This window comes from Pseudomonadota bacterium (assembly GCA_039033415.1).
GTDB lineage: Bacteria > Pseudomonadota > Gammaproteobacteria > Xanthomonadales > SZUA-38 > JANQOZ01.
In genome coordinates, this window is the sequence record JBCCCR010000001.1 from 1 (window position 1) to 115,343 (window position 115,343).

The following is a 115,343-nucleotide window of genomic DNA, read 5'->3' on the forward strand; positions in this document are numbered from 1 at the left end:
ATTCGAGTGAGCAGTCAACGGAGAAGAGCAGTTCCTTGCAGTAGGCGAACCTGGCGCTGGGGGAGAACTTATTGCAAATGAGCTCACTCTATCTATTGGAGAACTTGCGGGCAAGTGGCTGGCGTCTCCCTGTAAGCGGCTGATACAGGGAAGAGCATGTGTCCGGAGGCGCCATATTGCTTGATGGAAGTTTGACGGACTTGTTACGGATACCCTAAGGCCCTTGGTTTCGGGGCATTTTGGCGTTTCCGTGACCGACGTTCAGCTTAGGAGCTGCCGTCACCATCTTCAATCGGTGGGAGCTAGCGCCTGCCTGAGGCCTTGAAGCTGCTGCTCGTCAGAAGCCAACCATCCTTCGCCCAGCAGCCTTTGCCTCCGCATGGCCAGATCGAGCGCCAGCGTAGGATTATCGTGGTAGTCGTGGTAGCGAACCAGGAAAGCCAGGGCGTCCGCGCTTGACTGCGCCTCCTCCGATAACTCCTCTGCCAGCGCCTTCAGGCGCGCGTCGCTGGGGTCGAAGCTCAGCAGCCACTGCCCGAATAGTCCGCCGATATCGAAGGCTGTGATCGGAGATTCCTGGCCGCTGGCCTCCTGATAGGCGGCCGCGATCTGTGCCACCGCAGTAGCCGTATCGCCACGCTCTAGCGCGAGGCGCGCCTGCACCGCCTGTAAATCGACAGCCAGCTGCGAGATTTCGGAATCGGCGATGACCGACTCAGCCTCCGCGATCACCGTGGCCGCCTCATCGGCTCTTTGATCGTCCAGCAGAGTCTGCGCCAGTGCGATCTGGCTTGTTGCCTGGCTCAGGGGTTCCTGGATGCTGCCAGCCAGTTCCGCCGCGGCGGCAAACAGTTCGATCGCCCGACCAAAATTATGCATGGCTCGTTCCACCCGGCCGCCCTGTAGCAGCGCATCCGCCTCGCTGCTGGGATTGCCCAGCTCCGCGGCGATCGATCGGGCCTGCGCCGCCATTTCCCGGGCTTGGCTAAGGCGCCCGAGTCGGCGCATGGCCGCCGCCAGGTCGGAACTGGCCTGCGCCTCCAGCACCGGATTGTCGTACTCCTGCGCCGCTGCAAGCACGCGTTCCTGAAACGTCAGCGCCTCCGCCCAGTAGCCTCGGACCATTTTGATGTCCGCCAGTACGCTCATGGTCAGGGCGACCTGCAGGGGTAGCTCCAGCTGCCGCCGCAGCTCAAGCGACTCTTCCAGCACCGCTTCTGCCTCACCGTAGCGGGACTGATCGGTGTAAAGATTGCCGAGATTCTTGAGCGCCGTCGCTTCGTTAAAGCGATCGCCGGACTGCTGGTAATACTCCAGCGCTTCGAGGAAGCGAACTTCCGCGTCCTGGTACTGGCCCGAGGTGGCGGCCAGGATGCCCAGATTGGCCGTCACGCTGGCGATGTAGTCCGCGTTGTTTTCGGCTCGATAGTTTTCCAGAGACTGGTTGTACCAAACCCGCGCTGTGTCTTTGTCGCCACGGCGCCATGCCAGAATGCCCGAGACCGATTGCACGGCCGCCAGCATGCTCACGTTCCCGCTGGCCTCCGCGGCCGCCAGCAGCTCCTTGTTGAGCTGGTCCGTATAGTCATAGTCACCGAGGAATCGGACCACCAGGCTCAGGTGGTATTTGGCCTCGAGCAGATCCGGCGCCGCCGCCAGCACCGTGTCAAAGTATCGGGCGGCGTCTTCGTGACGGCCCCGCAAGCGCGCGTCCAGGCCACGCGCGAAGGCTTCGTTAACAAAGACATCGTCCGTCACCAGGCTGCTTTGCGCTCGCTGGGCACCCTGCCAGCGAGACAGCCGTTCACTCAGGCTCTGTGCTGCCGCAACGGCCAGAAGCGCAACATCTTCTCCGTAGAGTGACACCGGGGGCAGGTCGCCGCGGGCTTCCACGGGCTGAATGTCCAGGCGCAGTCCGTCACCATCTTTGGAGAGCCTGGGAACCAAAACACTGTCCGCACCGGTACTCAGCCGCAGAAGCCGCGCCTGTTCTTCCGGGTCGGTAGCGTCTGGATAGCGTCGGAGTGTGGCCAGCACAGTTCCCGGACGAACCCTGGTGACACCGGCGTCCGCCAGCGATTCGTCCATCAGCGACGGTATGCCCAGCCGAGCCCACTCAAGGTCGACGTCACCCGTGTCGTTGCGCACCGGCAAGACGGCAATTCGTATGGGCTCCGCGCTGCGGCTCGACGGTCGATTGATCCAAACCGCCAGGGACGCCACGACCAGCGCGGTCAGGGCGATGGCCCACAGCCAGCCGCTTCGCCCAGCCGGTTTTTCGGGCGTGATGGTCGATTGATCCGCGCCGTTTTCCAAACGCTCTACCGGCTGAACAAACCGGTAGCCGACCCCGTAAGCCGTAGCGATAAACGATTCGGGCCCCTCTCCGCCAAGGGCTCGGCGGGCGCGGCTGACGGCCTGGGCCACGGTCGATTCCGAGACCGGTCGTCCGGCCCAGACCTTATCCAGCAGCTCCGCTTTTTCGACGACCCGGCCTTCGCTCGCCATGAGATAGGCCAGCAGATCAAAGGCGCGCCTCTCGATGGAGATCGAATTGCCGTCGATCGTCATTTCGCGGCGGGCGGTGTCGACAATGACGGTGCCGCACTTAAACAGGGGCAAGGGAGGCGGCTGCCCGTGATCCGAAATGTCCGAATCCGTTACTTCCATGGTTTAGGGAGTGTAACGCAGCAACCAGCCTTAACAGGCCCTTGTTTCCGATCCCGTCATGACATCGTCAGGATCCGATCAGTACTTCCCGCCAAGGATTTTGCATGGTGCGATGCTATGAAAGGGATGCTGATTGTAGTGGCGACAATTACGCTGATGCAGGGCGACCTGGCGAATCGGCCCGCGGCAGACGTCCCTGCGGTGAGCGCACGATTGCTCGGCCAGTTCTCTGGAATGGAGCGGGACGGCCGGCGTCAAGTGGACCTGCGGATACGGTTTTTTTCGACCGCCAGCGGCGGTCTGCCGGTCGCTGAGAGAGCGTTTTCCGATGTGCCGCTCGCGGGCGGCCAATTTTCTGTTGCTCTGGATCCACGCGGGTTGGCGGGTTCAGCGAGGTACGTGGAAGTGGGGCTGCGCCCGGCCGGGCGACGCTATGCCGAGTATCAGCCCGCGGGTCAGCGCCGAGTGCTTGAGCTTGAACAGGGCGGTGTGGATGCGGTCTGGCGTCTCAGGCTGGCCGGCGACGACCCGGACAGCTAGCGTGCCGTGCGGAATCGCGTTTCACCCAGGCGAAACCGCAAGATTGGCATACGTGCGGTACGACCGATGCTGCCGGATAGGTCGAATGTCACTTGCGGTTGACAAGGCCGCTCCATATTTTAGCGGCCTGCTAAACGAGAGCCTGCCCCATGAATCGATCCATTCTGGCCCTGAGCGCCCTGTCTTTCATCCTCCTTGGCTGCAACAGCGCTGATGATGCTGCGCCGGAGAGTTCGCCGAATCCCTCGGCTGAGGCTTCGGCCGCCACCGACGCTGTAGCCGTCACGCCGGCAGCCGTCGCCGAACTCATCGACCGGGAGAAGATCTTCGGCAATCCCGAGCAGGCGCAGGGTCGGATCAGTCCCGACGGCAAATACGTCAGCTGGCTCGCCCCGGTAAACAATGTGCTGAACGTGTGGGTCGCGCCCGCGGACGATTTGGCGGCGGCTCGAGCGATTACCCAGGACACCTCTCGTGGCATCAACAATCACTTTTGGTCCCCGGACGCTAGGTTTGTCTACTACCAGCAGGACAAAGGCGGCAACGAAAACTTCCACGTATACGCCGCTAACGTTGAGACCGGTGAGGTTCGTGACCTGTCGCCCTTTGAGGAATCCGTGCGTGCGGGCATTCAGGCCGTGTCAAAGGAGCGTCCTGGTGAAGTGCTGATCGCCGCCAACGCTCGTAACCCGCAGCTGTTCGACCTCTATCTGGTAGATGTTGCCACCGGTGAGCGGGAGCTCGTGGCGGAAAATCCCGGCTACGGCGGCTGGCTTGTGGACAACACGCTGACCCCGCGCTTCGGGATGAAGCAAACCGCAACCGGCGGCGCTGATTACGTGGATATGGAAGGAAACACGCTGTTTTCTGTGCCGGTGGAGGACGTGCTCACGACCAACGCCTTTGGTTTTGATGCCACGAATAACTACATTTTCGCCGTCGACAGCCGGGGCCGGGACAAGGCCGCGCTGGTGAAGATGGCTGTTGCTGACGGCAGCACCGAGGTGCTGGCTCAGAGTGACACCGCGGACATCAGCGACGTTCTGCTGGATCCCAATACCTTTGAGCCGCTGGCTTACGCGGTGGACTATCTGCGCAACGAGTGGACGCCCCTGACGGAAGAAACAGGCAAAGATCTCGCTTTTCTGGACGACCAGCTCGTCGGAGACTTTGACATTACGTCCGCCACTGACGACCTCAGCCGCGTTGTTGTCTACGCGGAGTCGGCCCAGGCGCCGGGCGTCTACCTGATGTACGACCGCAAGGCGCAAACCCTGACCGAACTTTTTTCGACCCGGCCGGATCTGACCGGAGCGCCGCTCCAGCCCATGCATCCGGTTGAGATTCCGTCTCGCGATGGCCTGACCCTGGTGTCTTACCTCACGCTGCCGCCGGGATCTGACGAGGACGGCGACGGTCGGCCCGACTCGCCACAAGCTATGGTGCTAGACGTTCACGGTGGCCCCTGGGCACGCGATAACTACGGTTACAACGCCTGGCATCAGTGGCTTTCCAACCGGGGTTACGCCGTGCTGTCGGTCAACTATCGAGGTTCAACCGGCTTCGGCAAAGACTTTGTGAACGCGGCCGTGGGTGAGTTTGCCGGCAAGATGCATGATGACTTGATCGACGGCGTGAACTGGGCCGTCAGCGAGGGCATCGCAAAAGAAGATCAGGTGGCGATCGCCGGCGGTTCCTACGGTGGTTACGCGACGCTGATCGGCGTTTCATTTACGCCCGACACTTTCGCGTGTGGGGTGGATCTCGTGGGTCCGTCGAGCCTGGTGACGCTGATCGAAAGTTTCCCGGACTATTGGAAGCCGTTTTTGGAAGGCAGCTGGTTCAAGTATGTCGGAGACCCGTCGGACGCCGACGAGCGTGCTGACATGTACAACCGATCTGCCATCAGCCGCGTCGACGACATTTCGGTGCCGCTGCTGATCGGACAGGGTCAAAACGACCCCCGGGTTACCAAGAATGAGAGCGATCAGCTGGTGGCGGCGATGGATGAAAGAGAGCTGCCGGTCACCTACGTCAATTTCCCGGATGAGGGCCACGGCTTTGTCCGGCCGGAAAATCGCCTGGCCTTTTATTCGGTGATGGAGGGTTTTCTGTCGCGCTGTCTGGGTGGGCGAGCTGAACCGATTGGTGATGCTTTCGCTGGCTCCAGCGTCGAGATCCTGCATGGCGAGCAGTACGTTGAGGGCCTCGCTGCCGCCGTCGAAAAAATGAAGCCTGCTGCCGAGGCGGCGGCCGAGGGCTAACATCCCGAAAACCTGGGCTGTCGGGTGGACTCGACAGCCCAGGACTCGACTAACCGCATTCAACGGCTGACACCGATCGACTCGACGGACGTCAGCCATTACCCGGTGGCCTGCCCGGCGACCGGCAAAAGCCGGTACCATGGGCGGCCCGCATCAGCGTGGAACGACCATGTCAGCAACCCTACGATCTGCCTTCTTGATTCTCAGTGCCGCGGCCTTAAGCGCCTGCGGCGGTTCTTCTGAACCCGACACGGCGGCGCCTCAAGCGCAGGCTGAGCCGGCTCCGGCAGCCGACGCCATTCCTCGCTACAGCGCCGAGGCGTTTTTCAACACCATTAGCTACGGGATGGCCTCGTCGACCGGCTATCCTTTCTCGCCGGACGGCAGCAAGCTGCTGGTGACCGCGGATAACACCGGGATCTTTAACGTCTACGCGATGCCCATCGATGGGTCGGAGCCAACCGCCTTCACCGAATCTGACGACTCAGCTCGCTATGCGATCAGCTGGTTCCCCGCCGACGAGCGGGTCCTGTTCACCTTCGACGGCAATGGTGATGAGCTCAATCACGTTGCGGTGCGAGAAACCGACGGCACCGTGAAGGATTTGACGCCGGGAGCGGATCTCAAAGCCGTGTTTATCCGCTTTGAAGACGGCGGCGAGCACTTTTTTCTGGCCACCACCGAACGCAATCAGCGCAGCTTCGACATCTATCGCTACCAGGCGGATGGCTACGAGCGCGAGCTCATTTTCGAAAACCCAGGCTTCTCGATCGGCGACATCAGCTCCGACGGGCGCTGGGTGGCGCTGAACAAGCCCCGCACCAGCGCTGACTCCGATATCTATATTGTCGATCTGGCCGCGGACAATCCCGAGCCGCTGCTGATCAGCGAACACACCGGTAACGTGGCTTTCTCAACCTATGAGTTTTCTCCGGACAGTCAGCGTCTGGTGTACGCCACCGATCAGCACGGCGAGTTTGCACAGGCCTGGCAGTACGAGATGGCGAGCGGCGAGCATTCGGTGCTGATCGAGGCGCCCTGGGATGTTTCCTACGTCACCTTTTCACCCTCCGGCCGCTTCGAGGTATCAGGCATCAACGCGGATGCTCGCACCGAGGTCACGGTCCGTGACGTGACGGCCAACAGCGAGCTGGCCCTGCCGGAGCTGCCGCCGGGAGATCTGCGCAACGTCCGCTTTTCTGCTGACGACAAGATGATGGCGCTGATCATCAACGCTGACGACTCGCCGTCCGACATTCATGTTATTGACCTGGGTGCTAAAACCAGCCGCCAGCTCACCAGCGCGCTCAATCCCGCGATCAAGCCGGAACACCTGGTGCGCAGCGAGGTCATCCGCTACCCGAGCTTCGACGGCCTGGAGATTCCGGCGATCCAGTATCGACCTCACAACGCCAGCGCCGACAATCCAGTGCCCGCTTTGGTGTTTGTCCACGGCGGCCCGGGCGGGCAGACCCGAACCGGCTATCGCGCGCTCTTTCAGCATCTGGTGAATCACGGCTACGCGGTGCTGGGTGCCAACAACCGAGGCTCGTCCGGCTATGGCAAAACGTTTTTCCATCTCGACGACAAGCGGCATGGCGAAGAGGACCTCCAGGACATTGTCTACGGACGAAAATATCTTGAGAGCCTCGACTGGGTGGACAGCGACCGGATCGGCATCATCGGTGGGTCCTACGGTGGTTATATGGTGGCCGCCGCGCTCGCGTTTGAGCCGGAGGTTTTTGACGTTGGGATCGACATCTTTGGTGTCACCAACTGGGTAAGAACGCTGGAGAGCATTCCCCCCTGGTGGGAAGACTTTAAGGAGGCGCTGTACGACGAGATGGGAGATCCGGCCACCGACGCCGAGCGTCACCGTCGCATCTCACCGCTGTTTCACGCGGAGAACATCGTCAAGCCGCTGCTGGTGGTGCAGGGCGCCAACGACCCTCGGGTGCTTCAGGTTGAGAGCGATGAGATTGTCGCTGCCGTCCAGAAAAACGAGGTGCCGGTTGAGTACGTCGTGTTTCCTGACGAGGGCCACGGCTTCTCGAAGCGCAGCAACAAGATTGCCGCTTCCGAAGCCTATGTCACTTTCCTCGATGCCTACCTGAAGCCCTGAGGCCGCCCCTATAGTGAAGTTGCTCAAGCTCGCCATCCTCGCGCAGCTGCTGCTGACGGCAACCCTTGCCCAGGCGCAGAAAAACAGCGCGCCCGTTGAGCGACTGGCCCCGGTCTATCGTCATACTATTTTGGTCACTGACCTGGAGCGTTCGCTGACGCTGTACCGGGACGTACTCGGCATGGAGGTCAGCAAGATCAATCAGTCTGGCGAAGACTCCTACTCGGCCGTCTTTTTCAACATGCCTCGGGGATCGCAGAAACGCTTCGCCTACCTGAGCGGCGAAGATGGCCGGGAAAACATTCTCGGGCTGGCTGAGGTGCCGGGCCTGGAGCTGCCCCGGAACAACGGGATCCGCACCGCCGCCTGGGTTCAGACCGTGGCGGATGTGGAAGGCGTGATGGAGCAGGTGCAGGCGATGGGGTTAGAGCTGGTTGAACCCATTGAGTTCGTCAGTCGCGAATCCGGCACGCCGGGTCTGGAAGCTGGGGTCATCGACTTTGATGGTCATCTGATAATGTTCTACGGGCTCAAGCGTCCCGAAAAGCATTAGCCTAGAAGAGTTCGCGGAGCTGCCGCCCGTCAACTTCCTGCGGCAGCTGCCCGCTGCGCAGGCAGTGTTCGGTCAGACGATACCCTAGAGTCATAGGCTCCAGCGTCGGAATCTCGCTGCCGCTGGAAAGCTCGCTCGCTGTCGGCGCCATACAGGTGCAGCCCAGCACCACCGCTGCGGCCTTCTGCTCAGTGATGGCGGTGTCCCGAGCGGTTCGAATTTTCTCGAGCGAGCTCAGATCGTAGGCCCGCATGTCGGTCACAAAATTCTGCTCGTCGGCCAGCGTGGCAAGATCCCCGTTGGCGGATAAATGGGTGATGCCCAGCAGATTTTTCGCGGTGCCGGTGTCGTCGAGCACACGCTCGTAAAGAAAGGCGAGCGCCTGAGGCCATATTGTCACGATGACAAACGGACCGAAGGCTGAAGCGACGCGCAGGGAGGCCTCGCCGGAGCCTACCACGGGGATAGCGAGCGTCTCGCGCAGCGGACTGAGGCCGTAGTCGCCAACGGTATTGATGTAGATCGCATCAAAGCCCGCGTCTCTGGCCTGCAGCCCTGTTTCGTAGTATTGCCGATCGCAGACTGCCCTGGCCGCCGGATCTCCCGGAAACACGCCGTCCGGAATTTCAATCAGCTCGACGCTGAATCCGTTGGTGATCAGCGCGGCAATTTCGGGTGGCGGCCGGCTGTGACCCTGCGGCCGAAAGCCGGTACCGATCACCGCGATGCGTTGCGACATGGATATTAGTTAGCTGGCGTCAACTTCAGCAGTCGTCCCTGACTTCCGCGGCGCTCATCTTCGAGGACCCAGATCGCCCCGTTTGGTCCCTCCTCAAGGCTGCGAATCCTTGCGCCCATCGCGTAGCGCTCGACCTCCTCAGCGCCGTCGGCGTCCAGGCGGATACGAACGATGGCGTTGGAGGAGAGTCCGGCGACAAACGCGTTGCCGCGCCAGGCTTCGAACAGCTTGCCGCCATAGATCATCAGGTCGCCGGGAGAGACGACCGGGGTCCACCAGATGGCCGGTGCAGCAAACTCCGGTCGCGTATCGTGATCCGGAATCGGCCGACCGTCATAGTGATTACCGTTGGAGACCACGGGGTAACCATAGTTTGCGCTGCGCTTCACAAGATTCAGTTCGTCGCCGCCGGCGGGCCCCATCTCCACTTCCCACAGCCGTCCATCGCCATCAAACGCAATGCCGAGGGGGTTGCGATGACCCAGAGACCAAATCTGGTCGTAGACTGCATCATCATCAACCTGGGGGTCTTCACTCAGATAGTCGACAAACGGATTGTCGTCGGGGGCCGACCCATCATCGTTCAGCCGGAGAATCTTCCCAATCGAGGACTGCATATCCTGCGCCGGCGTAAACTTCTGCCGATCGCCCGAGCTGATAAAAAGATAACCCTCTGAGTCGAAAGCCAGGCGATGACCGTAGTGGCCGCGGCCGAGCACCTTTGGATACTGCCGCCAAATGACCTCGAGGTTGGTCAGCTCCGGTCGCCGATCGCTGCCGCCGAGCACAGCTCTGGCTACCGCGGCACCTCGTGTCTTGCCTTTGCCGCCTTCCGCGTAGCTGAGGTAAATGGTTCGGTTCTCGGCAAAATCGGGGTGGAGCACCACGTCGCCCAGCCCGCCCTGACCGCCGTAGTCGACGTCCGGAACTCCGCCCACGGGTCCTGACTTCTGTCCGTTTCGAGAAACGATGAATAGTCGGCCTTTCTTTTCGGTGACGAGCATGCGGCCGTCGGGCAGGAACGCGAGTGACCAGGGTTCGTCGAACGCTGTGATGGGTTCAACCGTGAAAGGCAGGTCCCGCTGCGCCAGAGTGCTGGACATGATCAAGACGCCGAGAGCCGTGATCGAAGCCAGACCGATTCGCCAAAACGGTTTCATAAGGTGACCTCGCGTTTGGTTGTAAAGATTTCGCGGCCATCTCCGCTGGCTGCGAGGGACGCTCACTGTAGCGAAACGTCGGACCGGCGAACAGATGACCTGTCACCATACCAAGGTGAGTGGACGCCAGCTTGCGCTCAATCGAGCGGTGGAATTTACGCTTTCGCATGAGGTCCAACGCCAACGAAGTGCCAATCCAACAGGCTAACCAATGAACTACACCGCGACGGATTCTCCGACGGGGATTCCCTCACCGCTCCCGTTTGCCTATCGCCTGGGCCTGCCGGCCTGGGCATTCCCTGGCTGGACCGGTTGCTTTTGGGACGGCCGACCCAGCCCCCTCGCCGGCTACAGCCAGGTGTTCAACGCGGTGGAGGGCAACACCACTTTCTACCGGACGCCTGATGCCCAAACCGTCGAGGGCTGGCGAAAGACGTTGGCGGGACGCGATTTTCAGTTCAGCTTCAAGCTGCCGCGAACCTTTACCCACGAGGCCACCTGCGACCTGGCGCTGCTGCGGGAGTTCCTGCGCACGCTGGCGCCGCTGGATGAGCATCTCGGCCCCTGGCTGGTGCAATTTCCGGCCTGGACCGGTCCGGCAGATCTGGCTCGGATCGAGCGCATCCTGGCGGAGTTGACGAACTTCGGGTCGTCGGTGCTCGAGGTGCGCCATCCACGGTTTTTCACCGAGCCTGAGCGGCTGGATTCCCTGATCAAAGAGTTCCCCGTGTCCAGACTTTCGCTGGACACCCGGGCACTCTATGCCGGGGATATGGATCATCCGGAGGTCCGGTCAGCGCGACACCACAAACCCGATCTGCCGGTCACGCCGCATGCGGATCACGGTTTGGTGTATGTGCGCATGGTGCTGCATCCCGATCCGCAAACTAGTGCGGTCAGTCTGGACTACTGGGCTAGCTACTGCGCCGAGGCGCTCGACGCCGGTCACGCCGTATGGGTGATGATCCACTGTCCGAACAATCAGCATTGCCCGCCCTACGCCCGAGACTTTCACCAGCGGTTAAGTGTTCACTGTGCAAAAGCCGGCATCATGCCGTCCTGGCCGATGCCGGAACAGGCGACGCTGCTTTAGCGAGCGTTTCGGTCCAGCATTGGTTCTCCCATCTTCGATGCCATCGCGCGTCCACGGGTGAGGACCCCTCAGGGGTTTTGTCTGGCGGGTCTACCTGCAACAATCGGTGGGCACTACAGCAAAAACCACGACGCCCAGGGGCAGTAAGCATGCAAAACCATATCAGCACCGTCCTGGTGACGGGAGCCAACCGCGGCCTGGGTCTGGAGTTCAGCCGCCAGTATCTGGACCAGGGCTGGCGAGTGCTGGCGACATGCCGATCGCCGGAGCAAGCCATCGATCTCAGTAGCCTGGGAAACGATGAAGGCGGGCTGGAGGTTTTTGCGCTCGACGTCGCGGACTTTAGCGCGGTGGATGCGCTGTCCGAAACACTGTCCGGGCGTCACGTGGATATCCTTATCAACAACGCCGGCGTATTTGGGCCAAAACCCAAAGCGGAGCAGGATCTCAGGCAAAGTTTTGGCCACCTGTCTTACGACCTTTGGGCAGAGATCTTCCGCATCAACTCCCAGGCGCCGGTGAAGCTGACCGAGGCGCTGCTTCCCAATCTACTCGCCGGATCGCAGCGTAAGGTGGTGAACATCTCGTCGACGGAAGGCTCAATCGCTGGCGCCAACGCGGGGCTCTACGCCTACCGCACCAGCAAAGCCGCCTTGAACATGGCGACCGCACTCCTGGCCAAAGATCTTGTCAACCAGCATATTGTCGCCGCGGCACTCAACCCGGGCTGGGTCAAAACACGCATGGGCGGGCCGCAGGGGGTGCTGGAGCCGGAGCAGAGCGTAGCCAGCATGCGGCAGGTGATCGAGGGGCTAACGATGGACGACAGTGGGGCCTTCCTGGACTACAACGGAGATTCCATTCCCTGGTAGGGGTCAGGTCAGGACACTAGCCTTTTTGCGGTCAATCTTCGCGCACGCCAGACAGGCCAAAATAGCGAGCATCGGCGGGCAGCCTCATTTCCTTAATGCCGAGCCGCGTGATCTGCTACCCTGATTCTGCCTCGTGTTGCGCATCGAGGTCGGCCTTCGTTGGCCAGTCAGTACCGCCGCTCGCAGTGGAGGATTTGCATGAAGCTCAAGGCCTTGTTCATCACGTTTGTATTGCTGTTCTCGGGAGGCGCCCACGCTGACCTCAAGAGTAAGTTGAAAGGGTTGCTCGGCGAGGAGGAAGAGACTGACACTACCCAGGCAGAGTCAGCGGATTTTCTGGGGTTGTCTTCAGAACAGCAGATCGAAGGGCTTAAACAGGCTTTGGCGCAGGGGTTCACTCGCGCGGTTGGCACGCTCGGCAAGGAGGATGGATTTTGGGGCAACGAGCTGGTTCAGATACCTCTACCTGAAACTGTCGAGCGGGTTGCAAAAGGAGCCCGCCGCTTGGGTGGCGACCGCTACGTCGACGAGTTCCACGAAACGCTCAATCGTGCCGCGGAGAGCGCTGTACCCGTGGCTACCGAACTGTTTGCGGCAGCGTTGAGAGATATGACGGTCGACGACGCGATTGAGATCGTCCGGGGAGAACCCGACGCGGCTACGCAGTATTTTCGCAGCAGGACCGAAGCTTCCTTGGTCGAGCAGTTTCTGCCGCTCGTAGCTGAGGCAACTGACGACGCTGGTGTGACCCAGGCCTACAAGGAGCTCAACAAGAAAGCCGGCGGGTTTCTGTCGGCGCTGGGCGGCGATGAAGACAGTCTTGATCTCGATCGTTACGTCACCGACAAGGCTTTGGACGCACTGTTCGTTTACATAGCGGCGGAAGAAAAGCAGATTCGCGAAGACCCGGTCGCCCGAACGACGGATCTGCTGAAGGCACTGTTTGATTAAGTCAGCATATTTCCGCTGTTGTGATTGCGCAGCAACGGTTGCTGGCTTGCCAGCTTTATTTCTTGGGCGCAGAACGACCTAACTTACGCCCGATTCAGCCTCCGGAAACGCTGCATCGTGCTAAGGGGTTTGACCGATCTCAAGGCCCCTGCGGACGGAAGCGCTGCTAAACTCAGGACGAGGGTAGTCCAAGTAGGGGTTTGGTCATGCCGCGTTTGCGTTTCGTGTCTCTTTTCGTTTGTTTACTGGGCCCATCGTTGTTGTTCGCCGGCGAAAGCATTCAGTTTCGCTTTGAACAAGCGCTGCCCACGCTGCAGCAGCCCTGGTTCTTTGGTCTGCGCGGGGGAATTGCCGTCGATGAGGAAAACTTTGTCTATGTCACGGAGCGCGATACCGAGGTTATTCGCAAGTTCAACCGCTCTGGCTTGCTCGTCACAAGCTGGGGTCGGCGAGGCCCGGGTGACGGCGAGTTTGCTGGCCCTCATGACGTTGCGCTGAGTGACGACGATCGGGTTTATATCACCGATGAGTTCAATCATCGCGTTCAGATTTTCACTCGGGATGGCGTTTACCTCGCGCAGTTTGGTGCCTTTGGAAGCGGTGACGGCCAGCTGAACCGGCCGACCGGAGTTGCTCAGCACGAGGGGTTTGTCTACGTTGCCGACAGCGAAAACTTCCGGATCCAAAAGTTTACCAGCGACGGTGACTATGTCGGCCAGTGGGGCAGCGAAGGCAGCGGCAACGGCCAGTTTCAACGCCCCGAAGACATCGCCATCTCGCGTACGGGATTTGTTTACGTCATCGACCAGGCCCGACCATTTATCAACTATGAGAACACTCGTGTTCAGTATTTTGATACGGAGGGAAACTTTATTGGCACGTGGGGCTCTACCGGCACCGGGCTGGGGCAGTTCCAGGAGCTCGTCGCCATCGAGGTGGATCAGTTTGGCGTTGTCTTTACGTTAGACGAGGATGGCCGTATTCAGCGCTTCACCCCCGACGGCCTGGGGGTTTCTCAGTTCACGATGGATCCTGACGAATTGCCAATCAATCGACCGAGCGGGATTGCCAAAGCCCCGGACGGGCGCATATACGTTCGAGATGTCTCGCGCGTCTCCCAGTTCCTGCCGACCGGGCAGTTTGCTGATCGCTGGGGCAGCCTGGGGGATGAGCTTGGCCAGTTCAATTTTCCGCTAGGTATTGCGGCCCAGGCCAACGGTAACCTGCTCGTGTCGGATATCTTCAACAATCGGGTGCAGGTCTTCACGCCGGAGGGTATGCCGTTGTCCTCATTTGGCGGTCCCGGGAGTCCTGGGGAGCTCATCGGACCGGGGCAAATTGCCGTGAGCGCACAGGGCGATATTTATCTGAGCGAACTTACGGCCAGCCGCGTTAGCGTATTCGACGAGAATTTTAATTTCATCCGGCGAATCGGTAGTTTTGGTTCGGGGAATGGTGAGTTTGACCTCCCGCGCGGCGTAGGGATCGACAGCCAAGGTTTTGTTTACGTGGCCGACGGCAACAACCATCGCGTTCAGAAGTTTACCCCTGACGGGACATACGTCGATCAGTGGGGCGTCAGGGGGAGTGAAAACGGGAACTTCGAAAGACCCAACTCATTAGTGGTTGGGCCTGGCGATCTCATTTACGTAGCCGATCGCGATCTCGACCGGATTCAGATCTTTGAATCTGACGGAACATTTGTGAGTGTTTTTGGCGAGAGCGGTACGGGTCCGGGGCAGTTCAATATTCCGGAAAGTATGGCGTTTGATTCGTTTGGCTTCCTTTACGTTGCTGATGTGTTCAACGATCGATATCAGGCCTTCACGGCTAACGGGGAGTATGTCGGCAAGTACGATATGCCGGGCGTGGCGCCTGGCTCGCTCACCCGGCCCGGTGGCATCTACTTCGATAACAGCCAACGGGTTTTCATGGTCGATGGCCGAAATAACCGCCTGCAGCGGTTCAGCCGAGTCGAGTTGCTGCCGGATTCTAAGGTCATGGTAGTTGCTGGCGGCGGCCCTTATCCGGGAAATCCCTTGTGGGACGCCACCCAGGTCAACGCCAACTTTGCGTACCGAACGCTAGCCGTTCAGGGTTTCACCGACGACCTCATCTACTATCTAACACCGAACCTGGACCTGGATCTGGACCAAAACGGGAACTCTGATGAAGTGGACGGCGTGCCTACCGCACAGGCTTTGCGGGAGGGGGTTCTGGGATCCTTTGGCTCAGACGCCGACAATCTTATTCTCTATCTCGTAGATCATGGCGGTGACAAAACGTTCCGACTGACCGAGAACGAAATCCTCAGCGCGAGTGAGCTCGATAGCTGGCTGGACGAGTGGCAGGCGACCCGGCCCAACGGCAACGTCACCTTGATTTACGACGCGTGCCAGTCGGGCTCTTTCTTGGATGAACTTCGTGATCCCAATCGGATTCTGATTGCCTCGGCAGGCGCCGAAGAAGCTGCCTATTTTGTTTCCCAGGGCTCCCTGTCATTTTCGAATCGCTTCTGGAGCCAGATCTTTAACGGTGCAACGCTAGGTGAAGCCTATGATCTGGCCAGCCAGGCCACTTCAACGGCGTTCCCGCTGCAAAACCCCCTGCTCGACGCTGACGGCGACGGTAGCTTCAATACGGCCGCCGACCTGGCGGCAATCGAAAATTTGGTGATTGGAGCGGGCACCCAAGTGGACGGCAACGCGCCGGTGATCACCAGCGTCAGCCCCGTTCAGAACCCGACCGCGAGCACCGCAACGATCGAAGCCAACGGCGTAACCGATGCCGACGGCATTGCCCGGGTGTGGGCCGTGCTTCGGCCGCCGGGTTTTGCGCCGGACTCAGCCGATAATCCGGTGCAGGATCTCCCGACCGTTGAGCTTACCCAGCAGCCCGGCACAGCTGACTATCAGGCGGAGTTCAGCGATTTCACCATCGCCGGAACCTACGACATATCGATTGAGGCCCAAGATCGTATTGGCAATACCGCGATCCCTAGGCTGACCCAGGTGGTAGTGGGCACACCCGTCAGGCGCCGCGCGGTCATCATCGGTGGCGGTGATCCGTCCGCGCCGGAATTTGCAAATCTGAAGACCAACAGCGATCTGGCGCTGGCGGCGCTTAACCTCCAGGGCTACGGGCCCGACGGGATCACCTGCAATGATCCGAGCTGCGACGACGTTTATTACATGACGGGCGGCTCCTCCACCGGCTCCGACGCGGGCACCAACCTGACCAACGTTGAATTTGCGATCACCAGTTTTGGCGTCGACAACGCCGAAGACTTGACGGTTTATCTGGTTGCGCCCAAGTCCGGCGCGGGCTACCGCCTGAACGAGACCGAAATCCTCGACGCGGCAACGCTGGACGGGTGGCTCGATACCGCTCAGGCGACTTTGCCCGGCGTACTGACGGTGATTGTTGATGCTGATGACGCGCAGACCTTTATGCAGGGTATTGCCCCAGAAGGTGGACAGACCCGCTTTCTGGTGGCGAGCACGGACGTCGACGAAAATGCGAGCTTTGAGCTGGGCGGCGAGGTGTCCTTCTCTCGCTTCTTTTGGAATCAGACGCTGAATGGTGCGCGCCTGCGCCAGGCGTTTCAGGTCGCGCGTCGGGCGATCAACCTGACACAAAACGCCCAGCTCGACGTGGATGGCAACGGCGTGCCGAATCAGATTACCGATGCGCTGGTCGTCGACGATTACTTCATCGGCTCCGGCGTGGCCCTGGCTGGTGATGATCCCTTTGTTTCTGAGGTGATGGTCAACGCTGAGCTGGTCAGCGATTTTGAAACGATTACCGCTACCGGCGTCACCTCTACCGGCTCGATCGATCGGGTGATCGCGATTGTGTCCCAGCCGGATGGTGTACTGGTGACCCAGCCGTTAGCGACGGTCGGCGACGCTTTCTCCGACCGCAGCTTTGGGCTGTGCGGTCCCGCTGGAAGTTATGGTGTTGCTGTGCATGCCATCGACGCCGAGGGCAACGTATCGCTTCCAGCTGAGGCGACGGTGAACCGCGCCACGGACTGCGCAGACTTTCAGTTTGCCTCAGGATTCGAGTAAGGCGGGTATGGCGCTAGCTTGTCGGTGATAAGGACTGGTGCCGCCGGTTTTCCTCCGTGATGGAACCGCCTAACATACCGTCGGTCCAGCAACCGGAAGCCCTTGATCGTGAGTTTCACCACACCCAATCTGATGCGGCTAGATCTTCAGGAGTCGCTGAAGAACAGCACCATTGAACTTCGGGACCTGAGCCCGTTTCAACGCGTTTTGCTGACGACCGACGGCATGGTGACGGAGATTCTGGAGGCCTACACGTGGGAACGCGTCACGGTCAGCAAGCTGCTTCAGGACCAGGTGGCTGCCGATGAGCCGATCACCGAACTGGACCTGGAGCCGGGGGAAACCCTGCTGCGCCGAACCATTCTGCTGCACGGCACCAAAAGCCAAAGAAACCACATCTACGCTCATTCGCTGCTGTGCGTTGACCGGCTCGACGACAAAATCCGCGACGGGCTGTTGAACAGCGCTAAACCGATTGGTCTGCTGATCCAGGAAAACCAGCTAGAGACCTTCCGCGAGGTTCTGGTTTGCGAAAAGCACGCCGCCTCAGAGCTGGCCACGCACTTTGACGTTGGGCCGGAATCCAGCCTGATCTCCCGTACCTATCGCGTTTTTGCCTACGGGTTACCCATTATGCTCATCACCGAGAAGTTTCCTGAGGGGTCCTTCCGGACTTAGCCCGTTGCGGGCGGCGACCACTCGTGTTCATGAACAGCACCGTGACCCGTCTTGGCGAGCAATTGCGCTTCGATAAGATAGCGGGACAGCAAATGGGTGCGTTTGTGTATCGTCGAGGATTCCTGAGTTGAATCCTGGGGCCAACGCCATCAATCCGCTCTTGCACTCAGGAGAATCTGGTATGCGCACAATAACAACCTTACTTACGCTACTCAGCATGTTCGCCGGCAGCGCCTCGGCGCAGCTTGAGTTCGGGGCCAACGATTTTCGGATCACCACGTTTGGGCCGGACGGCACCAACGCCTTTGGCGCAATTCGCCCGGAGATCGCCTACAACAGCAACGCCGATGAGTATCTGGTGATCTTCATCGCCAATACGGACGAGGGGCCAACGGCACCGTCGGAGGTGGAGCTTTGGGGGCAGCGGGTGGGGCCTGACGGAAGCCTCTTGGGCGGGCCAACGCTGCTGACCGATGTCGGCGGCATCGGCGCGGTCGGCGCAACACCGAACTTCTACCGCGTCATCTACGTGCCCTCAAGAAACGGCTATTTTGTGAGCTACAGCGCCGCCGACCCGGATTTCGGGGATACCACTTTCAGGGTTTATGGGCTGTTTCTAACCGCTGCCGGCGCGCCGGACGGCGCGGCGTTCCAGCCGACGTCGGGTGGCACCACCGTCACCAACCAGCGCGGTGAGTTTTCTCCGGACATCGTTTACAACCCGGTCGACGACAACATTCTGCTCGCCTGGGAGCGCAGCACGGACGCGGCAGAGGCGGCGATCTTTGCTCGTCTGCTGTCGGCCAGCGACGGCAGCCCCGAAAGCGCAGAGATCCAGGTGGATTCTGTGAACGTCTTTTCGGTGGACGTTGCGGTTGCCCATAACGCCGCGGACAACGAATTCCTCGTGCACTGGCGCCGGGGGTTCGGTCAGTCGACGATGTTTCAGATCCTCGACGATGCGGCGCAGCCTCAGCTGATGGCGGACCGGGAGCTGGCCAGCCCCGGATACTTCTCGGGGAAAAGCAGCGTTGCGTTTGATACCGACGCGCAGCAGTACCTGGTCGTATGGGTTAACTCTGATCCGGCTCTGGGAATGGTGGAAGGGGCTTACGAGATCTTTGGCCGTCGCGTCACTGCCGGCGGCGATCTGCTGGGCACGGACAAGTTTCGGATCAGTCAGTCAGACGGCCTCGATACGTTGGCTTTTGGCGCTAACGTGGATTGCAACAATAACAACCCGTGTCTGGGAACAGCTCGCCCTGGGCTCGACTACTCAACGTTCGAGGATGCGTTCCTGGTTTCCTGGAGCAGCACGTTGCTGCAAACGGACAGCAATCAGGCGCAGACGAATCAGCTGGACAACCTGGTCCGGCGCATCGCTTCTGGACAGGACCCGGATCCAGCCAGCCCGCAGGTGCAGATCAGCAACGCGGGAGGGCAGGATCTTGGCTTTTTTGCTATTCATGCCGTGGTGGCTGCTGGCGCCGGCGGTCGGTATCTGGCGACCTGGTGGGGTGACGATAACCGCAACGGGGTGAGCCAGTCCGAAACCGAAGTGTGGGGGCAGGTGCTGCTTGCCGACGCGCTCCGGGATATCTTCGCCGACGGCTTCGAGAACCCTCCGCCCGGACGCTAAAGTTGAAAAGACGGGCTATCGCGAGCTATTCGGCAATCAAAAAGTGTTTGCGCAGGCCGGGCATTGCCAGCGATACCTTCATGCCGTCGTGCGCACCGCCCAGCACGCGACCCTCTGGCCATTCGTCGATGCCGCGGGTGAGGGTGTTGTCACCTCGCACGAGAGCCACACTGATTCGGGTTCCTGGAGCCAGCGCGATGACCTGTGACGGCCGCGCTTTGCCGGCACCGGGCCGGTAGCTGCTGACGAGCTCAGTCCGCTTACCCCACGTGACGGCAAACAGGGTCGTGCGGGACTGATAAAGGTTCCCGACTTGAAAACCGTTTTCCTGGCCGCTGTCACGGGTCGTGGCGCAGGCTGCCAGCGTCAGGCACATCAGTATCATCAGTCGGCGCATGTCATTCAAAGCCTCTTCTAAGCAGATGCATCGCAATGTTAGTGCCCTGGCTGTGAGCGAGGATGACCAGGTCGTTACTCGCGTCGCTGAGCCATGATGCCAGCGTCGAAATGGGTGCCGGCGCAATCTCTCCGGTCTGCCGCCAGAGGTATCGCTTGATGTTGCTACCGGGTCGGGGCACCAGGACGCGGGTAACAAGCTTCGGCTGCGGCACGGCAAATCCGCTGAAGTCGTGGCCTTGACCAAAGCCACTGCCAACATCGTTTTCCACCGGCCAAACCTGGCCGCCGCCACGCTCGAAACGCCGCCAGTACGTCAAGGAATCCGGACGAATCAGGCTCTGGTTCGGCACTTGATCCCGGGGGCTCCAGTAAACTTCAACACACAGGCCGGCACCCTGAGGGGGTTCGGTGGTGGTCTTTGGCGCAACCAGCATCACGCGAACGGTTTTTCCCCGAAGACTGCCACGAGCAACCACCGGCCAGCCGCCGCCATGCTCGGCGATGTCTTTGGCTTCGCCATCCAATAGATCTTCGGAGTCCAGCGTGACCACGTTTCTCGCCTTCGGATAGGCGCTGGTGGTTCCCAGCCGGCTGGCGTAGCGACGGGTGGGTGAAAAACTCTGAAGGTGGGGCTGAACAAAGTCCCAGACATAGTCGACATATTCGCCGGTCTGCGGGTTCAGCGGGCTGTTGATACCAGCTAGCGTCCAGAATTCCATGGTTTTTGGTCCTTTGGGCACCGGGTGGCGGCCATATTCACATCCTGAAGATGGATCCGGTCGGCCTGACTCGCCGCCGCAATCGCTAACTCAGGCGCAACCGCCGACATGATCAGCGTAACACCGGTTTGCCGGGTGGCACCCAAAGCCCGGTGGCCAGCAGCCCAATCGCGACTGCGTCGACAAAAACTCATCGCGGCGCAACGCGTGTACCACTCGCGGCTTTTGCCCTAGTGCGTGTCGTTTTTCTCGACCAATTGCGTAGTCAACAGGAGCAATGCAAGGAGCGAGCATGGTGAGTATTCGATTGGTCATAGTTCTGATAGTGCTCTCAGGACTGGGCACACCGCGGGCATCGATGGCCGGGAGCAAAGGGTTTGTCCTGCCGCCGGCCACCATTCGTGTCGGCTCTGACTCCGAATGTGATTTCTCCTCGCTGGGTGACGCGCTGGACGCGGCCGCCGATCGTGATTTGATCCTGGTCAATAGCGGGACCAATTTCCTGACCAACGGCCTTGAAATCATCGAGAAGAGCCTGACCCTGATCGGGGGCTATCCGAGCTGTACGGCGGATGAGCCCGATCCCGATGCCCGGAGCACGATGTCGGGAGTGGCCCTCAACTCCGTGCTGGAGATTCAAAACGCCACGGCCACGCAAAGAACCGTTGTCGTTCGAAATTTTGTGATTCGCGGCGGCCGCGCAGATCAGACAGGGGGCGGCGGTATCGATATCCGCGAAAACGTTCGGGTGCGCCTCGATAACGTCTGGGTGCAAGAAAACGAGTCGACCACCGGCGGCGGGATCAGCATCCGTGGCTTAGGGTTTCCTGCCTCACTGCGCCTGGAAGGTGGGACGCGCGTGGGCCTGGCTTCGGAGATGTTCGGCAATACGGCCTCCGAGGAGGGCGGGGGCATTTTCTGCCGCCGTGCCGCGATCGAGTGGGTGGACGCCACCATCGAATGGAATGCGGCTGAGGAAGGCGGGGGACTCTATGCGTTTGAGTGTCAGGTGACGACGCCACCGATTACCGATGATGGGCCCGCGCAAATCGTGGGGGCGCTCAACAACACGGCGGCCTCTATCGGCGGCGGGATCTCGCTACGCAGCATCGGAGTCGGGGAGTCGTCCATCCAGCTGAGTAGTTCTCCCCAGCGGCAGATACTCATCTCCGGCAATAGCGCTGGCGGGGATGGCGGCGGCGTGGCGCTCTCCGAATCGAGTTTCATTGGAGACGGCATCGCGATCGTCGACAATCAATCGGGAAATTCCGGTGGGGGTGTCCGGGTCTTTAGCTCGATTTTTGATCTGGATCGAGGTGACGGTGGGACCTGTGCCAACCTACAAAGATGTTCGCAGATCAGCGGCAACACCGCCGAGACGAGCGCTGGTGCCGTGTATGTGCTTTCGGGTACAGCCGATCTTCGCCAGACGTTCATCGACAACAACGAATCGGATCGCGCTCCGGTGATCCTGGCGACGGGTAATGACACGATGGTGGTTATGCGGAGCGTACAAATCTCTGGCAACGTGGAAACCGGGCTGGTTAACTCAACGCTGATGTTCGGTTCCAGGGCGGTGTTCGACATGAACTTTGTGACGGTGACTGGCAACACGTCGGACAGGGTGATCGAGCTGATCAACAACTCATCGCTGGCGGTGAGCAACAGCATCTGGTGGGAGCCGGCCATGGAACTGGTCGCCGGTGACGAATCCAGCGGGACGGCCAGCGCCTGCATGAACGCCAGCGACGACAGCAGCTTATCAGCAGATACCCGCGACCCGGATTTCGAAATTATTGTTCAGAACGGTCAGCCCCCAATTTACGCGCTCGCCGACACCTCACCCAATGTGGACGCCTGCGCAGGGGTCGCTATGAAAGGTATGGGCCTGTCGCTGGACGCCCTCGGCGAACCGCGCTTTGTCGATCAGCCGGACATCGCCAACGGTCCCGGATTTCAGGATCGCGGCGCCTTCGAACTTCAGCTGCCGCTGCTGTCTGACGGCTTCGAGGACCCCTGACGCCCGAGCTGCGTTGCGCCGTCTGCTAGCCGGAAGATTGGCAGCGCCAATGTCACAGCGCGTTGAGTTTCCCCGCCAGTTTTGATTGCATACCCGCAGTAGCAGGCAATCCAAGGTGGCGCGGTCCGGTGTCAATAGACAAACCAACGCCCTCAGAATCCGAGAAGCCGGGAATCACGACCACAACGCTTCTCGATCAAGCCAACAGCGGTGACGACGCGGCGCGCGACGCGCTGTTCCAGCGCGTGCTCCCCATGTTGCGCCGCTTCGCGCGCGGCCGTTTGCCTGCCTGGGGCAGAGACTCCGCCGAAACCGAGGATCTTGTGCAGATCACGCTGCTTCGCGCGTTTAAACGTCTGGGCGACTTTAAAGCTGAGCGGCCGGGTGCGTTTCTGTCGTATCTGCGCACCATCATGATGAACGCAGTACGCGACGAAATCCGCAAAAAGGGCCGTCGACCGCATAGCACCTCTTCGGTCGAAGAAGCGGTGGTCGACCCGGAGAGCGTCGTGGCGAACGTAGTCGGCATGGAGACAATCGATGCGTATGAAGGGGCGATGGCCGAGCTCAACGAAGGCCGGCGTGAGGCGGTGATGATGCACGTAGAGTTTGGGATGACTTACGCAGAGGTGGCCCTGGAGCTTGGGCTGCCGTCAGCCAACGCCGCCCGCATGAGAATCAAGCGGGGGCTGGAGGAAGTGGCCAGGCTGATGCCCTGATGGTCGAGGATCGCGGGTCTCAGGACGAGACCGCTGGGCAAGACACCACTCGAATTCTCGATGAGGACGAGTCGCGACGGGTTGCGCGAAATCTCAAGAAGCTCGAGGCGTTGCGCGACCTCATGGGCAGCCTGGGGCCCGATGCGGCGGGCGAAGAATCCGAAGTCACTAACGGCCAGTGGGGGCACCTGACGCTCAAGGACAGGCTGGGTGCAGGCTGCTTCGGTGACGTGTATCGGGCCTACGATCCGCTGCTGCAGCGGGACGTCGCGCTCAAGCTTCGCCGTCGTGAGGCTGTCGACTCCGACAACGAGCTTTACATTAACGAAGCCCGGCGCATGGCGCAGGTGCACCATCCGAGCGTGCTCGCCATCCACGGCGCCGGCATCAACGATGGCCGGGTGGGTCTGTGGGCTGACCTGATCAACGGCGAGACGCTGCAGGATCTCCTGCAAACCGAGGGCAACTTCGACCGGTCGACGCTGATGACGCTGCTCACTCAACTTAACGACGCGCTGCGCCACGTGCACGAGGTTGGCCTGGTTCACGGCGACGTGAAGCTCGACAACGTGATGCGTCGCGACGGCCGGTTTGTGCTCATGGACTTCGGCGCAGCCGAGCACGACGGCATGCGGCCCCGCTTCGGTTCACCGGCCTACATGGCCCCAGAGCTGTTCGACGAGAACGGCAAGCTCACGCCCAAAGCCGACCTGTACTCGCTAGGTATTCTCGCCCTGGGCGCTGCCACCGGCGAACAGATTCCGAAACCAAAAATGCTCAACGATCCTGAGCTGAGGGCCGAGCTTGGCTCAGATCTGCATGCGATTCTCCTGGGTCTACTCGAACGCGATACCGCCAATCGCCTAGATCACGACGGGCTGGACGAGGCGTTGGCGTTGATCAGGGACGCGCCCGCGAGGCGCCGCCGCCGGCTGATCTTTGCGGTCATTGTCGCCAGCTTAAGCGTCGGTCTGTTGCTCAGTCTGTTTGCGCTGAACCGTGTCGAACGAGAGCGGCAGCGCTTGGAGCTGGTCAAAGATCTGGTGGTGGAATCGGTGCAGCAGCTCTCGCCGGAAGGCTCAAGCGGCCCCGAGGTCATGCAGGCGCTGTTTGAGAACATTGGTGAGCTCACTGCTGAGCGCCTTTCGGACTATCCTGACGCTCGGGCGGATATGCAGCTAATTGCTGGTGAGGGTCTCCAGGCATACGGCGAGCGCGGCAGCGGGCTGGCTCTGGCGGAACAGGCGCTGACCACGATGCTCGTTGAGGGACGCAGCGTCCGCGATCTGGCTCATACCCACAATATTGTAGCCCGTATGCGTAATGCGGCCGGAGATTTTGGCGGAGCTGAGGCGGCAATCCGTCGCTCCGTCGCGCTTTTTGAAACGCTCCCTGCCGCGCAGTTCGAAAAACCCGATGAAGGCCCTCTGGGCGTCATTCAGGGCCGTACCCTCCTGGCGAATCTGCTGGCTCGGCAGGGTGATCTGCGCGGCCGCCTCGAAGCGCATCGGTTGATCCTGCAAGACCGCGAGGCGCTCCTGGGAGTCGGTCAGCCCGGGTCCGCGGTGGACTATCACAACGTGGCTCAGTCGCTGTTGGCCCTCGGTTTCACCCCCGATGCGGTGGCGTCCGAGGAAGGGGCGCTGGCGCTGCTGGGCCAAGAAGATCTAGGAACCTTCAAGGAGCTCCTGGTCCAGCTCGGCTTGGCTCGCGCTTATGGTGAGCACGGACAGCATAAGGAAGCCCAGACAACGTTGACCCGGACCCGCGAGCTGTTTCAACGGCTGCTGCCTGAGGGCCACCGCCTGTATGCCTCGCTGGACGAGGCAAGCGCGCGACTGGCGTATCTTCGGGGAAATCGCGATATCGCTTTGGCGACCTATCGAGCCCATTTCGCTGACGCGGGGCCGGGTGCCGGGACGGCGTCTGGCCGAACTTGGCTGCAGTACGCCGAGACCGAGCGATTGGTGGGAAACTCAGGGGCTTTCGAACAGGCGCTCGCCAAAGGGCAGGAGCAGCTGACCGACGAATATGGCGTGCTCAGACCGGTATTCGCACTGGGCACTCAGGTTGCGACAAGCCTCACCGGTCGGGCGACGCTTACCCGCGATGAGCTGGCGGTCGCGATCGATGAGCTGGCCGAGCAGCTACGGACCGACTATCCGCAGCTGCCCGAGCTTGCCCTGCTATATGCCTGGCGTGAGGCCATCTGACAATCAGCGTTAGAAGATCACACCTGGAATAATCCAGTCATCATCCCCTTCCAACCCGTCGGAAAAGATCTGCGCCTCGTAGGCCCCCAGGTCCACCGCTGGGCCGACGATGCGCCCCATGCCGTCCGCGTCCCTCGGCGGCAATCCGTCTGGCACCGGGAGCCCTGCGTCGATCAGCGGTGAGCCGATATTCGGGCTCAAGCCAAGCGAGCCAAGACCGAGCTGCGGGTTTCCGCTGATCGTGCCGGTTTCCTCCAGGGGATTTGAGCCTGCCAGTGAGTTCAAGAAGTTCCGATTGAGCCGGACGCTGGATCCCGCCAGCAGCAGGTCGTCCCCGTTGTTGTCAGCAAACACGTTGTTGAGCAGGCGCACCGTGGCGTTGCCGCCGATTCGGAAACCTGCGCCGTCACCTGCGGCGGAGTTTTCAGCAATTGTCACGTTGGCTATGAGGTTCTCAGCCCCGTTTAGCAGCAGCTCGCCGCCGCCGCCGTCACGGCCCGCCGCGTTCCGGAAAAACACGGAGTTCTCCAAACGCAGGCTGCCGCGGTCGACAATGACATAGAGTCCGGCGCCCTGTTCGGTGGCCTCGTTGAGGTTGAAGATCAGCGTCGAAAAGCGGAACGAGCCCTCCCAGTCCGGTGAAAACGACCGGGCGTCGATGCCGCCGCCGTTCAGGGAGATGCCGGGATCATTGGCGCCGCCGCGGGTGATCGTCAGATTTTCGACAGCGATGTCGCCGCTGTCCGGCCCCGGCTGCAGCACCAGGCCCTGAATCTGAAAATCGCCGTCGATGACGGTCAGCCGGGGGTTGTCTTTTCGGCTGTCGCATACCGGCGCGTCCGGCGGACCAGGCGGGCCCCAGCCCCCCGACACCGTCAGGCCGCCGGGCTGGCTGGAAACATAGCGAAAGCCGTTGTTGGTCGTTGGGACCAGGTATTGGCCCACCATCACTCGGATTTCGTCAGTTTCGCTATTCCCGGCTGCGGCCAGCAGCGCGTTCTGCAGGGCGCTCGGGGTGCCGACGCAGAAGATCTCAGCGCGCGCGTTTGACGTCGCAAACGTCAGCGCCAAACTCAAGGTTATTCCAGAAAGTATCCGTTTCATCGTAGGGGTCTCCTTACTCAAAGCCGTCGGACCGCCCGGTCCTGCCATCGCCTGCACCAGCTCTGTGGTATTAGAGGCGAAGTCCTGGCGCGTTCAGGAGTTCCAACGACGGCACCCCCCAAATGTGCACAGCTGGAGGAGATAAAGACCCTATTGTTCGGAGTCGAGCAGGCCTGCTAGCGCTGGATCGGACTCGATCAACGAGCGTTGTTCGGCGACATGGTCGTCGATCTGGGCGAGGAATGGGGCAAGATCGAGCGCCGCAGGCAGCGCGCCGAGCCGCTGCAGCATCCGGAGGCGAGAAGTGTCTCGATAGCCGAGCGCCACGGCCCGTGTGAGGTGCTGATGAGCGGCTTCTGGATCACCTTCGGCGGCGGTGAGCATGGCCAGCTCGAGATGGTGATAGGGCCATTCGTTTCCGCTGGCGATCTCCTGCTGGGACTTTCGCTTGATGGCCGGGAGCTCGGTCATGGCTTCTGGGTCCTGTGCCTGAACCAGCAGCGCGATGCAGCTCACGCAGTCGCAGCCGCGGGTCCGCGCGTGGCGCTGGCCTTCACGAAAGGCGCTGACGGATGCTTCGAAACGCCCAGCACCGCGCAGCGCCAGGCCGCGCAGAAAATTGTGGTCATTGAGGTCGACCGCCGCGCCGTCCAGCAGCGCCAGCGCCTGTTCATATTGTTCGTCCACCAGCCGCTGCTGCACCTGATATCCCAGCAGGAAGACATTGTCGGGACGTAGCGTTTCCGCCCGATCCAACCATCGGTGAGTGGCGTCGTCGAGGCCGGCCAGGCGCAGAGCCACGGCAATCTGAAAATCAGCGAAGAAGGTCGGCGGCCCGAGGCTGAGCGCTTCAGCTTCGAGCCGTAGCGATTCGTGGAGGTACCCCTGCACCTGCTTGAGATAGGCGATATTGCTCAGATAGCGTGGGCCACTCGGCTCGATGTCCAACGCTCGCTGATAGTAGTCCATGGCCCGACTGACGCGGCCCCGGGCGTCGTCCGCGAGGCCTCGAGCCGCCCAGGCGTGGTCGTCCTCGGGATTCAGCACCAGGGCGCGATCAGCCAGCTCCGCAGCCTGGGCCGCATGGGAATTCGAATAGTCATACTTTGACGTTTTGTGAGACAGCGACAGGCTGAGACCGATCAGCGCGGGGAGAAAATCCGGCGCCTCGGCCAGCGCCCGACGGTAAAGATCGATCGCAATTTCGTTGCTCTCAAAGATGCCGCGAAGCCGATAGTCATCCGCGCGGCGAACCAGCTCTCCGGCGCGGTCCGTTGCCGGCTGTTCCACCACTGTTCCGCTGGACGCGAACGTTGGCGCGGATCCGCTGGTCATGGCCTCGCCCGGCGCATTAATCCGGGACCAGGTGATATACATCAGGGTCAAGATCAGCCCCGAGGCGATAAACCACTGGACCTGCCAGCGGCGACCGGGGTCAGTCGCCAGGGGCGGCTGGGATTGATCTTCGAAGGACTCTACCGGCGGAATGAGCTGATAGCCCCCACCCCGAATGGTGCGAATGTAGCGCGGCGCGCGCGGATCGTCGCCGAGCGCCTGCCGCACCTGCCGGGCTCGCTGGGCGATAGTCTCCGGCGACACGTGGGGTGACTCCCAGACTTCGCGACAAAGGGTCTCGGAGCTGGCCGGTTCCGGCGCCTGCGCCACAAGGGTCATCAGGAATCGCCAGGATAGGTCGGTCAGGGATGTGGTGGTGCCATCGACCGTAACCGACCGCTGGCTGGTGTCGAGCAACGCGTCACCCAACGAGATTCTGCCAACGTTTGTCCAGCGCGTGCTGAAAACCGCTTCTTCAGCTCTCATCAGAAATCTTCAGAATAATTTCCTGGACCAAGGCGCCTCAAGACCTAACGATACTGTCCCATACGCGAGTCTCCAAGAGGTGTTTTGCCGATGAAAGTGCTGATCTTCCCATTTCTGCTGCTGGCTTTGGTTCACGCGACCGCCGAGTCCGCCGCATCGACCTTCACCCTTGGGGGAGACCTCGATCAAGCCATGGCGGATGAGACGTTCAGGCAGGTCACCAGCGTGCTGGTTTCCGTCGATGGTGAGAAGGTCTACGAGGCGTACTGGGGGGAAGGGAGTGCAACCCAGCTCAACGACACCCGCTCGGCGATGAAAACGCTGGTGGCCATGGCGGTTGGCGCGGCGATTGACGACGGCAGCCTGGAAGGCGTTGAGTCGACGGCGATGAAGTGGTTTGAAGCCGACATGCCCACACGCTTTCCCTCTCGCTTGAAAAACGAGATCACCGTCCGTGATCTGCTCACGATGTCCTCGGCGCTCGACTGCAACGACAACGTATGGGAATCGCCGGGCAACGAAGAACACATGTATCCAGCTCGCCGCTGGACCTATTTTGTGCTCGACCTTCCTACGCGGAAGGACTACCGGCGTGACGAAGAGGGCCTGGGAGAGTTTGCTTACTGCACTGCCGGCTCGTTTCTGCTCGGTCAGCTGCTGGAGCGCGCAACTGGGAAGGATGTCGATCGCTATCTGGCAGAGCGCCTTTTCGAGCCGCTAAGCATTACCGAGGTGAACTGGGACCGCTCGCCGTCCGGCGAGATCATGACCGGTGGCGGCACCGAACTTAACTCCCGAGATCTGCTCAAGCTGGGCGAGATGCTGTTGAACGCTGGTTCCCACGACGGCGAGCAGGTGCTCTCAGAGGCTTGGGTCAAGGAAATGATGACCGCCCATCGACAGCCCAGCGAAGATCGGCGGTACGGCTATCAAATCTGGGCGGAGCCGTTTACGTGCGGTGATCGGCAGCTCTACGGCTGGTATATGTCAGGCAACGGCGGCAATAAGGTGGCGGTGTTTACAGAGCTGGACCTGGTGGTTGTGGTAACCGCAACGCTCTACGGCACGCGCGGTATGCACCAGCAGTCCGCTGATATCATCAACGACTATGTGCTGCCTGGCGTTAGGGGGTGTGGCTAGGGGTCCGACCAGGGACGCTCAGGCGAAAAGGCAGCCTAGCCCGCCAAAAACCAACGCGCCCAGCGCCAGCAGGATGGCAAAAGGCAGCAGGGCCGGCAGCAGGATGACCCCTATGATCACCGCAATGATCAGCAGCGGCAGCCCGGCAACCATGACGAGCAGGGTCGAGGCGAAGAGCGCAAGCAGGCCCAGGCAGACGACCACCGCCAGCAGCAGGCCGGCGGCCTCAGCCAGCGGGTTGTCCCACATCAGTACAGGCATAGGCCCATGGAAGGCAGTGCCTCCCGACACCAGGGACAAGACGACGTAGACAACGGCGATAAGGCCAATAACTCTTAGCATAGATCCAGTGTCCCGTGATTACCGGGGCCGCGGCCAGTGCCAGAGGTTGATAGACCGAGCTGGAATCCTAAAAAAGCGTGTAGATCAGCGGCGCCAGCGCAGAGCCTTCGCCGAGCACAATGAGCACCCCGAGCAGCACCATCACCAGCACAATCGGCGCCAGCCAGTACTTTTTGCGCACCCGCATGAATTTCCAGAGATCGGATAGCAGATCGAACATCAGAAGGGGTTGTCCAGCGATTTTTCGGTCGTTTGGTCAGACTCGACGCGGTAGCTCTCTGCGTTACCGTCCAGCCGTCGGTGCAGAGGATCGCGCCTCAGCGCACGCATGACAAGTGCCGTGGGTACAATGGTCAGAAGAAACACCAGGGTCAAAATCAGGGGCGTGGTGAACCGGCTCAGCAGCAGTCCAAACCTCATCCAGACGCGATACAGCGGATCCAGCGAGGCGGGAGCAGCGGTCGACCAGATAACCAGCGCCAGCGCAACGCCAGCGGGCCAGAAGGGTATCGCCATCTCGCGCAGCCAGGGGATCAGCAGGCCGAAGACCACCAGGACAACCGTCGCCATCGTCCAGCCGAAGTTGGCGAGCTCCCGAGGTGTCAGATCGCGAATTTTTGCGCGGCTCGCCATCAGTCGAGTTCCAGGCTTTCGCGCCATGCCGGGTCTTCAGCATAGGTTGGCTGGTCCGCCTTGCTCAGCACAAATCGATCGACAATAAGGTAGTCCATCTCGGTGCGCATGAAGCAGCGATAGGCGTCCGCCGGCGACTCCACCACGGGCTCACCGCGCACGTTGAATGACGTATTGACCACCAGCGGGCAGCCCGTTTGATCCTTAAACGCCCGGATCAGCGCGTGGTAGCGTGGGCTTTGTTCCGCGTGCACCGTCTGCACCCGGGCGGAGTAGTCCACGTGGGTCACCGCGGGGATTTCGCTTCGTTTGGTCTGTAAACGGTCGATCCCGCTGAGTGACTCAGCGTTTTTGTCCGGCGCTATACGTCGTTGCTCCGCGACCGGCGCCACAATCAGCATGTAGGGAGACGCTTCGTCCAGTTCAAAATAGTCGCTAACGTCTTCGGCCAGGACTGACGGCGCAAAAGGTCGGAAAGACTCTCGGTATTTGATCTTGAGGTTCATGACCGACTGCATGGACTCGCTGCGCGGGTCTCCCAGGATCGATCGACCCCCGAGCGCCCGCGGCCCATATTCCATCTTCCCCTGAAACCAGCCGAGCACGTTCTGATCAGCGAGAAGCTGGGCACCGCGCCCGGCGATCGCTTCTTCGTCCAGCCGTTCGTAGACGGCGCCGAATTCATCAAGCTGCGACTCGATCTCCGCCTCGGTGTAGGCCGGCCCCAGATAGCTACCCTGCATGGTGTCAGCGGCGGGCGTCGGCTTAGGTTTTGCCTCGTGATCTTCATGCCAGGCGACCAGTGCCGCACCCAGGGCGCCGCCTGCATCCCCCGCAGCGGGCTGAACCCACAGCCCGTCGAAAGGGCCTTCCCGAAGGACGCGGCCGTTGGCTACGCAGTTCAGCGCGACGCCGCCCGCCAGACAGAGGTTGCCGGCGCCGGTCTCATCGAAGACAGTTTTTGCGAGGCGAAGGACCACTTCCTCGGTGACGGCCTGGATCGATGCCGCCAGATCCATCTCCTTCTGGGTAATCTCACTTTCCGGCGCTCGTGGTGGGCCGCCAAACAGTTCGTCGAAGCGCGGGCTGGTCATGGTCAGGCCCGTACAGTAGTTGAAGTACTGCATGTCGAGCCGGAAGGTGCCGTCGGGCTTCAGGTCGAGGAGGTGATCGGTGATCAGCTTCTGAAATCGGGGTTCGCCGTAAGGCGCCAGCCCCATCAGCTTGTATTCCCCGGAGTTCACCTTAAAGCCGGTGTAGTAGGTAAACGCGGAGTACAGCAACCCCAGCGAGTGCGGGAAATCGATTTCCCAAAGTGGCGTGAGCTCCTTTCCCCGGCCGCGCCAGACCGAGGTTGTCGCCCACTCGCCGACGCCGTCGATGCACAAGACCGCCGCGTCGTCGAAGGGGCTCGGGTAGAAAGCAGAAGCGGCGTGCGACTGGTGATGTTCAGCAAAGCGCAGTCGCGGAATCTCTGTTTTCTTGCAGCCGCCGATCTCCGCCAGCGCGACCTTGAGCGTGTTTTTGAGGTACAGCTTCTCCTTGAGCCAGATAGGCATGGCGGCCAGAAAAGACCTTAAGCCCCGCGGGGCATAGCTCAGATAGGTTTCCAGCAGCCGCTCAAACTTGACCAGGGGTTTGTCGTAGAACACCACCTGATCAAGGTCATGCAGGCTGATGCCGATCTCCTTGAGCGCTCGCCGTAGCGCCAGCGCGGGAAACGCGGCATCGTGCTTTTTTCGGCTGAACCGCTCCTCCTGGGCGGCAAACAGGATCTCCCCGTCACCCAGCAGCGCCACCGCACTGTCGTGGTAGTACGCTGATATGCCCAGTATGTATTTCAATGAGGACTAGCCGTCGCGGCCGAGAATCTGCCGGAAGCGAGGGGTGTCGCGAAAGGCGGCAAAATCCGGGTGATGGGTAAAGCGGATGCCGTCATAGCTCGATGGCGTTTGCAGAAGAAAAGCCATTTGATCGAGCGCCTCGTCGACTCGCCCGAGGACCGCCATAATCTCCATGAGCTGGTAGCCAACCTCCATCGCGAGCAGCGGATCTTTCTCCGAAGGCATCAGCGCCGCACCTTGCTGTGCGTGCTCAAAGGCGAGCTGTGCCTCCTCAAGCTCGGCATAAGCCTTGCCCAGCGCCAGATGAATACGAAAGTCTTCCGGGTTTTCCTCAAGCTTGGACAACAGGTGTGTCAGGGCAGACTCTAGCCGGGTCCTGGCCTCCTCGGGTCGTTGCAGGCGCCTCAGAACCATTCCCGCCAGATAGTCGGTCAAAACGTAGTGGGCCTGCAGCGGGAAGACGTTTCTGGGAGAGTTCAGTGCCCGGTCCAGCGCCGCCTGTGGGTCACCTTCGAAAAGGTGCTGATAAAACCAAGGATAGACGGTAAAGCCCGACCGCGGGTCGGGGAAGGACTCAAGCATTGCCCGGCCTCGTTCGAGATCGCCTTCCTCTCCACGGCACCAGATGGCAAAGAGGCTGAACAGCGGTGCCGTCTCGCTGCCCGGCGCCAGTTCGCGCGTCCGGCCCAGGAGCCTTATCCCTTCGTCATAGTCATCGAGCAAAACGTGGGTCCAGCCCGTTTCGAGCGTCATCCGGGCGTTGAGCGGATCCAGGGTCAATGTCTTTTGCAGCATCTGAAGTGCCGATTTTGTGAGGCCCTGGCGGCGCCAGATGAATCCCATACGCTGCAGCACCTCGGGGTCGTTAGGCCGGGAGTCCAGCAACCCTGCGAGAATGTCTTGAGCGCGGTCGAAGTCGCGCAGGCGATAATGATAGTCGGCCTCAAGCAGCATCGTGGCAGGGAGGTTAGGGGAGAGCGTCTGAGCTTTTTCGATCCGAGAAAGGGCCGTGTCCAATCGCTCAGGTGTGAAGTCAAAGCCGTTCCAGTAAAGCCCCATATCGGCACCTGCCAGTTCCAGCCAGGCTTCGGGAAAGTTTGGGTCGAGTCGCGTGGCCTGCTCCAGGAGCTGATGCGCCTCCCGAAAGCGATCCTCGGAACCATGACCCGTGCCGAGTCGGTGCCGGCCCTGCAGGTACGCTTCGAACGCCAGCGCGTTGTGGCTCTCCCAGCGCCTAACCTGATCCCGTTCTGCCTGAGACAGCGACACATTCAGCCCGGCAATCACCTCAGCAGCGATTTCGGACTGCATCTTCAGGAGGTCGCTCATCGGTTGATCAAGCTGGCCGGTCCATAGCAACCTGTTGTCGGACGCCTGCGTCAGTTCGGCGTTGACTCGAACCTGTCGGGCGTCTCCCGATTCACTCGACCAGCGCACGCTCCCCGAGAGCAGATAATCGGCTCCCACCGTCCTGGCGAGCTCGTCGGAGGGCACCCCTTGAGCCTCGAGCTGCCGCACGCTGTTGGGGCCAATGACCGACAGAAAGCGCAGTCCAGACAGCCGGCTGTTCAACTCTGCCGAGATACCGTCAGAAAAAACGTTGTCTGCCGCTTCGCCGATGTTGGTGAAGCTCAAGATGGCGAGTTTGGGGGTCGGCGCCGTCGACGGATCAGGCGCAAGCTCCGGCGTTGACGCTGCGGGAGAGGCCGAGCTGGGTTCGGCGTCGTGCTGCCAGGGCAACCCGTCAGGCAGCGCCTTCCAGATCAGTATGCCCACAGCTAGCCCGATCGCGGTAGACCAGGTCAGCTTCTTGCCGGAGCCGGACGCCCGGGTTGCACCAGCCGCTGACGTTGCCGCGACGGGCGGTGCATCATCACGGTCGCCGAGCCGGGCGCGGATCGCGGCCAGCACCTCCTCGATGGCCACGCGATCTGCCGGCCCATTCCAGCGGGAAAGATCAATGCAGTGGAACTGGCGAAAGCCAATTGGCGGTTCGCTGCCGTCGAGGCTCAAGGCAATGAGCTTGCCGGCATCTGCGGCTACCGACGCTTCATCCTTGACCCATCGCGAGCCGGTTGAGGCGCTGGACCACGCGACCAGCACAGCGCCGGCCGAGCCGAGCTCTCGCTCGATGTCGGCGGAGAATTCATCGCCCCCGACCAGCCGCCGATCCCACCAGATCGAGTAATCGTATGCCGCCAGCGCCTGCGCCAGCTGTTCGATACGGTTGCGGTCACTGCGCGCGTAGGAGATGAACAGATCGGCCAACGAATATCTTTCCTGTGAGATGGACTTGTATTGTAGCGGGTTCGTCCCTGGGTTAGGCCTCTAGCGGCAGCTTTGTCTTGTAGTTCTGCGTGCGGCGGATTAATCGGTTCGCTAGACTCTCGCCCTATGCTGATTTTCGGTTTCGCCGATTGCACGATTCGCGAACGCGCTGTCAGAGGTCGAGCGCTGCCGCTTTTGTGGGCAGTCGCTGTTGCCGCAGCATTGACGGTCGTGGCCTGCGGTTCCGCGCCCCCACAGGCTCCCGCGACTCCCGATCAACCCAACTTCCTGGTCATCGTGGCCGACGACCTGGGCTTTTCCGACCTGGGCTTTATGGGCAGTGAAATCCGCACCCCAAACCTGGACGCGCTGGCCGCGAACGGCACGGTGCTCACCAACTTTCACGTTGCGCCAACCTGCTCTCCCACCCGCGCCATGCTTCTGACCGGCGTGGACACGCATCCCGCAGGTCTGGGAACCATGAGCGGGGAGCAAAGCGAGGAACAGATCGGCCAACCGGGTTACGAGGGGGTGATGAGCCATCGGGTGGTCACCGTGGCGACGCTGCTGCGCGAGGCGGGGTACCACACCTATCACGTCGGCAAATGGCATCTCGGTGCGGAACCAGGGCAGCAGCCCACCGATCGGGGGTTCGAGCGGTCGTTCGGACCGGCCCGTGGGGGCGCCAGCCACTTCAACGATCAGCTGCGCATGTTCTTCGACGACGAAGAGAACTCCCGGGCGCTCTACCTGGAGGACGGCAAGCCGGTCGAGCGCCTGCCTGAGGATTTCTTTTCCAGTGAAAGCTACACCGACAAGCTGATCGATCAGCTGGAAGGCGGCCGGGGCGACGGCCGGCCGTTCTTTGCTTATGCCGCGTACACGGCGCCACACTGGCCCCTGCAGGTGCCGGACGAATGGCTCGATCGCTACGCGGGCACCTACGACGCGGGCTGGGACACGCTGCGGGCCCGTCGCGTGGCTGCGCTCAGAGATCGTGGCCTGATTCCAGACAACACCCAGTCGCCCGACCTGGTTGCCTGGGAAGATCCCTGGCATACCCTGACGCCTGCGGAGCAGCGCCACGCCGCACGACGGATGGAGCTCTACGCGGCCATGGTCGAAAACCTCGATCATCATATTGGACGGCTGCTGGCCTACCTCAAGCAATCCAACCAGTACGACAATACGCTGATCGTTTTTCTCTCCGATAACGGCGCCGAGGGAAACCTGGTCAACCGGATCGCCGGGGACTGGAATTGGGTCGAGCGACGCTTCGAAAATCGGCTGGAGAACCTGGGCCGTCGCGGGTCATACGTGTTTACCGGGCCGGGTTGGGCGCAGGCATCCACCGCGCCGTTTGGCTACTACAAGGCCTTCCCCTCTGAAGGCGGTACGCGAACGCCCGCCATTTTCAGCGGTGTTGGCGTAAATGGCGGGACCACTAGCCAATCGTTTGCCACGGTGAAAGACCTGACGCCTACCTTGCTGGATCTCGCTGGTGTTCCCAGGCCACGAGGTTTGTTCAACGGCAGAGCGGTAGCGTCCATCGAGGGAAGCAGCCTTGCGCCGCTGCTCTCGGGCGCCACAAACCGGGTGCACAATACGGACTATGAAGTGGGATGGGAGCTGTTCGGACGGCGGGCGATGCGCGTGGGTGACTGGAAGATCCTCTGGCTCTACGAACCCTACGGAGCCGGCCGGTGGTGGCTGTTCGACCTGGCCGCAGATCCCGCGGAAACCCATGACCTCTCCCGGGAACGTCCTGACAAGCTCGCGGAGATGATCGCCGCTTGGAATCGTTACGCGGCCGCCAACCAGGTGGTATTGCCGGCGAGCGATGCTGGCTACGGCAAGGAAGACCCTTGGTGAACGAGGCGATGCACGCCTAGACCTTTGAATCAAACAGCATCTTCCTGGCCAGCACCCGCTCGGTAATCGCGTCGGACACCGCGCGGATCCGGGCGCTGTGTTTGAGCTCCTCATGCGTGACCAGCCACAGTTCGGAGCGATGTACGTCCATCTCCGGCAGAACCCGAAAAAGGTCCTGATGCATGCTGGCCCAGCGGCAGGAAAGCACCGCAAGCCCGTAGCCTGCCCGGGCCGCCGAAATCTGGGCCATTGGGCTGTTGGTGGTGAACACCGTCCGCCCGAGGCGACGGGGAAGGGGAGAATGTTCGGAGAACGCGATGCTGGTAGTGCCGTCCGGCAATACCAGGCCAATAAAATCGTGACGCTCCAGATCATCGGGACTGTCCACCGGACCCTTGGTATCAAGGTAGGCGCGCGATCCATAGAGCCCGAAAGCGACGTCAATCAGGCGCCGAGTAATCAGGTCCGGTTGCGTCGGCCGGCCAAGGCGCAGCGCAATATCGGCTTCTCGATGCACGAGATCCAGGGCTCGGCTCTCCACTTTAATATTCAGCACAATATCCGGGTACTCACGGTGGAAATCCGCTAGCTCCGGCGCCAGCCAGTCGGTGCCGATACCTTCCGTGGCGGTGATGGTCACCTCGCCAGAAAGGCCCCGTGACTCCACATCCACGGCGCGCTCGATGGCATTCATCTCGCGATCCATTCGCTCAGCGCTTTCTAAGATAGCGTTGCCGGCGTCGGTCAGCTCTAGCCGCCGGCCGCCTCGCACAAACAGTGTGGCGTCCAGTCGCTGCTCCAGCGCCTGCAGTCTTCGCCCGAGGGTAGGTTGGGACATACCCACCTGTTCAGCCGCGGCCGACAGATTGCCGTGCCGGGCGATGGCCAGGAAGAGCGCGATATCGGTCCAGCTGTTGATGGCATCTTTTTTATTCATTATTGAATGATAAATATAAAATTATGGCATTGCTATGCTTTATCGAATATCTAAACTAAGCCTATCCATTCGATGAGGACTTGAGAGATGACTTTGAAACTACAAACCATCGCCGCTGCTTTTGCCATGCTCACCGCCGTCAACGCGGCGCAGGGTGAAGGGCTGGGAGCCCATCCGCCCATGTTTCTGGTGCAGGCTGAATACGCGCTGGAGGCGGGCGACACGACCCGCGCGATCGAACTGCTGAACAAACGCTACAAGCGGCTGCGCAATCCCGCCTACCGCGTGCGAGGGTTGGCCGTACTCTGTAGCGCCCACCTTCAGGATCAGGACTTCGAGCGGGCGTTCCGCCCCTGCGAAAGCGCGACCGAAATGAAGCAAGCTGGTTGGAGTGATTTCAACAATCAGGGCGTGCTCGAGCTGCACCTCGGCCGCTTCGATGAGGCGCTGGCTTCGTTTGAGCGGGCTCGGCAGCTGAATCCCGACTCCGAGTCGGTGCTGAACAATCTGGCGCGGACCCGCGCGATCCGGGACAGCGCGCTGGTGTCTTCATCTCAATAGCCGTTCACGGCCCCATCCAAAGGAGAGCCGCCCCCGGGCGGCTCTTTGCTTTTCGGCCCCGGGAACCGGTTCCGATGGTGGTCGGAACCTCACAACATTTTTCGTCGACGCGAAACCGCGCAAAACTTGCTGAGGAGAAATTCCTTCCGCACCGTTAGTTAAGCAGCCAAGAGGCTCAACTGACGACATGTAACGGGAGGTACCAATGTCATCTTGTCCTGTCCAACACCATGGAATGACCAAAGCCAAAGGCTGCAGCCACGCACGCCTAGGCAACTTCGGCAAGCTGTTTCCCAAGCTCACGCCGCTGAGTTTGAGCGAAGAGCAGGCCTCGCTGCTCGGCGGGCTCAACTCGCCGATGCACGACGTCGGCAATCAGTCGCCTGACAGCAAGCTGCCAGCGGGTTACACCTTTTTTGCGCAGTTTGTCGATCACGACATCACGCTGGATACCACCTCAGACCTGCACGGCGCGCCGCTTTCCACCGGCGCAATCAACAAGCTGCCCAATCTGCGAACGCCGACGCTGGACCTGGATTGTGTGTATGGCTTCGGGCCCGAGGCGAGTCCGCATCTGTATGCCGGCGCCACGGCACCCGGCAGGCTGCTCGAAGGCAGCGCAGGAAATCCGGACGACGTTCCGCGCAACGAGTCCGGTACCGCGCTTATCGGGGATCCGCGCAACGACGAAAACCTGTTTGTATCGCAGATGCAGCTGCTGTTCATTCGGTTTCACAACCGGATTTATGACTCGCTGGTAGCGAGCGTCCCGCTGGGAGAGCGTTTCGAAGAGGCCCAGAAAATAGCTCGGTACCACTACCAGTATCTTGTGGTGCACGACTTCCTGCGCCGGATCTGCGACCCGAAGATCTTCGACTTTGCGCTGAAGAAGGTCGCTGACCATCACTACCCGCTGGTCTACGCGGCGGACAAACACGGCGACCTGCCAATGCCGGTGGAGTTCAGCGTGGCGGCGTACCGCTTTGGCCACACCACGGTTCGCTCAACCTACGCCGCCAACAGCCAGTTTCCCGACGTGGATCTGTTTGACGAACGCTTCGGTACCACCGGGTTTTCGTCGCTGCCGCCGGAGCTGACGGTGGATTGGCGATTCCTGCTGCCCGTGGACAAATGTTTGTCGCCAGTGCTGGCCAAGCGGTTTGACATTCTATTCCCCGAGGAGCTTATCGCCATGCCTGACCCGATTGTCGGTCGTGGGGCCAGCAGCAACGAGCGGTCGTTGGCCTTCCGCAATCTGCTGCGGGGCAACGCGCTGGCGCTTCCCTGCGGTCAGGCCGTGGCGGGTACGCTGAAGGACGCCGGCTATCCGATCAGCGTGAACTTCACCCCGCTGAAGCTGGCTGAGGTCATCCCGGCGGATCCTGCGACCCAGCCGCTGGTCGACGAGACCCCGCTGTTTTTCTACCTGATGCGCGAAGCCGGCACGCTCGGCAAAGGCGAGCGGCTCGGCCCGACCGGTTCGGCAATTCTGCTGGAAGTGTTTCTTGGCGGGCTGCTGCATTGCGAGGACAGCGTTCTCAAAGACCCGGACTGGAAGCCCGACCCGTGTATCGCCGGGCCTGGCAAAACGTTCGAGCTCGCAGACGTCGTGCGTTACGTGGGGGCCTAGCTTTGTGAGGTTTGCGGACCGTTGTCGCGGAGACCGGGAGGGTTTCTGTCGGCAGCGGGCCGCCTACACTCCCCGGGTCTGCCATGTTTTTTGACCCCCCAGGTTGTCTGGCAGTCCCGGGGTTCTTTTTTGACCGCTTGGACGACTAACCCTCCAGCTTGGCGAGCGAACTCATCAAGAGCTCATAGTCGTCCGTTTCCTTAAGGTATGGCTGAGCCGCCTCCATCAGGGCTTTGCCTTCGGCGATCTTGCCCTCGAGAACGCGACATCGACCCAGATGAAAACGGCTTTGATTGCTGGACACCGAATCTTCACCGCGCAGCTCGAGCCGCAGGGCCATGGTGGCGGCGATACGCTCACAGCCTTCAACCCTTTTGCCGTTGGCGAGCAGGATCTTACCCAGCTCATGGCTGGCGCCCGCCGTGTGTAGATGGTTGTCCGGCAGCGTTGAGCTGAGCACGCGCACCGTTTCCCGCCAGTAGGATTCGGCCCGATCCAGCTGGCCCAGGTCTCGGGCAACCCGTCCGAGATAGCCCAAGGTCCATGCCATCTTGGGATGATCACCGCGATAGATCTCTCGTTCGCGGTCCCGGACCTGACGCAACAGGCGCTCTGATTCGGTGAGGTTGCCCAAGCCGATTTCCAGCACCGCCAGGTTGCGCAACGTGGTCAGAGTTCGAGGGTGGGTTGGACCGAGTCCCGCTTCCTGAATGGCGGCCGCTTCCCGGTATAGCTCGCCGGCCTCGGCACGACGAGCCTGCTTGTGCAGCACCACACCGTAGTCCGCTTTGGATAGCGCCAGCGCGAGGTCGTCAGCCGGCAACAGCTGGCTCCTAAGCTCAAGCGCCTGGCGGTGAAACTCGCCGGATTTGGCGTTGTCGCGGAGCTCGGAATAGGTCACGCCCAGCGAAGAGTAGATTTTTGCCAGCGCCAGCGGATCAAATCCTGCAATGTCGCGGGCGATGGTGTGCGCTCGCCCGAGGTTGTCTAACGCGGCGGTGAAATCGCCGGCGCCGCGCTGGGAATTCCCCAGCTGACGCAGCGTGGCGGCGACGCTCGCCGCGGGCGCCCCGGCCTGATCTTTTAAGGCCAGGCTGCGCTGAAAATGATCGATCGCGGCGGGATACTCTGCCAGCGAGTGGTAGATACCGCCGAGATTGTCGAGCATCTCCGCCTTGAGAACCGGCTGATCGGCGAGCCGGCCCTCTAGCACCACGCTCCCCTGGTCGACCATCTCTTTGATGGTGAGCTCCTGTCCCAGGCTGACCTCCGGGGAAGCGTTGCTGAACAGTTCCTGCAGAAAACCCGAGATTTCTTGCGCTTTGGCGGTCTCAAGGCGAGCTGCATCGCGCTGCTCGGCAATCCGCTTGGACTGCCACGTTACCGTTCCGGCATAAGCCATCAGCAGTCCTGCAAAAAGCACCGCCACGGATACGCCGAGACGATGGCGGGCGACAAATTTCTGCAGACGGTGCCAGTGCTGGTCACTGCTGGCGATGAGCGGCAGCCCCAGCCGGTAGCTCCGCAGGTCCTGCGTCAGCTCTTCAACCGTCACGTAGCGGTCGGACGGACGCTTTTCGAGACACTTGAGAATGATGGCGTCCAGATCACGGTCGAGACGCAGGCCCGACCCTCGAGTGGCCGTGCGGCTGGGCGTTGGCGGCACCTGCTCAACGATACGACGCTGAAAGGTCAGTGGCGAAGCGCCCTCCCGGCGGAACGGGCGCTGTCCAGTAGTCAGTTCAAACAGGAGAAGCCCCAGCTGGTAGACGTCGGACGGCCGTCCCAGCACCTCTCCTTCTATCTGTTCAGGACTGGCGTATTCCGGCGTCAGCAGACGCGCTTCGGTGACCGTTGCCGCATCAGGGCCGTCATCCAGCAGCTTGGCGATGCCAAAATCCACGAGCTTGACCTGGCCCTCGCCGTCCACCAGCACGTTGGATGGCTTGATGTCGCGATGAATGATGTCCCGCCGGTGGGCCGCCGCCACGGCGCCAGCGACGTCGGCCACCAGCGCGAGCCGCTGAGGCAAGTCGAGGCCTTGCTGTTCGCAGTACCGATCGATGGGTTCACCCGCAACATACTCCATGGCGAGCCACGGACGCCCATCCTCGGTAACGCCGCCGTCCAGCAGAGAAGCGATGTGGGGATCGTTCAGATGAGCCAGGATCTGCCGCTCCCGATCAAAGCGGTTCAGCAGATCCTCCCGCCGCATCCCCTGCCACATCATTTTCATTGCGACCTGCTGCTCGTAGAGCCCGTCAGCGCGGCGCGCCAGAAACACCTGCGCCATGCCGCCCTGGCCGATCTCTCGGATCAGCTCGAAGGGGCCGACGCGGCGTCCGCGAACCTGATCATCGGTGGTGTCAGCCAGCGCCTCGAGCAGCTCTTCGCCGATTGCGGCGCCTCGCTCAAGCCAGGGTGACGGGCTGGCAGCGCCGGCCAGCAGGCGGGACAGCCCTTCAGCCAGCTCCGGCTCGCGGGTCGCGAGATCAGCGAGGAAGCGCTCCCGGTCATCCGCCTCGAGCGACAGCGCCTCGTCCAGCAGCGGGTCGAGCTGTTTCCATTTTTCCTGGAGCAACGACATCGATCTGCCGGTCAGGCCGACAGGCATTCGGTCAGCCAGGCTTTGGCCCTCAGCCAGTCGCGCTGAACCGTGCGGACAGAAACCCCGAGCGCTTCAGCGGTCTCTTCGAAGGAGTATCCCGCAAAGGTGTGGCATTCCAGCACCTGGACCAGGCGCGGATCGTGTTGCTCCATGGTGCGGAGCGCCTCGTCCACCTGCAGCCAGAGCTGGCCTGGGTCAGCGCCCGCAATGCGGCTTTCTTCCAGGGGCAGCGGGGCAACACCATCTCCGCGTTTGGCTGCGCCACGGGCTCGGAGGTGGTCAACCAGCAGCTGCCGCATCGCCCGGGCGGCAATCGCATAGAAGTGACCGCGGCTATTGGCGGACAGGTTGGCCTGCGCGGCGATCTTGCAGTAAACCTCGTTTACGAGGCCCGTGGTGTTGAGCGGCGTGTCGTGCATGCGCGCGAGCTGGTTTCGGGCGATATGCTTCAGCTCCCGGTAGACCAGCGGCATCAGGTCTTCCAGCGCCTGGCTGTCGCCGGCGGTGACCCGGGCGAGGAGGGCGGTAATGTCTGCCTTGGCGGCGCTCATGCTCTGATGGTAGCAAGCTGCGGCGAAACTGACAGGGCGTGGGGAGCCCGCTGAGGAATTTCCGGCACTGGGACGTTTTCCCTTTATGTGGGAGGATTTTTGTTCCGGCGCTTAGCTTTAAGGCGCGGCGCCGAAGTACCGGGGAGGAACGTTTATGTTTGTTGTTACCAATCGTCAGGTCAGCAACCGCAAGGCGCTGGGCCAGTTCGGCAAAAAGCCCAACGCCGAGGGGCCGAACGAGATTCGTCTATTCGACGTCTCCAAAGAGGGGCGGCGCTGGGAAGTGAAGGCGCTAAACGATCGGCTGACCAAAACGCAGCTGCGTGCGCTCGTGAAGAAATATCACCTGCCGATCGATCCCGAGGCAGACCGGCCATGGTACGCCAGCCTCAAGGTAGCCTGTGAGGTTGCCGAGCAGGCACGCGCCGAGAAAAAGAACATTCTGATTTTTGTTCACGGCTTCAATAATGACGTGAAAGACGTGATGACCGCTGCCAAGGCTATTGCCGACCTGTACAACCTCATCGTGCTGCCCTTCACCTGGCCAGCCAACGGCGGCGGGGCTGTGTCAGGAACGCTCAGCTATCGGGAAGACAAGCGCGACGCCCGCGCTTCAAGCGGTGCGCTCGATCGGCTGTTTATGAAGGCCATGGAATACCTGAAAATGATCACCGACGCGCAGCGCGATCGGCTGCTGCGCGAGGCCACCAAAAAACACCCGGACAACCGGGAGCAGGCCGACCAGCTCTACGCCAGGCTGTTGGACGCTGAGTGCCCGTTCACGGTGAACCTGCTCGCCCACAGCATGGGCAACTACCTATACAAGAATCTGCTGAAGTCCACCGCGACGGAAGCCACCCGGCCGTTGTTCGACAACGTGATCATGGCGGCGCCGGACGTGAACAATCTCGACCACGGCTGGTGGCTCGACCGCATCCAGTGTCGGCGGCGCGTCTACGTCTGCATCAACGAAAACGACTACGCGCTGAACGCATCGCGCATGAAAGCCGGTGAAGAGCAGCTGGCGCGTCTCGGTCACGTCACCTATAACCTGACCGCGCGCCGGGCCACCTATGTGGACTTCACCAATGCCGCCGAAGTCGGCAACGCGCATACCTACTTCAAAGATGACCCAACCAAAGACAATCCGGACGTGCGGACATTTTTTGATCAGGCCTTCAACGGGCGTTTCGCTGAGAATGAGCTTGAGTACGATTCGATCAAAAACGTCTACCGCGTTCCCTAGCGTCCTGTCACGATGTTCAAAGCCGTCACATCTCAAGAGGGCGCCAGCACCGCGGTGGTGGTGGTCCACGGGGTCGGCAATCCGGAACCTGGCGCAACGCTTGATCGACTGACCGCCTCGCTGGCCAATACCTGCGAAGCCTTTCGGCTCGACGGGCCGCGCCAGACCTGGCAGGCCGCCGATCAGCGGCGGTCGGAAAACGACCTCTATTCTTTTTCTCCGGTGCCCTGGCAGATGGCCGAGCACGATGGTGAAAAGGTGATCATGGCGGAGGTGTACTGGGGTTCAGAGAGCGCTATACCCCACAGCGTGCTCGGGCTGCTGCAGGGGCTGTTCCAGCTGATTTTTGGCATGTCCGGGCTGATTGAGGCCAGGCCGGAGGGTATCGGTCGCTATGAGTGGTTCGTCGCCTGGATCGGCATGATTGGCAGTCGGCTTCTGCGGGGTCCGGTCTTTGCGATCAACACGGCGCTGATGTTTGCGCTGCTCGGCATTGTGCTTCAGCAGGGAGTGAGCCACTCGGAGAGCGAGCTTGTGATATCGCTCAACGAGGCGACGCCTCGTGAGGTGCAGCTCGGCGTGGTGGGTGCCAGCATCGCCTGCGCGGTGCTCGGCGTTTTCCTCGGCTGGCGCTGGGTCAAAACCCAGGCCACGAGAGTGGTCGCGCCGCAGGGGACCACCGGCGTCTACGCGCTGTCGCTGCTGGCCGTGGCGGGCATCTGGCCGGCCGCCGCGGCGCTGCAAGGCGCGCACGACCTGGAGGCTTTTGCCACGATTCCCTTTACGCTGCTCTGGCATACGTTCGGCTTTGTTGCCCTGGCGGTGCTGCTGGTCCTCAACCTCTATCTCCTGTCCCGCCTTGTGAGGCCGGCCTTCAGTGACGCGGAGCGTCATTCGCTCAGCGCCAGGGCGATGGCCTTGGCGATTCAGTTTGTGCTGTGGAGTACGATCGTGCCGTCGATCTGGCTGCTGACGCTGTCACTGGTTACCAGCGACAGCGCGAGTTTTGCCTTTTGGCTCGCTCGCTTTCATGAGGTGGTGGCGTCTGACGGTCTGCAGTGGTTCTATCTGCCGCTCCCGCTGCTGGCGCTGGTTTGGGTTTTGCTGTGGCGCTGGAAGCAGCGCGCCGGCAACCCTCCCCGCCTGATTGTCCATGCGCTGATTCGCGACGCGCTGCTGGTGTCGGTTGTGTTTACCGTCATTGCGAGCGTGGTGGTCTCCGTCATGAATCTAGAGCAGGCGGTGGTGCTGCCGGAGATTGTGCAGCGGCTCCGTCGCCTGGAGGTGGCGCTGCTTCCGGTGATCCCGCTGCTGGTGGCCTCTTCGGTTTTTGTCGGCGGCGTTGTGCTCGCGCTGGATATCGGCAATGACGTCGTCAACTATGTGCGGCTCGCCATGCCGCTTAAGTCTCGCTTGAAGCCGAGCGAAGATGAACGGGAGCGACTGCGCCCGATTCGCAACAAGTTCAACGAGGTGATGCGCCTGCTGAACCGGCACCATCCGCTCGAACGGGTCATTGTGGTGTCCCACAGCCAGGGCACGGTGCTGGCCATCGATGAGCTGGCTCGAAGTAACTTTGGTCAGCCGCCCGAGTGGCTAGAGCAGCTCGACGTCACGCTGATTACCATGGGGTCACCATTCAGCCACCTTTATCAGCACTTCTTTCCGCTGTCGTATCCGGCGCTAGACCAGCCCGTTTGGCGACGTCTCGGCCAGCGCCTCAACCGGTGGATCAACATCTATCGCAACGACGATTTTGTCGGAACCTGGATCGACGCCGGTTCACAGCCGCCCTTTGAGTTCGAGCAACACGCGATGGGCACCGGCGGGCACCTGACTTATCTGGTCGACGGGCGTGTCGTGGCGATCGTCGCGGACGCGCTGGAACGCGGCGGGCATCGCGTCGATCATCGCCCAAGCTGATCGGGGAATTTGCATGGCAACCATTCACGATAATCCGCCGGCTGCTGTACGCCGCGACCTGGACGCCCTAAGCCAGGCGCTGGACGTCCAGATCCCCGCGCCGACGCCATCCAACCTGTTGATCTGCACCTGGAACATTCGCTCGTTTGCGTCTCTGACCCGCCGCTGGACTGCCACTGGCAGCGACAGCCCAAAGCGCGACCTGCGCGGCCTCCGGGCCATCATCGAAATCATCCGGCGCTTTGACGTGATTGCGGTTCAGGAGCTGAAGGGTGATCTTCGCGCGCTGCGCGACACGCTCAGTTTTCTTGGACCCGACTGGGGCTTTCTGATGACGGACGTGACCGCCGGCGCCAAAGGCAACAATGAGCGGCTGGCCTTTCTGTTCAATCGAGCTCGGGTCCGACCGTCAGGCCTGGCCGCTGAGCTGGTGGTGCCGCCCGAGCGCCTGGAGCGCCTGGACGAAGGAGCGCTGCGAACCCAGTTCTGCCGCACGCCTTACGCGGTGAGTTTTGTCAGGGGCGAAACTACGTTCATCCTGGTCACGCTGCACATTCTGTTCGGGGACAGCGCCTCAGACCGCATTCCTGAGCTCAATGAAATCGCCGACATCTTTGGTGACTGGGCCCGGCGTAGCAATCGCTGGCACCACAACCTGCTATGCCTGGGCGACTTCAATATCGACCGGGTTGGGAGCCCGCTCTTCGACGCCTTCACCCGCACCGGTTTGACCATCCCGGCGCAGCTTGTGGATCTGCCGCGGACGGTGTTCGACGACCCAGGCGACTCCAGCGACGATAACTTCTACGATCAGATCGCCTGGTTTACCGCCGGATCGGGTGCGTTGCTGGACATGACGCTCAGCGATGCCGGCAACTTCGACTTTCAGCCGTTTGTTTATACCGACCAAAGTCTGTCGCGGGCCTCGATGTCGTTTCGCGTATCCGACCATCTCCCGCTGTGGGTGGAGTTTGCCTTGCCCTCATAAGCCCTAGGCCGGGCGGAAAAATTCCTGAGGTGAGAAATCGGTCAACAAATACCCGTCGCGCATTCTTACAATAGCGCGATGAAAGGGATTTTATTTTCGCTGCTGCTGTGCAGCGCTGGCGCAACGGCACAGATGGTGTTCGAGGAGCAGGACGGCCTCCTGGTGATCGAGCTGGAAAGTGCTGCGCCGCTGCCGAACAACTGGGTGCTTGGGCCAGCGGAAAACCCGACATCCCCCAACATCAGCGACCCCGGTGACGCGACCGGCCAGGGGTTTATCGTCTGGGAGGATCGCCAGTATCTGAACGCGCCGGGCAACGGCGAAATCGTCTTTTTTGTGATGATCAACAATCCGGGCACCTATCGCTTTGAGTGGCGCAATCAGGTGGGTCGCGGCACCAACACGACAGAACACAACGACACCTGGCTGAAAATCGACGCGGACAGCTACTTTGGCCAGCGCGGCAGCAGCGTGGTTTGCCCCAAGGGCAGGAATCCCTCCGAGAACGATTGTGTTGGCGGCCAGCCTGAGGGCTCAGGCTCGGACGGCTGGTTTAAGGTTTACTCCAGCGGTGCCAACGACTGGCGTTTCAGCACGCGCACAAGCGACAACGACGCTCACGATATCTTCGCCCGCTTCGACTCAGCCGGGGTTTACACAATCCGCCTCTCGGCCCGCTCGTCGAGCCACGTCATTGATCGGCTGATCATGCACAGCGACACGTTCAGCGGTAATCCGCGCAGCCTCGATCTGCCGGAGTCGGTACAGATCGATCTAGACACGGTGTTCTCGGACGGATTTGAGTAAGCGCTGAGATAAACCCCCGCCGCTTACGTCCCTTTTGCTGTAACCGTCACATTCAGCGAGAGGGCACCAACGTGAGAGCCGTTGTCATCTTGATCATAGGGTTTTGGTCCGGCGTGAGCGGCGCTGAGATCCTGCTGTGTACCGGCGGCGATATTCCAGGCGGAGCTAAGCTCGCCGGCTATCAGGGCTGCACCACCGTTTCGCATTACCAGGAAGGTGTCGATCGGGGCGCCACCGTCAATGGCAGCGGCGCCCAGCAGGGCAATCCGGAATTTGCCGATATCAGCCTCACGCGCACGTTCGACATCTCCAGCAACGCGCTGCGGGCGGCCGCCATTAACGGCACTCCGAGAGACTGGTCACTGCGGTTTGTCTCCACCGGCTGCGGCAGCCAGGCGCTGGAGTACCAGCGGATCGATCTGACCAATGCCGCGGTGACCGCCTACTCGGCCGGTGCCACCGACACGACCCTGCCGACGGAAACCATCAGCCTCAGCTTTACCGCGGTTCGCTACATTCAGACCGTCTATGATCAGGCCTGCCAGGTGGCTGACACGTTCAGCTTCGGCTGGGATCGGGTGGGACTCTCGGTGATTCCCTGACCCGGGTGCCCACACGTTGTTCCACCGCTGCTTTGATTTTTTTGGCGGCCGCCGCGCCGGCCACCGCCAACACGTCCGAGCTCAGAACCCGCGAGCTGACCACCATCAACGAACCGCAGCTTGAGTTCAGCGCTGATCGTCTGAGTGACCCGCTCTGGACTGAACCGGTGATGCTGCGGGACGGCACCGTGGTTACGCCGCTATGGGTCAGGCAGCGCTGCTTTGGCGTCGCCCGAAACGCCCAGGAGCGGCTCACGCTCTATGCAGCGTCAGGTCGATGTGAACGATCGACAACGCTCGCTGCGAGCCGCTTACCGCCAACCTCAGCGTGGCGGCTGACCGTGCCGGTCCGCGGAACGGCTGCCTGCATCTGTCCAAACGATCCCACCAATCTGCCCCCGATGGTTGCCGTGGACGCCGGTGATGGTCAGCAGGTGGCTGCCGGGAGCACCATTCAGGATCTTGAGTTCAGCGCTCTCGACCTGGAGCAGCTCTCGCTGCAGCCGACGTTCAGCTTTCGCCTGGACGATGGTGCCGTGAGTGCGGGCCTGCCCGCCCAGCTCGGTCAGACCTGCGTGAGCGGCAGCGGCACGCTGGCGTGCACTGTCTCGGGTCAGGTTCAAACCGTCCCGGGTGTTCTTACCCTCACCCTGACGGTGTCCGACGGCTTTCTCAACGATTCGGCTGACGCGACGATCACGGTCGTAGCGCCGACCGACCCACTATTCGCCGACAGTTTTGAGGCCCCTTAACCCGGGCGGCCTGCCCGAAGGCCCGTAGTCAGATCAACTACGCTTGCGGTGGTGGTTAGTCGAGCGTTAGTTTTTGGCGCCGAAGTCCGCTGCCATGATTCGGTCATCTGGGTGTCCGCCGCGTGCCCGGAGGGCGTGTTGTCATCAAGCGTCCTATGAAATCACTGACGACCATGCGGAAACAGACGGCAACGACGCTCAAGCTGCTGGCGGTAGCGTTTCTCACCCTGATGATGCTCATTCCGCTGGCGATGGTTCGCGGGCTGGTGGACGAGCGCCAGGGCCGGCGGGCTGAGGCGCTTGAGGAGATCGCGCGGCGTTGGGGTGGTGAGCAAACCATCTCTGGCCCGATGATTGTTGTGACCGAGCGGCAGTCCCGACGCACCGCCTCTGGCGAGACGCAGCTTGTCTACAGCCGGATTGTGGAGCTGCCTGCCGAACTCACCGTCGAGGTCGAGACCCGATCCGAGGTTCGTTATCTGGGAATCTACGAGATGCCTGTCTATACGGCGACGGTCACCATGACCGGCTTGATCGGCGGGGAAAGCTGGCCGACCCGGGGCGAGCTCACCGGCGCGCACCTTTTGGTGCCGATCTCCGATACCCGCGCCATTCGCGCCGTCAGCGCGCTGACGGTCGGCTCCGAGAGCTACAAGCTGCGGTCGGGCGGTTCGGTGTACAGCACCATCCAGGGGGTTGCGGCGCCGCTGCCGCTCGATCGTTTGGGGCGGCGCGAACCGTTTCGGCTCGAGCTGACGCTCGCCGGCAGCGAGGCCCTGTACTTCCTGCCGATCGGCGAGGCAACGTCAGTCTCGATGCAAAGTGACTGGGCCAGCCCCGGCTTTGAGGGCCAGTACGTCCCGCTGGAAAGGGCGATTTCGGAAGCGGGCTTCAGCGCGCGCTGGCAGGTGGCCGAGCTGAATCGAAGCTACGGTCAAAGCTGGCGCGGCGATCCACCCTACGAGCTTCTCGGGTCTCGTTTCGGAACCCGCTTTGTGCTTCCCGGAAACAGCTATCAGCGCAGCGAACGCGCCATCAAATACGGCGTCCTGTTTATCGGCCTGACGTTTCTGGGGTTCTTTGTCTTCGAGATCCTCACCAAGGTACGTCTACACCCGGTGCAATATCTGTTTGTTGGCCTCGCGCTGGCGACGTTCTATCTGCTGCTGCTGGCCCTGTCGGAACATATCCGGTTTGGCTGGGCCTACCTGGCGGCGGCGGCCGCGCTGGTACTGATGATCGGCGCCTACTGCGGTGCGGTGCTCGCCAGCCGGGGCCGGGGCCTAGCGGCAGGTACGTTGCTGGCAACCGTGTACGCGGTGCTGTATTGGCTGGTGATCGACGAGCGCTATTCGCTGCTGATCGGTTCGGCGACCATCCTGCTGCTGCTCGGGGTGGTAATGTATGCCACTCGCAACGTCGACTGGTACGGCGCGGAGTCGGAGTTGGGTAAACCCAGTGCTACGCCCGCATAGGGCCCCAGAAACCCAGGGCCTGACGAGCCTCAGGCGCTCAGTTAAGCGCCACCGATTCGCGAGCGGAGGTCGCCGGTGTAAAGGGCAGTCTCGCCCAGGACGGGGTCGCAGCGGGCGCGACAACCTCGGTCGCAAACTGGCCGAGTTCAAAAGCCATCGATTCCAGCGCCATTCGAATTCTCGGCAGCATGCCTACTTTCAGAGTCGTGAGCACGTAGCACGCAGAGCCTGAGTCGCTGCTGCTGACGGTGTCGGAGTCAACGTCGGCAATCTCCAGCGCGCCAAGCGCAATCGACAGCTGTCGCTGATGCGAAGGCCCAATCCAGCTCGCGCACGCGGTGGCAAATAGGTCGAGGGTAAATCCATGAGGCTGCTGGGCGGCATCTGAACCCTCCGCCGGCGCGCACATCACGCTACCCGAAATACGGATCACCAGGCCTAGCTGGCAAGGCTGCGCGTTGGGCTCCAGTAGCGCTGGTTGAACCCGGGGGTGGGGGTCGAGCTGGAGCTCGGCGATCTGAAAACAATATTCCACGCCGAACTCGCCGCTGGTGCTGAGTAGCGGCAGCGTGTCCTGCCGGCTGAGCAGCTTGTCACCATGCTGAGCGAGGTCTGGATGAACCTGAATCTCGCGCTGCAACAGCTCCGGGTGCCGGCGAAACAGGGGCGTGGCGTGATTGAACAGCTCGGGTCGCAGGAGCATCAGCATTTGGCTGATGTCGTTCAGATCCCGGAGTGGATTAGTTAGCTTGGCTGATGCGTCCGATGCGTCGTGATTGATGGCTACTGCCATGGGTGCCTCCTCCCAATGTGGTTTACAAGCTGCGCCGAATACCCCAACCCAACGCAGTCGATGCCAGCATGCTGGCGTAAGGAGGAAACGACTCCCCGTCGAAATCCCCTCACCTGGCCGTAAGTCCGGCCTCAAATCTGCCGTCAGTTTCCCGCAAATTCTTGTCGGAGAATGTCGCCAGACACTGATAGGCTTGTAGGAAAATAGCTGGAGTCACGCCCATGGGACCCTATCCAATCCGCCTGCTTGTCACGCTTTTATGCGTCAGCTTTTGCAGTATTGCTGCGGCGCAGTCCAAACGGACCGAAAACACCTTTAAGCTGGACGAGCCCGATTTTCGGCCTCCGGCGAGCCTCGAAGACGTCTCCTGGCTGGCCGGCGCGTGGGCCGGCGAGGCCTTCGGCGATCGCTTTGAAGAGGTATGGAATCCGCCCAGCGGCGATTCCATGGTGGGCTTCTTTAAACTGTTGAAAGGTGATGACGTGGCGTTCTATGAGCTGCTGCTGCTCGTCGAGGAAGAGGGCAGCCTGGTGATGAAGGTCAAACACTTTCACAAGGACTTCAGCGCCTGGGAGGAAAAGGACGACTACCTCAGTTTCCGACTGGTGGGTATCGAGCCCGATGCGGTGCACTTCTCGGGCCTGAGCTTTTACCGCCGCAGCGACGACTATGCGGAGGGGTTCATTGCCATGCGCAGCAACGACGAGGTGCGGGAAGAAAAGATGACTTTCCATCGTCAGCGCTAAGAGGGCTCGACAACGACGCCAATCGGCCCGGGGTTTTCACCAAAACGTTACCGGCTGCCGTTACACTACGCGCCCCAACACACTTTGCGGAGATGACCGTGAACAAGCTCGCCATGATTGCCTGTCTGACGATGGTCCAGGCGTTGACCCTGCCGGTTCTGCAAGCGCAGAGCGACGATAGCTTGAGCGCTCGGCTGAGCGCTGCCATGAAAGCCGAGATTCGGTCCGAGGCCGAAGTGGCTCGCGACGCCAACCGGAAACCTCAAGAGACGCTGGCGTTTATGGGCATCACGTCCGACATGAAGGTATTGGAGTTGATTCCCAGCCGGGGTTGGTACACCAAGCTGCTGGCGCCGGCCATCGATGATTTTCATGTGGCAATCGGTGCGACCTGGGTCGAAGAAAATCTGATCAGCGAGTCTGGCTTCGATCATATCAACATCGTTGAAACCGAAAACATGACGCTCTCCCGAGGCGGAGAGTTTCGACTGAACTCCGTCTCCGAATTCTCGTTCGGCGAAGGTGGCTTCGACGCCGTGCTGACGTTTCGCAACATGCACAACTTCGATGAGGCGGGGCGGCGAGCTATCAACAAGGCTGCCTTTGAGGCGCTGTCGTCAGGCGGTATCTACGGCGTCGTGGATCACACGCGACGCCACATGGAGCCGATCTCCCAAGAAAACCGACGCCGGGCTGACCCAGTGGAGATCATCAAAGAAGCGCAGGACGCAGGTTTCATGCTGCACAGCTACACCAATCTGCACTACAAGCCGGCGGATGATCTAACGCTTGAAGTGGGCAACGACAAAGTGACGGGCCAGACCGACCGTTTCACGCTCGTATTTCGCAAGCCCTGAGCTTAAACCGCGGCGTGCCGGGTCCTCCCTCCGGCGCGCCGTTTTGTCAGCGAGTCCGGCTAGTGTCCGGCTGCGTGCCGCAGCTTGCGCTGCTGGGCCATGCGGTAAAACCGCCGCGCGTCGGCAAACCACCCGGGATGGCTTAAGTTGTCGCCGTAGCGTGACATCCACAGCCGGCAAACCTGTGCCGCCAGGCGGTTTACCGTGACGTAGCGGTCGCGGGATTCCTGGTCGAGCGCCTCCCGGTAACTGACCCTGTCGAAGAGCTGCTCATGGAGTGCCCGCAGGTTGGGCTGCCCCTCACTTTCGCTTTGCTTGCTCAGGTGGTCGGCCAGCGCAAAAAACTTATCCACCTCTCCCTGGAGCTCCAGCTCCAGCTGGGTCGTCGATCGATCGTGTCGTGCGCAGAACGTCACGTAGGTGAAGTGGCTGACGCCCTCAACCGCCGCTGCGTATTGATTCAGGGTCAGGGGCGCGTGACCGTCAACCAGCGCGGGCTCGAGGTAAAGCGCAAGCTCCAGCCCCCGTTCATCCTGTCGCAGCAGCAGCTGCTCATTGGACTGATCCGGACGGCCGCCCAGGTTTTGTGCAATCTCGGGATCGCTGACGACAAACTGGGAAACGCGGTGGCCGGCTTCCAGGTCATAGCGCCGCTCGATCTGACGCTGTATTCGATCCAGCATCAGTGGGCCGTTTGGCCGCCGTCCAGCGAAATCCCCAGGCTGCTGAGCTGCTGGCGTGCCTGCGCGTTGCCCGTCTGCTGCCAGAGGTCGTAAAGCTTGAGAATCTCCGCCGCGTCAAACTGGGCCCGATTGGCGTGGATCAGGTCGGACAACAGGTTCACAAACGGCACAAATCGTGTCGCCAGTTCGTCGAAAACCGAGATGTCGCGCGGCGCGTTGTCGGCGAGGTACGAATACGCGCTGCCGCCCATGCTGACCAGGTACTCTCGGCCGATGGCTCGCCGTTCCAGCGACTGATGAAAGAGCCCCGCCACAAAAAGCGCCACATCCCCAAGGCGCTGCAGCAGTCGATGGCGCTCCGCTTCACTGTTAGCGTTGGCGGCCTCGCCGTAAATCATTGCCAGGGGTTTCAGGCCACTGCGGCCGCTGTTTGGGTCAAAGAAGGCTTCGGATCGGGCGAAGCGGGTGAGGAGATCGGTGAGGTACCAGAGGGTGGCTTCCTGCGGCTGCTGGCCCTGTCGATTGGCGGCGCGCCCGAGCGCGCGGTGAAAGTAGCCGGGCAACGAGTGTTCTGCGGTGGGTCCATGCATGGGATCAATCTCCTTCGGTCAGCGGTTTGTGTCGTGTTAGCCTCGATCCATAAACAGGTTTGTAGTTGCGAGTGTCCTGCGGCGTGAATTCGTTGCATGATGACGCGTGTCATAAGGGCTGTGGGTAGGCGCAGCCCGCCGCGCCATGGTCATTCCATGGCCAAGGGCTGCAACACCGCCACAGCCCTTGTGAGACGCGCCCTGCGGGTGGCCCGAAATCGGCAACAGCCGCGTTGCATCGCTTGGCAATGGCCCCACCATTGCCGGCGCAATGCGCCTTGCTCTTGCCGATTTCGGGCTCATCATCATTCAACGAGTTCACGCCGCAGGACACTGTCCTTAACGGCGATTCGCCAGAAAAGTGTAGGTCGGAAAAATGCTTAACTTATTCACTAAGACCCGAGATTAGCAGAAAAGCTTGCAACTAAGGTGAAAGACGTTGGTGGGGATCGGCGGCTGCTCCGGCCCCAGCGCTCAGGGCCAACCAAAGCAATGAACGCGTGCCGCCAGCACTGGCGGTCAGTTTTTGCACCCAGTGGCAAATCGGCAGCGAGGCCCAGCTCGAACTGAGCCTTTGGTCTTAGGCACGATGCCAATATTGACCGAGCCCTGAGCAAAGGATTGCCCGGAGCCCCTGTTTGAGCGTAATCTCAGATCGTCTTTCGTTGCTGCCCAGGTAACGCCCCCAAGATGCAATTATTCGACTGGCTTGCGCGGGATATCAGGCCTGAAGCGGTGCCTGAAACCGCCAAGTGCGACTTTACGGCGTTTGAATCGCGAGCTCAGGTCCCCGAGTCGATGCTGGAGAGTCAGTACCTGTGGGAGCAACAGTTCGAGGCGGCACTGGCCAAAAGAAAAGCCCCGGGATGTTCCGTCAGAGGACTTTGCGCGGTTTGCGGAAAAGACGACGCGCTATTTGACTTCACAAGGGCGGAAGAGCCGCCAACGAACTGGCGAGAGACGCTGGCGTGCAGGCCCTGTCGTCTGATCAACCGCTGGCGGTCCTGTATCGCGCTGCTGCGGTCGCATACAACGGGCATGGAAAACCCCAACATTTATCTTACCGAGACCGTAACACCGCTGGCGCAGTGGTTTTCCAGCCACTTTGATCACGTGACAAAAAGTGAGTATTTCGGCGAAGACGTCCCCCGGGGCAGTAAACATCCATTGGGCGGTACAACGGTGGATCATCAGGACGTCACAGATCTCACCTACGAGGACGCGTCTTTCACGCATGTCGTGACGCTGGACGTCTTGGAGCATGTGCCCAGCTATGAAAACGCGCTGCAGCAGTTTTATCGCGTACTCCAGCCTTCGGGGACGCTAGTGATTTCGGTGCCATTTTTGATCAAGTGTGATGAAACCCTGGTCCGGGCAAGAATCAACAGCCAGGGTGAAACGGAGCACCTGTGTGAGCCGGAATATCATGGCGACCCCATGTCGAAGGAAGGGGTGCTCTGTTACTACCATTTCGGCTGGGACATCTTGGATAACCTTCGCTCTATCGGGTTCCGCGAAGCCACGGTGCGCGTTGTTTGGGATCCGGCCAAAGGATTCCTCGGCGTGGGTCAGTCCTTTATCACGGCGGTCCGCTGAGGCCGGGCGTAGGCCGCAGCAAAGCCACCCCCAAAACCTTTAAAATGTCGCGATGAAAGGGAAACAATTCGGGGCCTTGCTGGCCGTTGTCGGTCTGCTGGTGCTAAACCTGTTTTTCTTCGGTGTGTTTACGCTGTTCACCGAAAACCGCGGCGAGTTTCAGCTGTCTCTGCGGGAAATCTGGGCGCACCTGGTGCCCGCTGCGACAGCGGCGGCAGTGCTGCTGGTGGTTCCTGGCGTGGTGCTACGCGACCTCTGGCGAAAACGGTATCTGGCGGTCTTGCTGTTGGCCGGCGTGGCGACCTACGTCCACGGCAATCTGTTGGTCTGGGACACGGGGGTGCTCGACGGCAGCCAGCTCGATTTCAGCAATTCGGCCGCCCTGGTCATCGATGGTGCGCTGTGGGTGATCGGACTGGTGGTCGCGTTTCGTTTTGCCGCTCCGCTGTCGAAGCAGGCGGGTTTCATCGCCGGGTGTTTACTGGTCCTCCAGTCAGCCGGTGTGGCAATTCGGTCGTCAGATGCCGGCGCTCCCGTGCCCGAGCAGGCGTCCGCCACGTTTCCGCCGGAGCTGGCCATGCTCTCGAGCCAGCAGAACGTCCTGCACATTGTGCTCGACGGCTTCCAGGCCGATTTTTTCGGTGAGCTGCTGGAAAGTGAGCCTGAGCTGGCGGCGCGCTTTGAGGGCTTCACCTATTTCAGCAACGCCCTGACGTCCTCGGCGGTAACGTACCTCAGCGTGCCGGCGTTTCTCAGCGGAAAGACCTTCACCAACGAGCAGAAAATTACCGAATATCACGCCGAGACGCTCGGGGGCGAGAACGTGCTGACGGCACTCGATCGTGCAGGGTACGACATCGATATTGCTACGCCCGTGTGGTGGAACGCCGCGACCGACGCAATGGACCACTACTACCGAATACCAACGCCTTATCTGGACTATCCGAATGCGCTGGCCGCCACCGCCTGGTTTCTGCTGGATTTGTCAGTTTTTCGCCAGGCGCCCTTCTTCCTGAAGCCGCCGATCTACGACGATCAGTCGTGGCTGTTGTCCGACGTCTTTTCGTCCGACCCCTCGATGCAGTTTCAGCATTTTTCGCACACGACCTTTCTCCGCGATTTGACGCAGGAGCTGGTGGTGGTCGATCGTCCTGAGCCGGTCTACAAATCGCTTCACCTCATCACGCCCCACGCGCCCCTGGTGGCGCGGCAGGACTGCACCGCGGCTGGCGCGGCGTTGCCCGATCAACGGGAGCATCACCTTTGGCAATCCCGCTGCTTGCTGGAAGATCTGCTGGGGCTGCTCGATCGGTTACAGGAGCTTGCGGTCTTTCAGTCCAGCCTGATTGTTATTCACGCGGATCACGGCAGCAGCGCGAGTTTTGCGATGCGGCGCTCTGACGGCGCGACGGTCGACAGCACAAAATCAGAGCTGGGGCTTTGGGGCGCACCGCTCCCGCTGATGTTGGTCAAACGCGCCGGCGCTAGCGGCCCGCTGGTCGAATCGACCGCCCCCATCATGCTGACCGACCTGCCGGCGACCCTGGCCGCCGAGCTGAATCTTCCTCAATCCTTTCCGGGGTCATCGATGTTTGACCTCGATCCCGAAGCGCCGCGGGAACGCGTGTACTACTACAGCTATGTGCATCGCAATGACGCCGCCGCAAAAGACTTCTTTGATTTTTACGAAAGCTATGTGGTGCGAGGCAACGTGTATGAGGAGTCGTCCTGGAGCCGAGGCCAATCATCCGCAGCTTCCGCCCTTACGGATCGACCGCCGTACCGGTGGGGCGAAGCCATCCGCTTTGGTCAGCTTGGCAACTCAAAACCCTATCAGGTCAAAGGCTGGTCCAGGAGTACCGGTGACCATATTACCTGGACGGAGGGCCCGTCAGCGGAGCTGACTGTGGACCTTCCCGAGCCCGGCCAGCCTGTTATGCTGGTTGTCGACGCGAATCCCTACCTGGCCCCACCGAGGCTGCCATCTCAGAACGTGCGGGTGCTGGTCAACGGAGAGGCGGTCGGCAGTTGGCAGTTCACTGAGGCGGAGTTTCAGGTTTCGCGGATGGCCATCCCGGCCTCGGCAATCGCCCGCCAGGCACCTTCCACGATACGCTTCGAGTTTCCTGACGCCCGGTCTCCCAGCAGTCTGGGTGCCGGCAAAGATCTGCGGCAACTGGGGCTGGCTTTTCGAACGATTTCGTTTAAGGCGGAGGTCGACGCGTCAGCCGACGCAGGCGCTCAGCGGGGAGTGCAGTGAAAGAGGTAGCGGTTGCCTGAACCCAAAGATACGCGTTCTACAATCGTGAAGTGGCGTCCGAGGCTCGCCTCAAACGGTTCCAGATAGTAATCGCTGTACTGATCCTTCTTGTTGAGCAGCAGCCGTTTGACCATCTCGTCGTCACGGCTAACAAACTCGATGACCAGATCCCCGCCCAGGCTGGCAAGCCACGCAACGAACTCCTCCACCGGAATGTTCGCCGTAATCACCATGTGGTGTATCAGCGCGAGCGCTAGCACCAGGTCTGGCTTGCCGCGCTGGGCCAAAGACTTGCGTTCAGCCAGTCCCCAGCCCCAGTTCGGCGACGGATCGGCCAGATTGAACACGATGGGAAGAATGTTGGTGGCGGTCGACTGCTTCAGCGCCCGGTAATGTCTTTCCACCGCCAGATGATCGATATCCGCCGCCACCAGGTACTCGGCATGCTGGGCGGCTACGGCTGAGAACTGACCCGTGTTGGCGCCAAGATCCCAGCATAGCTTGGGTTTGACCGCGGACGAGACCTTGTCGACAAACTCTGCCTTGACGCGCTGATCGTGGTCGTCGTAATTGTGCTGCTGCGTGTAGTCTCCCCACTCGGAGGCGCCGGGTGCCCAGGACAGGTTTCGAATAAGCTTGGCGAGATTACGCACGTTGTTCCGGATGAGCTCCTTGCTGAAGCCGGCTGACTTCAGCTCTTTTCCGACGTTCCGCTGCGCCCCGGCCATCGATCGGGTCAGCTTGGCCTGCAGATAGACGTGGGTGAGGACGCCGGCGCGAAAACGATCGCGGGCACTGAACAACCCGTTGGCCGTTTCGGGGCTGATGCCCTCCAGGCTGCCGCGGAGCAGCGGCTGGAAATCGAGGTTCTTGTGCGCCTGGAGCAAGAGGGGGAAGAGAAACAGCTGGCAAAACTGACGGTAGCCAACCCAGGCTGAGCCCGCAGGCATGGGCTCCAGCGAGCCGGTGTCGATAAAGGTCGGTGCCGCCCCTCGGAACTGAACGTTGTACGGGGTGCCGTCCTTCAGGCTGAAGTTGTCGTTGAGCGCAGCGTCCAGAAGATCCAGCGTGACGAGCGCAGCATCCTGCAGCATGCTGAAGGACCATTCGTACGGGTATGACACAAACGGGATGCGTTGGTGTTCGAGCGCGCCAGCCCAGGCGACGTCGCCGCTGGCAGCTTCTCCCAGCGCCTCTTCGAGGCTGACTTGGGAGGTTTGGACGAGCGTGCCCTTGTCCATGGCTTGCATCAGCCACGGCCGCTCCGCCAGCGAGTGCCAGGAATCCAGCGCTTCAGTACTGATAAGTCGGAATACGCGGCCGTCGCGGTAAGCGATGCGGCCGTCGCGGTCACGGAACGATCCGGGTTCGAGGCTCATGGCCTTGGCGGTAGGTGCGGCTGTAGCTTTTAGTCTTCGCTGGCCGTTTCAGACTCAGAATCTTGTTTGATGCCGAAGAAAGCCAGGATGCGCCACCAGAAGAGCTTACCCGCCACCAGCAAACCGGCAACGCCGCCGAGGATGGCCTGCAGCAGAAGGCTGCCTGAACCGGGATCCAGGTAGGCGAAAGCGGCGGGGCTAAAAACCAGGGCCGCCAGGGCCACAAAAATGAGCAGGGAGACTGAACGCTTCATAGCAAAACTTCGAGGGCGTCTAATCGACCCATGTTACGAACAGATGACAAGATGTCAATTTTATGAATTTGCCGACGAGACCGTCCTGGAAAAGACGAGATAGGTTGCAGTCGCGCTGTCATGCCAATCCCCTTGTTGTTTTGCCGCCAATAGACGCCTGGCGTTTCACCATGCGCTCGAGCGGGGTCTGGCGATATTCTTGCGATCGATCGCTTAACGCCCGATGAACAACGTACTCCGGTGCGTGGGAGAAGCATGACTCTTGCTGTGCTGCAGGCGTTTCACATTATCAATTTCGGTTTCACTGCCTGTGCACATGTCTGACCGTTCGTGACAAATGCTGACCGCTGACGAATTAACGTTCGAGCGGACTGCCGGTTGTGGTGAGGATGAGGTTCGCAATTTTGGAGCCAATCATGACCAGATTTTTATCGATCGCCGCGTCAGGCGCGGCCTTTCTCACCGCTGCGCTTTGGACACCCGACGCCCAGGCGCAGTTTTACGTACGCGGTCACCTGATGGTGACCAATCCGTCGGATGACAGCGGATCGGACGTTATCGAAAACGGGATCGACGCCGGCAGTCTCGACGCAACCTTCGATGCGGGTTTGGGTTTCGGCGGCAGCGTCGGCTGGGTTTTTGCCGAGCGGTTTAGGGCAGAAGCCGACTTCACCTATCTGTCGGCAGACGTCGACCGGGCCACGCTGGGGGAGGGATTCAGTGCGGACGGGGACAACTTTGCGTCCACCGGCCTCGGCGTGAACCTGCTTTACCACTTCACGGATGACATCGCCGGCGAGCAAGGCTTCAGTCCGTACATCGGCCTGGGCGTTGTCTTTCTCAACGAGATCGATATCGATCTGGAAGGGCCCGGCGTGGGTCAGGGTTTTGAAGATCTCGAAGGTGACGACGTGGCACCCCAGCTGATCCTCGGCGTCAACCGAGGCATTGGCGAACGCTGGTCACTGGGGGGCGAGCTGAGATACCTGGCCGGTGGCGGCGTCGACCTGGAAAACGACGCCGTTCAAATCCGCGACATTGACTACGACAGTCTCAACCTGGGACTGACCCTCACCTACTGGTTTGACTGAGCGCTTGCGCCCGCTGGCGCTTCGGGTTGGGGATAGACGACCCTTTGCGCCAGCGCTTTTTTAACCTGAGTCCGGCGGCGCCGGCTTACCGGCACGCGTTCGCCGTCGAACATCTCGCACGACCAACCGTCCGAGGACTGAAGCAGGCGTCGGACGTGTTGGATACCGACCCAGTAGGACCGATGGACCTGCAGTCCGTTGACGTCCTTCAAGGGGCCACGAAGCGCCGCCTGCAGACTGAATCGAATCAACGCTTGACCGCGGCGGGTTACCACTTTCAGATAATGCTCCTCCGCCTTGACCCAGACGATGTCTTCGCCGAGTTCCGCCGGTAGCTCCGGCCAGCGGCGCTCGCCAGCCTGGGTCACGAGCTCTGCGTTCGACGGCTGCGTGGCAGTTGAGCCCTTAAGTTTCGGGATTTTCTGGGCGGCCTCTGGCCATGGCGCAATCCGCCGCAAGAGCAGCCAGCAAAGGACAAACGGCACCACCAGCTGCCGCCACTCTTGCTGCCAATCCTGCAGCAGGTCTCCGGAGCTGACCGACAGACCGAAGACCAATTCGAGCTGCCAGGCGAAGGGGGTATAAATCCAGGTGGCGGCCAGGGCACAGCCCAGGGAGACGGTCCAGCGCATCATGCGGGAGCTTTGCTGCAGGCCACACGCCGTCTCCAGCGCGAGGCAAAGCCCCGCGCCAACGCTGACCTGCGCGATCCAGAAAAAGGCTCGGCCGAGCAGCGACAGCTGCTCTGTATCAGCGGGGCCAAGGGCGGCAAGCGCCACCCCCAGCAGAACGGAGAACGCCAGAATCGCCGGGCCGCTGCCCGGTCGAACAGATTTAGGAGCTGCGCCGCCGAGGGCGCCAACAACCGGAGGCATCGGGAACGCTACTGGAAACCGTCCTGACCCACCTGCTCAGGCTGATGGGCGATTTTCAGGATGCGGCTGGTGTCATAACCCTGCGCAGCAAAAGCCTGCAAATACTGCTGATAGGTGCTTTCCTCCATCTGGGGTTCGCGCGCCATAATCCACCCATAGTCCCGGCTGGGGTGGGCAATCCCTACGTGTTGGTATTGAGCGTCGAGCTTGATCACCAGGTAGTCAAAGGTAAAGGGCCAGAAAAAACGTGTCTTCAGCCGACCGGGTTCCGCCGGGTCGGGGGCCCACGCAACGCCTTCCATGGTCTTGATCCGACCATCAAAATCCTTCCGGTAGAAGTACAGATCGTCGTAGCGCCCGTCGTCACGCTTTTCAAAGACCACGCGCGGCGTGACGTTGCCGCGTTCAAAAAAGTAGGGGATGTTGGCAATGACGTACCACTCGCCGTCGTACTGTTCCATCGACAGCTCGTCGACAACCGTGATTGGGCCGAGTCCTTTGGGTGTGCTCGCACAGCCGCCGAGAAGCAGCAGGGCGACAATCAAAAGCTTGCGCATGGTTCTATCCTCCTCAGCGAGTATCGTGCGCGCTGCGGAATGGACAAAACGTCAACGGCGCGTGCAGCTCCCGGCACGGTCCGCTCGCAAGCGCCTGAAAAATTGCGCTTTAAGGCGCTTTACGGATTGCGGGGACTCGCGCTGTCGCTAGGTACCAGAGCGGCCACGCGATCGCGCTCTTGGGTGATTTGGTCGATTTGCGGGTGTTTGGCATACCGCGTGACCATTTGATTGAGAATTTTCAGCGCTTCTGCGTCCCGGCCGAGTTTGTCGGTGAAAATCCGAGCGGCGAGAAACGCGTGGCCGACGTTGTCCTTATGCCCCGGGAAGTGGCGAACAAAACCCTGCGCGAGCAGCAGCGATCGCCGAGATTCGCCTCGCTCCAGCAGGTGTTTGCACAGCGTCAGGCTGATGTCGGGCTCAGGAAACAGGAAGTTGGGATCGAGCGCCTGCGCCTGGTCCCAAAGCTCGAGAGCCTGCTCAAACTCATCGTCAGCAAGATGTACCTGCATCCGCAGCCGCAGCACCGCCAGCTGGCTGGTGACGTCTTCCAGCTCGCCGCCCAGCGTCAACAGGGCATCCGCCGCCGGTGACCATGGCCCCTGTTCCTGCATGGCTTCCTTCAGGAGCTGGCTGGCACGCTGACGATCACCTTCGTCCAGCAGCTGCTGCGCCGCCAGCACCGTCGGGTCGGCGACAGGCTCAGGCGTTTCCTCACGGATGAGCTCCGGGCCTTCCACCGCCATGCCGAACTCGTCCTGGTATTGATAAATCACATAGCCAAGCAGGTAGAAGATGGACACGATGGCGCAGCGCGTGACCACCTCCGACGCGAGCGTCCCGGCGATGGGAATATAAGACAGCAGCCAGGCGGCCAGTGCGGACACGCCAAGGATCAGACCGCACAGCCATAGCAGCTGCACATAGCGTCCCCCGAGAAAGCGGGTCACCGTCATCCAGGTCAGCGGATTGAGTGCCGCCAGCAGGCTTTGGTCCATCGCCAGCGCCATCGTGGCGACCGGCAAAGCCGCCAGGACGGCCAGCAGCACCGGCACGGCCAACGCCCAACCGCCGGTGTTGTAGGCCATCCCCGCCGGGATGCCGAGAATGATCCACAGCGCAAACTGCTTCCAGGCGATGGTGCTACCCATCTGGTCGAAATAGCCGCTGTGCGGTGAGAGATTACCCCCGGCGGTATGGCTCAAGACGCCGTAAGCGAAGTTATAGGTGGCGATCCACACCAGCAGGCCAAGCAGGATCAACGAGCTGGTCAACCAGCCCAGCACGGAAAGGACACCGATAGCGATGAGGTTTTCGCCCTTGAGGGGATAGGCCAGCACCTCGGGCATATGCTCCCAGAACGGCGTGATGTCGTCATTCATGGGTAAATTGTACCGTCAGGATCACCGCCGGTGGTCCGGAAGAGAAGAACCGGGGAACAGGGTAAACTGCCGCGACGGAGGTTCGATCATGAAACGACGGTTGGCGTTATTGCTGCTGCTGGCGGCGAGTGTGTCCGCGCAGCCCGGCATGAAAAACGGGGAAATGCGGCGAGCCTCGCAGGGGACGCTGGAGGCCTGGCACGAGCCGAGTCAGCAGTGGGTTACTCCCGAGGATTTCTGGCGACGCTACGCGGAAGGTCGGGGTGGGCTCACCTGGGGACAGGGCAGCGAATACCCACCCTATGAGGAGGTCAAAGAAACCGACACGTTTCTGGCGGAGCTCGATAGCGGCACCTGTCTGATGCTGTTCTGGCACACCCGCTGGCGGCGAGCCAACGACGTGAGGCGCTGGGATGATCGCTTCAATGAGGTGGGCGGATGCCCGGATGTGTTCAAGTAGCGCCGAGACTAAGTTCGGTGACTGAGACGCCGTGACCGGTCGACCGCTGCAGGCGTCGCTCAAGCTTACCGGGCTGGTGATGTGGCGCGGCGGGTTGGCTTTTGCGGCCGCGGCGGGCCTGTACTACGGGGCCTGGCAGTACATTAAACTGCTGTCCTGGCCTGGAGCGGTGAAGGTGGCCGCCGCAGCTGCCGTCGCCGGCACCGGGCTGCTGCTGGTCTCGATGATCCTGGAGCGCCGGAGGGATGCCCAGGCAGAAGGAAACTTAACGGATGATTGACGTATTTCGAATCATGGGGTTTCTCCTGATTCTCTCTGGCATGCTGGTCATTGTGACCTGGATGATCGAACCGCTGCGCGCGCTCTGGCCGCTGTTTTTGGCGCTTCCGACGCCGGTGCTGATCGGGGTCACCGTAGCGGTCCTCGGTCTGATGCTGCTTATGGCTTCACTGATCTGGGAGCGAACTCGTGATAAACGAGAGGAAGAGAACATGCTGGAGCAGGACTAGGATCGACGGGAGAAGCAAAAAGCCGTGAGCAAGATGCTGATTGTTACCACCGATTTTGTTGCCGGCCGCGAGATCACCGCGACCCTGGGCGTTGCCCGCGGTAGCACCATCCGCGCTAAACACGTGGGAAAAGATATTCTGGCTGGCCTGCGGACGCTCGTCGGCGGCGAGCTCAAGGAATACAGCGAGATGCTGGTCGAATCGCGGGCCCAGGCGCTGAGCCGGATGGAAGAGCAGGCGCTCAAGCTTGGCGCTGACGCGGTTGTCGGCGTGAGGTTCGTGACCTCTCAGGTCATGGCCGGCGCCGCTGAGCTGCTGGCGTACGGTACCGCCGTCAAGCTAGCCGACGAGGGCGAATCATGAATCGGAAAACCTTACTGAGATTGCTGCTTATCGTGTTGCCCTTCGTTTTTATAGCGGCCGCCGGCGGCGCCGAAAAGCTTTACAAGTGGGTCGACGCCGAGGGTAATCTTCATTTTTCTGATCGGCCGCCGGAGGATTCGTCGCCGGCAGAGGAGATCGAGGTGGATGCGGAGATCAGTCAGGAGCGGCAGCGGGCCGGTCAGCAGCAGCTGATGGAAACGCAGAGCGCCATGGCTCAGCGCCTGATGGAGCAGCGTGCCAGCGCGGAGGAGCAGTCCCGCATGAACGCGGAGCAGGACCGCGAACGATTCAACAATCAGGTCCGCTGTGCTGAAGCGCGAGGAAACCTGGCTGTACTGCAGCGCCAGGGTCCGGCGTTTACGGTCAATGCGCAGGGCGATCGCGAGTACGTCGAGGATGCTGACCGCGATCAGCGGATTGCCCAGTTCCGCCGACAGGTTAATCAGTACTGCCAACAGGACGGATAATGGATCAACCGCTGCACGTTGTGATCCTGGCCGCCGGTCAGGGCAAACGGATGCGCTCACCGCTGCCCAAGGTTTTGCAGCCGGTTGCTCAGCAGCCGCTGCTCGCCCACGTCATCGCAACAGCTCAAGAACTGGGGCCGACCGCGGTGCACATTGTGTATGGGCACGGCGGCGAGCAGGTGCAGGCCGCGTTCGCCGCGCAGCCCGACCTGCGCTGGGCGTTGCAGGCTGAGCAGCTGGGTACGGGGCACGCGGTGCAGATGGCGCTGCCGGATGTTCCCGAGGGCGCCATGGTGCTGGTGTTGCTGGGTGACGCGCCCCTGATGCGCAGCGAATCGTTGCGGCGGGTGCTCAACGACGCAGGCCAGGGTCTGGGCGTCCTGTCAGCGCTGGTCGCCGATCCCGCCGGCTACGGACGAATGGTGCGCGACGCTGACGGTGCCCTGGAGAGCATCGTTGAGCACAAGGACGCAAGTCCGGACCAGCTAGCGATCAATGAGGTCAACAGCGGTGTGATCGCCGCGCCGGCCGGCGCGTTGCAGCGGTGGCTCGGTCAGGTCGGCCGAGACAACTCGCAGGGCGAAGTCTACCTAACCGACTGCGTGGCGATCGCCCGGGCCGAGGGTGCGAGCGTGGCAGCGACGGTGGCTGAGCACGCTGAAGAAATTCTTGGGGCCAACGACCGGTGGCAGCTGGCTGAGCTCGAGCGCCACTATCAGCGCCGCGCTGCCGCCGAGCTGTGTGCGCAGGGTGCCACGGTGCTCGATCCAAGCCGAGTGGACGTGCGAGGCGAGGTCTCGGTCGATGAAGGCGTGGTGATCGACGTTAACACCATTTTTGAGGGCAAAGTGGTCCTCGGCGCCGGCACTCGTATCGGCGCGGGTTGCGTGATCAAAGACAGCACGCTGGGGCCTGGGACCCGCGTCGCCCCCTACAGCGTTTTAGAAAGCGTGGAGTGCGAGGGTGACAGCGACATCGGGCCGTTCGCGAGAATGCGGCCGGGTACGTACCTGTCGCGAGACTGTAAGGTCGGCAATTTTGTCGAGACCAAAAAGGCGCGCTTCGGCCAGGGCAGCAAAGCCAGTCACCTGTCCTACCTGGGTGACGCGCAGATCGGCAGCGACGTGAACATCGGTGCCGGCACCATCACGTGCAACTACGACGGGGTCAACAAACACTTAACGGTGATCGAGGACGGGGTCTTTGTGGGTTCGGACACGCAGCTGGTTGCGCCCGTGACGGTCGGCAAAGGGGCCACGCTCGGCGCCGGCACAACGCTGACCAAAGACGCGCCGGCCGATCAGCTCACCATCACCCGGGTTCGCCAGCAGGTGATTGAAGGCTGGCAGAAGCCGGTCAAAAAATCTTAGTCGTTTCAGGTTCGACCAGTGTGCGCCGTCCCCTATCGGGGGGGTGCCTCATCGGAGTCGAGTCGCTCCGCTCGTTTCCACAGTTCCCATTCACTCGAAACCGCTGCGGAAGAGCAGCTCGGGCCTGACCGGGCCCACCGTGACGGTGACCCAGGCGGGACTGAAATTGCCCTGGCTGTCGGTGGCCCAGTATTTGAACCGATCGACGCCGACATAATCGAAGTCCGGCCAATACAGCACCGTCCCGTTGCCGTTGTCGAACACCAGCCCGTGCAGCGGCTGCAGCAGGCCGTCGATCGATACCGGGTCCGCCTCCGGGTCGGAGTCATTGTTCACCACGTTGATCACCACCGGCGTATCGCCGTCGGTAAACGCCGAATCGTCCGACGCTGTTGGCGGCTGGCTCGCAAGGTCGATCATGCCGGCCTGGAACGCGTCACGCCAGGCGTGGAACGGGTTGCCCAGCAGATCGTCTACGGCGGGGCCAAGTCGCGTCTTGAGGCCTCGTTTGTGCACCTCGCCAGTGGCTCGGTCGGTGAAGTACTCTTCTTCTAAGGCGTAGGCGTCACCGCCGGCCGTCCGCCGATAGCCGTCCTCAGCAACGATGGTGATCATGTCGAAAGACGGTGTGCCGAGGTTGTCCGTGCCAGCGGGAATCGGCGACTGGCCGATGCTGTCGACCTTGCTGCCCGTGTAGGTAACGCCGGAGCCGGCGCTGGTAGCGGGCGACAGATATTCCAGCGGCTCGTTGTCCAGGTTGATCTCGAAGCGTCCGGGCACTAGGTCACCCGAGGTCAGCAGCTGGTCGATGGCCGGGTCGTAGTCCTGGTAGGCGTTTTGTACGTCGGTCATTGTGATGTCGATGGTCACGTATTGGTTGGCGCTGGCCGGCGTTGACTCATCGGTAAAGCCTTTGCCGAGACCGATGCCGGTTTCAAAGCCGCGGATCTGGGCTCGATTGACGACCATGTCTGAGGTGTTGTTGCCGAAGTCGATGCCAAACGACGCGGTGCTGAACGGCTCCGGGGTTTTGCCGACGAGATCGAAGTCTTCCAGCAGATAGTGAGAGGTGTATTCCAAAGCCGCGCCGGCTCGAACCTCCCATGCCAGGAAGCGGCTCAGGTGAGAGTGGATGTCGTGCTGCTGATTGGGGTTGGCTTTCACCACGTAGAGGCCAACCGTGCTGGCAAAGCTTTCGTTGTCGTGAAAGCCGAGAATCGGCGCGTCGTCTGGCGAAGCCTGGCCGTTGCGGCGCAGCGCCTCGGGCAACGTGAAGGCCTGGTTGTCGAACCCGATCATGCCGTTACCCCGGTGCAGGTAGACAAAGCCGTGGTTCACGCTCGCGGCGATGTTGCCAACGCTCTTCACCATCCGGCCCTGGAACCAAAACCCGTCTCCGGTCCGTGCCATGTCGAATAGATCGACGTCGTTGCCGTTCTTGGGATTGAAGGCGCTGTTGCCTTCAGCCTTGATGGCGATATTGTGAGTCCAGCTGCCGATTTCGTTGCCGGTCTCAGCGACAAAGCCGGCGCCGAACGTGTCGAAGGAGGCGTTGTTGTGAAAGATGGCGTTGCTGTCGTGGTGTACATAGCCCCAGCCGGGTGAACCAAACACGGCATTGCCGATGACCAACGCCGGATTGCGGGGGTCGGCGATGCCGGCGCGGTGGATATGAAAGGAATATCGGCCGCGGACGTTGCTGTCCGGCTCGACGGTCGTAAAGTCGGCAGCCTCGAGGCTGGGGGTTTCCTTGCTGGTTCGGCCGAGATGCCAAAAGCCGGCGTAGCGGATGTCGATATTGTCGTTGTGGACAAACATCACGTGCCCACGACGCTCGCGCGCCGTCTGCGGATTCTGGGTGGCGATGGTCACGTTGCGGCTGAAGTTCGCCACCGAGGTTTTCAGATCTGCGCGCGGCGACCGGTGGCTGTAGGTCAGCGCGGGCGTAATGCCAACTTCGCTGCCGTTCAAGGTCGTGATCGTCACAACCTCATCCTGGGTGCCGAAGTAGCGGACCTGGCGGATGTCGTTATCCCAGCGCCAGCCGGGGTAGCGCGTGCCCGCAACCACCAGCGTGTCGCCCACCCGCCAGTTGACCGGTGCCTGCTGCATCTGCAGCGTGGTGGCACCGGCCACCGGGTCCGTCGCGACTTTGGCGTGGACGGTTTTGGCGGCGCCGTGAATTTGTACCTCGCCACTGGCCACCAGTCCGCGCCCCATCAAAGCCGGGTCGCTCTGCGGGTCCAGGTCTCCGGAGTCAGCGACCAGGATTTCGACCTGCACACCCGGCGCAACCGGATCCGCGAGCTGACCGATCGTTAGAAGCCCCGCCGCGTCGACCGTCAGGGTGTCCAGGACCAGCCGGGAGCTCACCGTGGTGGAGAAGGTCAGTGCGCCCTCAACCGTCAGCTGGTCGAGCGCCGCGTCGCTGATCCCGTCGTAGGAAACGGTGACGCCCGCCGGGATCAGGACCGACTGTCCGGCCTGAGGTATCGCCCCGGACCAGGTTGCCGGGTTGAACCACGAGCCATTGGCGACGGCAGAAACGTCGGGGCTGCCTTTGCTGGCCATGATCCCGTGCGCATGAACTTCCCAGTGTTCTTTGGGATGGCCGGATGCCGCTGACTCCGGCTGTGCCAGCGAATGCTGCACTGTGAGAAGCAACATCAGGCCGGCGGTGATGGTCTTGAGCATGATTGGACAACAAACTGTGAGCTGAACCGCAAGACGCTAGCAAAAAGCGGCCTCTTGAGAAGTGACCTGGTTCACTGATGCTGATCAGTGGCCGGAAACGACCGGCGTGCGGTGCGCGGCGGACTAGTGTCCGCGCTTAACTGGCCGGCAGGCTATTGAGTAAAAAACTCGACGGCGGAGTCCTTGATCACCTCACCCGCGGCCCGGGCGGCGCGGCTGTGCTGTGAGGACCGGGAGTAGGCCAGGTGGACGTCAAAGCCCATCCGGCTTGAATCGATCCGCCGGGTCTCAAGAATACCGCGCTCCACGTCTCGCACCACCGACGATCGCGCGAGGATGGCGGCCCCGGCACCGGCCCTAACCAGGTCTTTCATGGCGGGCAGCGCGTCTATCTCAAAGGCGAGCTTGAAGTCTACGCCCTCCTCCTTAAACACCTCGGCCATGCGGTTGCGAATACCCTTTTTCTCAAACGGCGCAATCAGCTGGAGCGCGGACATCTGGGATACGGTGACCGGATCGGGAGTCTCATCCCCGTTTGGCACCACCAGACACAGCTCTTCGCGCCCGATCTGTTGCACCGATAGCGAAGAATTGGCGGGCGCTTCAAAGACCACGGCAAGATCAAGCCGATCGGCGGCAAGCCATTCGGCGAGGGTTGCGCTGAGACCTTCCGTCAGACGAACGGTGATATCCGGGTGCAGCGTCTTCATTCGCTCAAGCAACGTCGCTGCCATCACCAGTGTGGTCGACGGCGGCATGCCGATCCTGACCACGCCGGCCGGGTTTTCGTACCAGGACTGGAGATTGCGACGGGTATCCTCGAGCTGCGCCAGCACAGACCGGGCGCGCTCGTAGAGAAACTCGCCCTGTTCGGTCATGGTCACGCCGCGCCCGGTCCGGATTAGGAGCTGAACCCCCAGCTCTTCCTCCAGCAGCCTCATGTGTCGGCTCAGCGCGGATTGGGCAATCGGAATCCGTTCCGCGGCCTGGGTAAAGCTGCCCTGGTCCGAGACCACGAGGAAGTACCTCAGCTGGCGAAGATCCATAACTTCTGTGTGCCTGTGCCGGTCAAACCGCGATTATATCCGCTGGCCGCTACGCGCGTCGGAGCGTCTTTGAGCGACGCGGCGTGGCGCCATTGGTCGGGCAATTTTGCCATTCAATTACGGGATGATGGGCATCGAAAAATTGGATCAACTGACCTAATTCGGACGGTTACACTGGCTTTTGGCTAGAGGCGGACACCGAAATGCTAAACGTTGATGTAATTGTTGTCGGGGCCGGTCCGGTGGGGACCGTGGCGGCCTACGTGCTGGCGCGCCAGGGTATTCGCGTGGCGATCTGCGAAGCCGGAACGACCCACGCGCTCGACCTTCGAGCCTCGACGTTTCATCCGCCAACGCTTGAGATGATGGACGAGCTGGGTGTTGCCCAGGACATGATTGAGTATGGGCTGGTCGCGCCAAAATATCATTTCCGAGAGCGCGAGACCGGTGAGGTAATCGAGTTCGACATGACGGAAATCGCTGACGAAACCCGGTTCCCGTTCCGGGTTCAGTGCGAGCAGCACGTGATGGCCGGCATGCTGTCCGAGCGGCTTGAGGCGCACCAGCTTGCGCACGTCATGTATCAGCATCGAGCGCTGGGTTTCACGCAGGATGAGAACGGTGTCGAGGCCTGGTTCGAAACCCCCTACTCAGTCGAGAAGATCCGGGCGCGGTACATCATCGGCGCTGACGGCGGCAACTCGCTGATTCGGAAATGGCTGGGGACCGAGTTCAGCGGTTTCACCTATCCCGAAAAATTTCTCTGCCTGTCCACCAAATTGGAGCTGGCAGATCATTTTGAGAATCTTGCCTACGTCAACTACGTGGCCGATCCCAGCGAATGGCTCGTGCTGCTGAGGGTGCCCAGCGTCTGGCGCATCCTGCTGCCGGCGTCGGAGGAGACGCCCGACGAGGAGCTGCTTTCCGACCAGATGCGCGACGAGGTGTTCGAGCGGCTGATCGGTTCGCCGGACGTCGAGACCCAGCACCGCACGATCTACCGCGTGCATCAGCGCGTGGTCGAGAACTTTTCGCACGGCAGGGCGTTTCTCGTCGGTGACGCGGCTCACCTCAACAACCCGATTGGCGGTTTGGGGATGAACAGCGGGATTCACGACGTTTGGAATCTGCAGGAGAAGCTGGCCCATTGCCTCGAACATGGCCATGACCCGGAGCTCTTCGAACGGTTTGATCGGCAGCGACGCAGCGTGACCAATTCCTTTATCCAGGCCCAGACGATCCAGAACAAGGAGCTGCTGGAGCACGGCTCCGCGGAGGGCCACGCTCGGAAGTTTGCCCGCATGAAGGCAGCCCGTGACGACCCTGCTCAGCGACGAGATTTTCTGATGCGCCAGTCCATGTTGGATTCCCTGCGGGAAGCTGAGGAGATTTACTGATGACTGACATACTCGGCTACCGCGCCCTGTTCGGGGTGTTGGGACCTTCAACCAACACCGTCGTCCAACCCGACTTTGACGACCTGCGGCCGGTGGGCGTCACCAATCACTACAGCCGGATTGTGGTGCAAGACGCGGACGCGATCTCCGACGAGACGTTTTTTGCCGGCACCATGGAGATTTCTCAAAACACTGTCGAAGCCGTCAAAGGCGTCAAAACCTGTGGGCCGGACTATCTGGTGATGGGTATGTCGGCCGTCACGTTTTACGGTGGCGCTGAGGGTGGCCAGAAGTGGAAGGAAAACATCGAGGAGGTAGCGGAGCTGAAGCTGTCGATCGGCTCCGAGTCGCTGGCGATGGCGCTAGAGGCATATGGCGGCATCAAGAAGGTTGCCTTTCTGTCACCCTACTATCCGGTCGCGAACAAAGAGGTTCGGAACTATCTCTCGGACTTTGGCTTTGAAACCGTCCGGGACCACTGCCTGCAGTGCCCGAGCTGGACAGCGATTGCCAAGGTGCCGGAGCAGAAGCTGATCGAGGTACTCAAAGACCTCGACGGCGACGACGTCGACGCCCTCATCCAGGTTGGCACCAACCTCTCGATGATTCGCCTGGCCGCCGCCGCCGAGCGCTGGCTGGACAAGCCGGTGATCGCCATCAACACCGCCACCTACTGGCACGCGCTGCGCGCCAACGGCATCGGCGACAAAATTGCCGGATTCGGCAAGCTGCTGGAGCACCACTGAGGTGCAGTACCCCTACAGCCCCATTCCTCAGCGTGGACCGCTGAAGTTTCCCAACGGCGCCCGAGTGGCGCTGATTTTGACGTTTAACCTTGAGACCTGGGACCTGACCAAAGACACCGATCGGGCCTACTACGCGGGCGGGCCGGCCATTCTGCCTGACGTGCTGCCGGGCCGGGTCCCCGACTACCCCAACTACACCTGGCGGGAATACGGTCAGCGGGTAGGAATCTGGCGGCTTTATGACGTTTTCGACGAGCTGGGCGTCAAGGCCAGCTGCACAACCAATGCGGTTACCTTCGAACGCCGCCGCCCGATGGTCGATGCGTGCCTGGAGCGTGGCTGGGAGCTGCTGGCACACAACTATGAGCAGGGTGAGCTGCTGACCGATTTCTCGGGTGACCCGGACCGCGAGGCTGAGGTAATCGGGCGGACGCTGGAGATCTATCAGCAGAACGTTGGACGGCCCGCCAAAGGCTGGCTGTCGTCATCGCTGCGCGGCACCCTGGCGACCCCGGGCATCCTCGCCGCCAACGGGCTCGAGTTTTACTGCGACCTGATGAACGACGATCAGCCCTACATGATCGACACCGAAAGCGGACCGCTGGTCGGCGTTCCGTACTCCAACGAAATCAACGATTTCACGCTGCTCACCCGCCGTGGCCACACCACCGACGAATACCGGGATATTCTGATTGAGGAGCTCACCCAGCTCCACCGGGAGGGTGAGACTAGCTCACGACTGATGAATGTCGGCCTGCACCCACACGTCTCCGGGCGTGGCTATCGCGTGCGTGCGTTGCGCGAATTTTTGGCGTTTGCCAAAGGACTGGACGGCGTTTGGTGGCCCACGCGAGAGGAGCTGGCGGCCTGGTATCGAGACAACCATGATGGGCACATCAAGCCTGCCTGAAACGGAGCATAGACCCATGACCACAGATTCACCGGTCCGCGGCGAGACCGCGGTCAAGCAACAGATCTTCGATTTTCTTGATCAGATGGACGAAACGGTTCTCTGCAGTGAAGAGGAGAAGGATCAGCTCAAGGCTTGGTGTGACGAGCTGTGCACGCACACCGCCGTGCCCGAGCCCATCAACAATCAGGCGGCCGCCTCTGGCGTGTGGCGGTCCCGGTTTGCGAGCTTCGCCGTCAAACACTCGGAAAACCAGCCGATGTATCACCCGTCCGATCTGGCGCGTCAAAGCTTCAACAACCTGCCGAAGGTGCCGGTGCAGGTGGTCGATCTGGTGCAGGAGATCGACGAGGCGACCAAGGCTTACAACAACGTGGTGCATGTCACCAGCCCGGCGGGTGACGCCAAAGGGATTGTGGTGATGTTTGGCCGTTATGAAGGCGCCGAGGAGAATCCGCAGCGCTATGCCGTGTCGTTTTACCGCGTCGGCTTCTTCTGTAACGACGATCGCAGCGACGAAGCGTTCCGGGAAGCATTTGGTATTGACGCTGATCGTTCGCTGGACGTGGAGTTTCGCCCGCCGTCCCTACATTCGGATATCGTGTATCTGGACGACGATGCGCGAATCAACTACGGCAAGCTCGGTGGCTTTTACGTGCTGTCCCGCGATCCGCGTCCGTTCTACTCGCTGGATATCTGACTCGACGCACGCCCAGCGCCTGGCGCCGGGCCACACCCGAAGCTGACGCCCTCGCGCACGCGAGGGTGGGCTCCTGCCTGCTGATGCTGCCGCCATGATTATTGTCCCGATTGTGCTGTTTGTCTGCCTAATTGGCGTCGGGATTGTCATTCCGCTGTTTCCCTTTTTTGGTCAGCGGGTGGGTGCATCGCCCGAATTAATCACGATGCTGATCGCGGTCTTTGCGTTTGGCCAGTTTCTCTCCAGCCCGTTCTGGGGCTGGCTGAGCGACCGCATCGGCCGCAAGCCCGTCCTGCTCATTTCCCTGCTCGGCTCAGCGCTGTCGTTCGTGATGCTCGCGTTTGCGGAGACGCTCGAGCTGCTTTTTCTGTCGCGGATTGTCGGCGGTTTGATGACGGGCATTGCGCCCGTGGCGTTTGCGGTTGCCTCAGATACCAGTTCGCTGGAGCGACGCGCCGGGGCGATGGCCCGAATCGGCGTATCCTTTTCGCTCGGCCTGATCGCCGGTCCGGTACTGGGTGGGCTGCTGGCGGGTGACGACCCGGCAACCGCCAACTATTTCTTGCTGGGTATGGTGGCGGCCGGTATGAGCCTGCTGGCTGGCCTGATCACGCTGGTGTTTTTCACGGAGACGCTGCCGTCGGAGCGTCGCCGTGCCTTAGAAGCGTCGCGACAGCCGTCGGGGCGACCTTTGCGCGATCTGTTGAGCTTGCTGGAGGTGCCAGCGCTCAGGCGCATCACGCTGATCAATTTTTGTTTTGCCGGTGCCCTGGGAATCTTCGATTCAACGTTTGCGCTGTTTGCTAACGCCAGGATCAACTCGGGACCGGAAGAGATCGGCCTGCTGTTTGCCATGCTCGGCCTGATCAACGCGCTGCTGCAGGGAGTGGCCGTCAGCCGGATTGTGCCCGTTCTGGGAGAGTGGGGCGCCGTCATGCTGTCGATTGTGCTCTACGGGGTTGGGCTCATCATGCTGGGCGCCGTCGACACCAAGCCTTGGTTTATCGCCTCAACCGTCCTGCTGGCGATCGCTTTCAGCATCTTTATTCCGACCTCCAACAGTCTCGCATCCAAAGCCGCAGAAGATGACAAGCGAGGCGCTGCGCTCGGCGTTTTTCAGGGAGCTTCCAACCTTGCCCGCAGCATCACGCCGCTGTTCAGCGGCTATGCGTTCGCCCGGGTCAGTATCGAAACCCCCTTCCTCTTGGGGTCGCTGCTGCTCCTGTTGCCGGGCTGGATCGCCTTTGGACAGGTGCGTGCGGCAAGGCGCCGCACGGCTCACTAGCGAGGACTCGCTCAGGTTGGGCCCGCCACCGGCTGCGCGGGAGCCTGTCCAGGCGGCGGTTGCTGCGGTGCGGCCTTGGGCGTGCTGTGCAGCGTCTCTTTATCCAGCTTAAAGAACAGCAGCACAAACATGCTGAGGCCGATCATGATGGCGGGCAGGTAGGCTTTGCCAAACATGATGCCGAACAGAGCGCTGCCGCTCTGCAGCTCGTCAGCGCCCAGCGACTTGTCGTAGCCGGCAAACGCCAGGGCCCAGCCCACGATGAACGGTGCTAGCGCCGCCGCCAGCTTTTCGACAAAGCTGTACATCGCCGCGTAGATGCCCTCCCGGCGCATGCCGGTCACCCGAGCGTCGTACTCGATGGTGTCGGTGAGCATCGACATCGCGAGCATCACGTTGCCGGCGATGGTGACCCCGGACAGGGCCATCCGCAGGAAGAAGCCGGGCAGAAATTCGTCCATGGGTGGGGCAGGATCGACCAGCATCCAGCTCAGGTTCACCAGGGCGGTCAGCCCTGCACTCAGAAAGTACGCCATTTTCTTCCCGATGCGGGCGGCGAGCCGCTTCACGAGGGGGACCGCAATCAGCGTGGTCAGTGTGCTGACAATGGACGCTGCGGCGAAGTAGCGCAGGTCCATACCCACGTACTGCTTGAAAAAAATGAACGACACCGAGGCGGTGCTCATAATGCCCACCAGCTGCAGCGCCTTCACGGAGATCAGCGTGACGAAGTGGCGGTTGGAAAACAGCAATGACGCCTGGCTCAAGAAGTTGTGGTGGCTATGAACCCGTTCGACGGTGCGCGCGCTTCCGGTGCCGGCCCAGCAGGCGATCAGGGACAGAAAGATAATCACCGACATGCCCACGGCGATGATGGCGTACGACTCGCGACTCTGGCCGAGGAGTTCCAGCACAAAGGGTGCGCCGGCGACCGCCAGGGCGCTACCCAGCGATACAAAAGCCACCCGGTAGCCGTGCAGCGAGGTGCGCTCCTCATAGCCATCGGTCATCTCTGCCGACATGGCCATATAGGGAACGTTGAAGACGGTGTAGCCGATTGTGTAGAACACCAGACAACCGAACGCGTAAGCGGCGGTCATCGTCTGGCTTTCAAACTCCGGGATCGCAAAGAGAAAGCCGAACGAGCTTGCGGCAAGAAAAGCGCCGATAAACATAAACGGCCGCCGGCGACCGGATTTGAAGGTCGAGCGGTCGCTGAGCATGCCGACAATCGGGTCGCTGATGGCGTCGATGATTTTCGACAGAAAGATGAGCGTTCCCGCCAGCGCCGGATCGAGCTTCAGCACGCTGACCAGATAGATCAGAATCAGGAAGGACACGCCGTTCATCAGCATGGCCACACCCATGGCGCCGCTGCCCCAGAAGAGCTTTAGCCGTGCGGGAAGAACGTGTTCTTTATTGCTCATGATGTCGGGAGTTCCGGTGCAGTTGGCGCAGCCGGCTGTGCGGACCGCCTAGGGTGATTGATCTGGCCATTCACCGCTGGATGAAATGACCGCAGCCGACACCTGGCCGACCATTTTAGCCAGACCCGGTTGTAGCATTTTTATTTCACGGTGGCCCATTACGATTATCTATAGCAGCTATCGCGAAATTGATGCTGGAGTTTATTGCCTGCGCAGGGCCGGTTAGTCACACTTATGCTCGTCATATTAACCGCAGCCGCTGAGGCTTCTGCAGGAGCAAAGTTATGGAATTCGAATTACGCCAGCGAGGCCGATCAGCGATCGATTTCGCCGCCGATATGGGCGCGATGGGCATGAAGCTGAGCGCAGCGGTAGGGGCGAAGATCGCGGACGTTGAGCTGCCGGAGGATTTCGACGAGCAGCTGGCCATCATGGAGCAGCACCTGGGGGACGACCCTCAGCAGCAATACCTGATGGCGATGGGGGAATGGTCCGCAACTACACATGGTGAAATCACCTTCGACGCGTTCAAGGAAATTCAGCAGGAGCTGGAGCCCGACTTTAAGAGGCTGCGTGAAGGTGGGACTCAGATCGAAACCCGCCCTGGCTTCGAGCCGCCAGATTACTGGGTGGGCGTAGACTTTCATCGCACCACCGGGGGCTGGGTCCGCGAGCATCAGGGGTTTGTCCACGGCGAGCTGATTCACCCGAAGTACGTGGCCAAGAATTTCCCGGGTGGCATCTTCAAGCAGCGGCGTGATGTGCTGAACGAACTCGGCGACCGGCAGTTCAACAACATTCTGGAGATGGGCACCTCGAGCGGGCACTTTACGGTGGCGCTGGCCGAAGCGTTTCCGGACGCCAAGCTAACCGGTGTCGAGCCCGGGCTTCCGATGCTGGAACAGGCTCAGCGGTTCGGCAACGAGCGTGGCGCCAGCTGGCGCCTGATCCAGGCGTGTGCAGAAGACACGGGCTTGCCCGATGCGAGCTTCGATCTTGTGACCTCTTACATCTTGCTGCATGAACTCCCGGCTCGCGCCACGCGGGCGGTGTTTGCCGAGGCTTTCCGGCTGCTTGAGCCTGGCGGCATGATGTTTATGAGCGACGTCCAGCCTTTCCGTGCGATGCCGCGTATCGCCCAATGGCGGGCAAACGCCGGCGCGTTGCGAGGCGGCGAGCCCTACTGGCGCGAGGCGGCGAGCCTGGATCTGGCGGCGCTGGCCACCGAGCTTGGGTTTGTCGATGCCCGCTCTTACGGTCTCGGCGAGCGCCAGTACCCGTGGGTCACCATCGCTCGCAAGCCGGCGGCCTGATCGTGTCCTCCCAGCCGGTGGACAAAGCGACGTTCCAGGTGGTGCTCAACCTGATGCACGAACTCTGGGTGGTTAAGGACCGGGCGGCGGTGCTCGAGCAGGCGCTGGCAGAAGCCGGCGTGGATGTGGCGGACAAGGTCGATCGCCTGCAGCCCGACGCGGCGCTGGCGGAGCGCCTTGACGAAGAGCGCAAGGCTTTCATTTCCCGAGTTCTGGCGCCGACGCTGGGCGCCGAATAGCCGATGTCGATCCTGTCTGTGAGCGAAGCGGAGTTTGGCTTCGAGGTGCCGGTGGTGATTATCGGCGCCGGCGGGTGTGGCCTTTCCGCTGCGCTGGCGGCGGCTCAATGCGGCGTCGAAACGCTGGTGCTTGAACGCGATCCAACCCCCTTGGGAACCACCGCTATGTCCACGGGCCTGATCCCGGCCGCCGGCAGCGCGCTGCAGCAGGCTGCTGGGATCAGCGATAGTCCCGAACTGTTTACGGACGACGTCATGAAAAAGACCCGGGGTGAGACCGACGAGGGCGTGGTCCGCGCGTTGGCGGAGGCGTCCGCTCGCACCGTGGACTGGCTCCATGAGTCGGGCGTTCCGCTGTCGCTCGTCGACAGCTTTCTCTACCCCGGACACAGCGTGAAACGAATGCACGGCACCCCCAATCGAACCGGCGCTGAGCTGATGGGGGCCCTTCAGCAGGCCGCTGAGGATGCGGGCGCCGGTATCCTGACCCAAGCGCAGGTCACCCACGTGTTCGCAGACGACACAAAGACCGTCCGCGGCGTTCGCTGCCAGCGCCCTGACGGCAGCACCGAAGACGTTGGCTGCGAGTCGCTGATCCTCGCGTGCTGCGGCTTTGCCGGCGACCCGGAAAAAGTGGCGCAGTACATGCCGGAAATTGCTGAAGGCGTGTTTTTTGGTCATCCGGGCAACAAAGGTGACGCCATCGACTGGGGCCAGCAGCTCGGCGCTGCGGTAGCCGACATGTCAGCGTACCAGGGGCACGGGGGGCTGGCGGACGGCCATGCAATCCCGATCTTGTGGCCCGTCATCATGGAAGGCGGGTTTCAGGTCAACCGGGAGGGCCGACGGTTTTCCAACGAGTCGCGCGGCTATTCCGAACAGGCCGTGGACGTGCTGCGTCAGCCCGGGCATGTGGCCTACACCATCTTCGATCATCGGCTGCACGAGCTGATGGAGGAATTCGACGACTATCGCGATGCGCTGAAGGCTAAAGCGGTGCGCACAGCGCCGACGCTGGCGGCGCTGGCGGAGCTGATTGGGATCGATGCGGTGGGGCTCGTCGAGACCGCCGCTTCGGTGGCCCAACTGACCGAAGCGGGTGAGCCCGACGAATTCGGGCGGGTTTTTGCGTCGCGGCCGGCGCTGACCGGTCCGTTTTACGCGGTACGCGTCACCGGCGCGCTGTTCCACACCCAGGGTGGCCTGGTGGTGGATGAGAACGCGCGCGTGCTGGATGAGGCCGGCACACCGCTGCCCAACCTATTTGCCGGGGGTGGCGCCGCCCGGGGCATCTCCGGCCCCTCTTGCTGGGGTTATATGGCCGGCAACGGTCTACTCACCGCAACAACTCTGGGTCGCCTGGCCGGGGAAACCGCCGCGGCCCAGGCGTCTGTCGAGGCTGCTTAAGCCAAGATTAGTCCGTCCCAGCAGCCGCGCTCTGCTCCGCCGCCTCTTGCGGCACAAGCTCCGCGCCGGTGGCGTCGGCGTACTGCCGGAGGATGGTGTTCGGCAGCTCGCTGTTGTCCCAGGTCACGTCCTTGGGTGGCCGCACCCCAACCCGCATGATGACCATGTTGTGGCGGGGGATGTGGTAACTCACCTGGTGCCCATTGCCGTCGTAGAGAAACAGATCTTTATCCAGATACGGTTCGGAGTGCAGCGTGTGGCCGAAAGGAACGTCGGGATTCGCCGCGCCGCGATTCTGGATGTAGGGCCCTGCGACGTACATGCCCATGCCGGTATGGGGGTTATAGTCGGTGGCCGCGGTGATCTCATCGATGAATCCTTCCGGCAGCAGACGCTGGCCGTTCCAGACGCCGTCGTTCATCACGAGCACCGACAGGCGAAGGTAAGACTCCGCCGGCAGGAGGGCGCAGCATCCCGAGTGGGTAATGCCGTTTTCGCGGTTGACCCAGATCTCGCCACCGGCAGCGCCCAGTGGCTCCAGCACGGCCTCGGACACCCACTGCTCGTAGCGTCGTCCGGTGCTGCGCTCGATGAACGGCGCGATGACCTCGCTGTTGGCGTTGGAGTAGTCGTAGCGTGTCCCCGGCGGATGGGTCAGCGGGTACTCATGGAGAATGACCTCAATATGGTACGGATGCAGATAAGCCCGATTGAGAAAGTGATCCGGCTCCATCGAATTGCCCTGCCGGGCAAGTCCAGAGCGCATCTGCAGCAGGTGGCGCAGCGTCATGGCTGACTTGTCGCTGTCTTTCCATTCGTAGAAAACCTCGTCAACCGGCTGATCCAGCGACGGGATAAACCCTTCCTGAAGCGCCCGGCCTACCGCCATGATGGTGATGGGTTTGGCCAGCGAACGGGATACCACCAGCGTTTCGGGATTGGCGCCGTTGAAGTAGTTTTCGTAGACAACCTCCCCTTCGTGCCAGATCAAAATGGCGCTAGAGTTGTTTCCGGCACCGAACGCGTCGAGCCAGCCGCGAGTGTCCGAATCCAGCCACGGCGTCGGTTCAGCGGCGCGGGGCAGGGGCACGACCTCGTTGGCGCCCGGCAGTGGAATCAGCGAGTCGTAGCCCGCCAGTCCTCGACCGGCCTGCGCTTCCTCGAGCAGTCGGCTGAAGCGCCGGTCGTAAGCCTCGTCCCCGGCGCCGGCGTCAAACTGGCGTTTGGCCTCCGAGATGCGAGTGTCGATCAGCCCTCGCAGCAGACTGTTCACGATCATCGAATCGTCGTACGTCAGATCCACTTCGCCGCCGCGTGCCACCACCAGGCTGGCAGAGGGCACCACGTACACGCGCTGCCCGCCAAAGCCGTCGAAATAGACAACGTCCGGCGCAAGGTAGGGCGCCTCATGGGGAACGGTGGTCTGGGTCGTGGGGCCATACCGTCGCTGCGCTTGCCACTTCTGGCCACGCCAGATGTGCATACCGTACGCGGCGTTTAGGTCGCTGGCGCTTGTCAGCATCGCAACCGATTCAGGCTTCAGGATCGTCGTATCCCCGATGGTGCCGTTATTCAGCAGCAGCAGACCCACGCGCAGCCAGTCAGCGAGTCCTGCCTCCAGTCCGGAGAAAAAGCGCGGGCTGCCGCCTGGCGCTTCAATCCAGAGTGCGGCCGCGGAGTTGCCCAACGGCAGCCAAAGCCGCTCAGCAAGGTACTCAGCGTAGCGTTTTCCTCGGTCGGCCAGCGCCTGCTCCAACGCAAGCCCCACAAGCTGGCTATTCACGTTGTTGTAGTTGAATTCGGTACCGGCGGGCTTGTCCTGAGGGTAGCTCAGGGCCGTGGCGCTGATCTTCGAGGAAAGGGCCAGGTTGGCCCCCTTCGGGTTGCCGCTCGTAAACGAGTAGTGGGCTATGCCGCTGGTGTGGTTCAGAAATTGCCGCAGCGTAGTGGCGCCCCGAGGATCGTCGGACCACTCTTCCACATACTTTCCGATCGGATCGTCGAAGCTGTCGATGATCCCGTCTTCCACCGCCGCGGCGATGGTCATGGCCAGCACACTCTTGTGCATTGAGAAGGTAGAGAAGCGCTGGCTGGGGCTGAAGCCATCGGCAAAATCGTCGGCGACCAGCTTGCCGTCATGCCACACCAGCAGGCCCAGCCCGTTGTGCTCGCGATGGTAGGCGATGGCGGCTTCCAAAGCCTCCGGGGCGACAAACGCGCCGGGTTCGCCGGGGCTGCGGGGTTCGTCGGCGCCTTGGACTGGCTCGCGAGATTCCCGCCACGAAAGCTCGGTGACGCCCGGGCGACTCTGCATGGCGGCCATGTGTTTCAGCAGGGTCGGATCCTGTTCTGGTGTTTCGCCGGCCGGGCTCTCGGCGGCCGCCGCCGCACCGCCGTCTGCGGGCTCAGACGCCTGTTCGGCGCAGCCAGCAAGTATCCAGACCAGGGCAGCAGCCAGCGGGAGCGCCGCCCGACTGCGCGTTGAACGCACGTCGACTGTCGGTTTCAGCATGGTGTACTCTTTCTGATTAGCAATGGGGAATGTCATCGTTTTTCGAGGCTTGCCAGTACCGTTGAGCCGGTGCTCAGCGGGTCGCTGCAGACGGCGAGCGGTTGCGCGGTATAAGCGGCAAGGAAGCGCTGGCTCACGGCGAGCGCCTCGTCGAACTGGGGTCTTTGATCGGGCGCTTCCCGATCCAGGCGACCAAAGACGTTACCGAAGTAGTGGTCGACGCCTTCACCCGCCCAGAGCCACTGATCGCCCGCCGGCGCCTGCCGGTAGGCGGCAGCGTGAGCTCGCCAGTCGTCAATGAAGCCCGGCAGGATGTCGCTGGTGCCGGTCAGCAGCAGCTGGGGCCGGGAAAGCTGGTCCCACGCGTCGGGCTCGATGAACCCCGGCAGCAGGCCCGGCGGCGAGAAGGCCAGCACCGCCTTTACCCCCGGTTCTACCCGTCCAGGCTCATCGCCCACCGCCGCGGCGCCGGCGGCAACCTGCGCGCCGAAGGCACCGTAAGAGTGCCCGGCGGCAATTTTTTCAGCGCTCAGGCTGACGCCGCTGCCGAGCGCCTCAAGCAGCTCAGGCGGCCCCTTCAGCAGCCGGGCAAAGTCCTCCTTCCGGGTCCGCCACACCTGGTCGGGCGGTGGCGGCGGGTCGGTGGCGATCAGCTCCGAGTCAATATGCAGCGGCGCTGCAACCACAAACCCCATCGCGGCCAGCGGGCCGAGCAATGCGTCGTAACGTTCGGGGGCGGCGTACGCCCCGTGCGAAAATACCATGATGGGGTAGCTGCCGGCTCGCTCGGGCTGCCAGAGCGTAAAGCGAGCTTTGCGACCATCCGCATGAGTCAGGGTGAGCTCGGCGCTGCTAACCGGCAGCGCCGTCGGGCTGCAGTCTGGCACGGTTGCGCAAGCGCTTAGCAGGACGGCGGCGATGCCCGTCAGCCAAACAAACGCGAGGCTGCGGCTAGAGCGGTTGGCTGATGTCCGGTTCACGGGGTGCACGCTGGTCTCCACGGCGGCTGACTGCCGACCGGTAAGTCTGCATCAGGAAGGTGTCTCCCACCTAACGCAATCTGGCAAAACTGCTATAGCAAATCGAACAGCCCCGTTCGATCAGCAACGGTCAGTTGTCCTCTGTCACCGCCGTCGGAAACTCCAGTGCGCCTGGGTTCATGAGGTTTTGCGGGTCGAACTGGCGCTTTAGCGTCTGCAGCAGGTCTGTGGCGCCCGGTTCCCGCGTCGACATAAACGGGTAGGACTTGCCGAGCTGATAGTGGGTTGCACCATGCGCCTGCATCAGCGCAATCATCTGTTTCTTCATCGAGCGAACAAACGCCCGCGCCGCAGGCTGCGCTGGATAAACCGGCAGCTTCTGGCGGTGATCGTCGGGTACAAGGTCGCGGTGAGCAGCGTGTTGACTGTCCTGCCAGTAAAACGTTGGCTCATAGACAAAGCCAGTGCTGCTGACCGTGACAAACATCGTGGCGATGTGGACCCGATGTTCCGCCATCTCGGCCGCGCGCTGCTCATAGAGCGCTGAGAGCGCTTGATGGAACGGCTGAACCTGACTGAACGGCAGGACGCAGTGCATCGGCAGCCACCGTTCGCCCTTCGGCCCCAGGACCGGCGTAAACGGACGAAACGGCATCGCGCGCAGCGCCAGCGCCAGGGTGTTGGCAACCTCCACCCCGCCTTGCCCGACAGTCTGCCGAATCGAGTCGAGCTTGAAGCGCGCTTCACCGGCTGAACGCCCTTCCGTGATGTAGTTGACGAGGTAGCCTGGGGCTTTGAGCGCCGAGCGCCCTCGGAAGGCGGCCGTCAAGACGGCTCGAAGGCCTGACCACACGCCGGGCGAGCTGCGAAATATGGCCTTGGCCGCGCCGAGGGCCGCGCTGCTGTCGATGGATCCAAGCTGTCCCTGCTGCAGCTGCGGGTCGATCGCCATGATTTCGCTGGCCAGGTTTTCGCGGGCCGCCTCCATCATGGCACGCGCCATGTCGGCAAACTCGGGGTAGACAAAACAGCTCCCCTCGACGTGCGTGGGGCGCCGGATCAGACGCAGCGTCGCTTCCAGCTTCACGCCAAACGCGCCAGAGTCGCCGGTGAACAGCCCGGTCAGGTCGGGCCCGCAGGTGCGGTAAAACCGACTGGGTGTGGTGCCTGTATCGATGATTTCGCCCCGGCCGGTGATGACCTTCATGCCTGTCACGACGCTGTTCGAAGCATCGTAAAGCCCGGAGCCGAGGCTGATTGCATGCTGCGAGAGCGCGCCGCCGACGGTGGATTTGAGGCCCGAGTACGGGCCCCAGAAGGGTGTCCGAAGCCCGCGTTCGGCGAGCGCATCGTCCAGCACCTTCCAGGTGACGCCAGGCTCGACCGTCACCGTCATATCCTCTTCGTCGATCGCGATGATGCGATCCAGCGCCGTGCAGTCGAGCACCACCGCGTGCGTAGTCGCGGGAACGTGTGCTTGCGTGTAAGAGGCGCCGCCGCCGCGTGCGTTGATCGCCAGGCCTTCAGCCAGACAACGCTCGACGGCCTGCGCCGCCTGCTCCACGGTGGTCGGACGCAGGACGGCAACGGGGAGTTCGAGCGGCCCAAGAATGTCGGTGCCAAAAACGGTCAGCGTTGCGGGGTTGGTGAGCACCCGGTCATCGCCGAGCAGCAGGCGCAGCTCGCTGAGGGTTTCGGCGACCTGATTGTCGTCGGCGGTATCGTGCGTTATCGCCGAGCTGACCGGGTCAGCGACGCTCAATTTTCTTCGGTGTCCTTCAGGACCGCCTGATAGCGCTGGGAGTTATCCACTTCGGAAACTTCCTGAGCTCGCTTGTTGGCCACAAAGTAAAGGCGCTGGAAAAACTCCTGGCGCGCTGCCTCTCGCTCGTTCAAGCAGGCCTCGTCGGGCTCGAAGGCTTCAACCTCCTCTCGGCTGGGTCCTGCGCCTGCGGCGCTCAGCCTTTCGAAGGTGTCCAGCCGATCTCGCAGCACGCTGACCTCGCTGGCGAGCACCATGATCATTGACATCGCCTGGTCCATCGCCGGGTCATCATAAAACTGGGGGCGGGCGCCCTTGGGATAGCGTCGCATGCCGCTCATGCGTCTGCCTGCTTGTGGCCGATCAGCACTTCCCAGCCGCCGCCCGGCGCGAACTCGCCGGCCTCGAAGTCGCGGTCGGCCACCTCACTGGCCGCCTCTTCGCTGTAGCCTTCCGCGTGGGCTGCGGCAAACTCGAGTACCGCCATAGGCGCCGTATCGAAGCGCACCTGCTCCTGGTCGAAGCCGGCGTCGACGGCGAGCTGTATCTGATCCATGTCTCGCATCGGGCCCCAGAAGGGCTCGTTGTTGTAGTGCGTCTCGTTATCCAGGATGAACTCCGAGAAGAGGTCGCTGTGGTCGAAGGGCGGCAGGTCGGCATGGATCATGAGACCGCCTGGCTTCAGCAGGCGGTAGCACTCTTTGAAAATGGCGGGCATCGCCTTGCTGGAGGTTTCGTGCAGCAGGATATGGCTGACGATCAGATCGAAGCTGCCGGGATCAAAGCCGGTGTCCGCGGCGTCGCGCTGCTGAAAGCTCACGTCCAGGCCCATGCCGCCGGCCCGTGCGTGGGCGTACTGTACCTGGGGTCCGGCCACGTCGATGCCGATGACCTCAGCGTCGGGGAAGTATTCTTTGTAGGGCAGGGTGGAGTGACCCACGGTGCATCCCATGTCCAGGATCCGGGTGGGCTTAAAGTCCGGCATGTTGCGGGTAATGTAGTTGCACACCGACCGCCCCATGTCGTCGTTGGTGGGCCCCACGTACCCCATCGCGTAAAGATAGACGCCACGGTCGTAGAGAGCGGCTGTGCTGATGTCGTTATCGGCGGCGCGGCCGGCGTAGCCGCCGGGCATGCAGTGGATATCGATACCCGTGACGTAGCGCGGTACCTCCAGCTCCGGATCCACCACTAGCGGCGCAGTGTTTTTTTCTGACAGCTGCGTCGCCGTTTCGTTGAGCGCCGGCTGCTGCCGCTCGATGCTGGTCAGCACCGACTCCCACAGCAGCTCTTGGGCGCACCGGTTGGTGCTGGCGTAAGTCTGGAAGTAGGGGTCTGTCACCATAAACTTACGAACTTCCCGGCGGTCCTTGGGTTCCCGTCCGTGCTCGTCAACAAACTTCTTCTGCTGGCGCTGGAATACGGGCGCCAAACCCGGAAGAAGCTGGCCCTGGACAAACTGCCTCAAGCTCTTGGAAAACTCCTGGCGGGCCTTTTCATCGTGGCTGGCTTCCGGCAGCGCGGGATGGGGTTGTTGCTGGAAGATATTAAGCATGGCGAATCTCCAAAAAAGGCTTTGCGCTATTGAGCAATATTGAGGCGCTGATTGCTACCGCGGAATATGGTAAAGCAGCTATAGCAAAATTGAATTGTGGCCCCCTGGCCCAGCGCTGATACTTGAATCCTGCCACACAGGTATGCAGGAGACACTTCGTGAGCAAACCCAACGAATCTGAAACGAATTTTGACCGGCGCCACTTCCTGGGCGCGGGCATGATCGCCGGCGGCGCGCTGCTCGGTGGTTCGGCCCTCGGCCTGAAGCCGGCGTCGGCGGCACCGTCGATCGGCGGCCCCAAGTTTGACGAGCGGCTCGGCCCAAAGTATCGCGATCCCGAGTGGAATCGCGATGCCTATGCCCGCCTTGCCGGTCACATGGACTTTAAATCCCAGAAGCACGGCTGGTACAGCGGTGTGGTCCACGGCGTGGTCGACGGTGAGGCGATCCGTCCGCTGATGGGTTTTGAAGGCTACTCCGCCGCCCGGCTGATCGACAACGGCGACGGCACCTACCAGAAGCTGCTGCGGGAGACCGTCTTTTACACGGACCTGGCAACGGGCGATGTCCTGGAGGAATACACCAACCCATACACGGACGAGACGGTGAAGGTTGTTCCCGTAGCCAACGACCCGTTCAATCACCTGATCCGGACAGTCTTTTTCCAGCCGCCGGACTACGGCGGCCTCAACAAGGAAAAGCGGCCGGACATCCCGTTCATCCTGCCCTGGAAGCTCACTGAATCCAACACGGTGACGCTGGCATCAGATATCCATCTGTTCTACCCGTCAGCGCTACAGCCCGACAAGTGGCCTCGCGAGTCGTCCGGCAAGATGAACCGGGTTTCGGAGATGTTCCGGTACGTGATTCGTCGGGAGGACCTGGAAGACGAGAGCGTCCAGTCGGTCAATTACTCTGGCAGCTGGGGACGTATCACCCCCTGGCTTCCCTGGATGCTGATGGGCCAAACGCCGGGCCACATTTACTACCAGGGCACCATGGGTGGCTTCAGCAGCCACGACATGGTCTCACCGAAGGTGATGGCCTACGGTAAGAAGCACTTTCCGAAGTACTTCAACGCCCCCGACAAGTGGGAAGACCCAAGCCTGTCCAGCCTGGAAAACTACGCCCGGGAGCAAACGCCCGCGCCGGTGAAAGGCTAGTATTCGGTTTACTTCGCGCTAACGCGCTTATCGTCACCCCGCCCGGGATGCCGGGCGGGGCGGCATCCCGCCAAGCACAAGCGGCGGTTCGCTGCCGCGGCGCGTAGCCCGCAACCTGCCAACCTATGGATCCCATCTCCCCCGCCACCATCGAGGCGGTCCGGGCGTTTGCCGCCGGACCCCATCAGCTTTTCATTGACGGTCGATGGGTCGATCCCATCGAGGCAGGGCAACCGGCCCCGCTGATCGAAACGCTGGATCCATCGTCCGCAAAGCGACTCGGCGCAGTCCCCGCGGCTGGAGAACCCGACATTGATCGAGCCGTGGCGGCGGCGCGCCGGTGCTTTGAGGAAAACTGGTCGCAGCGCGATGCGCGAGCTCGAAGCACCGCCTTGCGCAAGATGGCTGAGCTGGTGGATGGGCAGCGGGATTTTCTGGCCTGTCTGGAAACCATGGACATCGGTACACCGGTTGCTCTGACCGGCGGCCAGATGGTGGACAGCTGGATCGATGCACTCGAGTACTTTGCCGGAGCCCCGAGCCGGATCGCGGGCGAAACGCTGTCGGCCCCGGGAAGCTGGCGCTTCACCGGCCGCGAAAGCCAGATCTACACGCTGAAAGAGCCGCTGGGTGTCGTTGGGGCCATCCTGCCCTGGAACGCACCGGGTTCCTTTTTTATCAACAAGGTTGCGCCCGCGCTGGCCGCCGGCTGCACCATGGTTATCAAGCCGGCAGAGCAGGCGCCGCTGACGGCGCTCTATCTCGCGCAGCTTTTCGAAGAGGCAGGGCTGCCGCCCGGCGCCATCAACGTGGTCACCGGTGACGGTGCGGCGGCCGGCCAATCGCTGGCCCGACATCCAGACGTCGACAAGATTACCTTTACCGGGTCAACCGCCGTCGGTCAGAGCATCATGCGTGACGGCGCTGACAGTCTGAAACGTTTGACGCGAAAGCTGGGCGGGAAATCCGCTTTTGTGGTGATGAGCGACGCGGATATGGACAGCGCAATCCAGTTTCTGGTGATGATGGGTGTTTTCAGCGCCGGGCAGTTCTGCATGTGTCCATCCCGCGTATTCGTAGAGAAGTCCATCATCGACCGATTCAACGAGAAACTCGCCACGGCGATGGGCTCAGTCAACATCGGCAGCGCGCTGGATCACCATACCCAGATGGGGCCGCTGATCACGCGGCAGCAGCGCTCGCGGGTGACCGCGCTCGTGGACGGGGCGCGCCAGGAGGGGGCCGAGGTGCTGCTGGGCGGTCATGAGATCGATACCGGTGGGTTTCACTATCATCCGACGCTGTTGTTCAACCCGGACACCCAGCTGGAGATCGCGCGCGAAGAGGTGTTTGGCCCGGTACTGTTGTCGGTGCCGTTTGATGAGAACGACCTCGAGAGCCTCATCGGCCTGGCCAACGAAACCCACTACGGGCTGGCGGCCAGCGTGTGGACCAACAACCTCAAGCTGGCCAGCACGATGGTGCGACGGTTTCAGGCCGGGATTGTCGGGATCAACTCCCACGGCTTTGTCGATCCGCGCGCCCCGTTTGGCGGCGTCAAACACTCCGGCCTCGGGCGGGAGTTTGGTGTCGAGGGCCTGGAGTCTTTCCTGGAGACCAAGACGGTTACCGCGTTTTATTAGCAGCGTGTCGAAAAACGCAGTTTTCGGCGCGCTGCAACCGGCACAGGGATGTGCCGGCATTTTCGATGGCTTTAAGCCATTGAAAATGTGAGCCAGGTGAAAATCACATTTTTCACTTGGCGTCGTTAAAAAAGCCACGGATGGCTTTTTTAGCAGCCTGCTAGTCGGTTGCCGGCTCGAACTTCGGGTAGCTCCCAAGGGTCAGCAGCAGCAGCGCGCCGCTGCCAAACAGGCCGGCGCAGATCTGCATCACCAGGTTGTAGCTGCCCTGAATATCAAACAGGTAGCCAAAGAACGCGGGCGCCAGGCCGGCGGACACGGCAAAACCGATGTAGGGAACGGTGTAGATTTTGGCGTAGTGTCGCAGGCCGAAATAGCGACCGACCAGAAAGGCGATCAGGTCGAACTCTGCACCCGCAGCAAAGCCGATCAACACAACGGCTACGGTCACCAGCGGGACCGACAGTTCTGGCTGCAGCAAGATTATTGCCGACAGTACGGGGGCTGCCTGAACCACCGCCGCCACGCCAGGCGCCCAGAATCGATCGATGCAATAGCCGACCACCACGCGTCCGGCGATGACCGCAACGCCGATCAGTCCGACAATGCCGGCGGCCTGGCTGCGCTCCATCGACGCGTCCATCAAGAGCGGCACAAGATTGGGAATGGAGCCGCCGATGGCTCCCGACAGCAGAAAAAACGACGCAAAAATCACCCAAAGGCGCCAGTCGCGAATCGCCTCCGCGACGGTCACGCCGGTGAGCGCGGAGCCCGCTGACTCGCCGTCAGCTTTTGCGCTGTGGCTCCCGGGTGGTTCCTTCAGCAGCAGATAGACGAGCGGAATCGCCAGAAGAGGGATAAGCGCCAGACCCAGATAGGCGGTCCGCCAGTCGTAGCGGTCGAGGATGGCGGCCACGTAATTGGGTGCGGTAAGGGCGGCAAAGCCGGTGCCCGCAAGCGCCAGGCCCAGGGCCAGACCGCGCTGGCGATCGAACCAACCGCTGATCGCTTTGGTCCAGGTAATCGGTGTTGTGCCGGCACCGAGAAGCGAGATGACGGCGGCAGAGATGTAGTATGTGATCAGAGAACGGGTCAGATAAGCGAGGCAGAGATACCCGATGACGGTACCGATCAGTGACCCCAGGACCACCCGGCGAACGCTGTACTTGTCGGTAAGCCAACCAATGACCGGAACCGCGAGTATGCCGGTGATGCTGAACACGGTGAACATGCCCTGCACCTCAGCGCGAGTCCACTCAAATTCAGCGCCTAGCGGCTGGATAAAAAGCCCCAGCGTGTAAAACGGGATACCGGTAATACCTGCGCCAATGCCAATTCCGCAGGCCAACACGATCGTCCAGTTGCGGCGTACTTCAGACGGGGATTGAGACACGTTGGACCCTTTCTTCTCGGCGAGCAGCGGCCAAGCTTCTTACATCACCGCCCAGATCGCCAGTCTCGAATCTCGATAGCAGCTGTCGAATTTGGGTGTCTTGCGGTGCTGGTTGCACCCTTCGGTGTCCCAGCAAGGCGTGTCATCAGCCGTCGGTGTTGAGGTCGGGCCCTGGCCCGGTCGCTCAGTGCAGCGGTGCGCCTTCGGGCTTGTTTCTGCCGCCGAGATTGCTCGCGATGGAGTGCATGGCGCGGGTGACAAGGCTGCTTTCGTCCATCAGCTCCAAACGCTCAGCCAGCAGATCTTCCGCGAGTTCCTGCAGCGACTTTTCCGCAGCCTTGACACCGCGCTGGTCGACGAACAGATAGTGTCCGGTGATCGGGCTGATCCAGGACAGCTTGGCGCGCATCGGCTCGTTTTCATCGCGCTTGAATAGGACCCACTGGCCGGTATTCCAGTTGCGTACGGTGTCGAAGAATTCGGTGAGTTCGCCTTCCGAGGCCGCGACCGGCGTTTCGTCCAGCACTGCCTGCTCAACGATGTTCTCGCCGCGAATGGTGAGGCCGGTTTCGTCAGCCTCGATCACAATCTTGTCGCTACCGGATTCGCGAATCATGCTCACGTAGAGCTGCTTCAGGTTGATCAGCACCTTTTGAATTTCCGCGTCCTGATAACCCACCTGCTTGAGTCCGCTGCGCAGGGCTTTGGCGAGGATGGGAATCCGGGTACGCAGACGCTTGACCGCTTTTTCGCTCTTGTCGAAGGTCACGCTCCAGATCAGCTCGTCGGCCGTTGCGACCACCCGGCGCCACTGCTCTGACTGCATGCCATGCCGCAGCACCGTCAGCACCATCACGTGGGCCCAAGCGCGATTCAGCAGATTGCTTACCAGGTGCGGCACCGGCTTGTTGCGAACGCGACGCTGCAGCAAACGAGCAACGTTCTGCCGAGCGAACTGCAGCTGCTCTTTACCTTTGACCTGCTGACGGACTCGCTCCGCACGCTTTTCCGCCAGCGTCTGCTGCCGGGTATGAAAGGTTTTGAGCTCGTCGCGGAGCTTCTCCAGAACCTGCTGGTCATCCCAATATTCGCTGATGACCTTGTCGACCGCGGCGTTGACGGTCCCGAGCGTTTCTCCCTTGCGATCGGTCTGCGTGGTCCAGCCCATGCCGAGCTGACCCAGCACCTCAAGCAGTTCACGGGCCGGCGCCTTGGGCGCTAGAACCGCTTCGGGATTCTTTAAAGCCGCACGGAGAAACGGCACCTGCAGCCGATGCAGCGCCTGCTGAAAGGGCGCCGGTAGCTGCCGGTCCGCTCGGACAAAATCGAACATCATGCCGACCATGTCGACGGTGTTTTCGTCACCCGGGCCGAGGGCGCGCCCGCCTTCGTTCCGTGCGACTTCCATGAGCTGAGACTTGATGTCCTCAGCGCCCACGTCCCGGCCGGCGTCGCCGGTGGCGAGCTGGTTCTGCAGAGTGGACAGCACCTCCATCACGGTATTGGTCGGGATGGGGGGCGCAGCGGCCTGGCTGGCTGACCAGCGGGTCGGACGCTGCTGGGAAATGAGCTTGCGGACCTGTTCCATGAGCCGGCGCTCGATGGCGGCGGCAGCGTCGATCACCACGTCGGAGGTGTCGCGCTCATCCTGTTCCGGGGTATGCACCGGGGCAGGTCGGCGCTGCTTCTCTTTACGGCGCAGAGTCTTCAGATCAGGGATGACACCCGCTTCGACAAGGATCTGGTTCAGCGCGCCGTAGATCTCATCGAGATTGCGAACGACGTTCTTCTCAAACGACTTAAAGAGCGCCTGGTGAACTTCCACCTCAGACTCCAGGCCCAGTAGCGCGTCGCGAAACGCCTCACACAGGGCGCGCGGGGCCAGCGGATTCAGATCGTTTGGAATGGGGCTGGTTTCAAAGATGCTGCCGATGCGTACACCCAAACCGTAGAGCTCGCGGGTAAAACGAATGTCGGCGGTTTCGACAATTGAATCGATGGCCAGCGTGACGGTCAGATCGCGATCGTCCAGAATACGCAAATCGTCTTCGTTGAACGCCGCAAAGTTATCCTCGGTGGAAGCTTTGCGCCGATGGCTGAAGAAGTCTTTTAAGGAAGCGTCAACGCGCTCGACATAAAGATGCGCGAGCCGGCTCTTGCGCTGCTCAATCTCCCGCTTCCCTTCAAAGTATCGGCTTTGTTCCACGTCACTGCGCGCCTCAGAGGCCATCTCGAACAGCCGGTCGCAGGTGTCGGCGAAAACGCCGGGCACCTTCTGGTCCAGATATTCGAGAACAAAACGCGCGCAGTCGCGGTAAGCCGGATGGACCCCCGACAAAGCCTCGACCGCATAGTGTCGCTTAACGCCGACCATGCGTAAAAATCCTTCCTCCCAGCGGGCGGCGCCTGCAGCCCGGCTGGACGTCACAACTTTCGTTACAACTTAAGGTGGGTACGTTGACTTAAACGCGCCGACACCTCTCCCAATGTGTGTGTTCTACGCCGGCGGGGAGAATTGATCTGTGACCAATTTCTCAATTCCGATGAGCGGTAGTAAATGGCCGCTCGTCGGCCGGTCCATGGCCCGCGCTGGGGGGTGTCAATCGGGTCTGCCCTCCCGATCAACTTCTGGCGTAGCAGAAGAGTGTTCGGCGAAAGGCGTCAGACCTTTAGCGGGCTGCGGTCGAATCACCGCCACACGGTGGGGCGAACCCATTGATCAGTCGAGGTTTTTGTAGACCTCGTCTTCGCTGGTCGGGTTATCGGTTCGGGCCACGCTGTCCAGGGCGGCCTCGATCGACACCATCAGCCGAGCCATGAAAGCTTCGCGGGATTCGCGTCGTTCCCCGGCTGCCGCTTCGTCAGGGTGAAACGCGCTTAGCGCGTCTCGGTCGAGCTGTCCCTGTGACGCCAGCAGGCGCTCCAGCGCGTCCAAACGGTCGCGGGTGACCGAGAGTTCACTGGCGAGCGACAGCACCAGGCCCAGCAGATGGTCGGTAGCGGGGTCGTCAAAGTAGCGGGGCCGAAGGCCTTTGGGGCTGGTGGGGAAGGAATCCATCAGGCCTGCCCCAGCAGAATCGGCCAGGCCAGTGGCCGTTCGGTATAGTTTCGCTGAGCTTTGCTGAAGCCGCCGTCGTTGGCCGTCAGTTTCACGCGCTCAGGCGAAAAGCCGCCGGCAACCGCTCGCGAGGGCAGATCGATGTGCGTGATGCGCCGAGCGAAGTACTCGTTGTTGTTGTAGGTCTCCCAGGTCGACATGTACTGATCGAAAGGACCAACGCCGCGCGGAATCTCCATGTGCAGCATGTATCCACCCGGCCTCAGCAGCCGGCGGCACTCGGCCATGATGTTGTCGATGGCCGGTCTGGATGTCTCGTGCAGCATGATGTGCGAGACGATCAGGTCAAAATGCTGATCAGGAAAGCGGGTCGCCTCGGCGTTGCGCTGTCGAAAGTGCACCCGCTGCCCCTTCTCCTCAGCGCGCAGATGGCCGTAGCGTAGACAGGGTGCGGCAACGTCGATCGCAAACACCTCCGCATCCGGGAAAGACTCTGCCCACGGCAGCGTGCTGTTGCCCACCGCACAGCCCATGTCCAGGATCCGCTGAGGCTTCAGGTCCGGGATCTCCTGTTTGGCTGCGTCGATGAGCATGTGGCCGAGGCGATCGCTGTCGGGCCCCAGCGCGCCGCCGATATAAATAGGCAGGCTGGTTTCGTAGAGAACGCCGGCCGTGACGTCGTCGGGACACGTATCGCTGTGATAGCCGCCCGGCTGGAGATGAATATCCACGGTGCTGTGGTAGGCCGGGATCTCAAGCTTAGGGTCAAGCTCCAGGCTGCCGCCGGCCTCGCCGGGCACGGCGCGGAAGTTTGCCACCAGCGCATCACGCTGGCGCAACGCCGGGGCCGCAATCGACTCCCACATCATCTCCTGACTGCGTCGCTGCAGGGCGCTCCAGAGCCGATAGCCCGGGTCCGGATCCATGATCGATTTCACCTCATCAATCGATTCGGGTTCTCGGCCATGGCGTTCGACGAAGGCTGGCTTCAGCTGCTGCTCGTAGATGCGAGCCGTCGCCGGCTGGATCGCTCGCGCCAGGTGTGAGCGAAAAGCGCTGACAAAATCCTGGCGAGCCTGCTCATCGTGGGTTGTTTTCGGTTGGTACAAGAGACGTACTCCCTTTCACTGCCAGCTGGACGATTCCGCCACGGCGTCGCGGTAGGGTTTCAGATTAAGAAACAGCACCACGGTGGAAAACACCGCGCCGACGCCTGAGACCCAGGCGATGGAATAGCGCAGGGCGGACTCATCCTGGTAGATAAAGTCGGTAATCAGCGCCACGGCGGTTGGGCCAACCGTGAGACCGAGGATGGAGATCACAAACAGGTACACCGCCGACGTCTGGCCCCGCATCTGGTTGGGCGTGATCATCATCAGCGCTGAGGCGCCGGTAGCCGTTGCCATCGCCGGACCGATGCTGGCCGGTACGAGCATGACCATGGCGCTGGTCGCCGTCGGCATTAGCGGCATCAGCGGCGCCGTCACCAGGGTGATCAACACACCCGTCAGGACCGTGCGCAGGTGGGCGTCGGGATAACCTTTCTGATAGAGATAGTCGGCCAGCCACCCGGCGGCGTTGACCCCGAGCGGGCCGGCGATCAGCAGCAGGACGCCGTAGCTGTAGCCAACCTGTCCGATCGACCAGCCAAAGGTTCGAATGAACATGGTTGGGACCCAGGAGAAGTACGCGTAGCCGACGATGGTCACGACCGACATGCCGACAAACAGCTGACCAAAAACCCGCTTTCGTTCGAGCAGGTAACCGATGACAAACTTCAGCGGGAGCTTGTCAGGGCCGCCTCTTAGCATGCCGCGGCGGCGTGGCTCGCGTACGGTGGCCATGAGGAGCGCCACGCCGAGGCCGGGCAGGCCCACGAGCATAAAAACCAGCTGCCAGGGTCTCACCGCACCGACCACGGGCAGCATCGTGTCGCCGCCGGCTGAGGCAAAGCCGATGACGGCGCCGCCGAGAATCATGGCCATACCGGCGCCGACCGAGACCCCCATCTGATAAAAGCCGATCGCGCGTCCGCGCTTGTGCTGCGGAAAATAGTCAGAGATGAGAGACAGCGCGCTGGGCGTCAATGACGCCTCGCCGACGCCAACGCCCACCCGCGCAATAAACAGCTGCACGTAGCCCCGGGCGAGCCCGCACGCTGCCGTCATCAGACTCCATACCGTGATGCCCGCAGCGATCAAGGCGCGCCGGCTGGCGCGATCGGCCAGCCGACCCAGGGGAATGCCCATCAGCGTGTAGAACACGCCGAAAGCCAGCCCCATCAGCAGGCTCATCTGCGTATCCGTCAGCCCAAGATCAGCTTTGATCGGCCCAACCAGCAGCGCGAGGATCTGGCGGTCGATAAAGGAAATCACGTACGCGAGGGTCAGTACGCTGACCACGTACCAGGCATAGCCGGAGGACGGATAGTCGTCGTCGACAGGTGTATCCCGCAACGCAGATTCGGTGGCGGAAGGGGTTGTCATGGGCAGGCCTTAAACTCAATCAGGTCATCAGTTTACTTGGATTTGCTTAGATCTTATGTTCGTATAGCGAAGTGTCAGAATTGCTGACCCTCCCTCCAATCACTCAGGGCTGTTGTAAAATTATGAATAAGAAACAAATTCTGGCTGCTGCTATCGCGGGCTGCCTCAGCTTCCCCCTGTACGGACAATCGATCGAGGAGGTGCTGGTAACCGCTCAGCGCCGGTCGGAAAGCGTGCAGGATATTCCGGTGGCGGTATCCGCTTTTACCAGCGAAACCATGGAGCGGCTGGCGGTCACCGAAACGATGGACATTGCCCGGCTGGTGCCGAACTTCCTGTCTCAGAACAATACGGGGCTGGGTACAGCAAACGTTTACTCGCTGCGCGGGCTGAACAACACGGAGTCGATCGCCACCTTCGATCCGCCGGTTGGCACCTACATCGACGACTTTTTCATTCAGCGGCAGAACGGCAACAACTACGCCCTGTTTGACATCGACCGGGTGGAGGTTTTGCGCGGTCCACAGGGTTCGCTGTTTGGCCGCAACACGACCGGTGGCGCTGTGCGCATGATCCTACGCGATCCGGCCGAAGAGTTTGGCGGTAACGCTGAAATCGGCTTCGGCGCTTTCGGTAAGCTTGTCGCCCGCGGCTCTGTTGACCTACCTGTGTCGGAAAACTTCCGGCTGAAGCTGTCCGCTTACTACGTAGAGGACGATGGTTTCGTCGACAACCTGACCACCGGCGAGGAAGACCTCAACTTCGAAGACAATAAAGGCGTTCGGGCACACTGGATCTGGGATATCAATGACCAGCTCAGCTGGAACGCATCGCTGACCTATATCGATAACGAACATGCCAACATGTTCAACTTCGAGTCTGGCGGCGACCGCTTTACCCGAACCGGCCTGACCGAAGCCGGGTCCCCGGTGCGCGATCTGGTGGTTGGCAACAAGGGAAACCTGCCCCTCGGCAACCAGACCGACTCACTTCACTTCACGTCAAACCTGGGATTTGCCACCCGCTGGGGTGACGTGGAGGTGCTAACCAGCTATCTCTCGCTGGACCAAGATTTCCTGCTGGACTTCTTTGAGGGACCCTTCGCGTCCGGTGGTTTCACCATTGCCAATGAAGGCAGCCACGATCAGTTTACGCAGGAGTTCAAGCTGTCCGGCTCCACCGAAGACGGTCAGTTCGATTACGTCGCTGGTCTGTTCTACTTCGACGAGGACAACGAGACCGACTACGCGCAAATCTTCAACCTGGGCGCCATCGGCCTGTTCCTGCCCGGCGGGTTCCCGCTCATTCAGTACGACCGGATTCTTGATAACACCACGGAATCCTGGGCTGTTTACGGCCAGGTTGACTGGAATTTTGCGCCGGACTGGACGCTGACACTTGGCGCGCGATTCACCGAGGAAGACAAGGATCTTGGTATTCGCGATAACGGCAACCCGGGTGCCGGCGCCATCATCAATAACGTTGACCTGGATGCCGCTGGCGTTCCGCGGACGCTAAATGAATCGCAGTTTACGCCGCGAATCGCCATCGAAAATCAGCTGAACGAGGATTTTATGTGGTATGGCTCGATCACCACTGGCTTTAAGTCGGGCGGATGGAACGCACGAGGGACGGCGGCAGAGACGCTGCAGCCGTTCACAGCTGAGGAGGTCACCAACTTTGAGCTCGGCATGCGCTCGGAGTGGATGGACAATTCGCTGCGATTCAACCTGACGGCGTTCCGGGCGGACGTCGAAGACTTCCAGCTTCCGTCAGCCTTCATTAACAGCGCGGGCGCTATCGAGTTCATCACGCAGAACTTCGCCGACCTCGATACCCAGGGTCTGGAGATGGAGCTGCTCTGGCTCCCTACGGAAAACATGACCTTGTTTGCCAACGCCGGTTTGCTGGATTCTGAGTACAGCAACCTCGACCCGTCGATTGTCGCTCAGCAGCAGGTTTGCCAGACGACCGGCGAGCAGTGTGCGCAGGGAATCGTCGATCCGCGCGGCAACATCGCAGATCCGGTCCGGGCACCGGACTACCAGCTTACCGTCGGTGGATGGTACGACTACCCCATCACGAGCAATTTGACACTGACGCCGAGCGTAACCGTGACGGACTATGGTGATCACAACGTCGGTACGGCCGGTGAAGATTTCGGTTTGGTGGATGGCTACACGCTGCTGAACGCCAGCCTTACCCTGGCCAACGAGCAAGACAACTGGCAGCTTAGCTTGGAGTGTGACAATTGCACCGACCGGCTGCAGGTGGTTTCGGTCTTGGCGGGCTTTACCTACCTGAACGACCCGAAGTTCTGGCAGCTGTCGTTCCGCAAAAGCTTCTGACCGGACCTTTCGGTTAACGCGAAAAACCCCGCCTCGTGCGGGGTTTTTTTATGGACCGGTAAGGGCCCGGGTCAGCAGGTTTGGAATCCGGGAGACATCCCAGGTTTGGGGTGGCCACTGACGTGCCGCCCGGACGATCACCAGCTCCAGCGAGGGGATCACCCAGACGTTCTGGTACCCGTGTCCAACAAACGCATAGATGTCGTCAGCGACATAGGGTTCGGAGCCCCACCAGGTATAGACATCGGGGCCGGGGTGATTGCCGATATGCCAGAGGCTGCCGTTGCCCAGCCAGATTTGATAGCCATAGCCTTCGCTGGTCGCGGCCGGCTGAAGCATCTGATCGACCCACGCCTCGGGCACAAGCTGCTGGCCGTTCCAGCGGCCCCCGTTCAGCATCAGCTGCCCGAGGGACAGCCAGTCGACGGGGCGGGACAGGATGCAGCACGACTTCATCACGTGGCCGCCTGGCTCATCCTGATACATGGCGGCGGGGCCAAGCCCCATGGGCTGCCATAGCCGTAGCGACAGGAAGTCCTGGTATTTCATGCCGCTTGCGCGTTCGAGCGCAAGCCCCAGAAGGTTGCTCTCGTTGTTGTTGTAGTCCCAGCGGCTCCCCGGCGGGTCGACCTGCGGGAGTTTCAGCGTCCAGTAGTCAAAATTGGTGCCGAAGTGCTGAAGCACCCCTTTGGACCAGGGCACCGGCGTGTAGTCTTCCGAGATCTGGGCCAGACCGCCGGACATCTGCAGCAGATTCTTGATGGTGATTGCGCCGCGAGGGTCGTTTTCCCATTCGCTGACGTAGCTGCCGACCGGGTCGTCAACCGACCGGATCACGCCTTCGCTGACCGCTACCCCGACGGCCATGCCCAGCACCGTCTTGGACATGGACTGCGGATTAAACCAGTCGTCGCGCTGGAAGCCATCCCAATACCGCTCAAATTCAATGACCCCGCCGCGGGCGACCAGCAGCCCGAGAGATCGCTGGGCCTGTGCGTAGGCGGCCGCCTGCTCCAGCGCCTGCGGCGGAATCGTGGGTCGATCGGTGGTCGGCAGTTCAATCAGCTCGCCGGTATCCAGCGCGACCACGGGATCAAACCACTCGATCGGTGTGGTCAGCGGGTCGGCACCCAGCGATAGATAGCTCACGTAGCGCTGCACAAACCGCCAGTTGGCGGCGGCGGCAACGGCCAGGGCCAGAAAGAGTACACCTACAGCGATCGCCAGCTTTTTCATGGTGCTAGCTTTACGGACAAAATCATGGCGCAGATCATACCAGCGGAGCGGGCGCCGGAAGTGGGTCTACTTTTCAGCTATGGTTGGGGCCACAATCATTTACGGAGCAAACCATGGCGCGCCTTCCTGTCGCTGATATTGAAACGCTGGATGAGGCAGCTCGTGCCAACCTGCTGGCCGCCGAGAAGATGCTCGGGTTCAGCCCCAATGACGGGCTGCTGATGGCCCACAACCTGCCGCTGATGCAGGCGTTTCTAAAGCTCGTGCAGACGATCTATGCGCCGGGAAAAGTCAGCCAGGAGCTCAAGCGCCTGCTGGGCCTGATCACCAGCGCCGCCGCGGGGTGTCAGTACTGTCAGGCCCATACCACTTTCTCCGCGCATCGCCTCGGCGTCAGCGAAGAAAAGCTGCGGGACGTTTGGACGTTCGCCGAGAGCGCGCTCTATAACGACGCTGAACGGGCGGCGTTGACGGTGGCGCTCAAGGCGGGCCAGTCGCCCAATGGCGTCACCGACCAGGATTTTGCCGCGCTGGGCGAACATTTTGACCTGGACGCACAGCTGGAAATTGTCGCGGTCATCTCGATGTTTGGATTTCTGAATCGATGGAACAGCACGCTGGCCACCGACCTCGAAGCGGCGCCGGCGGCGCTGTGGACTCAGGTTGAGCGCTGACGAAAGGCGGTGGCCCGCCGGCCTTTAGTTCTGGCTGTCGGGGTCCTCGGCTTCTTCTACGCCTTTGTCGTCAGCGTCTGACGTTGCGGCGGCTTCCGGGTCCTCGTCCAGCACCTCAAAATCTTTGTATTCGACGCTGGTCACGACATCCAGCAGCTGCTGCTCGAAGGTGTTGATGTAGCCCAGGTATTCGTCGCCGCGTCCGGCAAAGCGGCCGCCGACGGTCGTGATCCGGACCGCGCTGGCGAGGGAACCGGTGCGTGAGCCGGTGAGCTCGCGCTTCTGCTTGCGAACCCATTTGGCGCGTTTTTCCAGCGCCTGAAAGTCGCCGAAATCGGTCTTCAGCTCGCGGGCCAGATCAAGCGCCGCCTGCTTTTCTTCGGGCGCCAGCAGGCCCATGATTTCGCGGCGCGTTTTCCGGAATCGGCCGTCTCCTCGCTCGTCAGCCAGCAACGCCCAGGCTGCGCCTTTCACGCGGTCCACGGCGACGCCGATACCGGCAAAGTGCATGAGCGCCAGGTTGAATTGGGCTTCCTTATTGCCCCAGCCGGCGGCGAGCTGAAACTGTTCCTGGGCGTGCGTGTTGAAGCCGTCCTTGTAGGACCGGACCGCGGCGCGATAGTGCACGATGTCCGGATAGTCCTGAATACCCTGCATGACCCGGTCTCCCAGATCACCCTGAGTGGTTTGCGCGGTGACGCCCGCGCATAGCAGCACGGTCAGCAGTAGGGTGGTAAAGCAGTGGCGCGTTTGGATATTCACGATTTACAACGGGTTATCGGCAGCTTTTGGCCAATTTGCCAGCGTCAGACCGTCGGTGAATGTGCCGTCGGTCCCGCTTGCCGGAAAAAACTGCCGCCAGCGATGGCTGGCGGCAGTTCTTGCAAGCTTTGGGGACGAACGGCTTTTGGTGCCGCTCAGATCCTGAGATCACTCTTCGTTGTCGTCCTCGACCGTTACAACGTGCTTCTTAATGATGATGACTTCCTGATCGCCGTCACCGTCGAGGGCGCTTTCCACGTCCACCTGGATATCCATCCCTTCGGTGTGTTCGTGAATCAGCGCGGTGATTTCCTCTTCGCTCAGCGAGTCGCCCTGCGTGTCTATCACGACGCGATGGGCGCTCGAATTGATGACCTTAATCTCTTTGTCACCGTGCTCAATCCAGACGTTCTCGCCGTCCAGCAGCGCCTCACCGTCCGACAGAAAGACGTGGCTGCCGTGTGCACCCTCCGAATGGGCCATCACGTTGGGCAGCTTGACGTCGATCACTCGACCACCCACTTCCATTTCCAGGCCGTCAGGGTGCCGGGTCACCAGCACCTCGTTGCCGCTTTCCGTCGTGAAAACCTCAGACTGTCCCTCAGCAAGGTTTTCGATGGTGACGGTTTCAGAAATGCCGTCATCAGTCTTGACCTTAATCTTGAGGGTTTCCCGAACCTCGGCAAAAGCGATGGTCGCGCTGAGGGTCAGGGCCAGCAGGCCGGCGATACCAATCACGGGGTTCAGCAGAGTAAACAGATTCATCATAAGCTCCTATGGTGTTTGTGCGTGGCTTATTGCAACCGCCGTGCCACTTTCTTGCCCGCCAGAAAACGACGATTTCGGCCAGTTTGCACCCTCGAGATTCCCCATTTGCGCCATCGATTCCCCAAATGGGGACAAGCCTTCGGGTTCTGAGGCCGCCATCTTATTCCTCCTGGCCGAGGCCATGTTTTCCCAGACGATAGAGAAAGGCTTTATAGGGCAGACCCAGGAGCTTCGCCGCCCGGGCGCGATTGCCGCTCGCCATGGTCAGAGCCTGGCTCAGCGCCGCGTGCTCCAGGGCCTCCCAGTTGACGCCTTCGGGCGGCAGCGTAAAGCCGCTGCCGGCGGGTGTGGACGATCGAAAGCTGGCCGGGAGATCGTCCGCGGTGACCTCGCTGTCGTCCGCCAGAAGTATCAGGCGTTCCACGACGTTGCCCAGCTCCCGGACGTTGCCGGGCCAATGGTGGTCGACGAGCCGGCGTCGTACCGATCGCGGAATGGCGGCAGGCTCAAGGTTATGCTGCCGCGCTGTTCGTGCGACAAAATGGTCGATCAGCGCCGAGATATCTTCGCGACGTTCCCGCAGCGGTGGCATCTCGATGGGAACCACGTTGAGCCGATAGTAGAGATCCTCACGAAAGCGCCCTGCCGCAACCTCCTCTTCCAGATCTCGGTTTGTGGCGGCGATGATTCGCACGTCGGTGTGGATCTCGCTGTTCCCACCCACCCGCGTGACTCGCCCCTCCTGCAGGGCTCGAAGCAGCTTTGGCTGGATCGCGAGCGGGAGTTCACCCACTTCATCAAGAAACAGCGTGCCGCCGCCCGCGGCCTCAAATTTGCCTATGCGTCGCTGGTGGGCACCGGTGTACGCGCCCTTTTCTGCGCCCAGAAACTCCGCCTCCATCAGCCCTTCGGGAATGGCGCCACAGTTGACCGCCACAAACGGACCATCGTTTCGGCCGGACAGGGTGTGAATCGCCCGGGCGGCGAGCTCTTTGCCCGTACCGCTTTCGCCGCCGATCAGCACCGAGGCCTGGGTGTCGGCAATCTTTTCGATGCGCCGATACAGCCGCTGCATGCCGGGTGCTTTGCCCACGAGATCGACCAGCCGATCGCGCTCGCCGACCTCTTCGGCCAGGCGCTGGTTTTCGGCCTGCAGATTTCGCGCCCGGAGCGTTCGCTCCACCGCCAGCAGCAGCGCCTGCCGCTCAAACGGTTTGCTCAGATAATCGTCGGCGCCGGCGCGAATCGCCTCCATGGCGTGAGCGATGCTGCCGTAAGCGGTGACCATGATGAAGCTGCTGTCCACGCCGCTGTCGCGAAGCTCCCGCAGCAGCGACAGACCATCGCCGCTTTCCAGCTTCCAGTCCGAGATGATCAGCTGGGGTGCTTCGGCCTGGCCCGCCGCCAGCGCCGCCGCCTGGCTGGCCGCCTGGGTCACCGTAAGGCCCAGGTCGGTCAAGATGTCCGTCATCAGCTGGCGTTGAGCCGGCTCGTCTTCAACTACCAGCACGCTACCCGTGTACTGACCGTTACTGCTCATCGCCACCCACCTGTCGGGCATTGAGCGTAAGCGAGGCAACGGTTTGGCCGTCTTCGTCGCGGCTCAGCGACACCTCGCCGCCGTAGTGGGATTCCACAAGGCGGCGCGTCAGATACAGACCCATGCCCGATCCGTCAGCTTTGCTGGTTGTGTGCGGCAGGAAAAGACGGTCCGCGACCTCGGGGTTGATGCCGTCACCCTGGTCGAGCACCTGAATCAAAGCGCCGTTGTCTCGAGAGGCTAGGGATACGCGGACCTGCTGCCCGGCGCGGCTGGCCTCCACTGCGTTGACCATCAGGGCCTGCACCATCGCCCGGAGTTCTCCGGACACCCCGCTGAGTTCCAGCGGCTCGGCGGCATCGATCGCAATCTCCACGCCGCTGTCACCCTGCATCAGCTCGAGCGCAACGTCTCGGATGACGGCCCGCAGGTCCACCGGTTCACCGACCGCCTGGGTGGCGCTTGCCAGGGTGAGAAAGGAGCGGATGCGAGCGTCGATGCGGTTGATCTGACCTCGCGCCTCCGTGGCCAGCCTCCGGCTTTCTTCGTTGCTGACGTGGCCGGTGGCAAGGCGGTCGATGGTCAGGCCGATGCTGTTGAGCGGATTGCGCAGCGAGTGCGCCAGGCCGCGACCGATCTCTCCAAGTTCCGACAGGTAGTCCCGATCGGCCAGGCGCGCACGCGCAGCGGCCAGCTCTTCGAGGTCACGCGACATCTGATTGAAGGCGCTAACCGTGTCTTTGAGCTCGGAGACCGCGCTGCCGGTGGCCACCTGTACACCTGGCTCGCCTTGCCCGACCGCCCGGGCCGCGCTGCGCAGTTCTCGGAGCGGCTGAGCGACTCTCTGGGCGATGAGCAGCGCGCCGAGTACGCCGAGCACCAGCAGGGCCGCAAGACCTCCGGCCAGCCGCTGGGAATGTTTTTGCAGGGCCTGCTCCACGCCAGCTTTGGGGATCGGGATTCGCCGATCGAGGGTGTCGCTGACCAGCCGGAGATCGGCGTTGCTGGACTCCCAGCTAAGCGATTGGGTCGCGGCTTCAACCTGCAGCGCTCGCACCTGGGTCAAGGATGGTTGGCGCGGCAGCTGCAGGAGCTGCGCCGGCTGGTCCTCGACCTGCACGGCGATCCGGGTGATCTGTTGCCCGACCTGTCGGTGCCCCGTGCGCACGATCTTGCCGTCGTCATCCTCGACAATGCGTTCCACGAGCACTACCACGTCGCTGTTTTCTTCCGGCACGGCGAACTCTTCGTCATCGATCACTTCAAGCAGCGATTGGCCGACACCCAGCGCAAGCTGGTCCAGTTCGTTGGAGAGTTCAGCCGCCAGCCAGCGTGAGCCCAGCCCGCCCAGCGCAAGCATCACGCTGAGCAGTGCGGCGATGAGAATCAGAATGCGGTTTCTTAGGGTCATGGCAAATCCTAAGCAACGATTGTGCCATGGATATCTCTATCGTCGGGCCAACATACGTCCGTGCAGGGCGTCTAAGCGGCATCGCGTAACCGCAGTTCCGAGTGTTAAGAGAACGCGCGGGTTAAGCCGCGCGGATGGGCTATTCGGCAGTCAATCCGCCGCTAATAACTTTCCGTTCGGCGTGCGGAAAGCTGATGTCGACGTCGTAGTTTTTCATCTTCTCGTTGCGCAGATTGGACATGCCGTCATATTTCAGCAGGGTCCTTTCTTCGACGTCGTAGAGCACCACAATCGGGTCGACCAGCCAGCGAAGCAGGCCGCTGGCGGGCTCCATTGTGAACTCAACCGCGTCGCGGCCCTCGTGCTCAAGCTCGCCGGTTTTCTTGACGCGAAACTTCACCGTGCGTGTCTGCGCCGGCACCAGAAAGTCGAACTTGACCGGCTTGCCTGTCACCAGCGTGCTCCAGTCGTTCTCGATAACGCGGTCAAAGCCAGCATCCGCTACAAACTGGTTCTTCTTCAGCATGTCGCTCTTGAGATTGCCTGGTGCAGCGCTGAAGACCTCAAGACCGCCTTCTGTTTCACGCAGGCCCTCGCTGTAGTTGCGCAGCGTATCTTCCAGTGTAAACAGTGGCCGACGCGGGTTATCGCGAAAGTCGAGCACCTTCTGGGCAAAAACATCGCCCTCCGGCGCCCGATAGCGGATGATCTGGCTGGTGGTCTTACCGTCCTCGACCGTTTTCTCGTGCTCTTCTAGATACAGGAGCTCGCCGGTTTTTGCGTCGGTGGCGTAGCCGGTCATCGTTTTGACGATGGTCTCGGCTGATGCTGAAGCGCTCAGGAGAAGCGCGCTGATGAACAACGTCCATTTATTCATATCTTTATCCTAGTCCCCGGCCAGCGACAGCCTGCCTTTTTTTGATGAAGCCCAGATGAATGCTTCAACCGCCTCCCTCAGCCCGCAATTCTGCCAGAACCGGCGCTGTTTTGGGCTGAACGCCGCGCCAGATCGCAAACGATAGTGCCGCCTGCTCCACCAGCATCCCCAGGCCGTCGCGGACCTGACAGCCTCGTGCCTGGCCCCACGCCAGGAACGGCCTGGCGGCCGAGCCGTAGCTAAGGTCGTAGCACCAGCTGCCCTCCCTCACTAAGCATATCGGCAAATTCGGCATTTGCTGGTGGCCGGCGGCGGTGCTGTGAATGACGCCATCGAAAGGCTCTGCGGACGCCAGTTCCTCCCAGTGGAGCGCAGAGGCGCCCGACTTTTCCGCGAGTCGCTTCGCCTTTTCGTAGGTTCGGTTCGCGATCACCAGGTTGCTGACCCCGGCGTCCATCACCGGCGTGACGATGCCCTGCGCGGCACCACCGGCGCCGAGCAGCAGAACGCGCTGACCCGCCAGCGAGAAGTGTCCGTCGATGTCCTTGATGAATCCGCCGCCGTCCGTGTTGTCGCCGCTAAGCCGCCCATCCTCGCTGCGGAAGACCGTGTTTACCGCGCCTGCGGCGGCCGCGCGGTCGCTGACGTCCGTCAGAAGATCAAACACGCGCTGCTTGTGAGGGAGGGTGACGTTGAAGCCGGCCAAGGCTGTGTCGGTAACAAAAGACGCCAGGTCCGCGGGCGCAACTTCCAGCGCGTCGTAGCTGAGCTGCTGGTGAGTCTGTTCGGCGAAGCGTCGGTGGATGGAGGGTGACAGGCTGTGGCTGATGGGTTGCCCGATCACCCCATAGCTGTCCATTAACGCTCGTTAAGCCAGCCGGCGACGGTTTTGGAGAAATAGGTAAGGATCGCGTCCGCCCCGGCGCGCCGGATCGATAGCAGCGATTCCATCACCACCGCCTCCTCATCCAGCCAGCCCTGCATGCCGGCGGCTTTCAGCATGGCGTATTCGCCGCTGACCTGGTATGCCATCGTCGGCACGCCGAACTGCTGTTTGACCCGTCTCACGATGTCCAGATAGGGCAGCGCCGGCTTTACCATCACCATGTCGGCGCCTTCTTCGAGATCCAGCGCAACCTCCTGGAGAGCCTCGTCGGTGTTGGCGGGATCCATTTGATAGGTGTACTTGTCTGCGCCGGCCAGGTTATCCGCTGAACCTACCGCGTCGCGAAATGGCCCGTAGAACGATGAGGCGTATTTGGCCGAGTAGGCCAGAATGCGCGTATTACGAAAGCCGCTCTGCTCCAGCGCTTCTCGAATCGCGCCGATGCGCCCGTCCATCATATCTGAGGGCGCCACAACGTCTGCGCCGGCAGCCGCGTGGGACAGTGCCTGTTTCACCAGCACCTCAACGGTTTCATCGTTGGTGACATAACCACTGTCATCCAGCAGGCCGTCCTGTCCGTGCGTGGTGAAGGGATCGAGCGCCACGTCGGTCATCACCCCCAGCTCCGGCTGGGCGTTTTTCAGCGTCGCGACGGCGCGCTGTGCCAGGCCGTCGGGGTCATAGGCTGCTCGAGCGTCGAGCGACTTGGCCTCGGGCGCCGTGACCGGGAATAGGGCCACCGCCGGGATGCCGAGATCCACAATTTCCTGGGCTTCGGCGCTCAGCAAATCGACGCTGATTCGCTCGACTCCCGGCATCGACGGAACCGGCTCGCGCTGCTGCTCGCCTTCGCAGACAAACATCGGGTAGATCAGGTCGTTAGTGGTTAGCGTTGTCTCGCGCATCAGGCGGCGCGAGAAGGGAGCGCGGCGCATGCGCCGCATGCGGGTGGCTGGAAAGGGCATGGCGGGACTTTACCATCGCTTGCTGGACTGTCAATGCGGCGGTACGATGAGAGATTCGAGCTTGGGAAGTGCTCGTATTTCATTGATTTCATTCGGGGGAATGATGTCTCAGGGCGTTCTTGTCATAGAGCCGTCGGCGACGTTGTCGAACCTGCTGGTGCGCACGCTAAGCGCCGGCAGCTACAGCCTCACGTCCGTCACTCACGACTTCGAAGAGGCGCTGACGCTGATCAAGGACTCGGTGGAGCGGGAACGCCCCTTCGACGCGATAATTCTCGGCGTGCCGCCGCGGGTCGCCAATCCGATCAAGCCGCTGCTGAAGTTTTTGCAGCGCCAGGGTCCCGCGAACCAGATCCCGTTTCTCCTCGTGATCCACGACAAGCACGTGATCCTAGAGCGTTGGGCGGACAACCGCGGCCACAGCGCGATTGTTCCCTGGCAGCGGTTTTCCCAGATTCCGGCGATCCTCGCCGGCATGATTCCCGAGCCGACGCCTAAAAAGGCCAGCGCCAGCGACGAACCGGACGCGAGCGCTGTCAGCGTGCTGTTCGTCGATGACTCGCAGAGCGCGCGCTATGCCTACCGCCAGTTGCTGGAAAGTCGCGGCTTCCCGGTCGATGTCGCCAGCACGGTCGCCGGCGCCGAAGCGATGGCGGCCCAGGGTGACTATGATCTGATGATCCTGGACTACTACCTGCCCGACGGCACCGGTGACGAGCTCTGCCGGAAAATCCGGAACCTGCCCAACTGCGCGGGCGCCACCCTGGCGATCATCACCGGCAGCTACCGGGAAACAATCATTAAAAGCTGTCTTGAGGCGGGCGCCATTGAGTGCATGTTCAAGAACGAAGCCAAGGAGCTGTTCATCACCCGGGTCGCGTCCATCGCGCGCGGAATCCTGACCCGCAAGTCGGTGGAAGCTGAGCGCCAGCGCCTCGACGGCATCCTCGGGTCGGTGGGTGACGGTGTCTACGGCGTGAGCACCGGCGGCGAAATCACGTTCATCAATCCAACCGGTGTCCGGCTACTTGGGTACGCCGAAGAGGCCGAACTGGTGGGCGAGCAGGCGACCGATCACCTGCATCATGATGATGCGGATCACAATGACCGGCTGGAGGACTGCTACCGCAGCGGCCACGCGCTCAGCGGCATGGAAACTATGTTCAAACACCGCCGCGGCCATCCGCTGCCGGTCGAGTGCACCGTGTTTCCGCTATCGATTAAGCAGCAGCGCAAGGGTGCGGTGGTGGTATTTCGAGACATCTCGGAGCGCAAGTCGGTGGATCAGCTCCGCTGGGAGGTCTCCCACGATTCGCTGACCGGGCTCGCTAACCGGCGGCACTTCAGCCAGCACCTCGATCGGCAGCTTGAGCGCCTGCACGAGGAAGGGGGCTACGACGCGCTGCTGTGCGTGGATATCGACCGATTTCGCGATATTGTCGAATCGGGCGGGGAGGCCGAGGGTGACCGCGTGCTGGCTGAGGTGGCCGAACGCTTGGGGACTCGCCTGCGTGACCGCGATCTGCTGGCGAGGCTAGAGGCGGACCGCTTTGCCCTGTTGCTGTCGCGCATCCAGCTATCCACGCTGTTTACCATCGCCGATGAGTTCCGCGGCGTGCTCGCAGAGGTGCAGGCCGAGCGATTCGGCGTACGCCGTCCGGTCACCGGCTCCATTGGCGTCGTGATCCTGACCCGCATGACGCCGTCAGCGGAATATGCGCTGGAGCATGCGCGCATCGCCTGCGACCACGCGAAGAAAAAGGGCCGCAACCAGACGCATATCTATCTGTCTGAGGAAGACACCCGGACGGCACGTGAGCTGGAATCCGGCTGGGAAGACCGCTTTAAAGACGCCATTCGAAACGATCGCTTTGTGTTTCTGGCGCAACCCATCACGCCCATCGACTCGTCGCCGACGCTCCAGCTGGTGGACGATGCGGGCAACGTGGTGCAGGAGCAACCGCGAGAGCTGATCTTCGAACTGCTGCTGCGCATGGTTTCCCGTGACGGTCAGTGGGTGTCCCCGAACGTCTTTGTGCCGCTTGCCGAGCGGGTCAACATGGTTCAGGAGGTCGACCTCTGGGTGATCCGCAATGCGCTGATCAAGCTGGAGGAGATGGCGGAGGAAAACTACAACGTCTGCCTGACGGTCAACATCTCCAACGTGACGCTGCAGGATCTCGACGCGCTCCGGCTGATTCGCGACGTGATCGAATCCCGGCGCATGGAGCCCAACCGGCTGATCTTTGAGGTTACCGAAACCTCGGAGATGGCCAGTCTGCACAGTGCCCGCAAGTTTATGCTGGAGCTACGCAAGCTCGGCTGTCGCTTTGCGCTGGATGACTTCGGCACGGGCTTTAGCTCTTTTACCCACCTGAAACACCTGCCGGTCGACTTCATCAAAATTGACGGCATGTTTGTACAGGCCATGGTCAACGACGACGTTGACCGCACCATGGTCAACTCGATTACCTCCATGGCGCACGCGTTAGGGCTGGCTACCATCGCTGAGCATGTCGACTCGGAGGAGACCCTGGAGGCGGTGCGTCTGGCCGAAGTGGATTTTGTTCAGGGCCACTACCTGGGTGAGCCCATGCTGCTCGATACCCTCGATATCGACGCGATGCTCGAAGCGCAGACGCCGTCGGCCGCCGGCGATCAGTCGTCAGGATCCGGTGGGCACGGCTGAGGAGGTCTGCAGAGGCTCCGGCGGGCCCAGCCAGTCTTCCAGCACCTCGTAGGTTTGTTCGATCCCCGCGCGCGTGTGCCCAGAAAAGGTCTGGCAGGTCGCTCGCAGCTTGTGCTTCTTGAGGTCAGCCCGGACTTTGAGCAGCACAGCGTTCGCGGGTCCGCGCTTGAGCTTGTCCGCTTTATTGAGCAGCACATGGCAGGGTAGCTCGACCCGCTGGCACCACTTGAGGAACTGCAGGTCGAACGGCTTGAGCGGGTGCCGGATGTCCATAATCAGGATCAGCCCGCGAAGGCTTCGCCGGCTGCGAAAGTAGCGGTCCAGCTCCTGATCCCAATGTTCGCGCAGCTTTTGCGACACCTTGGCATAGCCATAGCCCGGCAGATCGATCAGGCGCTGTCCGCCGTCGAGCTCAAAGACCACCATATGCTGCGTTCGCCCCGGCGTTTTGCTGGTCCGGGCAAGTGATTTCTGGTCGGTCATTGCGTTAATAACTGTGGACTTGCCGGCGTTGCTGCGCCCGGCAAACGCCACTTCACCGCCGCTGTCGTCCGGCAGCTGGTTGACTCGGTGGGCGTTGAGGCCATAGCGGGCGGCGCGGAAGCGCTGGTATTCGTTGACGGTCATAGTCTCGCTTGTTATAAGGACCGGCTGTATTTCACGGCGGTATGACGTTACACCGGCGATCATAGACGCCGTTTTGGATATGTATGGCGGCCTCCGCAAACACCCGGCCGCATCGAACAGGAGTTTAGAGCATGTTGCCCCACCGCAAGACGCTGGCCCTTCTTTTTGCCGGCTGCGTGTTACTGAGTTCTCCGCTGGCGGCCCAGGTTGTCGGCGATTCTGCTGCAGGCCAGACGAAGGCGACGGTTTGCGCGGGCTGCCACGGCGTTGATGGTAACAGCACCTTCGGCGAATGGCCGAAGCTGGCGGGGCAGCACGAGCAGTACATCGTGCGCCAGGTCAAGAATTTTCAGTCGAAGAACCGCGACAACGCGCTGATGTATCCGATGATCGTCAATCTGACGGAACAGGACGCAGCGGATATCGGCGCCTACTTCGCCCAGCAGAAGGTGAAGCCGGGAACCGCCGACGAGTCGGTCGTCGAGGTCGGTAAGCGTCTTTATCAGGGCGGTGCCGCCGGTCGGGGAATCCCCGCATGTATGGCGTGTCACGGCCCCGGCGGTCGCGGCAATCCGGGCGCAAAATATCCTTCCGTCAACGGACAGCATGCGGTCTACACATCATCGGTCCTGACGCGCTTCCAGGGTGGCAAGGTGTGGGGTGAGGGCGAAGACGCCAACGCCATCATGGCCTCCATCGCGGGTCGCCTGACGGATGACGAAATCACTGCGCTGGCGAGCTACATCGAAGGGCTGCACTGACCTTCTGACATCCGGCCGCCGCCGAACTGGCCTTTACCGCCGCTGGTCCGGGCCAGTGGGCTTCAAGGAACCATTTGACCTGGACGGGGTCGGAGCAAACGGGAGCGCCTGCCGGCGGTGGCAGGTGACAGATCGGAGTAAAACCAACATGAGATGGATCACGCTGGCAGCGCTGCTGCTCAGTTCCGGAGCGTTTGCTCAGGTGATGGGCCAGGGCGGCGCTTACGTTCCGGGCAAAGACTACAAGCTCATCGAACCGGCCCAGCCGACCGACGACGCAACGCAGGTTGAGGTTGTTGAGGTGTTTGGGTATCTCTGTCCACATTGCGCGACCTTCCAACCCTATATCGAACCCTGGTCGAAGAATCGCCCGGATCGGGTCACGTATCAGCGTGTTCCCGTGGTGTTCCAGCGGAGCTGGGAGCCCCTGGCGCGAGCCTATTACACCGCCGAGGCGCTAGGAATTTTGGAAGAATCACACAACGCGCTGTTTCGGGCGCTGCACACCGAGCGCCGTCCGCTGCGCAACACCGACGACCTCGCCAATTTCTTCACCAGCTTTGGCGTCACTCGCGAAGAGTTCGACAACACCGCGAAGTCTTTTACGGTGCAAACCAAGCTTTCCCGCGGCGTCAACCAGGCGCGTCGCTGGGGGGTCACCGGGACACCTAGCGTGGTGATCAACGGCAAGTATCTGGCGAACGGCTCGATGGCTGGCAGCTACGAACGGCTGATTCAGATCGTGGACCACCTGGTGGCCCAGGAGCTAGCCGCTCTGCCGCCGCAGGCCGAAGCGACTGCTGAAGAAGACGCGACCCAGGCCGGATCCTCACACTGAGTGCTGGCAACGGCGCAGCGAAACACCGAGCGCCGGGTGGTTTATGTACCACCCGGCGCTTTTTTTTGCCGCTTTGGTCGGATCGCGGCGAGTGGTGCACGATTTAGATCGGGAGTTATTGCTAAACTGATCTGATGGAATCGCGTCCCGACCCAAGCGTCGACCTCCGCCTGCTGAGCTACAACATCCAGGCGGGGGCGCAGACGACCCAGTATGCCGACTACGTGACGCGCGGCTGGCAGCAGGTGTTGCCGTTTCCCGGTCGCGGCGCGGTGGTTGCTGCCGTCGGTAATGCGGTCCGCAGCTACGACGTGGTGGGATTGCAGGAAGCCGATCATGGGTCGCTTCGCAGCGCTTTCCTCAATCAGCCGCAATTTGTCGCCGAGCAAGGCGAGTTCCCCTACTTTTCGCAGCAGTCCAACCGCCGGGTCAGCCGGCTGGCCAGCACCGGAAACGCCCTGCTCAGCCGAATTCGACCGCAGGCGGTGGAGGATCACCGCCTGCCAGGTCGGGTACCGGGGCGTGTGTCCGGCCGTGGCGCCCTCGTGGCCCGGTTCGGCGATGCAGCGCTCGGACTGACCATTGTAAATGTTCATCTGGCGCTCAGCCGCCGCGCGCGACGCAGCCAGCTGGATTTTCTGGCCGACCGCCTCACCGGCTGCCGCTATGCGATTGTGATGGGCGATTTTAATGCGCCGCTCGACGCACCCGAAATCCAGGCGTTTCTCGAACGTACCGAGCTGCTAAGCCTTCCTTGCGATCTGTCCACCTTCCCGAGCTGGCGACCTGCAAGGCGCATCGACCACATGTTCTTCAGCCCGGGTGTGCAGCTCAACGCGGCCACCGTCTTGCCGATCGAGCTCTCCGATCACTGCCCCGTTGCGGCTGACGTGAGCGTGCCGGTGAGCGCCATGTTCCATCATCCGGCCGCGGCAGTGGCCATGCCGGCCCCGGCAAAGGTGGCCGCGCTGTAATGACCGAACGGGCTCGCGTCCGCTTCTTTGCTTCGCTCTTGCTGCTTGTCGCGCTGCTCATCGTCAGCGGAGGCGCGTGGGCGGCCGAAGCCACCACGCTGGATCCACGCGAAGCCTACCTCTCCGCTCTCAAGGCGCTGGATAGCAAGCAGCTGGATCGCTTCGACGAGCTGGCCGACCAGCTGCAGGATTACCCGCTGTATCCTTATCTGCAGATCGCTCGCGTCAGCACCGGCCTCAAGAACGCCAAGCCGACGGCGGTGCGGAAACTGCTGGAGGACTACCCCAGCATGCCCCCCAGCTATCGTCTGCGCCGGAGCTGGCTGCGCGAGCTGGCCCGGCGTGAGCGCTGGGAAGCGTTCCTGACCGACTACCGACCGCAGCGCGACATGGAGCTGCGCTGCCAGCACGCGCTGGCCACGCTCCGGGTGCTCGGGAGCGTGGGTTATGAGCCGGATCTTTGGCTGGTGGGTCGATCCCAGCCGGATGCCTGCGATCCGGTGTTCACCCACTGGCGCCAGCGTGGGCTGCTCACCGCTGATCGATACTTTGAGCGCGCCGTGTTGGCGGCCAAAGCCGGGGAGTCTACCTTTGCCGGCTTTCTCGGCCGACGGCTGAGCGGCCCCCGCCAGGGAGAGGTGAAGCGCTGGGCCGCCCTGCAGAGTAATCCGGGTCGTAACCTGGCGGCGGCCAGTCGCTGGTCCGACTCGCCGCCTCACCGGCAGATGGTGCTCAGCACGCTGGATCGGATCAAAAGCCGCAACAACACGCTGGCGCTGTCCGCCTGGCCAACGCTGCGAGAGCACTACTCGTTCAGCGCCGATCAGGTGGCGGAAGTTGATCGCAATCTGGTGTTGTTTTACGCCACGGACTATCCGCTGGACGCGCAGCGCAGGCTCACGGCGCTGACCCTGCAGGATCCACAGATCGTCGAATGGCGGGCGCGGGTAGCGATCAAAGAAGGCGACTGGTCTTCGCTGCTGGCGGCGCTCGATAACCTGCCGGCGGAGCTCCGCGACCGCGACCGCTGGCAGTACTGGCGAGCGCGGGCAATGGCTGAAAGCGGCAGCGGCAGCGAAGCGATGCAGCTCTTCGAGCAGCTGGCTAAAAAGCCTAACTATTTTGGCTTTGCGTCGGCCGATCGGGTCAGCAAGCCTTATGCGTTGTGCCCGGCCCCGCGCGACCCAGACCCCGTGGTGCTGAACGCGCTGACTGCACGACCAGCAATGCAGCGAGCGCTGGAGCTGCACGCCCTGGGGGAGTGGCGCGACGCCCGCTCAGAGTGGAACGTGGCCACACGAAACTTGAATCGAGAGCAGCGACGCCAGGCTGCGGTGCTCGCCGACGGCAGCGGCTGGTTCGGCCGAGCCATCCTGACCCTGGCCGACACCGGGCATACCGACCGCTACGACCTGCGCTTTCCTTTGGCCTGGCATGCGGAGGTCACCCAAAACGCCGCGCGCTTTGGCCTCAACGCCAGCCTGATTTACGGC

The 115,343-nt window shown here is 61.6% G+C and carries 97 protein-coding genes (1 of these 97 running past the window's edge); 52 read left to right on the forward strand and 45 right to left on the reverse strand.

The window, feature by feature from the left end:
• Nucleotides 1-288: 288 nt before the first annotated feature.
• Nucleotides 289-2,622: a tetratricopeptide repeat protein gene (locus tag AAF358_00005; GenBank protein ID MEM7703898.1), complete on the reverse strand. Its 2,334-nt coding sequence runs from the start codon at nt 2,620-2,622 to the stop codon at nt 289-291.
• Nucleotides 2,623-2,787: 165 nt separating this feature from the next.
• On the opposite strand from AAF358_00005, the gene AAF358_00010 reads away from it, so the two are divergent.
• The 4 genes from AAF358_00010 (at nt 2,788) to AAF358_00025 (ending at nt 8,149) form a co-directional block, all read left to right on the forward strand.
• A complete protein-coding gene (locus AAF358_00010) occupies nt 2,788-3,210 on the forward strand; it encodes a hypothetical protein (GenBank protein ID MEM7703899.1) in 423 nt (140 codons plus the stop codon).
• Nucleotides 3,211-3,359: 149 nt separating this feature from the next.
• Nucleotides 3,360-5,474 (forward strand): S9 family peptidase, encoded by a 2,115-nt coding sequence (locus AAF358_00015; GenBank protein MEM7703900.1) that lies wholly within the window; start codon nt 3,360-3,362, stop codon nt 5,472-5,474.
• Nucleotides 5,475-5,643: 169 nt separating this feature from the next.
• Complete coding sequence (locus AAF358_00020; protein MEM7703901.1) at nt 5,644-7,596, forward strand: S9 family peptidase; 1,953 nt, start codon at nt 5,644-5,646, stop codon at nt 7,594-7,596.
• Between the two features lie 13 nt (nt 7,597-7,609).
• Nucleotides 7,610-8,149, forward strand: a complete 540-nt coding sequence (locus AAF358_00025; protein ID MEM7703902.1) for a VOC family protein — start codon at nt 7,610-7,612, stop codon at nt 8,147-8,149.
• A gap of 1 nt (nt 8,150) precedes the next feature.
• Here the strand turns inward: AAF358_00025 and AAF358_00030 are convergent, their stop codons facing one another.
• Nucleotides 8,151-8,888, reverse strand: a complete 738-nt coding sequence (locus AAF358_00030; protein MEM7703903.1) for an aspartate/glutamate racemase family protein — start codon at nt 8,886-8,888, stop codon at nt 8,151-8,153.
• 5 nt (nt 8,889-8,893) lie between these two features.
• Nucleotides 8,894-9,991 (reverse strand): PQQ-dependent sugar dehydrogenase, encoded by a 1,098-nt coding sequence (locus AAF358_00035; GenBank protein MEM7703904.1) that lies wholly within the window; start codon nt 9,989-9,991, stop codon nt 8,894-8,896.
• Between the two features lie 268 nt (nt 9,992-10,259).
• Between AAF358_00035 and AAF358_00040 the strand changes: the two genes are divergently transcribed.
• The 6 genes from AAF358_00040 to AAF358_00065 all read left to right on the forward strand — a co-directional run bounded on the left by AAF358_00040 (nt 10,260) and on the right by AAF358_00065 (nt 19,351).
• Entirely contained in the window at nt 10,260-11,141 is an 882-nt protein-coding gene (locus AAF358_00040) for a DUF72 domain-containing protein (protein MEM7703905.1), read from the forward strand.
• 149 nt (nt 11,142-11,290) lie between these two features.
• The gene (locus AAF358_00045; protein MEM7703906.1) at nt 11,291-12,013 is read left to right on the forward strand and encodes an SDR family oxidoreductase; all 723 of its coding nucleotides are present in this window, start codon (nt 11,291-11,293) and stop codon (nt 12,011-12,013) included.
• Nucleotides 12,014-12,211: 198 nt separating this feature from the next.
• Nucleotides 12,212-12,964 carry a DUF4197 domain-containing protein gene (locus AAF358_00050; GenBank protein MEM7703907.1) on the forward strand — a complete coding sequence of 251 codons (753 nt, stop codon included), beginning with the start codon at nt 12,212-12,214 and terminating at the stop codon, nt 12,962-12,964.
• Between the two features lie 206 nt (nt 12,965-13,170).
• Complete coding sequence (locus tag AAF358_00055) at nt 13,171-17,034, forward strand: 6-bladed beta-propeller (protein MEM7703908.1); 3,864 nt, start codon at nt 13,171-13,173, stop codon at nt 17,032-17,034.
• 108 nt (nt 17,035-17,142) lie between these two features.
• On the forward strand, nt 17,143-17,712 hold the full coding sequence (locus AAF358_00060) for a chorismate pyruvate-lyase family protein (protein ID MEM7703909.1): 570 nt from the start codon (nt 17,143-17,145) through the stop codon (nt 17,710-17,712).
• Nucleotides 17,713-17,893: 181 nt separating this feature from the next.
• Nucleotides 17,894-19,351 (forward strand): hypothetical protein, encoded by a 1,458-nt coding sequence (locus AAF358_00065; GenBank protein ID MEM7703910.1) that lies wholly within the window; start codon nt 17,894-17,896, stop codon nt 19,349-19,351.
• Between the two features lie 25 nt (nt 19,352-19,376).
• On the opposite strand, the gene AAF358_00070 is transcribed toward AAF358_00065, so the two are convergent.
• Entirely contained in the window at nt 19,377-19,757 is a 381-nt protein-coding gene (locus tag AAF358_00070) for a hypothetical protein (protein MEM7703911.1), read from the reverse strand.
• On the reverse strand, nt 19,750-20,469 hold the full coding sequence (locus AAF358_00075) for a hypothetical protein (GenBank protein MEM7703912.1): 720 nt from the start codon (nt 20,467-20,469) through the stop codon (nt 19,750-19,752). The genes AAF358_00070 and AAF358_00075 overlap by 8 nt, the downstream gene beginning before the upstream one ends.
• A gap of 292 nt (nt 20,470-20,761) precedes the next feature.
• Here AAF358_00075 and AAF358_00080 point away from each other — a divergent pair, with 292 nt between their 5' ends.
• From AAF358_00080 to AAF358_00090, 3 genes are all read left to right on the forward strand, one after another.
• A complete protein-coding gene (locus AAF358_00080) occupies nt 20,762-22,489 on the forward strand; it encodes a hypothetical protein (GenBank protein ID MEM7703913.1) in 1,728 nt (575 codons plus the stop codon).
• Nucleotides 22,490-22,617: 128 nt separating this feature from the next.
• Entirely contained in the window at nt 22,618-23,208 is a 591-nt protein-coding gene (locus AAF358_00085; GenBank protein MEM7703914.1) for a sigma-70 family RNA polymerase sigma factor, read from the forward strand.
• Entirely contained in the window at nt 23,208-25,421 is a 2,214-nt protein-coding gene (locus AAF358_00090) for a serine/threonine-protein kinase (GenBank protein ID MEM7703915.1), read from the forward strand. The genes AAF358_00085 and AAF358_00090 overlap by 1 nt, the downstream gene beginning before the upstream one ends.
• A gap of 9 nt (nt 25,422-25,430) precedes the next feature.
• Here AAF358_00090 and AAF358_00095 read toward each other — a convergent pair whose 3' ends face one another.
• Nucleotides 25,431-26,525 carry a choice-of-anchor Q domain-containing protein gene (locus AAF358_00095; GenBank protein ID MEM7703916.1) on the reverse strand — a complete coding sequence of 365 codons (1,095 nt, stop codon included), beginning with the start codon at nt 26,523-26,525 and terminating at the stop codon, nt 25,431-25,433.
• Nucleotides 26,526-26,675: 150 nt separating this feature from the next.
• The gene (locus AAF358_00100) at nt 26,676-28,346 is read right to left on the reverse strand and encodes a winged helix-turn-helix domain-containing protein (GenBank protein ID MEM7703917.1); all 1,671 of its coding nucleotides are present in this window, start codon (nt 28,344-28,346) and stop codon (nt 26,676-26,678) included.
• Between the two features lie 90 nt (nt 28,347-28,436).
• On the opposite strand from AAF358_00100, the gene AAF358_00105 reads away from it, so the two are divergent.
• A complete protein-coding gene (locus AAF358_00105; protein ID MEM7703918.1) occupies nt 28,437-29,486 on the forward strand; it encodes a serine hydrolase in 1,050 nt (349 codons plus the stop codon).
• A gap of 18 nt (nt 29,487-29,504) precedes the next feature.
• Here the strand turns inward: AAF358_00105 and AAF358_00110 are convergent, their stop codons facing one another.
• From AAF358_00110 to AAF358_00130, 5 genes are all read right to left on the reverse strand, one after another.
• The gene (locus tag AAF358_00110; GenBank protein MEM7703919.1) at nt 29,505-29,828 is read right to left on the reverse strand and encodes a hypothetical protein; all 324 of its coding nucleotides are present in this window, start codon (nt 29,826-29,828) and stop codon (nt 29,505-29,507) included.
• A gap of 67 nt (nt 29,829-29,895) precedes the next feature.
• Nucleotides 29,896-30,048 (reverse strand): DUF5989 family protein, encoded by a 153-nt coding sequence (locus AAF358_00115; GenBank protein ID MEM7703920.1) that lies wholly within the window; start codon nt 30,046-30,048, stop codon nt 29,896-29,898.
• A complete protein-coding gene (locus tag AAF358_00120; protein ID MEM7703921.1) occupies nt 30,048-30,461 on the reverse strand; it encodes an SxtJ family membrane protein in 414 nt (137 codons plus the stop codon). The genes AAF358_00115 and AAF358_00120 overlap by 1 nt, the downstream gene beginning before the upstream one ends.
• On the reverse strand, nt 30,461-32,305 hold the full coding sequence (locus tag AAF358_00125; GenBank protein ID MEM7703922.1) for a carbamoyltransferase: 1,845 nt from the start codon (nt 32,303-32,305) through the stop codon (nt 30,461-30,463). The genes AAF358_00120 and AAF358_00125 overlap by 1 nt, the downstream gene beginning before the upstream one ends.
• A gap of 6 nt (nt 32,306-32,311) precedes the next feature.
• The gene (locus AAF358_00130) at nt 32,312-34,573 is read right to left on the reverse strand and encodes a TIR domain-containing protein (GenBank protein MEM7703923.1); all 2,262 of its coding nucleotides are present in this window, start codon (nt 34,571-34,573) and stop codon (nt 32,312-32,314) included.
• Nucleotides 34,574-34,804: 231 nt separating this feature from the next.
• On the opposite strand from AAF358_00130, the gene AAF358_00135 reads away from it, so the two are divergent.
• A complete protein-coding gene (locus tag AAF358_00135) occupies nt 34,805-36,445 on the forward strand; it encodes an arylsulfatase (GenBank protein ID MEM7703924.1) in 1,641 nt (546 codons plus the stop codon).
• 16 nt (nt 36,446-36,461) lie between these two features.
• Here AAF358_00135 and AAF358_00140 read toward each other — a convergent pair whose 3' ends face one another.
• The gene (locus AAF358_00140; GenBank protein ID MEM7703925.1) at nt 36,462-37,382 is read right to left on the reverse strand and encodes a LysR family transcriptional regulator; all 921 of its coding nucleotides are present in this window, start codon (nt 37,380-37,382) and stop codon (nt 36,462-36,464) included.
• An 87-nt stretch (nt 37,383-37,469) separates the two neighbouring features.
• Between AAF358_00140 and AAF358_00145 the strand changes: the two genes are divergently transcribed.
• Together AAF358_00145 and AAF358_00150 are read left to right on the forward strand one after the other, a co-directional pair.
• Nucleotides 37,470-37,943 carry a tetratricopeptide repeat protein gene (locus AAF358_00145; GenBank protein MEM7703926.1) on the forward strand — a complete coding sequence of 158 codons (474 nt, stop codon included), beginning with the start codon at nt 37,470-37,472 and terminating at the stop codon, nt 37,941-37,943.
• A gap of 235 nt (nt 37,944-38,178) precedes the next feature.
• Nucleotides 38,179-39,573, forward strand: a complete 1,395-nt coding sequence (locus AAF358_00150; protein ID MEM7703927.1) for a heme peroxidase family protein — start codon at nt 38,179-38,181, stop codon at nt 39,571-39,573.
• Nucleotides 39,574-39,718: 145 nt separating this feature from the next.
• Here AAF358_00150 and AAF358_00155 read toward each other — a convergent pair whose 3' ends face one another.
• Together AAF358_00155 and AAF358_00160 are read right to left on the reverse strand one after the other, a co-directional pair.
• Nucleotides 39,719-42,160, reverse strand: coding sequence for a serine/threonine-protein kinase (locus AAF358_00155; protein ID MEM7703928.1), 2,442 nt, complete (start codon nt 42,158-42,160; stop codon nt 39,719-39,721).
• Between the two features lie 11 nt (nt 42,161-42,171).
• Nucleotides 42,172-42,732 (reverse strand): ECF-type sigma factor, encoded by a 561-nt coding sequence (locus AAF358_00160; GenBank protein ID MEM7703929.1) that lies wholly within the window; start codon nt 42,730-42,732, stop codon nt 42,172-42,174.
• Nucleotides 42,733-42,886: 154 nt separating this feature from the next.
• Here AAF358_00160 and AAF358_00165 point away from each other — a divergent pair, with 154 nt between their 5' ends.
• The 7 genes from AAF358_00165 (at nt 42,887) to creD (ending at nt 50,525) form a co-directional block, all read left to right on the forward strand.
• Entirely contained in the window at nt 42,887-43,978 is a 1,092-nt protein-coding gene (locus tag AAF358_00165) for an alpha/beta hydrolase (protein ID MEM7703930.1), read from the forward strand.
• A 12-nt stretch (nt 43,979-43,990) separates the two neighbouring features.
• Entirely contained in the window at nt 43,991-45,901 is a 1,911-nt protein-coding gene (locus tag AAF358_00170; GenBank protein ID MEM7703931.1) for a hypothetical protein, read from the forward strand.
• A 13-nt stretch (nt 45,902-45,914) separates the two neighbouring features.
• Nucleotides 45,915-46,889 (forward strand): endonuclease/exonuclease/phosphatase family protein, encoded by a 975-nt coding sequence (locus AAF358_00175; GenBank protein MEM7703932.1) that lies wholly within the window; start codon nt 45,915-45,917, stop codon nt 46,887-46,889.
• Nucleotides 46,890-46,967: 78 nt separating this feature from the next.
• Nucleotides 46,968-47,696, forward strand: coding sequence for a hypothetical protein (locus AAF358_00180; GenBank protein ID MEM7703933.1), 729 nt, complete (start codon nt 46,968-46,970; stop codon nt 47,694-47,696).
• Between the two features lie 71 nt (nt 47,697-47,767).
• The gene (locus AAF358_00185; GenBank protein ID MEM7703934.1) at nt 47,768-48,298 is read left to right on the forward strand and encodes a type VI secretion system tube protein Hcp; all 531 of its coding nucleotides are present in this window, start codon (nt 47,768-47,770) and stop codon (nt 48,296-48,298) included.
• A gap of 32 nt (nt 48,299-48,330) precedes the next feature.
• A complete protein-coding gene (locus AAF358_00190) occupies nt 48,331-49,050 on the forward strand; it encodes a hypothetical protein (GenBank protein MEM7703935.1) in 720 nt (239 codons plus the stop codon).
• A gap of 155 nt (nt 49,051-49,205) precedes the next feature.
• The gene (gene creD / locus AAF358_00195) at nt 49,206-50,525 is read left to right on the forward strand and encodes a cell envelope integrity protein CreD (protein MEM7703936.1); all 1,320 of its coding nucleotides are present in this window, start codon (nt 49,206-49,208) and stop codon (nt 50,523-50,525) included.
• Nucleotides 50,526-50,562: 37 nt separating this feature from the next.
• Here creD and AAF358_00200 read toward each other — a convergent pair whose 3' ends face one another.
• On the reverse strand, nt 50,563-51,318 hold the full coding sequence (locus AAF358_00200; protein ID MEM7703937.1) for a hypothetical protein: 756 nt from the start codon (nt 51,316-51,318) through the stop codon (nt 50,563-50,565).
• A gap of 221 nt (nt 51,319-51,539) precedes the next feature.
• On the opposite strand from AAF358_00200, the gene AAF358_00205 reads away from it, so the two are divergent.
• Complete coding sequence (locus tag AAF358_00205; protein MEM7703938.1) at nt 51,540-52,064, forward strand: DUF6265 family protein; 525 nt, start codon at nt 51,540-51,542, stop codon at nt 52,062-52,064.
• Between the two features lie 92 nt (nt 52,065-52,156).
• Nucleotides 52,157-52,921 (forward strand): methyltransferase, encoded by a 765-nt coding sequence (locus tag AAF358_00210; GenBank protein MEM7703939.1) that lies wholly within the window; start codon nt 52,157-52,159, stop codon nt 52,919-52,921.
• Nucleotides 52,922-52,980: 59 nt separating this feature from the next.
• On the opposite strand, the gene AAF358_00215 is transcribed toward AAF358_00210, so the two are convergent.
• Together AAF358_00215 and AAF358_00220 are read right to left on the reverse strand one after the other, a co-directional pair.
• Nucleotides 52,981-53,604: a hypothetical protein gene (locus AAF358_00215; GenBank protein MEM7703940.1), complete on the reverse strand. Its 624-nt coding sequence runs from the start codon at nt 53,602-53,604 to the stop codon at nt 52,981-52,983.
• Nucleotides 53,604-54,194 carry a hypothetical protein gene (locus tag AAF358_00220; protein ID MEM7703941.1) on the reverse strand — a complete coding sequence of 197 codons (591 nt, stop codon included), beginning with the start codon at nt 54,192-54,194 and terminating at the stop codon, nt 53,604-53,606. The genes AAF358_00215 and AAF358_00220 overlap by 1 nt, the downstream gene beginning before the upstream one ends.
• A 690-nt stretch (nt 54,195-54,884) precedes the next feature.
• On the opposite strand from AAF358_00220, the gene AAF358_00225 reads away from it, so the two are divergent.
• Together AAF358_00225 and AAF358_00230 are read left to right on the forward strand one after the other, a co-directional pair.
• Entirely contained in the window at nt 54,885-55,790 is a 906-nt protein-coding gene (locus AAF358_00225) for a methyltransferase domain-containing protein (protein MEM7703942.1), read from the forward strand.
• A 52-nt stretch (nt 55,791-55,842) separates the two neighbouring features.
• Nucleotides 55,843-58,050, forward strand: a complete 2,208-nt coding sequence (locus AAF358_00230; GenBank protein MEM7703943.1) for a sulfatase-like hydrolase/transferase — start codon at nt 55,843-55,845, stop codon at nt 58,048-58,050.
• On the opposite strand, the gene AAF358_00235 is transcribed toward AAF358_00230, so the two are convergent.
• Nucleotides 58,032-59,429 (reverse strand): methyltransferase, encoded by a 1,398-nt coding sequence (locus AAF358_00235; GenBank protein ID MEM7703944.1) that lies wholly within the window; start codon nt 59,427-59,429, stop codon nt 58,032-58,034. The two genes, AAF358_00230 and AAF358_00235, sit on opposite strands and share 19 nt — an antisense overlap.
• 29 nt (nt 59,430-59,458) lie before the next feature.
• Nucleotides 59,459-59,638, reverse strand: coding sequence for a hypothetical protein (locus AAF358_00240; GenBank protein ID MEM7703945.1), 180 nt, complete (start codon nt 59,636-59,638; stop codon nt 59,459-59,461).
• Nucleotides 59,639-60,099: 461 nt separating this feature from the next.
• Between AAF358_00240 and AAF358_00245 the strand changes: the two genes are divergently transcribed.
• Nucleotides 60,100-60,774, forward strand: coding sequence for an outer membrane beta-barrel protein (locus AAF358_00245; GenBank protein MEM7703946.1), 675 nt, complete (start codon nt 60,100-60,102; stop codon nt 60,772-60,774).
• Here the strand turns inward: AAF358_00245 and AAF358_00250 are convergent.
• The 3 genes from AAF358_00250 to AAF358_00260 all read right to left on the reverse strand — a co-directional run bounded on the left by AAF358_00250 (nt 60,759) and on the right by AAF358_00260 (nt 63,588).
• Entirely contained in the window at nt 60,759-61,649 is an 891-nt protein-coding gene (locus AAF358_00250; protein MEM7703947.1) for a LytTR family DNA-binding domain-containing protein, read from the reverse strand. The genes AAF358_00245 and AAF358_00250 overlap by 16 nt on opposite strands.
• An 8-nt stretch (nt 61,650-61,657) precedes the next feature.
• Nucleotides 61,658-62,206, reverse strand: a complete 549-nt coding sequence (locus tag AAF358_00255) for a lipocalin family protein (protein MEM7703948.1) — start codon at nt 62,204-62,206, stop codon at nt 61,658-61,660.
• Nucleotides 62,207-62,325: 119 nt separating this feature from the next.
• The gene (locus AAF358_00260) at nt 62,326-63,588 is read right to left on the reverse strand and encodes a hypothetical protein (protein MEM7703949.1); all 1,263 of its coding nucleotides are present in this window, start codon (nt 63,586-63,588) and stop codon (nt 62,326-62,328) included.
• A gap of 88 nt (nt 63,589-63,676) precedes the next feature.
• Here AAF358_00260 and AAF358_00265 point away from each other — a divergent pair, with 88 nt between their 5' ends.
• From AAF358_00265 to glmU, 6 genes are read left to right on the forward strand one after another with little or no spacing between them, the layout of a single operon-like run.
• Nucleotides 63,677-64,048: a hypothetical protein gene (locus AAF358_00265; protein ID MEM7703950.1), complete on the forward strand. Its 372-nt coding sequence runs from the start codon at nt 63,677-63,679 to the stop codon at nt 64,046-64,048.
• Between the two features lie 31 nt (nt 64,049-64,079).
• On the forward strand, nt 64,080-64,328 hold the full coding sequence (locus AAF358_00270; protein ID MEM7703951.1) for a hypothetical protein: 249 nt from the start codon (nt 64,080-64,082) through the stop codon (nt 64,326-64,328).
• On the forward strand, nt 64,321-64,557 hold the full coding sequence (locus tag AAF358_00275; GenBank protein MEM7703952.1) for a hypothetical protein: 237 nt from the start codon (nt 64,321-64,323) through the stop codon (nt 64,555-64,557). Before AAF358_00270 ends, AAF358_00275 begins: the two co-directional genes overlap by 8 nt.
• A gap of 33 nt (nt 64,558-64,590) precedes the next feature.
• A complete protein-coding gene (locus tag AAF358_00280) occupies nt 64,591-64,920 on the forward strand; it encodes a YbjQ family protein (protein MEM7703953.1) in 330 nt (109 codons plus the stop codon).
• A complete protein-coding gene (locus AAF358_00285) occupies nt 64,917-65,408 on the forward strand; it encodes a DUF4124 domain-containing protein (GenBank protein MEM7703954.1) in 492 nt (163 codons plus the stop codon). Before AAF358_00280 ends, AAF358_00285 begins: the two co-directional genes overlap by 4 nt.
• The gene (gene glmU, locus AAF358_00290) at nt 65,408-66,778 is read left to right on the forward strand and encodes a bifunctional UDP-N-acetylglucosamine diphosphorylase/glucosamine-1-phosphate N-acetyltransferase GlmU (GenBank protein ID MEM7703955.1); all 1,371 of its coding nucleotides are present in this window, start codon (nt 65,408-65,410) and stop codon (nt 66,776-66,778) included. The genes AAF358_00285 and glmU overlap by 1 nt, the downstream gene beginning before the upstream one ends.
• 90 nt (nt 66,779-66,868) lie before the next feature.
• On the opposite strand, the gene AAF358_00295 is transcribed toward glmU, so the two are convergent.
• Together AAF358_00295 and AAF358_00300 are read right to left on the reverse strand one after the other, a co-directional pair.
• Nucleotides 66,869-69,472, reverse strand: a complete 2,604-nt coding sequence (locus AAF358_00295; protein MEM7703956.1) for a G8 domain-containing protein — start codon at nt 69,470-69,472, stop codon at nt 66,869-66,871.
• Nucleotides 69,473-69,624: 152 nt separating this feature from the next.
• Entirely contained in the window at nt 69,625-70,518 is an 894-nt protein-coding gene (locus AAF358_00300) for a LysR family transcriptional regulator (GenBank protein MEM7703957.1), read from the reverse strand.
• 203 nt (nt 70,519-70,721) lie between these two features.
• Here AAF358_00300 and AAF358_00305 point away from each other — a divergent pair, with 203 nt between their 5' ends.
• The 5 genes from AAF358_00305 to AAF358_00325 all read left to right on the forward strand — a co-directional run bounded on the left by AAF358_00305 (nt 70,722) and on the right by AAF358_00325 (nt 75,556).
• On the forward strand, nt 70,722-71,915 hold the full coding sequence (locus AAF358_00305; protein ID MEM7703958.1) for an NAD(P)/FAD-dependent oxidoreductase: 1,194 nt from the start codon (nt 70,722-70,724) through the stop codon (nt 71,913-71,915).
• A complete protein-coding gene (locus AAF358_00310) occupies nt 71,915-72,661 on the forward strand; it encodes an arylmalonate decarboxylase (GenBank protein ID MEM7703959.1) in 747 nt (248 codons plus the stop codon). Before AAF358_00305 ends, AAF358_00310 begins: the two co-directional genes overlap by 1 nt.
• Nucleotides 72,627-73,571 carry a polysaccharide deacetylase gene (locus AAF358_00315; protein ID MEM7703960.1) on the forward strand — a complete coding sequence of 315 codons (945 nt, stop codon included), beginning with the start codon at nt 72,627-72,629 and terminating at the stop codon, nt 73,569-73,571. The genes AAF358_00310 and AAF358_00315 overlap by 35 nt, the downstream gene beginning before the upstream one ends.
• A 16-nt stretch (nt 73,572-73,587) precedes the next feature.
• A complete protein-coding gene (locus tag AAF358_00320) occupies nt 73,588-74,271 on the forward strand; it encodes a PAP/fibrillin family protein (protein MEM7703961.1) in 684 nt (227 codons plus the stop codon).
• A 94-nt stretch (nt 74,272-74,365) separates the two neighbouring features.
• Entirely contained in the window at nt 74,366-75,556 is a 1,191-nt protein-coding gene (locus tag AAF358_00325) for an MFS transporter (GenBank protein MEM7703962.1), read from the forward strand.
• An 11-nt stretch (nt 75,557-75,567) separates the two neighbouring features.
• Here AAF358_00325 and AAF358_00330 read toward each other — a convergent pair whose 3' ends face one another.
• On the reverse strand, nt 75,568-76,983 hold the full coding sequence (locus AAF358_00330) for an MFS transporter (GenBank protein ID MEM7703963.1): 1,416 nt from the start codon (nt 76,981-76,983) through the stop codon (nt 75,568-75,570).
• A 284-nt stretch (nt 76,984-77,267) separates the two neighbouring features.
• Here AAF358_00330 and AAF358_00335 point away from each other — a divergent pair, with 284 nt between their 5' ends.
• From AAF358_00335 to AAF358_00345, 3 genes are read left to right on the forward strand one after another with little or no spacing between them, the layout of a single operon-like run.
• Nucleotides 77,268-78,296, forward strand: coding sequence for a class I SAM-dependent methyltransferase (locus tag AAF358_00335; GenBank protein MEM7703964.1), 1,029 nt, complete (start codon nt 77,268-77,270; stop codon nt 78,294-78,296).
• A 2-nt stretch (nt 78,297-78,298) separates the two neighbouring features.
• Nucleotides 78,299-78,535 (forward strand): hypothetical protein, encoded by a 237-nt coding sequence (locus AAF358_00340; GenBank protein ID MEM7703965.1) that lies wholly within the window; start codon nt 78,299-78,301, stop codon nt 78,533-78,535.
• A 3-nt stretch (nt 78,536-78,538) separates the two neighbouring features.
• The gene (locus tag AAF358_00345) at nt 78,539-79,942 is read left to right on the forward strand and encodes an FAD-dependent oxidoreductase (GenBank protein ID MEM7703966.1); all 1,404 of its coding nucleotides are present in this window, start codon (nt 78,539-78,541) and stop codon (nt 79,940-79,942) included.
• 7 nt (nt 79,943-79,949) lie between these two features.
• On the opposite strand, the gene AAF358_00350 is transcribed toward AAF358_00345, so the two are convergent.
• The 5 genes from AAF358_00350 to AAF358_00370 all read right to left on the reverse strand — a co-directional run bounded on the left by AAF358_00350 (nt 79,950) and on the right by AAF358_00370 (nt 86,751).
• Complete coding sequence (locus AAF358_00350) at nt 79,950-82,454, reverse strand: serine hydrolase (protein MEM7703967.1); 2,505 nt, start codon at nt 82,452-82,454, stop codon at nt 79,950-79,952.
• A 32-nt stretch (nt 82,455-82,486) separates the two neighbouring features.
• A complete protein-coding gene (locus tag AAF358_00355) occupies nt 82,487-83,443 on the reverse strand; it encodes a hypothetical protein (GenBank protein ID MEM7703968.1) in 957 nt (318 codons plus the stop codon).
• 121 nt (nt 83,444-83,564) lie between these two features.
• Nucleotides 83,565-85,196, reverse strand: coding sequence for an FAD-binding oxidoreductase (locus AAF358_00360; protein ID MEM7703969.1), 1,632 nt, complete (start codon nt 85,194-85,196; stop codon nt 83,565-83,567).
• On the reverse strand, nt 85,193-85,537 hold the full coding sequence (locus tag AAF358_00365; GenBank protein MEM7703970.1) for a hypothetical protein: 345 nt from the start codon (nt 85,535-85,537) through the stop codon (nt 85,193-85,195). Before AAF358_00365 ends, AAF358_00360 begins: the two co-directional genes overlap by 4 nt.
• Nucleotides 85,534-86,751 carry a class I SAM-dependent methyltransferase gene (locus AAF358_00370; protein MEM7703971.1) on the reverse strand — a complete coding sequence of 406 codons (1,218 nt, stop codon included), beginning with the start codon at nt 86,749-86,751 and terminating at the stop codon, nt 85,534-85,536. Before AAF358_00370 ends, AAF358_00365 begins: the two co-directional genes overlap by 4 nt.
• A 158-nt stretch (nt 86,752-86,909) precedes the next feature.
• On the opposite strand from AAF358_00370, the gene AAF358_00375 reads away from it, so the two are divergent.
• Complete coding sequence (locus AAF358_00375; GenBank protein MEM7703972.1) at nt 86,910-87,914, forward strand: DUF1838 family protein; 1,005 nt, start codon at nt 86,910-86,912, stop codon at nt 87,912-87,914.
• Between the two features lie 125 nt (nt 87,915-88,039).
• On the forward strand, nt 88,040-89,557 hold the full coding sequence (locus AAF358_00380; GenBank protein ID MEM7703973.1) for an aldehyde dehydrogenase family protein: 1,518 nt from the start codon (nt 88,040-88,042) through the stop codon (nt 89,555-89,557).
• A gap of 160 nt (nt 89,558-89,717) precedes the next feature.
• On the opposite strand, the gene AAF358_00385 is transcribed toward AAF358_00380, so the two are convergent.
• From AAF358_00385 to AAF358_00405, 5 genes are all read right to left on the reverse strand, one after another.
• Nucleotides 89,718-90,950 carry an MFS transporter gene (locus tag AAF358_00385; protein ID MEM7703974.1) on the reverse strand — a complete coding sequence of 411 codons (1,233 nt, stop codon included), beginning with the start codon at nt 90,948-90,950 and terminating at the stop codon, nt 89,718-89,720.
• Between the two features lie 184 nt (nt 90,951-91,134).
• On the reverse strand, nt 91,135-93,324 hold the full coding sequence (locus AAF358_00390; GenBank protein MEM7703975.1) for a DUF1631 domain-containing protein: 2,190 nt from the start codon (nt 93,322-93,324) through the stop codon (nt 91,135-91,137).
• Nucleotides 93,325-93,669: 345 nt separating this feature from the next.
• A complete protein-coding gene (locus AAF358_00395) occupies nt 93,670-94,008 on the reverse strand; it encodes a hypothetical protein (GenBank protein ID MEM7703976.1) in 339 nt (112 codons plus the stop codon).
• Nucleotides 94,008-95,117 carry a class I SAM-dependent methyltransferase gene (locus tag AAF358_00400; protein ID MEM7703977.1) on the reverse strand — a complete coding sequence of 370 codons (1,110 nt, stop codon included), beginning with the start codon at nt 95,115-95,117 and terminating at the stop codon, nt 94,008-94,010. Before AAF358_00400 ends, AAF358_00395 begins: the two co-directional genes overlap by 1 nt.
• Before the next feature lie 15 nt (nt 95,118-95,132).
• The gene (locus AAF358_00405) at nt 95,133-96,494 is read right to left on the reverse strand and encodes an MFS transporter (protein MEM7703978.1); all 1,362 of its coding nucleotides are present in this window, start codon (nt 96,492-96,494) and stop codon (nt 95,133-95,135) included.
• 122 nt (nt 96,495-96,616) lie between these two features.
• Between AAF358_00405 and AAF358_00410 the strand changes: the two genes are divergently transcribed.
• Entirely contained in the window at nt 96,617-98,842 is a 2,226-nt protein-coding gene (locus AAF358_00410; GenBank protein ID MEM7703979.1) for a TonB-dependent receptor, read from the forward strand.
• Between the two features lie 48 nt (nt 98,843-98,890).
• Here the strand turns inward: AAF358_00410 and AAF358_00415 are convergent, their stop codons facing one another.
• Nucleotides 98,891-100,078 carry a serine hydrolase gene (locus tag AAF358_00415; protein MEM7703980.1) on the reverse strand — a complete coding sequence of 396 codons (1,188 nt, stop codon included), beginning with the start codon at nt 100,076-100,078 and terminating at the stop codon, nt 98,891-98,893.
• Nucleotides 100,079-100,191: 113 nt separating this feature from the next.
• Between AAF358_00415 and AAF358_00420 the strand changes: the two genes are divergently transcribed.
• Nucleotides 100,192-100,752, forward strand: coding sequence for a carboxymuconolactone decarboxylase family protein (locus tag AAF358_00420; GenBank protein MEM7703981.1), 561 nt, complete (start codon nt 100,192-100,194; stop codon nt 100,750-100,752).
• Nucleotides 100,753-100,776: 24 nt separating this feature from the next.
• On the opposite strand, the gene AAF358_00425 is transcribed toward AAF358_00420, so the two are convergent.
• From AAF358_00425 to hemB, 7 genes are all read right to left on the reverse strand, one after another.
• Complete coding sequence (locus AAF358_00425; protein ID MEM7703982.1) at nt 100,777-101,514, reverse strand: hypothetical protein; 738 nt, start codon at nt 101,512-101,514, stop codon at nt 100,777-100,779.
• A 168-nt stretch (nt 101,515-101,682) separates the two neighbouring features.
• Nucleotides 101,683-102,279, reverse strand: coding sequence for a hypothetical protein (locus AAF358_00430; GenBank protein MEM7703983.1), 597 nt, complete (start codon nt 102,277-102,279; stop codon nt 101,683-101,685).
• A gap of 163 nt (nt 102,280-102,442) precedes the next feature.
• Nucleotides 102,443-103,822, reverse strand: a complete 1,380-nt coding sequence (locus AAF358_00435) for a sigma-54 dependent transcriptional regulator (protein MEM7703984.1) — start codon at nt 103,820-103,822, stop codon at nt 102,443-102,445.
• On the reverse strand, nt 103,812-105,233 hold the full coding sequence (locus AAF358_00440; protein MEM7703985.1) for a HAMP domain-containing sensor histidine kinase: 1,422 nt from the start codon (nt 105,231-105,233) through the stop codon (nt 103,812-103,814). Before AAF358_00440 ends, AAF358_00435 begins: the two co-directional genes overlap by 11 nt.
• Nucleotides 105,234-105,372: 139 nt before the next feature.
• Entirely contained in the window at nt 105,373-106,110 is a 738-nt protein-coding gene (locus tag AAF358_00445) for a hypothetical protein (protein ID MEM7703986.1), read from the reverse strand.
• Nucleotides 106,111-106,174: 64 nt separating this feature from the next.
• Nucleotides 106,175-106,969 (reverse strand): shikimate dehydrogenase, encoded by a 795-nt coding sequence (gene aroE, locus AAF358_00450; GenBank protein MEM7703987.1) that lies wholly within the window; start codon nt 106,967-106,969, stop codon nt 106,175-106,177.
• The gene (gene hemB / locus AAF358_00455) at nt 106,969-107,961 is read right to left on the reverse strand and encodes a porphobilinogen synthase (GenBank protein MEM7703988.1); all 993 of its coding nucleotides are present in this window, start codon (nt 107,959-107,961) and stop codon (nt 106,969-106,971) included. The genes aroE and hemB overlap by 1 nt, the downstream gene beginning before the upstream one ends.
• Before the next feature lie 142 nt (nt 107,962-108,103).
• On the opposite strand from hemB, the gene AAF358_00460 reads away from it, so the two are divergent.
• Nucleotides 108,104-110,650: an EAL domain-containing protein gene (locus tag AAF358_00460; protein ID MEM7703989.1), complete on the forward strand. Its 2,547-nt coding sequence runs from the start codon at nt 108,104-108,106 to the stop codon at nt 110,648-110,650.
• Here AAF358_00460 and yihA read toward each other — a convergent pair.
• Entirely contained in the window at nt 110,627-111,277 is a 651-nt protein-coding gene (gene yihA / locus AAF358_00465; GenBank protein ID MEM7703990.1) for a ribosome biogenesis GTP-binding protein YihA/YsxC, read from the reverse strand. The genes AAF358_00460 and yihA overlap by 24 nt on opposite strands.
• Nucleotides 111,278-111,408: 131 nt before the next feature.
• On the opposite strand from yihA, the gene AAF358_00470 reads away from it, so the two are divergent.
• The 4 genes from AAF358_00470 to AAF358_00485 all read left to right on the forward strand — a co-directional run.
• A complete protein-coding gene (locus AAF358_00470; protein MEM7703991.1) occupies nt 111,409-112,038 on the forward strand; it encodes a c-type cytochrome in 630 nt (209 codons plus the stop codon).
• A gap of 148 nt (nt 112,039-112,186) precedes the next feature.
• A complete protein-coding gene (locus AAF358_00475) occupies nt 112,187-112,876 on the forward strand; it encodes a thiol:disulfide interchange protein DsbA/DsbL (GenBank protein ID MEM7703992.1) in 690 nt (229 codons plus the stop codon).
• Between the two features lie 134 nt (nt 112,877-113,010).
• On the forward strand, nt 113,011-113,850 hold the full coding sequence (locus AAF358_00480) for an endonuclease/exonuclease/phosphatase family protein (GenBank protein MEM7703993.1): 840 nt from the start codon (nt 113,011-113,013) through the stop codon (nt 113,848-113,850).
• Nucleotides 113,850-115,343, forward strand: the 5' portion of a protein-coding gene (locus AAF358_00485) for a transglycosylase SLT domain-containing protein (GenBank protein MEM7703994.1). The gene runs 486 nt beyond the window's last position; 1,494 of the gene's 1,980 nt are visible here — the first part of the coding sequence; the start codon lies at nt 113,850-113,852; its stop codon lies beyond the right edge, outside the window. The genes AAF358_00480 and AAF358_00485 overlap by 1 nt, the downstream gene beginning before the upstream one ends.

Coding starts and splice junctions, on each gene's coding strand:
- AAF358_00010 (MEM7703899.1), top strand. CDS start 2,788: ATGAAAGGGATGCTGATTGTAGTGGCGACAATTACGCTGATGCAGGGC.
- AAF358_00015 (MEM7703900.1), top strand. CDS start 3,360: ATGAATCGATCCATTCTGGCCCTGAGCGCCCTGTCTTTCATCCTCCTT.
- AAF358_00020 (MEM7703901.1), top strand. CDS start 5,644: ATGTCAGCAACCCTACGATCTGCCTTCTTGATTCTCAGTGCCGCGGCC.
- AAF358_00030 (MEM7703903.1), bottom strand. CDS start 8,888: ATGTCGCAACGCATCGCGGTGATCGGTACCGGCTTTCGGCCGCAGGGT.
- AAF358_00035 (MEM7703904.1), bottom strand. CDS start 9,991: ATGTCCAGCACTCTGGCGCAGCGGGACCTGCCTTTCACGGTTGAACCC.
- AAF358_00040 (MEM7703905.1), top strand. CDS start 10,260: ATGAACTACACCGCGACGGATTCTCCGACGGGGATTCCCTCACCGCTC.
- AAF358_00045 (MEM7703906.1), top strand. CDS start 11,291: ATGCAAAACCATATCAGCACCGTCCTGGTGACGGGAGCCAACCGCGGC.
- AAF358_00050 (MEM7703907.1), top strand. CDS start 12,212: ATGAAGCTCAAGGCCTTGTTCATCACGTTTGTATTGCTGTTCTCGGGA.
- AAF358_00055 (MEM7703908.1), top strand. CDS start 13,171: ATGCCGCGTTTGCGTTTCGTGTCTCTTTTCGTTTGTTTACTGGGCCCA.
- AAF358_00065 (MEM7703910.1), top strand. CDS start 17,894: ATGCGCACAATAACAACCTTACTTACGCTACTCAGCATGTTCGCCGGC.
- AAF358_00075 (MEM7703912.1), bottom strand. CDS start 20,469: ATGGAATTCTGGACGCTAGCTGGTATCAACAGCCCGCTGAACCCGCAG.
- AAF358_00080 (MEM7703913.1), top strand. CDS start 20,762: ATGGTGAGTATTCGATTGGTCATAGTTCTGATAGTGCTCTCAGGACTG.
- AAF358_00090 (MEM7703915.1), top strand. CDS start 23,208: ATGGTCGAGGATCGCGGGTCTCAGGACGAGACCGCTGGGCAAGACACC.
- AAF358_00095 (MEM7703916.1), bottom strand. CDS start 26,525: ATGAAACGGATACTTTCTGGAATAACCTTGAGTTTGGCGCTGACGTTT.
- AAF358_00100 (MEM7703917.1), bottom strand. CDS start 28,346: ATGAGAGCTGAAGAAGCGGTTTTCAGCACGCGCTGGACAAACGTTGGC.
- AAF358_00105 (MEM7703918.1), top strand. CDS start 28,437: ATGAAAGTGCTGATCTTCCCATTTCTGCTGCTGGCTTTGGTTCACGCG.
- AAF358_00110 (MEM7703919.1), bottom strand. CDS start 29,828: ATGCTAAGAGTTATTGGCCTTATCGCCGTTGTCTACGTCGTCTTGTCC.
- AAF358_00115 (MEM7703920.1), bottom strand. CDS start 30,048: ATGTTCGATCTGCTATCCGATCTCTGGAAATTCATGCGGGTGCGCAAA.
- AAF358_00120 (MEM7703921.1), bottom strand. CDS start 30,461: ATGGCGAGCCGCGCAAAAATTCGCGATCTGACACCTCGGGAGCTCGCC.
- AAF358_00140 (MEM7703925.1), bottom strand. CDS start 37,382: ATGAATAAAAAAGATGCCATCAACAGCTGGACCGATATCGCGCTCTTC.
- AAF358_00145 (MEM7703926.1), top strand. CDS start 37,470: ATGACTTTGAAACTACAAACCATCGCCGCTGCTTTTGCCATGCTCACC.
- AAF358_00150 (MEM7703927.1), top strand. CDS start 38,179: ATGACCAAAGCCAAAGGCTGCAGCCACGCACGCCTAGGCAACTTCGGC.
- AAF358_00155 (MEM7703928.1), bottom strand. CDS start 42,160: ATGTCGTTGCTCCAGGAAAAATGGAAACAGCTCGACCCGCTGCTGGAC.
- AAF358_00160 (MEM7703929.1), bottom strand. CDS start 42,732: ATGAGCGCCGCCAAGGCAGACATTACCGCCCTCCTCGCCCGGGTCACC.
- AAF358_00165 (MEM7703930.1), top strand. CDS start 42,887: ATGTTTGTTGTTACCAATCGTCAGGTCAGCAACCGCAAGGCGCTGGGC.
- AAF358_00170 (MEM7703931.1), top strand. CDS start 43,991: ATGTTCAAAGCCGTCACATCTCAAGAGGGCGCCAGCACCGCGGTGGTG.
- AAF358_00175 (MEM7703932.1), top strand. CDS start 45,915: ATGGCAACCATTCACGATAATCCGCCGGCTGCTGTACGCCGCGACCTG.
- AAF358_00180 (MEM7703933.1), top strand. CDS start 46,968: ATGAAAGGGATTTTATTTTCGCTGCTGCTGTGCAGCGCTGGCGCAACG.
- creD (MEM7703936.1), top strand. CDS start 49,206: ATGAAATCACTGACGACCATGCGGAAACAGACGGCAACGACGCTCAAG.
- AAF358_00200 (MEM7703937.1), bottom strand. CDS start 51,318: ATGGCAGTAGCCATCAATCACGACGCATCGGACGCATCAGCCAAGCTA.
- AAF358_00205 (MEM7703938.1), top strand. CDS start 51,540: ATGGGACCCTATCCAATCCGCCTGCTTGTCACGCTTTTATGCGTCAGC.
- AAF358_00210 (MEM7703939.1), top strand. CDS start 52,157: ATGACCGTGAACAAGCTCGCCATGATTGCCTGTCTGACGATGGTCCAG.
- AAF358_00215 (MEM7703940.1), bottom strand. CDS start 53,604: ATGCTGGATCGAATACAGCGTCAGATCGAGCGGCGCTATGACCTGGAA.
- AAF358_00220 (MEM7703941.1), bottom strand. CDS start 54,194: ATGCATGGACCCACCGCAGAACACTCGTTGCCCGGCTACTTTCACCGC.
- AAF358_00225 (MEM7703942.1), top strand. CDS start 54,885: ATGCAATTATTCGACTGGCTTGCGCGGGATATCAGGCCTGAAGCGGTG.
- AAF358_00230 (MEM7703943.1), top strand. CDS start 55,843: ATGAAAGGGAAACAATTCGGGGCCTTGCTGGCCGTTGTCGGTCTGCTG.
- AAF358_00235 (MEM7703944.1), bottom strand. CDS start 59,429: ATGAGCCTCGAACCCGGATCGTTCCGTGACCGCGACGGCCGCATCGCT.
- AAF358_00245 (MEM7703946.1), top strand. CDS start 60,100: ATGACCAGATTTTTATCGATCGCCGCGTCAGGCGCGGCCTTTCTCACC.
- AAF358_00250 (MEM7703947.1), bottom strand. CDS start 61,649: ATGCCTCCGGTTGTTGGCGCCCTCGGCGGCGCAGCTCCTAAATCTGTT.
- AAF358_00255 (MEM7703948.1), bottom strand. CDS start 62,206: ATGCGCAAGCTTTTGATTGTCGCCCTGCTGCTTCTCGGCGGCTGTGCG.
- AAF358_00260 (MEM7703949.1), bottom strand. CDS start 63,588: ATGAATGACGACATCACGCCGTTCTGGGAGCATATGCCCGAGGTGCTG.
- AAF358_00265 (MEM7703950.1), top strand. CDS start 63,677: ATGAAACGACGGTTGGCGTTATTGCTGCTGCTGGCGGCGAGTGTGTCC.
- AAF358_00275 (MEM7703952.1), top strand. CDS start 64,321: ATGATTGACGTATTTCGAATCATGGGGTTTCTCCTGATTCTCTCTGGC.
- AAF358_00280 (MEM7703953.1), top strand. CDS start 64,591: ATGCTGATTGTTACCACCGATTTTGTTGCCGGCCGCGAGATCACCGCG.
- AAF358_00285 (MEM7703954.1), top strand. CDS start 64,917: ATGAATCGGAAAACCTTACTGAGATTGCTGCTTATCGTGTTGCCCTTC.
- glmU (MEM7703955.1), top strand. CDS start 65,408: ATGGATCAACCGCTGCACGTTGTGATCCTGGCCGCCGGTCAGGGCAAA.
- AAF358_00295 (MEM7703956.1), bottom strand. CDS start 69,472: ATGCTCAAGACCATCACCGCCGGCCTGATGTTGCTTCTCACAGTGCAG.
- AAF358_00300 (MEM7703957.1), bottom strand. CDS start 70,518: ATGGATCTTCGCCAGCTGAGGTACTTCCTCGTGGTCTCGGACCAGGGC.
- AAF358_00305 (MEM7703958.1), top strand. CDS start 70,722: ATGCTAAACGTTGATGTAATTGTTGTCGGGGCCGGTCCGGTGGGGACC.
- AAF358_00310 (MEM7703959.1), top strand. CDS start 71,915: ATGACTGACATACTCGGCTACCGCGCCCTGTTCGGGGTGTTGGGACCT.
- AAF358_00320 (MEM7703961.1), top strand. CDS start 73,588: ATGACCACAGATTCACCGGTCCGCGGCGAGACCGCGGTCAAGCAACAG.
- AAF358_00325 (MEM7703962.1), top strand. CDS start 74,366: ATGATTATTGTCCCGATTGTGCTGTTTGTCTGCCTAATTGGCGTCGGG.
- AAF358_00330 (MEM7703963.1), bottom strand. CDS start 76,983: ATGAGCAATAAAGAACACGTTCTTCCCGCACGGCTAAAGCTCTTCTGG.
- AAF358_00335 (MEM7703964.1), top strand. CDS start 77,268: ATGGAATTCGAATTACGCCAGCGAGGCCGATCAGCGATCGATTTCGCC.
- AAF358_00345 (MEM7703966.1), top strand. CDS start 78,539: ATGTCGATCCTGTCTGTGAGCGAAGCGGAGTTTGGCTTCGAGGTGCCG.
- AAF358_00350 (MEM7703967.1), bottom strand. CDS start 82,454: ATGCTGAAACCGACAGTCGACGTGCGTTCAACGCGCAGTCGGGCGGCG.
- AAF358_00365 (MEM7703970.1), bottom strand. CDS start 85,537: ATGAGCGGCATGCGACGCTATCCCAAGGGCGCCCGCCCCCAGTTTTAT.
- AAF358_00370 (MEM7703971.1), bottom strand. CDS start 86,751: ATGCTTAATATCTTCCAGCAACAACCCCATCCCGCGCTGCCGGAAGCC.
- AAF358_00380 (MEM7703973.1), top strand. CDS start 88,040: ATGGATCCCATCTCCCCCGCCACCATCGAGGCGGTCCGGGCGTTTGCC.
- AAF358_00390 (MEM7703975.1), bottom strand. CDS start 93,324: ATGGTCGGCGTTAAGCGACACTATGCGGTCGAGGCTTTGTCGGGGGTC.
- AAF358_00395 (MEM7703976.1), bottom strand. CDS start 94,008: ATGGATTCCTTCCCCACCAGCCCCAAAGGCCTTCGGCCCCGCTACTTT.
- AAF358_00405 (MEM7703978.1), bottom strand. CDS start 96,494: ATGACAACCCCTTCCGCCACCGAATCTGCGTTGCGGGATACACCTGTC.
- AAF358_00410 (MEM7703979.1), top strand. CDS start 96,617: ATGAATAAGAAACAAATTCTGGCTGCTGCTATCGCGGGCTGCCTCAGC.
- AAF358_00415 (MEM7703980.1), bottom strand. CDS start 100,078: ATGAAAAAGCTGGCGATCGCTGTAGGTGTACTCTTTCTGGCCCTGGCC.
- AAF358_00420 (MEM7703981.1), top strand. CDS start 100,192: ATGGCGCGCCTTCCTGTCGCTGATATTGAAACGCTGGATGAGGCAGCT.
- AAF358_00430 (MEM7703983.1), bottom strand. CDS start 102,279: ATGAATCTGTTTACTCTGCTGAACCCCGTGATTGGTATCGCCGGCCTG.
- AAF358_00435 (MEM7703984.1), bottom strand. CDS start 103,822: ATGAGCAGTAACGGTCAGTACACGGGTAGCGTGCTGGTAGTTGAAGAC.
- AAF358_00440 (MEM7703985.1), bottom strand. CDS start 105,233: ATGACCCTAAGAAACCGCATTCTGATTCTCATCGCCGCACTGCTCAGC.
- AAF358_00445 (MEM7703986.1), bottom strand. CDS start 106,110: ATGAATAAATGGACGTTGTTCATCAGCGCGCTTCTCCTGAGCGCTTCA.
- aroE (MEM7703987.1), bottom strand. CDS start 106,969: ATGGACAGCTATGGGGTGATCGGGCAACCCATCAGCCACAGCCTGTCA.
- hemB (MEM7703988.1), bottom strand. CDS start 107,961: ATGCCCTTTCCAGCCACCCGCATGCGGCGCATGCGCCGCGCTCCCTTC.
- yihA (MEM7703990.1), bottom strand. CDS start 111,277: ATGACCGTCAACGAATACCAGCGCTTCCGCGCCGCCCGCTATGGCCTC.
- AAF358_00470 (MEM7703991.1), top strand. CDS start 111,409: ATGTTGCCCCACCGCAAGACGCTGGCCCTTCTTTTTGCCGGCTGCGTG.
- AAF358_00475 (MEM7703992.1), top strand. CDS start 112,187: ATGAGATGGATCACGCTGGCAGCGCTGCTGCTCAGTTCCGGAGCGTTT.
- AAF358_00480 (MEM7703993.1), top strand. CDS start 113,011: ATGGAATCGCGTCCCGACCCAAGCGTCGACCTCCGCCTGCTGAGCTAC.